The organism is Kosakonia sp. HypNH10 (assembly GCF_029850615.1).
Lineage (GTDB): Bacteria > Pseudomonadota > Gammaproteobacteria > Enterobacterales > Enterobacteriaceae > Kosakonia > Kosakonia cowanii.
The window spans coordinates 1-114,833 of the sequence record NZ_JAOTIU010000005.1; the positions used below are offsets into that span (position 1 = coordinate 1).

A 114,833-nucleotide genomic window follows, 5' to 3' on the forward strand; every position below is an offset into this window, starting at 1 on the left:
TCCCCTGACAACCCCTAATTTCAAAAAACTTTTCAACCGTGTTTTTTTTCAACAAAGTGCGGTTAAAAGCGGCATAAATAGCGGGTATCGCTGTTTTTACCACCACTTATAGATATCGAATGGCATACTACCGAGTGAAATAAAGAAGAAGGAAGTGAGAAATGCCTTTAAACGCACAGCAACTTGCCGCGCAGAAAAACATCTCCTGGGTCATAGCCGAGAAACTGGCGCAGCAGATCCTGAGAGGAGAGTACGCGCCGGGAGCCATTTTGCCCGGCGAGATGGAGCTCGGCGAGAAGTTTGGCGTAAGCCGTACCGCAGTGAGAGAGGCAATAAAGACGTTAACCGCGAAGGGCATGGTCTTACCCCGCCCGCGCATCGGCACGCGCGTGATGCCGAAGGGGAACTGGAACTTCCTTGATACCGAGCTGCTCTCATGGTGGATGAGCGAAGACAATTTCCAGGAAGTGATCCAACACTTTCTTGTTATGCGCGCCAGCCTCGAGCCGCAGGCCTGTCTTCTCGCTGCCACACTTGCAAGCGCCGGGCAAAAGGCTTATCTGAATACATTAATGGAAGAGATGGTGTGCCTGAAAAAGGCGTTTAACCGTGAACGCTGGATAGAGGTGGACATGGCGTGGCATGAACATATCTACACCATGAGCGGTAATCCTTTCCTTATGTCTTTCGCCACACTTTTCCACTCGGTTTACCATACTTACTTCACCTCTATTACTGAAAACGAAGTGATTAAGCTGGATCTTCACCAGGCTATCGTCGATGCGATTCAGGAAAGCGACGGGGATAGTGCGTTTCAGGCGTGCCAGAGATTGTTGAATTCGCCTAATTAAAGGAATGAGTATGACAAAGAAGAAAGGGCGCAGTATGGCCGGGCTGCCGTGGATAGCCGCGATGGCCTTTTTTATGCAGGCGCTCGACGCCACCATCCTTAACACCGCCCTCCCCGCTATTGCGCAAAGTCTTAACCGTTCGCCGCTGGCGATGCAGTCCGCCATTATCAGCTACACCCTGACCGTCGCGATGCTTATTCCGGTCAGCGGCTGGCTGGCCGACCGCTTCGGTACGCGGCGCATCTTTATGTTAGCCGTCAGCCTATTCACCCTCGGCTCGCTGGCCTGCGCCCTCTCCAACTCCCTGGGCATGCTGGTTGTCTTCCGCGTGATTCAAGGGATTGGCGGGGCGATGATGATGCCGGTCGCGCGCCTTGCCCTGCTGCGCGCCTATCCGCGCAGTGAATTACTGCCGGTGCTTAACTTTGTCACCATGCCGGGGCTGGTCGGGCCGATTCTTGGCCCGGTAATGGGTGGCGTGCTGGTTACCTGGGCAAGCTGGCACTGGATCTTCCTGATTAATATTCCTATTGGTGTCGCCGGGTTACTCTACGCGCGTAAATATATGCCGAACTTCACCACCCCGCGCCGCAGCTTCGATATGTGGGGCTTCCTGTTATTCGGCTTAAGCCTGGTGCTCTTCTCCAGCGGGATGGAGTTGTTCGGCGAGAAAGTAGTCGAAACCTGGCTTGCCCTTACCATCATCTTCAGCGGCATCGCCCTGCTGCTGCTCTATATTCGCCATGCCCGCCGCCACCCGACGCCGCTTATCTCGCTCAACTTGTTTAAGACCCGCACCTTCTCCGTCGGCATCGCCGGGAATATCGCTTCGCGTCTCGGCACCGGCTGCGTTCCTTTCTTAATGCCACTGATGTTGCAGGTTGGCTTTGGCTATCCGGCGCTGATTGCTGGTTGCATGATGGCACCGACCGCTCTGGGCTCGATTCTGGCGAAATCGACCGTCACGCAGATCCTGCGCTGGTTTGGCTATCGCAAAACGCTGGTTGGCGTCACGCTCTTTATTGGCGTGATGATTGCGCAGTTCGCCCTGCAAACTCAGGCGATGGCGATTTGGATGCTGGTGCTGCCGCTGTTCATATTAGGCATGGCGATGTCGACGCAGTTTACCGCCATGAACACCATCTCCCTTGCCGACTTAACGGATGAGAACGCCAGTAGCGGCAATAGCGTGCTGGCGGTAACGCAGCAGCTGTCGATAAGCCTCGGTGTCGCCGTGAGCGCAGCGGTGCTGCGTTTTTATGAAGGGGTTGATGGCACCAACACCGTTGAGCAGTTCCACTACACCTTTATCACGATGGGCGCAGTAACGGTGGTCTCCGCTTTAACCTTTATGCTGCTGAAGGCGAAAGATGGCCGCAACCTGATTAAGGAGCGCCACAAAAAATCAGGCTGAGCCGCGCTCCATTAGGACCGGTGTCAGTTGCAGACGCTGTTGTTGCAGGCTCGGATCGGCAATACGGTGGATCAGCACATCAATTGCCAGCTCACCCAGTTCATCCTTTGGCTGATGGATGGTGGTGAGCGGCGGTGTCATATAGCGCGCCAGCTCGATATCGTCGTAACCGACAATCGCCATATCCTGCGGGATCGACAACCCCGCCTGGTAGAGCGCCTGATAAGCGCCGACCGCCATCGCATCATTGCCGATAAACACCGCCTGCGGGCGCTCATCCATCGCCAGCAGACGCTGCATCGCCGTCAGGCCACCGCCGAACTCAAAATCACTTTCGATCTCGTCGCCGTCACGAATCGTTAACCCGGCGCGCGCCATCGCCTCGCGGTACCCATCCAGCCGCAGCCGGGAGGGCGTTTTATCCAGCGGGCCGGTAATACAGGCGATACGCGTCATCCCTTTATGAATGAGATACTCCGTCGCCATCATGCCGCCCAGCAGCGAGTTGTCCTGAATCAGATCGCTGTCGCCATCGAACGGCGCCCAGTCCATCATCACGGTGGGAATCGAGGGGTAGCGGCTCATGATGACTTGCGAAGGTTGATGCGTTTCGGTGCAGAGCAGAAGCAGCCCGTCGACGCGCTTTTGCATCAGCGTTTCCAGATTGCGATTCATCCGCTGCTCGTCACCTTCGGTATTGCATAACACCAGGCTGTAGCCACGCTCGAAGCAGCTGCGCTCTACTCCGCGCACCAGCTCAGAGTAAAAAGGGTTGGTACTGGCGGTGATCAGCATCCCAATCGTGCGCGTCTGTTTAAGCTTCAGGCTGCGCGCCACCGCGGAAGGGGCATAGTTCAGCGACGTAATCGCGGCATCCACCTTTTCGCGAATCGCCTCACTGACAAAGCGATCGTTGTTAATAACGTGGGAGACGGTAGAGGTGGAAACGCCCGCCAGGCGGGCAACATCCTTCATGGTGGCCACGCGTCACCCCTGTTGAGCAAGAAAATCATCAATCTCATTACGCCACGGAACAGAAGGCTGCGCCCCTTTGCGCGTCACGGCGATAGCCGCCGCAGCATGGGCGAAGCGGATCGCTTCATCCAGCGGCTTCTCTTCCAGCAGTGCAGTCATCAGCGCGCCATTAAAGGTGTCGCCCGCAGCGATGGTATCAATGGCTTTCACCTTGAAGCCCGGAATGCGCTTGCCTTCACCGTTTACGCTGGCCCACACGCCGCGGCTGCCGAGAGTAATGATGACCGTACGTATGCCTTTATCATGCAGCACCCGCGCGGCACGCGCCGCATCATCATCACTGGTGACCGCGATGCCGGTGAGTTTTTCCGCTTCGGTCTCGTTGGGGGTAATGATGTCCACCAGCGCCAGCAGCTCATCAGAGAGTTGCCGGGCCGGGGCGGGGTTTAGCGCGACCGTAGTCTGGTTTTGCTGTGCGATACGGGCAGCCGCCAGCACGCTCTCAACCGGTGATTCCAGCTGCATTAACAGCGCTGACGCATTTGCAATTAACGTCTGCTGCTCAGCCACGCGTTCGGTGGAGAGCGCCGCATTCGCGCCAGCATGAATACCGATGACATTCTCCCCTTCGCCGTTAACGAAAATCAGCGCCACGCCGGTCGACTCACCCGCAACCACGCTGACGGGTGCCACATCAATGTTGTCGCTGGCGAGCTGCTTACGCACCCGCGCGCCGGTATCGTCATCGCCGGTGCAGGCGATAAACGCGATATCCGCGCCGCTGCGTCCGGCCGCGACCGCCTGATTGGCCCCTTTGCCACCGAATGCAACCTGATAGTGGTTGCCGGTTACGGTTTCGCCGGGTGTCGGGAAAGCTTCAAGGTTAAGAATGTGATCGGCATTGATACTGCCAAGAACGACGAGTTTGCCTGCGGTTTTCATGATGAGCGTGTCCATAAAGTGCGCCACCGCGAACGGTGGCGCGTGCCATGCTTTTCTTTTATTACCTTGTCCCTCAGGCTGACAGAACGTACATCGAGCCTGAACGTTCTGTTACTGCTTGATGACCAGTTTCAGGTCAACCGGATTTTTAGCGTAAACTTTTTCGCCTTTCAACACTTTGTCTGCGGTATCAACGCCTTTCGCGCCAATCTGCTCCGGCAGCTGGGCAACGGTAGCGGCCAGTTTGCCGTCGTTTACTGCTTTTTCACCATCCGGCGTACCGTCAAAGCCGACCACCATCACGTCGCTTTTGCCCGCGGTCTGCAGCGCGCGCAGCGCACCGAGCGCCATCTCATCGTTCTGGGCAAATACTGCCTGCACGTCCGGATGCGCAGTCAGCAGGTTCTGCATCACGTTCAGACCTTTAGTGCGGTCGAAGTCAGCCGGCTGGCTGGCGAGGACTTTGAATTTGTGCGCAGCAACCGCCTGTTGGAAACCTTCACCACGCTCGCGCGCGGCGGAAGTCCCGGCAATGCCCTGCAACTCGATCACTTTCGCGCCTTCGCCCGCTTTCTTGGCGATGTAATCACCGGCGATTTTACCGCCGAGCACGTTATCAGAGGCGATATGGCTTACCACTTCACCGCTGCTGGCGACGCGGTCGAGCGTGATCACCGGGATTTTTGCCTGGTTAGCCATCTTAATGGCGTTACCAACCGCATCAGAATCGGTCGGGTTGATCAGCAGAAGCTTGGTGCCGCGGACCGTTAAATCCTGGACGTTGGCCAGCTCTTTCGCCGGGTTGTTCTGCGAGTCCAGCACCACCAGGTCATAACCCAGTTTGTCGGCCTCTTTCTGCGCACCATCCTTCAGCGACACGAAGAAGGGGTTATTCAGGGTCGAGATCACCAGAGCAATAGAGTCTTTCGCCATCGCGTTCGCACTTACCGTGGCGCTCAGGGCAACAGCAGAAACCAGAGTGGCCAGTTTTTTCATGTTCATGTTCATGAGTCCTGTTGTGTAGGGAATTACTGCTTTTTGTTGTCTACCAGCACCGCCAGCAGAATCACCACTGCTTTAACGATCATCTGGTAATAGGAAGAAACGCTCAACAAATTCAGGCCATTATTGAGGAAGCCAAGAATCAATGCGCCGATCAATGTCCCAACAATACGACCTTTCCCGCCGGCAAGGCTGGTTCCGCCCAGCACTACCGCGGCAATCGCATCCAGTTCATAACCTGCGCCCGCGGTCGGCTGCGCTGAAGAGAGACGCGCAACTTCGATAATGCCCGCCAGCGAGGCCAGCAGGCCGCTCAGGGAGTAGACGATAATTTTGACTTTATCGACGCTGATACCCGAGAGACGTGTCGCCGCTTCGTTACCGCCCAGCGCATAGATGTAGCGCCCCAGACGGGTGTGATGCAACAGATACCAGGCAGCAATAAAGACAACGGCCATGATCCACACCGGGGTCGGCACGCCGAGCGGGCGACCGATACCGAACCAGCCAAAAATATCGGCGTTAGCGGTAAAACCAGTGTTGGCGGGGCTGCCGTTGGTGTAAACCAGCGTCACGCCGCGCAGCAGCAGCATCATCACCAGCGTGGCAATAAACGCCTGAACACGGCCTTTGGCGACGATAGTGCCGGTAACAGCACCCACCGCCGCGCCCAGCGCCAGCGCACCGGCGACCGCCACCAGCGCATTCACCTCCATACCCACCAGCGAAGCGGCGACCGCACCAGTGAGCGCCAGCAGAGAACCGACGGACAGATCGATTCCCGAGGTCAGGATCACCAGCGTCATGCCCACCGCCATAATGGCGTTCACAGAGGTCTGCTGGAGAATATTCAACAGGTTATTGACGGTAAAAAAGTTGGGACTCATGGTCGAAACGATGGCGATCAGCACCAGCAGGGCAATCAGCGATTTTTGTTCCATCAGCCACGCTTTGCTGAAATAGCGGCGACCAGAAACGGCCTGGGTAGTCATCTCTCTTACTCCTGATTCACACGATTAAGCTTGCCCACAGCGGCAGCCATCAACACTTCCTGAGTGGCCTGCTCGCGCGTGAATTCCCCGCCGAGATGCCCTTCATGCATCACCATGATCCGATCGCTCATGCCTAACACTTCCGGCATTTCCGACGAAACAAGAATGATGCTCAGGCCATCGGCCTTGAACTGATTAATAAGTTGGTAAATCTCTTTCTTCGCCCCCACGTCCACGCCGCGCGTGGGCTCATCGAGGATCAGCACTTTCGGGCGGGTCATCAGACCGCGCGCAATCGCCACTTTTTGTTGATTACCACCGGAGAGCAGACCGATCGGCTGCTCCATCGACGGCGTTTTAACATTGAAGAGACGAATAAAATCACTTACCGCCTGCTGCTCTTCTTTATGCTTAAGGTTGCCGCCCGTGCGGCTGAAGTAGCGCAGCGCGGTCAAAGACATGTTCTCTTTTACCGACATGCCGAGCACCAGCCCGTCGCGCTTGCGGTCTTCGGAGATGTAAACAATGCCGTTCGCCAGCCCATCCTGCGGCGTCCTCGTGATCACTTCATGACCGTCGAGGGTGACATATCCGCGGGTGCGCGGCAGTGCGCCATACAGCACTTTCATCAGCTCCGTACGCCCGGCGCCCATCAGCCCGGCAACGCCGAGGATCTCGCCTTTGCGCAGCGTAAAGCTGACGTTATCAACCCCCGGCCCGCAGAGATTATCGACCTGAAGCCGCACTTCGCCCGGCGCTTTGTCCAGACGCGGATATTGATCTTCCAGTTTGCGGCCGACCATCATCTCAATCAGCGTATCTTCCGTCAGCGTCGCGACTTCACGCTCGGCAATAAACTGCCCGTCGCGAAACACGGTGACGTCATCGCAGATCTCGAAGATCTCTTTCATACGGTGGGAGATATAGACGATGCCGCGCCCCTGCGCTTTCAGCTCGCGGATCACGCGAAACAGCGACTCGGTTTCGGTATCGGTCAGCGCATCGGTCGGCTCATCCATAATGATGACCTGCGACTCATAGCTCATCACTTTGGCGATTTCGACCATCTGCTGATCGCCAATAGATAGCTCGCCTACCGTGCGATCGCTTTTAAAACGCAGATTGAGTTTGGCCAGCAGCGTGTTGGCTTCGGCGAACATCTTTTTCCAGTCGATTTTGCCGAAGCGGTTAACAAACTCGCGGCCAAGAAAGATGTTCTCGGCAATGGTGAGCTGAGGAATCAGGTTCAGCTCCTGGTGAATAATGCCGATGCCCGCTTCCTGAGAGGATTTTGGCCCGCTGAAGGTGGTCTCTTTACCCAGCCAGAGCAGCGAACCGGCGTCACGGCTGTAGATGCCGGTCAGCACTTTCATCATTGTCGACTTTCCGGCGCCATTTTCACCGACCAGCGCCATCACGCGGCCGGAATAGACGTTCAGCGCCGCGCCGGAGAGGGCTTTAACGCCGGGAAAGGATTTATCAATGCCTTTAAGTTGCAGTAATGCGTCCATGATCGCCTCAGAAGGTGACGCCGGCACAGAGAATGATATTCGCAAACGGGGAACACTCCCCGCTGCGAATAACCGCCTGACTACCTGCGGTCTCTTTTTTGAATTGTTCGTGCGTAACGTACCGCACTTCGATGGTATTCCCCTGGTGTTGCTGCAGCTGCTCAAGGTGAGTGAGCAACGTTTCGTGGAGCTGCGGATTCAACTGCTTGATCTCCGACGCGATGATTGCGGCCTCAACCTGCATTTCCGCGGTCACCACTTCCAGCACCTGCATAAAGGAAGGCACGCCCTGGGTTAACGCCATATCAATGCGTTGCGTACTGCGCGGCACCGGCAACCCGGCATCACACACCACCAGCGTATCGGTATGACCAAGACGAGAGATGACAGAAGAAATATCAGTGTTCAGAACACAACCTTTTTTCATATTTTTGCTCCATGAGCGAAACGTTTCGCTGACGGCAGTGTAGTACGAAGATTGTTCTGAAAACTATCGCCTGATTGAAGAAGTGTGATCGAAATCGAAACGTTTCGCTCATCGCGATGGTGAAAAAAACGGCGCAGCTTTCTTAAGGGAAATTTCTGGCAATTGATAGCAAAAACCCCTCTTAGGGAGGGGTTTGAAAGGTGTCAGATTTCGACCTGCGTTCCGAGTTCGATAACCCGGTTCGGTGGGATCTCAAACTGGTCCGGCGCGCGCAGGGCGTTGCGTTGCAATACCAGGTAGAGCTTACCGCGCAGGCGCAGATACCACGGACGTTTACCGAGGATCAGCGACTCGTGGGACATAAAGAAGGAGGTTTCCATCATCCGGCAACTCAGCCCTTCCAGCCCGCAGCGGTGGAACACCTCTTCGACGTTCGGCGTTTCGCGCCAGCCGTAGCTTGCCACTACGCGCCAGAAAGTGGGCGAAAGCTGCTCAATCTGCACGCGGCGAACGTTATGCACATAAGGCGCGTCCTCCGTGCGTAACGTCAGCAGGATCACACGCTCATGCAGCACCTTGTTGTGCTTCAGGTTGTGCATCATCGCAAAAGGAATGACGTTCAGCGCGCGGGACATATAAACCGCTGTTCCCGGCACGCGAACCGGCGGTGATTTCTCCAGCGAGGCGATCATCGCTTCCAGCGAGTTACCGTGCTCATGCATCCGGCGCAGCAGGCGGAAACGCTCGCTCTTCCAGGTGGTCATCACCAGGAACATCACCAGACCGAGGCTCAATGGCAGCCAGCCGCCGGAGACAATCTTATCGAGGTTCGCCGAGAAGAGCGGCACATCGATGCAGAGGAAGAAGAGCAGCAGCATGCCGACCAGAATCTTATTCCAGTGCCAGTTTTTGCGCGCCACGGTGGTGAAGAGCATGGTGGTCAGCACCATGGTACCGGTCACCGCAATACCATACGCCGCCGCCAGGTTGCTGGAGTGCTCGAAGCTGACAATCACCAGCACCACCGCGAAGTAGAGCAGCCAGTTGATAAACGGGATATAGATCTGTCCGGACTCCATCTCCGAGGTGTGAATAATCCGCATCGGCGCCAGATAACCAAGGCGTACCGCCTGGCGCGTCAGGGAGAATACACCGGAAATGACCGCCTGCGAGGCAATCACCGTCGCCAGCGTGGCGATAATCAGCATCGGGATAAGCGCCCATTCAGGGGCTAACAGGAAGAAGGGGTTTTTAATCGCTTCGGGGGTTTTCAGCAGCAGCGCGCCCTGGCCAAAGTAGTTCAGCACCAGCGATGGCAGCACCACGCTAAACCACGCCACGCGGATCGGCAGCTTACCGAAGTGGCCCATATCCGCGTAGAGCGCTTCCACACCGGTAATAGAGAGCACTACCGCACCGAGGGCAACAAACGAAATGGCTTTGTACTGCAAGAAGAAGTTAACCGCCCACATCGGGTTAAGCGCCTGCAGCACTTCCGGGTTGGCAATAATGCTGCGTACGCCGAGCACCGCCAGAATCAAAAACCACGCCAGCATAATCGGCGCGAAGAGTTTGCCCACCAGCCCGGTGCCATGTTTTTGAATCGCAAACAGTAGCGTCAGCACCACGATGGAAAGGGGCACAATCCACGTGTCGAGGGAGGGGGCGACAATCTCAAGGCCTTCGATGGCCGACATCACCGAGATGGCGGGCGTAATTACCACTTCGCCATAGAAGAAGCTGCCGCCGATCAGGCCCATAATCACCAGCACCGAGGTCATCCTGGCGGAGGTGTTACGCCCGGCCAGCGACATCAGCGTCAGGATCCCGCCTTCACCGGCGTTATCCGCCCGCATTACGAAGGTGAGGTACTTAATCGAGACGACAAAAACCAGTAGCCAGAAAATCAGCGACAGGAAGCCAAAGACGGCATCGCGCTCAACGCCGAAGCCGAACTGGCCAGATAAACATTCACGCAGTGTATAGAGTGGGCTGGTACCAATATCACCGTAGACAACCCCAATTGCCGCGAGAGTGACCGCGGGTAACGATTGTTTCTTATCAGTGCTCATAGACTAATCTTTTGATTGAATGCAATTATGTGTGCTTAGTCCCTTGGCCCACAAAAAGCGCACAGTATGCACGATTATCGACGGAATCGTACCCCTAAATGCAACCACATTAATCTGGCTCAATGAAAACAAAGCCGTTCTTCAGTCTATTACAGGCACTTTCAGGAACGTTTATAATCGCTCTGACAAGCCGGAAACCACGGCGAAAGGACGCAGATTCATTATGGCTCACTTACATCTATTAGCAGAAAGAATTTCCCGCCTCAGCAGCGCGCTGGAGAAAGGCCTGTTTGAGCGCAGCCATGCGATCAGGCTCTGTTTGCTCGCCGCCCTGAGCGGCGAAAGCGTATTCCTGCTGGGTCCACCGGGTATCGCCAAAAGCCTGATTGCCCGCCGCCTGAAATTCGCCTTCAAAAATGCCCGCGCCTTTGAATATTTAATGACCCGTTTCTCTACGCCGGAAGAGGTCTTCGGCCCACTTTCCATTCAGGCGCTGAAAGATGAAGGGCGCTATGAGCGTCTCACAAGCGGCTATTTACCGGAAGCGGAAATCGTCTTTCTGGATGAAATCTGGAAAGCAGGCCCGGCGATCCTTAACACCCTGCTGACCGCCATTAACGAACGCCGTTTCCGTAACGGTGCCAGCGAAGATCACATTCCGATGCGCTTGCTGGTAGCAGCCTCTAACGAACTACCGGAAGCGGACAGCAGCCTCGAAGCGCTCTATGACCGTATGCTGATTCGTCTCTGGCTCGACAAAGTGCAGGAGAAGAGCAACTTCCGCTCAATGCTTATCAGCCAGCAGAGTGAGAGTGAAAACCCGGTTCCGGCGGAACTGCAAATCACTGACGAAGAGTACATTCGCTGGCAGCATGACATTTCACAGGTGGCGCTGCCGGAACCGGTGTTTGAGCTGATTTACACCCTGCGCCAGCAGCTGGATACCCTGCCGAACGCGCCGTATGTTTCCGACCGGCGCTGGAAAAAAGCAATTCGCCTGTTACAGGCCAGTGCCCTGTTCAGCGGCCGCGACGCAGTGGCCCCCATCGATCTGATTCTGCTGAAAGATTGCCTGTGGCACGACGCGGAAAGTCTGCGCCTGCTGCAACAGCAGCTTGACGTTTTGATGACCGGGCACGCCTGGCAGCAGCAGGCGATGGTGACGCAACTGAGTGCGATAGCCCAGCGACACCTGCAACTTCAGCAGCAGCAAAGCGATAAAACCGCACTTAGAGTGGAACGTCAGGGCGGCATGTTCAGTCGTCGTCCCCACTACGAACTTCCTGCGGATCTGACCGAGCCGGTGCTGACGCTTCTGCTACAGCAGCCGCTGAAACTGCACGATCTCAACGTTATCCACATTACCCTTGAGCGCAGCGCGCTGGAGCAGTGGCTGACGAAAGGGGGCGAGATCCGCGGCAAACTTAACGGCATTGGCTTTGCCCAGCCGCTTAATATGGAAGTGGATGCCAGCCAGCACCTGCTGGTGCGCGATGTCAGTTTGCAGAGTTCGCGCCTGGCGCTGCCGGGTACTGCATCAGAGAACGTGCCGGATGAGATCAGGCAGCAACTGGAAGCGCTGGACACCACCTGGCACCAGCAGCACACCCGCTTTAGCGAACAGCAGAAGTGTCTGTTTATCTCCAGCGACTGGTTGGGTCGCATTGAAGCCAGCCTGCAGGATGTCAGAGCGCAGATCCAACAGGCGCGTCAATGATCCCACTCGATACGCTCAATGTGATGCTGACCATCAGCGAAGAGGCGTTGATAGAGGATCTTATTATCCTCTTACTCGCCTCGCCGCAGCTGGCGATCTTTTTTGAAAAGTTTCCCAAGCTCAAGCATGCCATTACGGAAGATCTGCCGCGCTGGCGTGAAGCGTTAAAAAAGCACCTTAAAGAGGCGGAAGTACCCAAAACGCTGGCGGAAGAGGTGCTCGCCTTTCAGCAGAGCCAGCTGCTCTCCACCTCGCAGTTTACCGTTCAGCTGCCGCAAACCCTGGCGCTGCTTGATAAGGTGCAATCCCCTTTCGCGGCGCAGGCTCGCCAGATGGTCAGCGATAACCCGGCCTTCACCCCGGCCCTGCATACCCTGTTTCTTCAGCGCTGGCGTCTGAGCCTGGTGGTGCAGACCACCGCCTTTAACCAGCAACTGCTGGAGGAGGAGCGCGAACAACTGCTGAGTGAAGTGCAGGCGCGCATGACCCTCAGCGGCCAGCTTGAACCGGTGTTGATTGAAAATGAGAACGCGGCCGGCAGGTTATGGGATATGAGCGCCGGGCAGCTAAAACGCGGTGATTACCAGTTGATCGTCAAATATGGTGATTTCCTCAAAGAGCAGCCCGAACTCCAGCAGCTGGCAGAGCAGTTGGGCCGTTCGCGGGAGGCACGTTCGGTGCCACGTAAAGACGCCCCGATGGAGACCTTCCGCAGCCTGGTGCGCGAGCCATCGACAGTGCCGGAGCAGGTCGATGGCCTGCATCAAAGCGATGATATTTTGCGCCTGCTGCCGCCTGAACTGGCGACCCTCGGCATTACCGAGCTGGAGTATGAGTTTTACCGGCGGCTGGTGGAGAAGCAGCTGCTGACCTACCGGCTTCACGGCGATGCCTGGCACGAAAAGATCACTGAGCGTCCGGTTATTCATCAGGATTTTGATGAGCAGCCGCGCGGGCCGTTTATTGTCTGCGTCGACACCTCGGGTTCCATGGGCGGCTTCAACGAACAGTGCGCGAAAGCCTTCTGCCTGGCGTTGATGCGCGTGGCGCTGGCGGACAAACGGCGCTGCTTTATTATGCTCTTCTCCAGCGAAGTGGTGCGTTATGAACTGACCTGCGATAGCGGGCTGGAGCAGGCGATCCGCTTTCTGAGCCAGCGCTTTCGCGGCGGCACCGATCTGGCGAGCTGCTTTCGGGCGGTGATCGAGCGGATGCAGGGCGGCGAGTGGTATGACGCCGATGCGGTGGTGATCTCTGACTTTATCGCCCAGCGACTGCCGGACGAGGTGATAGGTAAGGTAAAGGAGCTGCAACAGCTGCATCAACACCGCTTTCACGCGGTGGCGATGTCAGCCCACGGTAAGCCCGGCATCATGCGCATCTTTGACCATATCTGGCGCTTTGATACCGGGATGCGCAGCCGCTTGCTGCGCCGCTGGCGGCGTTAAAGCAGGCCGGCAACCTCGTCACGTACGGCGGCGGGCCATACGCCGCACTGCACCTGGCCGATGTGCGAGAGTTGTAACAGCAGCATGGTGAGACGCGACTGACCAATGCCGCCGCCGATGGTTTGCGGCATCTCACCGCGCAGCAGCGCCTGGTGCCAGTCAAGTTGCAGCCTCTCTTCATCGCCGGTCAGTTTCAGCTGGCGCTTCAGCGCTTCGGCGTCAACGCGGATCCCCATCGATGAGAGCTCCAGTGCATCCTCCAGCACCGGGTTCCACACCAGGATATCGCCGTTGAGGCCGCTGAAACCAGCTTCGGCTGGCGTGCTCCAGTCATCATAATCCGGCGCGCGAACATCGTGACGCTTGCCGTCGCTAAGCTTGCCGCCAATCCCCATCAGAAAGACAGCGCCCAGCTCTTTGGCAATCGCTTTTTCGCGCCCTTTCGCATCTAAGTGCGGGAAGCGGCTGAGCAGCATTTCGCTGTGCACGAAGTGGATCTGCTCTGGCAGGAACGGTGCCAGACCAAACTCTTCGCTAACCGCGGCTTCGGTCGCTTTGATCCCGGACCAGATCGCCTCGACGGTCGATTTCAGGGTTGCCAGCTGGCGCTGACCGTCGCCCAGTACGCGCTCCCAGTCCCACTGATCCACATAAACGGAGTGAATGGGCGAGAGGCGATCTTCATCGGGGCGCAGGGCTTTCATATGGGTGTAAAGCCCTTCTCCCGCGCTAAAATCGTGTTGCCCAAGCGTCTGACGTTTCCACTTTGCCAGCGAGTGCACCACTTCAAAGCGGGCATCCGGTAGCGTCTTCACATTGACCTGTACCGCTTTCTCGCAACCCGACAGGTTATCCTGCGTGCCATCCCCTACCCGGCTGAGGATCGGTGCCTGCACTTCAATCAGGCCCAGTTTCTCTTCCAGCTGGCGAGAGAAGAAGGATTTCACGAAGGCAATCTGGCGCTGTTTTGCGATGTAGGCGGTTTTCATTTTTTAACTCCTGTCTGCGTAGGCTTGCAATTAAGCAACAGAAACAGGCGTCAGTTCAATAATCCACAATTAAAAAGGCTAACGGGCTTTTGAATCGCTAAAATAGCCGGCTAAAATAGAATGAATCATTAATCTACATAAGAAAAACGTATGGAAAATTATCAGATCGACAATCTGGATCGCGGCATCCTTGAGGCCTTAATGACCAATGCCCGTACGGCATATGCTGAACTGGCGAAACAGTTCGGCGTAAGCCCAGGCACCATTCATGTGCGGGTAGAGAAGATGAAGCAGGCGGGTATTATCACCGGCGCGCGCATCGACGTCAGCCCGAAGCAACTCGGTTACGATGTTTGCTGCTTTATCGGCATCATTTTGAAGAGCGCCAAAGATTACCCTTCGGCACTGGCAAAACTGGAGAGCCTCGAAGAGGTGACCGAAGCCTACTACACCACCGGGCACTACAGCATATTTATTAAAGTGATGTGCCGCTCGATCGACGCGCTGCAACAGGTACTTATCAACAAGATCCAGACTATTGATGAGATCCAGTCCACCGAGACATTGATCTCGTTGCAAAACCCCATCATGCGCACGATCCGTCCGTAACCGGGCGTTTTCATCCACGATCAATACCCGCATTGTCCACAGGTAGATCCCAGCTCATTCACAGCGTACAATACGCCCCACTTTGTCGTCGCAGGGCGACTAAAACGGAGCGGGTTCATGGCAGACATTACTCTTATTAGCGGCAGCACCCTTGGCGGTGCGGAATACGTGGCAGAACATCTGGCTGAAAAGCTGGAGGAAGCAGGGTTCAACACCTTTACGTTCCATGGACCGTTATTAGAGGATTTGCCGCAGCAGGGGCTCTGGCTGGTGGTCACTTCCACCCACGGCGCGGGCGATATCCCGGACAACCTGCTGCCAATGTATGAAGAGCTTAATGAGCAGAACCCGGATCTGTCGCAGATTCGTTTTGGTGCGATCGGTATCGGCAGCCGTGAATATGACACTTTCTGTCAGGCGATCGAAAAAATGGAAGCCGGGCTGAAGAAAAACGGTGCCAAACAGATCGGTGAAACGCTGAAGATCAACATCCTCGATCACGATATTCCGGAGGATCCGGCCGAAGAGTGGCTGGGATCCTGGATTAAATTGCTCAATATTGTGTAAAGATCGTGCGATCAGCAGTGGATAACTAGGCTTAAAAGCGCTTATTAACCGGTAGTTATCCAATGAATAACTCTGCTCACCGATCCGCCCTGTGTATAACTAGCCCTTTTGATCCCAGCTTATACGTTGCAGGATCACCGATCATTCACAGTTAATGATCCTTCCTAATGAACTGATCTTAAAGCGATGATCCGGCTTATCCACAAGACATCGCGATCCTAATAAGAGATCACAATAGAACAGATCTCTCTATATAAAGATCTTCTTTTTAATAGCCGGGATCCGGAGTCTTTCTCACTGGACTAAAGTTGAGTAGAATCCACGGCCCGGCCACAAATTCACTTTCTAACCGCTCAGGCGAGGCATACCACCATGTTTTATCCGGATCCTTTTGACGTCATCATCATTGGCGGGGGTCATGCAGGCACTGAGGCCGCGATGGCCGCAGCGCGTATGGGTCAGCAGACTCTGCTTTTGACACACAATATCGACACCCTGGGGCAGATGAGCTGCAACCCGGCGATCGGCGGTATTGGGAAAGGACACCTGGTTAAAGAAGTGGATGCACTGGGCGGGCTGATGGCGAAAGCGATCGATCATGCCGGGATCCAGTTTAGGATACTAAACGCAAGCAAAGGCCCTGCCGTTCGGGCGACCCGTGCTCAGGCGGATCGCGTGCTCTATCGCCAGGCAGTACGCACTGCGCTGGAGAACCAGCCGAACCTGATGATCTTCCAGCAGGCGGTTGAGGATCTGATCGTCGAAAACGATCAAGTCGTGGGTGCCGTGACCCAGATGGGGCTGAAGTTCCGCGCGAAAGCGGTGGTACTGACCGTCGGCACCTTCCTGGATGGCAAAATCCATATCGGGCTGGATAACTACAGCGGTGGCCGCGCAGGCGATCCGCCGTCGATCCCGCTCTCCCGCCGTCTACGTGAACTGCCGCTGCGCGTCAGCCGTCTGAAAACCGGTACGCCGCCGCGAATTGATGCGCGCACCATCGATTTCAGCGTGCTGGCACAGCAGCACGGCGACGATCCGATGCCGGTCTTCTCTTTTATGGGCAATGCTGCACAGCATCCGCGCCAGGTGCCGTGCTATATCACGCACACCAACGAAAAGACCCATGAGGTGATCCGCAATAATCTCGATCGCAGCCCGATGTATGCCGGCGTGATCGAAGGGATCGGCCCGCGCTACTGCCCGTCGATCGAAGATAAAGTGATGCGCTTTGCCGATCGCAACCAGCATCAGATCTTCCTTGAGCCGGAAGGACTTACCTCCAACGAAATTTACCCGAACGGCATCTCTACCAGCCTGCCGTTCGATGTGCAGATGCAAATCGTCCGCTCGATGCAGGGGATGGAAAACGCGAAGATTGTTCGTCCGGGCTACGCCATTGAGTATGACTTCTTCGACCCGCGCGATCTGAAACCGACGCTCGAGAGTAAATATATCAACGGCCTCTTCTTCGCTGGCCAGATCAACGGCACCACCGGTTACGAAGAAGCTGCCGCGCAGGGTCTGCTGGCAGGTCTGAACGCCGGGCGCTACTCGGCGGATAAAGAGGGTTGGGCACCGCGTCGCGATCAGGCTTACCTGGGCGTACTGGTGGACGATCTCTGCACGCTGGGCACCAAAGAGCCCTACCGCATGTTTACCTCCCGCGCGGAGTATCGCCTGATGCTGCGTGAAGATAACGCCGATCTGCGTCTGACCGAAGCGGGTCGCGAGCTGGGTCTGGTGGATGATGAGCGCTGGGCGCGCTTCAACGAGAAACTGGAAAGCATTGAGCGAGAACGCCAGCGTCTGAAATCCCAGTGGGTGTCACCGGCTTCTGAACATGCGCCGATCGTTAACGCGCAGCTGACCGCGCCGTTGTCGCGCGAAGCCAGCGGTGAAGATCTGCTGCGTCGCCCGGAGATGACCTACGAGCAGCTGGTGCAGTTGACGCCGTTCGCACCGGGCTTAGAAGATAAGCAGGCTGCGGAGCAGGTTGAAATCCAGGTGAAGTATGAAGGCTACATCGCCCGTCAGCAGGATGAGATCGAAAAGCAGCAGCGCAATGAGAATACGATCCTGCCGGCGACCCTTGATTACCGCCAGGTAAACGGCCTGTCGAATGAGGTGATCGCGAAGCTTAACGATCACAAACCCTCTTCCATCGGTCAGGCTTCGCGGATCTCAGGTATTACGCCAGCGGCAATCTCGATTCTGCTGGTGTGGCTGAAGAAGCAAGGGATGCTGCGCCGCAGCGCATAACCGTATCACTCAGGCCCGCACGCCGGGCCTGATAACGCTAAAAAGCGGATAAGCATCACGCTATCCGCCATTTCGTCTCTCAACAGGTATTCGTTGTGCTCAATAAACTCTCTCGTCTGCTGGCCGAAGCCGGCATTTCGCTGTCCGATCAGCAACAACAGCAGCTGGTGGCGTATGTTGAAATGCTGCACAAGTGGAACAAAGCTTACAACCTCACCTCGGTTCGCGACCCGAACGAGATGCTGGTGCGCCATATCCTCGACAGCATCGTCGTCGCGCCGCATCTGCAGGGAACGCGTTTTATCGATGTCGGCACCGGCCCCGGCCTGCCGGGAATTCCGCTCTCCATCGTGCGTCCGGAATCCCACTTCACGCTGCTCGACAGCCTCGGCAAGCGCGTTCGCTTCCTGCGCCAGGTGCAGCATGAGCTGAAGCTGACTAATATCGAGCCGGTGCAGAGCCGCGTCGAGGACTTCCCCGCTGAGCCGCCTTTTGACGGTGTAATCAGCCGCGCTTTTGCTTCACTGAACGATATGGTGAGCTGGTGCCATCACCTGCCGGGCGACGCGGGACGCTTTTATGCTCTGAAAGGGCAGTTGCCGGAAGATGAGATCGCGCTCTTGCCCGCGGGCTTAGCCGTGGAGTCAATTATTGAATTAAAGGTTCCGCACCTGGAAGGCGAGCGCCATCTGGTTATCGTTAAAGCAAACAAAGTTTAATTTTTATCAAAAAATGTTGCATTGATGCTGTTGCATGAATGTTAAAAAAGGCGACGAAAAAGAGTGATACTTCCGGTTACATTTAACTTAAATTTAACCAGGATTTATCTGACATTTAACGTCGCTTTTTTTCATTCAGCATCAGAATAATCAACAATGAAAATATCAGGGCGCTAAAAATCGGCAGCCAAAACCAAGTCGACTTGTAAAATAATTATTAAAAATGTCAAACAAAGGTTTTTGTTGTAGAGGTGAGTGTTTTAAAAAGAGTTGTGATAAATCGGCTTTGTTTTCATAAAGATGAAAAGCTTTAAAATCTGAGTGCTTTTAAAACGATGGCTGCATATATGTTTAATTTGTGACCTGGTGCACGCTTTATCGCCGGGTTTTTCGCGTTATTTGCACTTTTGCTCGAAGGTTCATCGTTTGTGCAAAAGTTTAAAAATAGACCTCGGGAAAAATATTTAAACATTTATTCACCTTTTCGCTACTTATTGTTTGAAATCACGAGGCCGCACCGTATAATTTGACCGCTTTTTGATGCTTGACTCCGGGCCGTAAAGAACGTTTTATACGACACGCGACATACCTCAAAGGGAGCAGGAGTTAAGAAAGATTATGTCTGTGTCGCTCTTTAGCCGAAACGTTGCTCGCAGGCTTCTGCTTATTCAGTTTCTGGCAGTAATGGCAAGTGGATTGCTGTTTAGCCTCAAAGACCCCTTCTGGGGCATTTCCGCCGTGAGCGGAGGTATGGCAGTCTTATTGCCGAATATGTTGTTTATGATTTTTGCCTGGCGTCATCAGGCGAATACACCTTCTAAAGGCCGTGTGGCCTGGACCTTCGCCTTCGGTGAGGCGCTCAAGGTGTTACTGACATTCGTGTTACTGGTGGTGGCGCTGGCAGTTTTGAAGGCGGTGTTTTTGCCGCTGATAGTCACGTGGGTTTCGGTGCTAGTGGTTCAGATACTGGCACCTGCTGTAATTAACAACAAAGGGTAAGAGGCATCATGTCTGCAGGAGAAATTTCAACACCGCAGGAGTACATCGGTCACCATCTGAATAACCTTCAGATTGACTTGCGTACCTTCTCGCTGGTGGATCCGCATAACCCCCCGGCCACGTTCTGGACGCTCAATATCGACTCCATGTTTTTCTCGGTGGTCCTGGGTCTGTTGTTCCTGGTGATGTTCCGTAGCGTAGCGAAGAAAGCGACCAGCGGCGTACCAGGGAAATTCCAGACGGCGATCGAGCTGGTGATTGGTTTTGTTAATGGTAGCGTCAAAGACATGTACCACGGCAAAAGCAAGCTTATCGCGCCACTGGCCCTGACGATTTTCGTCTGGGTATTCCTGATGAACCTGATGGATTTGCTGCCTATCGACCTGCTGCCGTATATCGGTGAGCATGTGTTCGGTCTGCCTGCGCTGCGTGTGGTGCCGTCTGCTGACGTTAACATCACGCTCTCGATGGCACTGGGCGTGTTTATCCTGATTCTGTTCTACAGCATCAAAATGAAGGGTATTGGCGGTTTCGCTAAAGAGCTGACTCTCCAGCCGTTCAACCATCCGGTATTTATTCCGGTAAACCTTATCCTTGAGGGCGTGAGCCTGCTGTCCAAACCGGTTTCTCTCGGTCTGCGACTGTTCGGCAACATGTACGCGGGTGAGTTGATTTTCATTCTGATCGCGGGTCTTCTGCCGTGGTGGTCACAGTGGATTCTGAATGTGCCATGGGCCATTTTCCACATCCTGATCATTACGCTGCAAGCCTTTATCTTCATGGTTCTGACGATCGTCTATCTGTCGATGGCGTCTGAAGAGCACTGATTTTTAACAACACTACTACGTTTTAACTGAAACAAACTGGAGACTGTCATGGAAAACCTGAATATGGATCTGCTGTACTTGGCTGCCGCTGTGATGATGGGTCTGGCGGCGATCGGTGCTGCGATCGGTATCGGCATCCTCGGGGGTAAATTCCTGGAAGGCGCTGCGCGTCAGCCGGATCTGATTCCTCTGCTGCGTACTCAGTTCTTTATCGTTATGGGTCTGGTGGATGCAATCCCGATGATCGCTGTGGGTCTGGGTCTGTACGTGATGTTTGCTGTCGCGTAGTAAGGGTTGCTTTTCAAGCAATTGTTTAGAACGTTAACCAGATAAGAGGCATTGTGCTGTGAATCTAAACGCAACAATCCTCGGCCAGGCCATCGCGTTTGTCCTGTTCGTTCTGTTCTGCATGAAGTATGTATGGCCGCCGTTGATTGCTGCCATCGAAAAACGTCAGAAAGAGATTGCTGACGGTCTCGCTTCCGCAGAACGGGCCAAAAAGGACCTGGATCTTGCACAGGCCAATGCGACCGACCAGCTGAAAAAAGCGAAAGCTGAAGCTCAGGTTATCATTGAACAGGCGAACAAACGCCGTGCTCAGATCCTGGACGAAGCGAAAGCTGAAGCCGAGCAGGAACGTAACAAAATCGTGGCGCAGGCGCAGGCGGAAATTGACGCCGAACGTAAACGCGCTCGCGAAGAGCTGCGTAAACAAGTGGCTCTGCTGGCTGTTGCTGGCGCCGAGAAGATCATCGAGCGTTCCGTGGATGAAGCTGCTAACAGCGACATCGTGAATAAACTGGTCGCTGAACTGTAAGGAGGAGGGGCTGATGTCTGAATTTGTAACGGTAGCTCGCCCCTACGCCAAAGCAGCTTTTGACTTTGCCGTCGAAACCCAAAGCGTTGACCGCTGGCAGGATATGCTGGCGTTCGCCGCCGAGGTGACGAAAAACGAACAAATGGCCGAGCTGCTCTCTGGTGCGATTGCACCGGAAACGCTCGCCGACTCGTTTATCGCCGTATGTGGTGAGCAACTGGACGAAAAAGGCCAAAACCTGATTCGTGTGATGGCCGAAAACGGTCGTCTTAAGGTGCTCCCTGATGTTCTTGAGCAGTTCATTCAATTGCGCGCGGCCAGCGAGGCTATCGCCGAAGTCGAAGTGACTTCCGCCTCCGCACTGAGTGAAGAACAGCTTGCGAAAATCAGCACAGCGATGGAAAAACGTCTGTCACGTAAAGTGAAGCTGAATTGCAATATCGATAAGTCTGTAATGGCAGGCGTAATCATCCGAGCGGGTGATATGGTCATTGATGGCAGCGTACGCGGCCGTCTTGAGCGCCTTGCAGACGTCTTGCAGTCTTAAGGGGACTGGAGCATGCAACTGAATTCCACCGAAATCAGCGAACTGATCAAGCAGCGCATTGCTCAGTTCAGTGTTGTGAGTGAAGCTCACAACGAAGGTACTATTGTTTCTGTAAGCGACGGTGTTATCCGCATCCACGGCCTGGCCGACTGTATGCAGGGCGAGATGATTTCTCTGCCGGGTAACCGTTACGCTATCGCACTGAACCTGGAGCGCGACTCCGTAGGTGCAGTTGTGATGGGTCCGTACGCTGACCTCGCCGAAGGCATGAAGGTCAAATGTACTGGCCGTATTCTTGAAGTTCCGGTTGGCCGTGGCCTGCTGGGTCGTGTGGTGAACACCCTGGGTGCGCCAATCGACGGTAAAGGTCCGGTTGATAACGATGGCTTCTCGCCAATCGAAGTTATCGCACCGGGCGTTATCGATCGTCAGTCCGTCGACCAGCCGGTTCAGACCGGTTACAAATCCGTCGACGCCATGATCCCAATCGGTCGTGGTCAGCGTGAGCTGATCATCGGCGACCGTCAGACCGGTAAAACGGCGATGGCTATCGACGCCATCATCAACCAGCGCGACTCCGGCATCAAATGTGTGTACGTGGCCATCGGCCAGAAAGCGTCCACCATTGCTAACGTGGTTCGTAAACTGGAAGAGCACGGCGCACTGTCCAACACCATCGTTGTTGTGGCAACCGCCTCTGAATCCGCTGCACTGCAATACCTGGCGCCGTATGCCGGTTGCGCAATGGGCGAATACTTCCGTGACCGCGGTGAAGATGCGCTGATCGTATACGATGACCTGTCTAAACAGGCCGTTGCTTACCGTCAGGTTTCCCTGCTGCTCCGTCGTCCGCCAGGACGTGAAGCGTTCCCGGGCGACGTATTTTACCTCCACTCCCGCCTGCTGGAGCGCGCATCCCGCGTAAACGCGGAATACGTAGAGAACTTCACCAAAGGTGAAGTGAAAGGTAAAACCGGCTCCCTGACTGCCCTGCCGATTATCGAAACGCAGGCGGGTGACGTTTCCGCGTTCGTTCCGACCAACGTAATCTCGATTACCGATGGTCAGATCTTCCTGGAAACCAACCTGTTTAACTCCGGTATTCGTCCGGCGGTTAACCCGGGTATCTCCGTATCCCGTGTGGGTGGTGCAGCGCAGACCAAGATCATCAAGAAACTGTCCGGTGGTATCCGTACCGCACTGGCACAGTATCGTGAGCTGGCGGCGTTCTCTCAGTTCGCATCCGATCTGGACGAAGCAACCCGTAAACAGCTGAGCCACGGTCAGAAAGTGACCGAGCTGCTGAAACAGAAACAGTATGCCCCTATGTCTGTTGCACAACAGGGCCTGGTGCTGTTCGCGGCTGAACGCGGTTACCTCGAAGATGTGGAACTGGCGAAAATCGGTAGCTTCGAAGCCGCTCTGCTGGCGTACGTTGACCGTGAACACGCTCCGCTGATGCAAGAGATCAACCAGTCCGGTGGCTATAACGACGAAATCGAAGGCAAGCTGAAAGGCATCCTCGATTCCTTCAAAGCAACCCAGTCCTGGTAACGTCTGGCGGCCTGTCTTAGGGCAGGCCGTAAGGCATTGAGGAGAAGCTCATGGCCGGCGCAAAAGAGATACGTAGTAAGATCGCAAGCGTCCAGAACACGCAAAAGATCACTAAAGCGATGGAGATGGTCGCCGCTTCCAAAATGCGTAAATCGCAGGATCGCATGGCGTCCAGCCGTCCTTATGCAGATACCATGCGCAAAGTGATTGGTCACCTTGCGAACGGTAATCTGGAATATAAGCACCCCTACCTGGAAGAGCGCGATGTAAAACGCGTGGGCTACCTGGTAGTGTCGACCGACCGTGGTCTGTGCGGTGGCTTGAACATTAACCTGTTCAAAAAACTGCTGGCGGATATGAAAGCATGGTCCGATAAAGGCGTTCAGAGCGAACTCGCGATGATCGGCTCTAAAGGCGTCTCTTTCTTCAATTCCGTTGGTGGCAACGTGGTAGCTCAGGTGACCGGTATGGGTGATAACCCGTCCCTGTCAGAACTGATCGGCCCGGTGAAAGTCATGCTGCAGGCCTACGACGAAGGTCGTCTGGATAAGCTTTATATTGTTAGCAATAAATTTATCAACACCATGTCTCAGGTTCCGACCATCACTCAGCTGCTGCCGTTACCGGCTGCAGAAGATGAAGAGTTGAAGCATAAATCCTGGGATTACCTGTATGAACCCGATCCAAAAGCGCTGCTGGATACGCTCCTGCGCCGTTATGTTGAATCTCAGGTTTATCAGGGTGTTGTTGAAAACCTGGCCAGCGAGCAGGCCGCACGTATGGTGGCGATGAAAGCCGCGACCGACAATGGCGGCAGCCTGATTAAAGAGCTGCAGTTGGTATACAACAAAGCTCGTCAGGCCAGCATTACTCAGGAACTCACCGAGATCGTCGGTGGTGCATCCGCGGTATAACCAGGTTAATTCGTAGAGGATTCATGATGGCTACTGGAAAAATTGTCCAGGTAATCGGCGCCGTGGTTGACGTCGAATTCCCTCAGGATGCCGTACCGCGCGTGTACGATGCTCTTGAGGTTCAGAATGGTAACGAGACGCTGGTGCTGGAAGTTCAGCAGCAGCTCGGCGGCGGTATCGTACGTACCATCGCCATGGGTTCTTCCGACGGTCTGCGTCGTGGTCTGCAAGTAACAGACCTCCAGCACCCGATCGAAGTCCCGGTAGGTAAAGCAACACTGGGTCGTATCATGAACGTGCTCGGTCAGCCGATCGACATGAAAGGCGACATCGGTGAAGAAGAGCGTTGGGCTATCCACCGTTCTGCGCCATCCTATGAAGAGCTCTCCAGCTCTCAGGAACTGCTGGAAACCGGCATCAAAGTAATCGACCTGATGTGTCCGTTCGCCAAGGGCGGTAAAGTCGGTCTGTTCGGTGGTGCGGGTGTAGGTAAAACCGTAAACATGATGGAGCTGATCCGTAACATCGCGATCGAGCACTCCGGTTACTCTGTGTTTGCGGGCGTGGGTGAACGTACTCGTGAGGGTAACGACTTCTACCACGAAATGACCGACTCCAACGTACTGGATAAAGTATCCCTGGTGTACGGCCAGATGAACGAGCCGCCGGGAAACCGTCTGCGCGTTGCACTGACCGGCCTGACCATGGCTGAGAAGTTCCGTGACGAAGGTCGTGACGTTCTGCTGTTCGTCGACAACATCTACCGTTATACCCTCGCCGGTACTGAAGTATCCGCACTGCTGGGCCGTATGCCTTCAGCGGTAGGTTACCAGCCGACGCTGGCGGAAGAGATGGGTGTTCTGCAGGAACGTATCACCTCTACCAAAACCGGTTCTATCACCTCCGTTCAGGCGGTATACGTACCGGCGGATGACTTGACTGACCCGTCTCCGGCAACCACCTTTGCGCACCTTGACGCAACCGTGGTACTGAGCCGTCAGATCGCTTCTCTGGGTATCTACCCGGCCGTTGACCCGCTGGATTCCACCAGCCGTCAGCTGGATCCGCTGGTAGTTGGCCAGGAGCACTACGACACCGCGCGTGGCGTACAGTCTCTGCTGCAGCGTTATCAGGAACTGAAAGATATCATCGCCATCCTCGGTATGGATGAGCTGTCTGAAGAAGACAAACTGGTGGTTGCTCGCGCTCGTAAGATCCAGCGCTTCCTCTCCCAGCCGTTCTTCGTTGCGGAAGTATTCACCGGTTCTCCGGGTAAATACGTCTCCCTGAAAGACACCATCCGTGGCTTTAAAGGCATCATGGAAGGCGAATACGATCACCTGCCGGAGCAGGCGTTCTACATGGTCGGTTCCATCGACGAAGCCGTGGAAAAAGCCAAAAAACTTTAACGCCTTAATCGGAGGGTGATATGGCAATGACTTACCACCTGGATGTCGTCAGCGCAGAGCAACAGATGTTCTCTGGTCTGGTCGAGAAAATCCAGGTAACGGGCAGTGAAGGTGAACTGGGTGTTTTCCCGGGTCACGCACCGCTGCTCACCGCCATTAAGCCTGGTATGATCCGCATCGTTAAACAGTTCGGTCATGAAGAGTTTATCTACCTGTCCGGCGGCATTCTCGAAGTGCAGCCTGGCAGCGTGACCGTTCTGGCTGATACAGCAATTCGTGGCCAGGATCTCGACGAAGCGCGAGCTCTGGAAGCGAAGCGTAAAGCAGAAGAGCACATTAAAGGCTCTCACGGTGACGTGGATTACGCTCAGGCGTCTGCAGAGCTGGCGAAAGCTATCGCGAAACTGCGTGTTATCGAGTTGACGAAGAAAGCGATGTAACACCGGCTTGAACGTTAAAAAGCCAGTCTGGTCTCCAGGCTGGCTTTTTTTATGGCTGCGTTTCAGGAAAAATGAAACTAAAAAGGTGTTTTAATATTTTGTGATAAATGTCACAAAAATGTTGATCGATTTAACAGCGAGGCGTAGACTCCTTTTCTGTGATGTACATCACATAACCAAATTCAAAAAAGGAAGCCATCATGAAACTGATCAACAAAATCATCGCTATGTTCAGCAACATGAACGTCTCTTTCGGCACGTTCAATCACTGATTGCTGTGATGCCGTGTGGCGCTGCGCTGACTCCACCTGGAGAAGCGAGCGCCATCGGGCTATCACTTTAGGGCCGCCTCCACCGCCGCGCTCTCCAGCTCCTTCCCTTCGCTGTTCACGCTCTTTCCCTGCCTGATAAAGTAGTTGGTGTTATCAATATTCCCGATCACCGCATCGTCATAGCGACCCAGCGCGCTGCGCACCGATTTGTTGCCGCGAAAAACGCCCTGCGTTGAAGCGTCGCCATACGGGCTGGGCCGGAAGATAAAATTGAAGCGCTGGTTATCAGCCGCAATATTGTTCTCTACCACCAGCCTGCCTGGGTTGAAGTTATCGGTAAACCCATCCAGATGGTTACCCACCGCTTTACTGTTACGGATCTGATGCGCCACCGGCTGCCCTTCCCCGCCAAGCTTAAAGCCGTTGCTGGTATTGTTGCGGGCAATTGAATTCTCGATCACCACTACCCCATTGGCACCATCTTCAATCTTGTTAAACAGGTCGAAGCCGTCATCAATATTGTCATGGGCGTAGCAGCGGATCAGCCGGTTCCCCTCCCCTACGCGCATTTTCACCGCAAAGCCGTCGGCGTTAATCTTGCCCGCATCTTCATTGCCCCAGGATTCTGAATCGACTACTCGGTTATCGCTGGCCCACAGCGCGCGGCCAATTTTCTCCGGGGAGGAGATCTGAATGCCGGTGTCGTCGTTACGCCAGGCGACCACCTTTTCAATCAGGTTATGGCTGCCCTGCACGCGCAGGCTTTTCTCCGTCACCTCAATCCCTTTGATACGCCAGTAGCTGGCATCAAGCAGCAGGCCATGGATCACCACTTTCCCCTCCGCTTCCAGCGTTTTGCGCTGTTTGAGCAGACCGCTCGCCGTCAGCGGGATTTCGGTATAGGGGTAATCACCAGCCTGTAGCACGATTTTACCGCCCGGCGGCAGCAAGCGAATTGCCGTGGCGATATCCAGCGGTGCGGCGGCAGTGCCGGCGCCCTGAGCCGTACCCTGCGGCGAAACATGCAGCGTCAGCGCTACCGGGTCGGTTTTCTCAACCTTGATCTGTTGAACCACGGGTTTACCTTCCGCTTTTGGGGTAAAGGTGAGCGCAAAAGTGGTGTTTTGCTTCAGCCGCGTCGGCAGGGTGTACATCTCGCCCGCTTTTACTGGTTTCTCATTACCGATCACCACTTCATTTTCCCGCACGCTGAAGCTGCCATCGTAGTTGGCCCGCGCCTGGAGCAGGTATTTCTCACTGCCGCTTTGCGCAGGAGAGGCGATTTGCACCACCACCGGCAACGCGGGCGGCTGCCAGGGCGCAGAAGCAACCGTGTGGGCTTCAGAGGTGGTTAACGAGGCGTCGGTAACGGTGATTTTCGCGTTACGCGAGGCGAAGAAACCAACGTAATAAAATGCTTTGTCCTGTACCGCAATGAGATCGGCGCGTGGGATCTGCTGGCTGACCCATTGCTCGCTCCCGGCGGGTGCCCAGCTAGTGATAAAACCGTTATCGGTGCGCTCGAGCTTAAGCCGGAAAGTCGGTGTCTTACGTAGATCGACCTCTTCCTGATAGCTGGTTTTGACAATCGCCGCGCCAGCGTTGCCCCACGGCTGCGTGATGCCTTCCCGGCTGATAGCCTGCATTTTGACGCGGAAATTATCCTTTTTGTCCTGCGTCATAATGGCGTTCATCACCATATTGGAAGCGGCGGGAAACTCTTCATACCCCTCTTGCAGCGGCTGCTGGCGCGCGGGACCGATCACATCGCGCACCAGTAAGCCCGCGCCCTCTTGTGCCGCAGGCTTTGCGCCATTTTCCGGGCCAAACTGATCGACGGTGATGGTCGCTTGCAGCGTAAAGTTTTTGCTGACCGGCAGCTTTGTATAGAAGAAGGTGAGGCCATCATGGGCGTTGGCAATTTTGCCGCCGCGGCTCTCAAGGGTGATGGGTTTCGACAGATCGGCAATTGTTTCGACTGTGAGCTTCTTACCCGCAATCGTCACATCATTGACGCCAATCTTTCCGGCAAGCACGTTTGAGGAGAAATTGAGATCGGTCGACTGGCCAAAAGCTATAGCTTTCCACTCTGCCGTGGGTTCAGCAAAGGTTGGGGCGCAGACAAGAGAACTGCATATCGCGAGGGCCAGAGGTATTTTATAATTCATTTTATTCTCCTGATGGATAATTGCCGTTGATTATCATCAATATGAAACGGTGTTTCTTTTTTATAGCTCACACTCTTTGCTTAATAAAACGTCGTTTTGTTTTGTGCGATCTTTATTCAGGATGAAAAATAACAGCTAACTCATTGTATAAATGAGCAGCAGTGAAAAATGGAGCGACTTTCTGGCCGTAAACTGCTTTACTCTGCCGATAAAAAGCGCGTTAGTGGGCGCCTGGCGTGGAATGTTGCACGTTTCACCAGCACTCCATTTCATGCTACAAAATATGTAGTATTTTCAATATGAAAGAGGTTAACTTCTTTCCCAAATAATAGTCAGGACGAATATGTTGAACTCAAAAATGAGCGTGGTGATCCTTGCGGCTGGCAAAGGCACACGCATGTACTCCGATCTTCCCAAAGTGCTGCATACTCTTGCAGGTAAAGCGATGGTGCAGCATGTCATTGATGCTGCTACGAAATTGGGTGCGGATCATGTTCATCTCGTATACGGCCACGGTGGCGAACTGCTTAAACAGCGCCTCGTAGACGACAAACTTAACTGGGTGCTGCAAGCGGAACAGCTCGGCACCGGTCACGCCATGCAGCAGGCGGCGCCCTTCTTTGCTGACGATGAAGATATTTTAATGCTCTACGGCGATGTGCCGCTGATCTCCGTCGAGACCCTTGAGCGCCTGCGTGAAGCCAAACCGCAGGGCGGCATTGGGCTACTTACCGTTAAACTCGACGATCCGACCGGTTATGGTCGCATTACCCGTGAAAACGGCGTGGTCACCGGCATCGTTGAGCAGAAAGATGCCACTGAAGCCCAGCGGCAGATTAATGAGATCAACACCGGCATTCTGATCGCCAACGGCGCGGATCTGAAGCGCTGGCTCGCTAAGCTGACCAATAATAATGCGCAGGGTGAATACTACATCACAGACATTATCAGCCTGGCTTATCACGAAGGGCGTGAAATTGCCGCCGTTCATCCGCAGCGCTTAAGCGAAGTGGAAGGGGTGAATAACCGCCTGCAACTTTCGCGTCTCGAGCGCGCGTACCAGGCTGAACAGGCAGAAAAACTGCTGCTGGCAGGCGTGATGCTGCGCGATCCGGCGCGTTTCGATCTGCGCGGCACGCTCTCTCATGGCCGCGATGTTGAGATCGACACCAACGTCATCATTGAAGGCAACGTTACGCTGGGTAATCGCGTGAAGATTGGCGCAGGCGTGATCCTGAAGAACTGCGTGATTGGCGATGATTGCGAGATCAGCCCCTACAGCGTGGTGGAAGATGCCCGCCTCGAAGCAGATTGCACCATCGGACCGTTCGCGCGTTTACGTCCGGGCGCAGAACTGCTGGCCGGCGCGCACGTCGGCAACTTCGTCGAGATGAAAAAAGCGCGTCTCGGCAAAGGCTCCAAAGCGGGTCATCTGACCTACCTCGGCGACGCGGAGATTGGCGACAACGTTAACGTCGGCGCAGGGGTGATTACCTGCAACTACGACGGTGCTAATAAATTCAAAACCATCATTGGCGACGATGTATTTGTCGGCTCCGATACGCAGCTGGTGGCTCCGGTGACGGTCGCCAAAGGGGCGACCATCGCCGCTGGTACCACCGTTACCCGCGATATCGCCGAAAACGAGCTGGTATTAAGCCGTGTGCCGCAGGTGCACAAGCAGGGCTGGCAACGCCCGGTGAAAAAGAAGTAAAGCAATAAGACCGGATATGCCCAGCGCTATCCGGCATAGATTCAGGGATGAGAGGAAGATAATCCTCCGCCCGCCAGGCAGTAACTAATAACAATAACCCCACTCTCTACAAGGCTCGGGGCGTCCGCAAAGCGGACACGTACACGGAATGATTCGCGGCACCGCACAACGGTGGTCCGATCGCGACGTGTAAACAGGTTGACCGACAACAAAAGGCATAATGCCAAAATCGGAATCAAAAACTATGTGTGGAATTGTAGGCGCAGTCGCGCAGCGTGATGTTGCAGAAATTCTTCTCGAGGGCTTACGTCGCCTCGAATACCGTGGCTACGACTCTGCCGGTCTGGCAGTCGTCGACAACGAAGGTCATATGACCCGTCTGCGTCGCCTCGGTAAAGTGCAGATGCTGTCGCAGGCGGCGGAAGATCATCCGCTGCACGGCGGAACCGGTATCGCGCACACCCGCTGGGCGACCCATGGCGAACCGTCGGAAGGAAACGCGCATCCGCACGTTTCTGAACATATCGTTGTCGTGCATAACGGCATCATTGAAAACCATGAACCGCTGCGCGAAGAGCTGAAAGCGCGCGGGTATGTGTTTGTCTCCGAAACTGACACCGAAGTGATTGCTCACCTGGTGCACTGGGAGCTGGAACAGGGCGGTACGCTGCGTGAAGCGGTACTGCGCACCATCCCGCAGTTACGCGGTGCCTACGGCACGGTGATTATGGATACCCGTCATCCTGAGACCCTGCTGGCCGCGCGCTCCGGCAGCCCGCTGGTTATCGGTCTCGGCATGGGCGAAAACTTTATCGCTTCTGACCAGCTGGCTCTGCTGCCGGTAACCCGTCGTTTTATCTTCCTCGAAGAGGGTGATATTGCGGAAGTGACCCGCCGGAGCGTGACGATATTTGATAAATCTGGCGTGGAAACCAAACGCCCGGATATCGAATCCAGTCTGCAGTACGACGCGGGCGATAAAGGTATCTATCGCCACTATATGCAGAAAGAGATCTACGAGCAGCCGAACGCCATTAAAAATACCCTGACTGGCCGCATCAGCCATGGCGAAGTCGATCTCAGCGAGCTGGGACCGAACGCGAACGAAATGCTGTCGAAAGTCGAACATATCCAGATCGTCGCCTGCGGTACCTCTTACAACTCCGGTATGGTGTCACGCTACTGGTTTGAATCGCTGGCCGGCGTGCCGTGCGATGTGGAGATTGCCTCAGAGTTCCGCTACCGCAAATCCGCCGTGCGTCGCAACAGCCTGATGATCACCCTTTCGCAGTCCGGTGAGACGGCCGATACGCTGGCAGCGCTGCGTCTGTCGAAAGATCTGGGTTACCTGGGGTCACTGGCAATCTGTAACGTGCCGGGCTCTTCGCTAGTGCGTGAATCGGATCTGGCGATGATGACCAAAGCCGGTACCGAAATCGGTGTTGCTTCAACCAAAGCCTTCACCACCCAGTTAACGGTGCTGCTGATGCTGGTGGCGAAACTGAGCCGCCTGAAAGGACAGGATGCATCGATTGAGCACGATATCGTGCACGGCTTGCAGGCGTTGCCGAACCGCATTGAGCAGATGCTGTCGCAGGATAAACGCATTGAAGCGCTGGCAGAGGACTTCTCTGACAAGCATCACGCGCTGTTCCTCGGTCGCGGCGATCAGTATCCGATCGCGCTGGAAGGCGCGCTGAAGCTGAAAGAGATCTCCTATATTCACGCCGAAGCCTACGCCGCAGGCGAGCTGAAACATGGCCCGCTGGCGCTGATTGACGCGGATATGCCGGTTATCGTGGTTGCACCGAACAACGAACTGCTGGAAAAACTGAAATCCAACATCGAAGAAGTGCGCGCCCGCGGTGGCGTGCTGTATGTCTTCGCCGATCAGGATGCCGGTTTCACCAGCAGCGACAACATGCACATCATTGATATGCCGCACGTAGAAGAGACGATTGCACCGATCTTCTACACCGTGCCGCTGCAACTGTTGGCCTATCACGTTGCGCTGATTAAAGGCACCGACGTTGACCAGCCGCGCAACCTGGCAAAATCGGTAACGGTGGAATAATCCTAAACTAACGTCATCTGCTCATCGAGAGGGTGACGTTAACCGTAGTGTAAATAAGTCCGGATATGCTCCTTAAAAAAGCATACCGGATTTTTTTATGTCTCAAATTCGTATTACGGTTAACCTGGCTGCCGCGCCTGACCTGCTTTTCTGGAAAATGTCCGGCAGTGAATCGCTCTCTGAGCCTTTTGAATATGCGCTCACGCTATTGGGTGAAGATGCCCGCATCGACCGAAGTCAAATCCTCGGGCAGCCCATCACTATTGATATTCCTGCGCAGGGCGGCGCGGTAAGGCGTTATATCAATGGCAGAGTGACCAGCGTTGCCGTCTCCTCTGTTGAGCTCTCGGGGGAGCGTTATGCCGCCTATCAGCTCAGCGTTGAGTCCGACCTCTGGCCAATGCGGCTGGCGCGCGATATGCGCATCTTTCAGGCGCAAACCATCCCGCAGATTGTGCAGACGATGTTGTCCGAACAGGGCGTCAAAGTAGACGATCAGCTGACGCAGAGTTACCGGGTATGGGAATATTGCGTGCAGTACCAGGAGAGCAGCCTGGACTTCATCTGCCGGCTGATGGAGCTGGAGGGGATAAGCTGGTATTTCCGCCACCAGCCGGATAGCCACACTCTGGTACTGGCGGATGCCGGTACCGCTTTTCCCTCTGCGCCGGGTTATGAGGTGATCCCCTATATTCAAACCGCCGCAGGCGGCGTGGCTGATTTTGAAGGCATCAGCCAATGGTCGCTGCACGATCGCGTCACACCAGGGCTTTTTAGCACCGAAGATTATGATTTTCGTAAGCCCAACGCCTGGCTGTTCCAGGCGCGGCAGAATCCCGCCTCGCCCTCGCCCGGCCAGATCGATGTTTACGAATGGCCCGGTCGCTTTGTTGAGCAAAATGACGGCGAATATTATGCCCGCATCAAACAGGAGCGCTGGCAGGTTGATCATCAACAGATTTCCGCCACCGCCACCGCAAGCGGCATTGCGGCCGGTCATACCTTCCAGTTAACCCATGCGCCGTTTGCGCAGGATAACGGGCGTTATCTGGTGACAAAAACCGTACTGCACATTGAAGAGAACCGCTATGCCAGCGGTGATGAGGGTGCCAGCTCGCGGTTGATAAACTTCAGCGTTATTCCTGCGTCGCTGGTCTGGCGGCCGGAGCAGCGAACCGCCTGGCCTCGCACCTATGGTCCGCAGACTGCCCGCGTTGTTGGCCCCGCCGGGGAGACGATATGGACCGATAAATATGGCCGTATCAAGGTGAAATTCCACTGGGATCGGCTCGGCAAGAGTGATGAAACCAGCTCCTGCTGGGTGCGCGTCTCCAGCGCGTGGGCGGGCCAGGGATTCGGCGGCGTGCAGATCCCGCGCGTCGGCGATGAGGTGGTGATTGATTTTATTAATGGCGATCCCGACCGGCCCATCGTCACCGGGCGCGTCTACAACGATGCCAATATGCCTCCATGGGCGCTACCCGCTGCCGCCACGGTAATGGGGTTTATGACGCGCTCGAAAACTGGCAGCTGTGACAACGCCAGCTATTTGCTCTTTGAAGATAAGCTCGGCGTTGAGCGGGTCGATATGCATGCCGAAAAGGATATGAATATCTCCGTTGAGAACAACCAGGCGATCACCATTGGCGGCAACAGAAGCCTGACGGTGTCGGGTGAGCTTGCTGATGAGGTGACGAAAAAAGCGGATTTTACATACCACGCTACCCGCACCACGCTGGTGGAGCAGAAGGACACGCGCACGGTGAATAATGGCGAAGAGCTGACGGTCACCAATGGCCGCGTGAAGAGCGTCACCAGCGGCGGGGAGAAGGTGACGATCAAAGGGGGACGCGTTGAGGAGATTGAAGGCGCGGCTTCACAGCATGTCACTGCGTTAGTGAGCTATACCTTTGATAGCGGCGTCACCTCGACTATTACCGGCGATCGTCAAGAGCAGATTTCTCAACACCTGACGCAGACCATCGAGGGAAATAGCGCGGCCACCATCAACGGTAGGTGGGATCAGACCGTCGCCGAAGGGGCGAAAATCTATTCGCCGAAAACGATCATCATTGAGAGCGCAGAGAAGGTACATATTAAGACGCCGCATGCGTTTGAATATAAAGATCATAAAGAGACGGCATCGCTTTTCTCTTTTGATTTCACCGCCCTCAAGGTCGCTACCGAAGGCTCTTCATTCACCCTGTCAGCGATAAGCAAGGTAGGTTTAACGAGCCTGAAGTTCGATAAATCGGCATTTGATTTAGCCTCGCACGAAGGGCGCGTCGCATTTGGCAAAGCGATGATGCAGTATGGCCAGGTCATGGCGTCGGTTCATGGCTTAACGATGTTTATGTAAGGGATTGAGTATGAAGATTGCGATCGCTTTTTCTGTCCTCTTTATCGTAGGGATGATCGCCTACATCGTTTACCTGTTTAATCGCGATCACCGCATCCAGACTCAGGGGCGCGACCTGCAGGCCACCATCGAAGAGGTGAGCTATATCAGCTCTAATGATAACGGCACTCAAAATATCCGTTACCGGCTGGCGATTCATGATGGGAGCGTGACGCGCTCGGTTGAGGGGAAAGAGACTATTGCTGCGTTCAACTCGCCGAAAATGCAGAAAGGGCAGAAGGTCGATATTAAGTACCTGGATGACCAGCATATTCTGTTTATTTTTGATAAGCAGGCGTCGTCGGCGAACCCGGGGTAATGCGGGATGAAAAAGAGGCTGCCAGGCGGCAACCTCTTTAGACCTTATTTTACTTTCTGGCTCAGGTCAGCAAGCTGTTTCTCAAGGGTGCTGATGCTGCGCTGCATATCATCGACTTTGCGGCTGAGATCGTCATTGCTTCTTTTCAGCTCATCCCTTTCGCGGCTCATCTTTTCAAGGTCACTTTCCATGCCCTTAATTTTATCCTGCTGCTTAGGGTAATCGCGCTGGATCTCGGAAAGGGTTCTTGCGCTGAGATCAGATGCCGGTGAGATATACGTTTTTCCTTGGGCAGACGAGCCCTGTTCATAGGTCATCAGTGTATCGCCCGAATAGTGGTTGGACATGAAATATACGGGTTCATCTGCCGCCTGGCTGAAGGTAGCGGGTAACAACGTTAGCAATCCTGTCGCGAAAACAATTGTTCTGTTCATACTCATCCTTAGTGTCCACTCAGTGGTGTTAACAACGCCTGTTCAACACCGCTATATACATATGAAAACCATGCTTTGTCTCCTACCTCTTTTCAGTAGCGATGAAGGATAAAAAATCAGCATTGGATGATTGCGAAGCGCGTGGGAAAGCGCGTGGTAGAGGCGGGGATTTTGCGTAAAATTTATTCGGTCAGGGCGAGCAGCCTCGCCTTTTCAGCTACATTTGGATTGTCATAAAAATAAAACATCAGCGAATTGTTAAGGTGTTATCTAACCTTAATATTTTGATTTTTATAGCTAATAAATATTGGTGCTGCGAAAAGCCGCCGCTGTCATCAAACAGTAACAATCGTTGCATATAACTGTCATCAAAGTGTCCTATTTTGCTCCGAGTAGCAACTCAAACAACGATTTACGATCCCTGCAGGAGACATTATGAACGTTATGCGTACCACTGTCGCAACTGTTGTCGCCGCGACCTTTTCTCTGAGCGCTTTTGCTGTAAATGCCGCAGCTAGCCTGACTGGTGCGGGCGCAACTTTCCCTGCGCCGGTGTATGCCAAGTGGGCTGATACCTACCAAAAAGAGACGGGCAATAAGGTCAACTATCAGGGCATCGGCTCCTCCGGTGGCGTGAAGCAGATCACTGCTAAAACCGTTGATTTCGGCGCATCCGATGCACCGCTGTCTGACGAAAAACTCTCCCAGGAAGGCCTGTTCCAGTTCCCGACTGTGATCGGCGGCATCGTGCTGGCTATCAACGTACCGGGCGTTAAATCTGGCGAGCTGGTTCTCGACGGTAAAACACTGGGCGATATCTACCTTGGCAAAATCAAAAAATGGGACGACGCGGCTATCGCCAAACTCAACCCGGGCCTGAAACTGCCTTCACAGAACATCGCCGTGGTTCGCCGCGCTGATGGTTCCGGTACTTCATTCGTCTTCACCAGCTACCTGGCGAAAGTGAACGAAGAGTGGAAATCTAAAGTCGGTGCCGGCTCTACCGTTAACTGGCCGACCGGTCTGGGCGGTAAAGGTAACGACGGCATCGCCGCTTTCGTTCAGCGTCTGCCGGGCTCAATCGGTTACGTTGAGTACGCTTACGCTAAACAGAACAACCTGACCTACACCAAACTGATGTCTGCCGATGGCAAAGCCGTTAGCCCGACCGAAGAGAGCTTCTCTAACGCGGCAAAAGATATCGACTGGAGCAAATCCTTCGCCCAAGACCTGACCAACCAGAAAGGTGCTGATGTGTGGCCAATCACCTCCACCACCTTCATCCTGGTACACAAAGAGCAGGCGAAACCTGAGCAGGGCGCTGAAGTGCTGAAGTTCTTTGACTGGGCGTACAAAAACGGCGGCAAACAGGCTAACGATCTCGACTACGCAACCCTGCCGAGCAGCGTTGTTGAACAAGTTCGCGCCGCATGGAAAACCAACGTGAAAGACAGCAGCGGTAAAGCCGTTTACTAATCGCTGATTTTTGAAGAACATGGCGGATGGCGCTTACACCATCCGCCTTACAGATCCTCTGTAGGCCCGGTAAGCGCAAGCGCCTGCGGGCAACTTCGTAAGACGTCAAACTGAAGAGTAATTTATGGCTGCAACCAAGCCGGCATTTAACCCACCGGGTAAAAAAGGCGACATGATCTTCAGCGCACTGGTAAGACTGGCTGCGCTGATTGTGCTATTGCTGCTGAGCGGCATTATCGTTTCGCTGATTTTCTCCTCCTGGCCCAGCATCCAGAAATTTGGTTTCTCCTTCCTGTGGACCAAAGAGTGGGATGCGCCGAATGAAATTTACGGCGCGCTGGTGCCCATTTACGGCACCATCGTGACTTCTGTTATCGCTCTGCTGATCGCCGTGCCGGTGAGCTTCGGTATCGCGCTGTTCCTGACGGAACTTTCGCCCGGCTGGCTGAAGCGCCCGCTGGGTATCGCCATTGAACTACTGGCGGCGATCCCGAGTATCGTTTACGGCATGTGGGGGCTGTTTATCTTCGCCCCGCTGTTCGCGACCTACTTCCAGGAGCCGGTCGGCAATGTGCTCTCCAATATTCCGTTTGTCGGCGCCCTCTTCTCCGGCCCGGCGTTCGGTATTGGTATCCTCGCCGCCGGGGTGATCCTTGCGATTATGATCATCCCCTACATTGCGGCGGTGATGCGCGATGTGTTCGAACAGACCCCGGTGATGATGAAAGAGTCGGCTTACGGCATCGGCTGCACCACCTGGGAGGTGATCTGGCGCATCGTGCTGCCGTTTACCAAAAACGGGGTGATAGGCGGCGTCATGCTCGGTCTCGGCCGCGCGCTGGGTGAAACCATGGCGGTGACCTTTATCATCGGCAACACCTACCAGCTCGACAGCGCCTCGCTCTATATGCCGGGCAACAGCATCACCTCCGCGCTGGCGAATGAGTTTGCTGAAGCGGAATCGGGCCTGCACGTCGCGGCGCTGATGGAGCTGGGGCTGATTCTGTTTGTTATCACCTTTATCGTGCTGGCGATCTCGAAATTTATGATCCTGCGCCTGGCGAAAAACGAGGGGGCACGCTGATGGCTACGCTTGAAATGCAGCACACCGCAGAGCTGGCTGAATCCCGTCGCAAAATGCAGGCGCGCCGCCGGTTGAAAAACCGTATCGCCCTGACGCTCTCGATGGCGACCATGGTGTTTGGCCTCTTCTGGCTGGTGTGGATCCTCTTCTCTACCGTGACGCGCGGTATCGACGGCATGTCGCTGGCGCTGTTTACCGAATCGACCCCGCCGCCAAATACCGCAGGCGGTGGTCTGGCGAACGCCCTGGCGGGCAGTGGCCTGCTGATCCTGTGGGCGACGGTAATCGGTACGCCGCTGGGCATTATGGCGGGGATCTACCTGGCGGAGTATGGCCGTAAATCCTGGCTCGCCGAGATTATCCGTTTTATCAACGACATTTTGCTCTCCGCCCCCTCTATTGTGGTCGGCCTGTTCGTCTACACCATCGTGGTGGCGCAGATGCAGCACTTCTCCGGCTGGGCAGGCGTGATTGCGCTGGCGCTGCTGCAGGTGCCGATTGTCATTCGTACCACGGAAAACATGCTGAAACTGGTGCCGGACAGCCTGCGTGAAGCGGCTTACGCGCTGGGCACGCCGAAGTGGAAGATGATCTCCGCGATTACGCTGAAAGCCTCTGTCTCCGGCATCATGACCGGCGTACTGCTGGCGATAGCGCGTATCGCGGGTGAAACGGCACCGCTGCTCTTTACGGCGCTCTCTAACCAGTTCTGGAGCACCGACATGATGCAGCCTATCGCTAACCTGCCGGTGACGATTTTCAAATTCGCCATGAGCCCGTTTGCCGAATGGCAGCAGCTGGCCTGGGCCGGGGTGCTGATTATCACGCTCTGCGTACTGCTGTTGAACATTCTGGCGCGCGTTGTCTTCGCCAAGAATCGACACGGTTAATTTTTGCGACGCGGCGAAGGCGGCGTCGAGTTGAGGAAAGAGATAAATGAGTATGGTTGATACTACGCCGGGCAAGATTCAGGTTCGTGATTTGAACTTCTATTACGGCAAATTCCATGCACTGAAAAACATCAGCCTGGATATTGCCAAAAATCAGGTGACGGCGTTTATCGGGCCGTCTGGCTGCGGGAAATCCACGCTGCTGCGCACCTTTAACAAAATGTATGAGCTCTATCCGGAGCAGCGCGCCGAAGGCGAAATCCTGCTGGATGGCGACAACATTCTCACCAATACCCAGGATATCGCGCTGCTGCGTGCGAAAGTGGGCATGGTGTTCCAGAAACCGACGCCGTTCCCGATGTCGATTTACGACAACATCGCCTTTGGCGTGCGTCTGTTTGAAAAGCTTTCGCGCCCGGATATGGACGAGCGCGTGCAGTGGGCCTTGACCAAGGCCGCATTGTGGAATGAAACCAAGGATAAATTGCACCAGAGCGGCTACTCTCTCTCCGGCGGCCAGCAGCAGCGTCTCTGCATCGCGCGCGGCATTGCTATTCGCCCGGAAGTGCTGCTGCTGGATGAGCCTTGCTCGGCGCTGGATCCCATCTCAACCGGCCGTATCGAAGAGCTGATCACCGAGCTTAAGCAGGATTACACCGTGGTTATCGTGACGCACAACATGCAACAGGCGGCGCGCTGTTCCGATCACACTGCGTTTATGTATCTCGGTGAGTTGATTGAGTTCAGTAATACAGACGATCTGTTCACCAAGCCTGCGAAGAAGCAAACGGAAGATTACATTACCGGGCGCTACGGCTGATTGCCGAACCACAGAGGTGGCAGCCACCTCGTTACCACGTGAAATTTGTCGGGCATTTGGAGTGCACCATGGACAATCTGAACCTTAACAAACATATTTCCGGGCAGTTTAACGCTGAGCTGGAAAGCATTCGCACTCAGGTCATGACGATGGGTGGAATGGTGGAGCAGCAGCTCTCGGATGCGATCACCGCCATGCATAATCAGGACAGCGAGCTGGCAAAGCGCGTTGTTGAAGGGGATAAGCAGGTCAATATGATGGAAGTCGCCATCGATGAAGCCTGCGTGCGCATTATCGCCAAGCGTCAGCCGACGGCGAGCGATTTACGCCTGGTGATGGCGATCATCAAAACCATCGCCGAACTGGAGCGTATTGGTGACGTGGCGGATAAAATCTGCCGCACGGCGCTGGAGAAATTCTCCCAGCAGCACCAGCCGCTGCTCGTCAGCCTCGAGTCGTTAGGCCGCCATACCGTGCAGATGCTGCACGACGTGCTCGACGCCTTTGCGCGGATGGACATTGACGAAGCGGTGCGCGTCTATCGCGAAGATAAGAAGGTGGATCAGGAGTATGAAGGCATTGTGCGTCAGCTGATGACCTACATGATGGAGGACTCCCGCACCATTCCGAGCGTGTTGACCGCCCTCTTCTGCGCCCGCTCTATCGAGCGTATCGGCGACCGCTGCCAGAACATCTGCGAGTACATCTTCTACTTCGTTAAAGGCCAGGATTTCCGCCACGTTGGCGGTGACGAGCTGGACAAGCTGCTCGCTGGAAAAGATCCGAAAGAGTAAGCGCAATAAAAACCCCCTCTTGATGAGGGGGTTTTGCTTCACGCTGACTTAGTGAGTAACTGACCAGCAAGCGTTGCGATCTCATCGCATTGCCACAGCTTCTCCCGCCAGCGATGCGGGATCCCCTCCACGCCGTACCAGGCACCAGCCAGCTGCCCGGCAATCGCCGCAGTAGTATCCGCATCGTCGCCAAGGTTGGTCGCCAGCAGGATCGTCTCTTCGAAACTCTCCCCATGAGCGAAGCACCAAAGCGCCGCCTCGAGGCTTTGCACGCAGTAACCGGTGCCGAATACTTCCGCACGCGATTTCTGCCGGTAATGCCCTTCGGCGATCTGGCGCAGATTAGCCTGTTCCGGCAGCTGCGCAATATCTGTCAGCGTGTCGGATTTACTTTTGCCCTGCAGCGCATTGATGAGCATCTGCGCGAACAGACGACAGCTGGCCAGTGCTTCTGGCGCGGCGTGCGTCGTCCGCGATGACGCTTCGGCATACTCCAGCGCCTTTGGCACATCCGGATAGTACCAGAGCACCACCGGCGCCAGCCGCATCAATGAACCGTTGCCCGCCGTGTTCGGATCGCTCGAGCCGGCAAAGGGTTCGCCGTTGAGCGTAAAGCGCCGCAGCGCGGATGAGACGGTCATGCCGATATCAAAACAGCTGCCTGTGGAGCTTAAATAGCCCCACTTCCACCAGTTCAGATAGCGGTTCATCTGATCGGTCGCATCAAATCCTTTACAGGCGATCAGGCTATGCGCGAGGCAGAGCGCCATTGAGGTGTCATCCGTCCACTGCCCGGCTTTTAAATGAAACGGGCCGCCGCCGACCATATCGGTGACCGGGGTAAAGCTCTCTCTGGGACTGAACTCTACCGTTGTGCCAACCGCATCTCCGGCCGCGAGGCCGAGAAGAGACCCCTGATAACGCGCAAGTAAATCCGACATCTTTTATTCCTTATTTCGGGCAAGTCGTCAGGAGAAGTCTGCCCACAAACGCAGCTTCCCACAGTGGAGGCAGCGGAAGAGGTAGCCCTGACAGTCACCGCCGTCGCGCAGATACTCCTGTAGTTTATTGATATCCATACCAAACGCCCGGCAATCGGCATCCAGATCGGCAAACTGATCCAGCTTGTCGGCTATCTCTTTCCAGCCGACGTAACCGATAAAGGCGCAGAAATCATTGCAGTGCGCCAGCCAGTGTTCCTGCTGCCAACCGCAATAGCCTGGGGTGCGTTGCGTCAACTCAGCAACGGTAGCTTCCGGCCACGAACTGCTAAAGCCGGTAAATTCGCCCTCATCATCAAACTCCCCTTCTACACCTTCAAGGCTGCAATCATCCTGAAATGTGCCGTTGAATTTCTCTGCTGCTGAGCCATCGGCAATGCACCAGGGGCAGAGCGTATCGACATCTTCAGCAGTAAAGAACGGGTTGGTGTAGTAGACGTCTGTTGGCTGTGAACAACAGGCGCAGGTCACGGTTTTGCCTTCAGAGAAAACGCCTGTTTCCAGGGGCTGTGGATGGTATTTGAATACCGGGAGAGGGCGATTATTCTGGTCCATAAAAACATCCTGTTTTGTAGGTAAGTTAGCGCGTAACAGACCACCCGCGAGCACGCCACAATGCTGGCAGCTGTGCTAAGTCAGTAAATGTCGTCACTTTTGGGTGATCGATAGGTACGTTATGCGGATCGGCGCAGAAGTAAAACACTTCCATCCCTGCCGCAATGCCAGATTGCGCTCCGGCGGCGGAATCATCCACCAGAATGCACTTTTCCGGCGAGACATCGAGTACCTCTGCTGCATGGTACATTAACGCTGGATCGGGCTTCCAGCGCTGGATGTCATAGCCACTAAACAGTTTTTCCGGAAAGTGGTGCAACATCCCAAGTTTACCTAATGAGTGTTGCATTTTGCTCACCGGCCCGTTAGACACCACGCACATGGGTACGCTAACGGCATCAAGCAGAGCACTGGCACCCGGAATCACTTCCAGCTCGCTGTCGAACAGCCGCGCCACTTCGGCGCGATAAACCGGCTCAAGAGTAGCTTTATCCAGCGTTTTACCATGTTCCTCGCCGATAACATCAATAATTTCATACAGCTTCATGCCTTTGAAACGCTTAAAGACCTCTTCGAGGTCCAGCGTGATGCCAACGGTTTGAAACATATGGACGTATGCGCGGGAACAGATCACTTCGCTATCGACCAGGGTGCCGTCACAGTCGAAAAAGATCGCTTCAATGTGGGACATGCCATTTCCTGTGATTACAAGTTTAACGATTACTTAACGCAGATTGCGGGACGCAATCGTTGCCGTATAAGCAAATTCAATGAAAAAAAGTGCGTGATAACCGTCAATACTGCCTCATTTTGGTATAGGATAGCGACGAATTTTCCCTCCTATTCCGGAAATTGATAATGAGCCAACAACAGACTTCCCAGGCCTCTCGCCCGGGGTTGCTTGACCGCGTGTTCAAACTGCGTGACCACGGCACAACGGCGCGCACCGAAGTGATCGCCGGCTTCACGACGTTTTTAACGATGGTCTACATCGTTTTCGTTAACCCGCAAATTTTAGGCGTCGCCGGAATGGATACCAGCGCAGTTTTTGTCACCACCTGTCTGATTGCCGCGTTCGGCAGCATCCTGATGGGTCTGGTGGCTAACCTGCCGGTCGCGTTGGCTCCGGCAATGGGATTGAACGCCTTCTTCGCCTTTGTGGTGGTGGGCGCAATGGGGCTCTCCTGGCAGGTCGGCATGGGCGCGATCTTCTGGGGTGCGGTCGGTCTGCTGTTGCTGACCATTTTCCGCGTACGTTACTGGATGATTGCCAATATCCCGATGAGCCTGCGCGTCGGCATCACCAGCGGGATTGGCCTGTTTATCGGCATGATGGGCCTGAAGAATGCGGGCGTGATCGTTGCCAACAAAGAGACGCTGGTCAGCATCGGTAATCTGACGTCGCACAGCGTGCTGCTGGGCGTGCTTGGCTTCTTTATCATCGCCATTCTGGCGTCGCGCAATATTCACGCCGCGGTGCTGGTCTCTATCGTCGTGACCACGCTTTTGGGCTGGCTGCTGGGCGATGTGCAGTATCACGGGATTGTCTCTACGCCGCCAAGCGTGATGTCGGTGGTGGGCAATGTCGATCTCGCCGGCTCCTTTAACCTCGGTCTTGCGGGCGTGATCTTCTCGTTTATGCTGGTAAACCTCTTTGACTCCTCCGGGACGCTGATCGGCGTTACCGACAAAGCCGGGCTGGTGGATGAGAAAGGCAAATTCCCGCGCATGAAACAGGCGCTCTACGTTGACAGTATCTCCTCTGTGACCGGCTCCTTCTTCGGCACATCGTCGGTTACCGCCTACATTGAATCCTCTTCGGGTGTCTCCGTTGGCGGGCGTACCGGCCTGACGGCGGTAGTCGTGGGTTTACTGTTCCTGCTGGTGATCTTCCTCTCGCCGCTGGCGGGAATGGTGCCGGGTTATGCGGCTGCGGGCGCGCTGATTTACGTCGGGGTGCTGATGACCTCAAGCCTGGCGCGTGTGAAGTGGGACGATCTCACCGAAGCGGTGCCGGCGTTTATTACTGCCGTGATGATGCCGTTTAGCTTCTCTATCACCGAGGGGATCGCGCTTGGCTTTATCTCCTACTGCGTGATGAAAATCGGTACCGGCCGTCTGCGCGAGCTTAGCCCGTGCGTCATTGTCGTGGCGCTGCTGTTCCTGCTGAAAATCGTCTTTATCGACGCGCATTAATCCCCTCTCCCTCTCCCGTTTCGGGGGAGGGAAAGCCTTATCTCACGCTTATTCAGATCAACGCTTTTTCGGCGGGCAGGCTGGTGAAACGCATCAGGCGGGAAGCCGGATCGTTGGCGCGGGTCAGCACATCTGTCAGGTAGTGCCACCCTTTCTGGCTATCGAACTCCCAGATGCGCAGGCTTTCAATCGCTGGCGCGACCGCAACAGACCAAATCAGCACATCTTCGGCATCGCACATCACTTCTACCTGGGCATGCCGCGTGACGCGAAGCCGCCCTGAGCCGGGCAGCAGCTGGAGCTGCATCGGGTCGTCCTGCATCTGGTGAATCAGCTTCATCACGCTCTGGCGCAGCGTTAACAGCTGCGTTTGCGCTTCAGTGGCATCGTTCTGGTTATTTATCCACAGCTGTTCATTGTTGCTGAAGGTGTGTTTGTGCCCGTGCGGGCTATGGAAGCTGCGCGTGGCGCGCTGTAGCTCCATATCAAGGCCGCACTCGCCTTCGGTAGCGATGGCAACGCCAACCAAATTCCCGGCGTAGGCCAGTGAAAAGCTCGGCAGGCTGCTGTCGGCGAAGCGCGGTCGTCCGCTCTCCTCAACCATCATCTCCGGCAGTTCGCTGATGCCATAAAGCATAAACATCATCTCGGCGAGCAGCGCCCGGGAAGCGATATAACGGGAGCGGCGATGTTCCGGTAGTTGCCCTGCGGCATCAAGGCACGCCTGAGGGAGCCGGGTCGAAACAAGATGACCTTCTGAGAGGATCCCTCTTGCAAAGTGTGTCGCCATTTTTCGCTCCGTGATAATGGGCTGCGTGAATCAGATCGATAATCGACATTATCGCCTGTGATGAATAGGTTTTAATGCGAAAAGTCCCATCTGAAAAGTCCTAAGGGGTGATATTTACACTTTCTTTCGTCAATGGGGAGCACTTTCAGAAAAAGTGATGAAATGACGGCTAACGAGCGTTAAAACGCCCGCCAGCCGCGGGATGAGGGATTATTTGCCAATACAGAAACTTGAGAAAATCCTGCCCAGCAGGTCATCAGAAGTAAATTCGCCGGTGATCTCGCTCAGGCTCTGCTGCGCCAGACGTAACTCCTCTGCGAGCAGCTCGCCCGCCCAGGCACCCAGCAGCTGCGCTTTGCCCTGTTGCAGGTGCTCAGCCGCCATTTCCAGCGCCTGTAAGTGACGACGACGCGCAAGGAAGCCGCCCTCCATGCTGGTGTCGAAACCCATGCTCTGCTTGAGATGCTGACGCAGCACGTCCACCCCTTCGTTGGTGCGCGCAGAGAGGCGAACAAGTGAGTGATTGTTCACTTCGCTGATCCCCGGCTGCTCGCCGGTGACGTCTGCTTTATTACGCACCACGGTGATGGGCAGTTTCGCCGGTAAACGGGCGATAAAATCAGGCCAGATATCCGCCGGATCGACGGCATCGGTGGTAGTGCCGTCCACCATAAACAGCACGCGGTCCGCCTGCTCAATCTCCTGCCAGGCGCGCTCAATCCCGATGCGCTCTACTTCGTCGCTGGCTTCGCGCAGCCCGGCGGTATCGATAATGTGCAGCGGCATACCGTCGATATGGATATGTTCACGTAGCACATCGCGCGTGGTACCGGCGATATCGGTAACGATCGCTGCTTCGCGACCGGCCAGCGCGTTAAGCAGGCTCGACTTCCCGGCATTTGGACGCCCGGCAATCACCACTTTCATCCCTTCACGCAGCAGGCTGCCCTGGCGCGCTTCGGCACGGACCGCATCGAGATCGCTTATCACATCATTAAGCTGCGCTTCGATTTTGCCGTCGGAGAGAAAGTCGATCTCCTCGTCCGGGAAGTCGATTGCCGCTTCGACGTAGATGCGCAGGTGAGTGAGTGCTTCCACCAGATGATTAACACGCGCAGAAAACGCGCCTTGCAGGGAGTTAAGCGCTGAGCGCGCGGCCTGTTCGGAGCTGGCATCAATCAGGTCGGCAATCGCTTCTGCCTGCGCCAGGTCGAGCTTGTCATTGAGAAACGCGCGCTCAGAGAATTCGCCCGGTTTGGCGATGCGCAGCCCAGGCAGCGTCAGAATGCGCTTTAACAGCAGATCGAGGATCACCGGGCCGCCGTGGCCCTGTAGTTCCAGCACATCTTCACCGGTAAAGGAGTTGGGCCCAGGGAACCACAGCGCAATGCCCTGATCGAGGGCGCTGCCGTCGGCGTCCTGAAACGCAAGATAGTCGGCATAACGCGGTTTCGGCAGCTTGCCCAGCACCGCCTGCGCGACGTCGCGCGCTTTCAGGCCGGAGATACGCAGGATGCCCACACCACCGCGTCCCGGTGGGGTTGCCTGGGCGACGATAGTGTCGTTATGGCTCATGGTTTATTTTCCAAAATCTCAAAATAAGAAAGGCGGTCAGTTGACCGCCTTGTCTGAATCTTACAGGTAATACGCAAAATAATTTAAGTTGCAGGAAGGCGGCAAGCTTGTGAGTCCCCAGAAGTTTACATCAGTAAACGACTGGGGGGAGCAAGTGCAGCCAACGCACATGCAGCTTAAAGAATGAAGCGTATTAAGAGCTTTTCTTCTCGCGGCTATGGAGACCACGTTTCTCCAGACCACGGTAAATCAGCTGCTGCTGCAGGATGGTTACCAGGTTGCTGACGATGTAGTACAGCACCAGACCAGACGGGAACCACAGGAAGAACACCGTGAAGATGACCGGCATAAAGGTCATGATCTTCTGCTGCATCGGGTCGGTCACGGTGGTCGGCGACATCTTCTGAATGAAGAACATCGTTACGCCCATCAGGATCGGCAGGATGTAGTACGGGTCTTGCGCCGAGAGATCGTGGATCCACAGCGCGAACGGCGCATGGCGCAGCTCAACGGAGCCCATCAGCATGTAGTAGAGCGCAAGGAAGATTGGCATCTGGATCAGCAGCGGGAAGCAGCCGCCCAGCGGGTTCACTTTCTCCGCTTTGTACATCGCCATCATTTCCTGGCTCATACGCTGCTTATCATCGCCCAGACGCTCACGCATAGCCTGAATCTTCGGCTGCAGCATGCGCATTTTCGCCATCGAGGTGTACTGCGCTTTGGTCAGCGGGTACATGATGCCGCGCACGATGAAGGTGATCGCGATGATGGAGAAGCCCCAGTTGCCGAGGAAGCTGTGGATCCATTTCAGCAGCTTAAACAGCGGCTGAGAGATGAACCACAACCAGCCGTAATCCACGGTCAGATCCAGGTGCGGCGCCGCAGCGGCCATCTTGTCCTGAATCTCCGGGCCGACCCACAGGGTGCTGTTCAGTAAGCCAGTCTGGCCTGCTGCGATGGTAATCGGCTGAGATTTGTAGCCGATTGCCGCAACGCCGTTGCCCAGATTTGCGGTGTAGAAGTTATTCGCACCGTCGTTACGTGGGATCCACGCCGTGGCGAAATATTGTTGCAGCATCGCAACCCAGCCGCCTTTTGAGCTGACGTTCAGGTTTTCGTCATCGGCGATGGTGTCAAACTTGTACTTCTCATACTTGGTGTCCGGCGTGGAGTACGCCGCGCCGCGGAAGGTGTGCAGCGCAAAGTTGCTGCTGCCGGTATCGCGGTGAGAAGGGAGTTTGATGGTCTGCTTCAGCTGACCAAAGGTGGCCACCTGCAGCGGCGTCGCACCGGCGTTTTTCACGCTGTAGCCAACGTTCACCGCATATTCACCGCGTTTCAGGGTGAAGGTTTTGGTGAAGGTGTTGCCTGCCGCATCGGTATAGGTCAGCGGGATCGCCAGCTCGTTCTGGCCTTCTGCCAGCACAAACGCATCTTTATCGACGTTATACAGCGGACGTGGGCCGTTAGCCGGGTTGTCCGGGCCGTTCTGGCCGGTCAGACCGCTCTGCGCCTGGTAGACAAACTCAGGCGTGGTTTCCAGTAACTGGAACGGCTCGTTGGCACCCAGCTCTTTCGGGTACGTCGGGAGCAGTGCCTGCTCAACATCACCACCACGGGTGTTGATGGTCAGCTCAAGCACGTCGGTTTTAACCGTAATCAGTTTCCCCTGGCCACTGGCCGGAACGCTCTGGTCGGCTGCGTTACCCGCTGCGGTGGTCGTAGTCTGCGTGGTCTGCTGCTGCGCCGGAGGAGGATTTTGTTCCTTCTCCCACGTTTGCCAGATCATGAAAGACACGAACAACAAAGCGATGATAAAAAGATTGCGTTGCGAATCCATCGTTAGTGTTCTCTGGTTTTAGAAGGTCCTGGCGGGACGGGATCGTCGCCACCCGGATGTAAAGGGTGGCATTTTAATACGCGTTTCACTGTCAACCAACTGCCTTTTAACACCCCAAACCTGCGCAAGGCCTCAATTCCATAGTGAGAACAGGTAGGGGTGAAACGGCAGTGCGGCCCGAGTAGCGGACTAATCAGGCGTTGGTAGACCCGTATAAGGGCTATCAGGACCCTTGAGCCTGGCGACAATGGCGGCGCCATAATTTTTCCAACGCTTCCGTGAGAGCACGGTTATCGAGGTCGGCAACCCCTTTCTTTGCCACCACCACAAAATCCATGGCCGGCAGGTCATGTTGGTGCAAACGGAAACTTTCACGCGTCAGACGTTTAATCCGATTGCGTTCATGTGCACGTTTGACATTTTTTTTGGCGACGGTAAGACCGATACGGGGATGCCCCAGCGAATTCAGGCGGCCGAGGATGGTGATTTGCGGCGTGCCAGCCCGTTGTGGCTGCTGGAAGACGAATGTGAAATGAGTGGGAGTTAACAAACGTAACTCCCTGGGAAAAGCGAGCTTAACCACTCAGGGGTTAGCTTTTATTACTTGGAAACGGTCAGACGTGCGCGGCCTTTAGCGCGACGACGAGCCAGAACCTGGCGACCATTTTTAGTAGCCATACGAGCACGGAAGCCGTGAGAACGGTTGCGCTTCAGTACAGACGGTTGAAAAGTGCGTTTCATGGCGATTTCTACCTAAACTTGAATAAATTCACTGACTTTTGCGTATGCCCGAACGAATATCGAACGACCGGCGCGCAAGCCATGGGTAATTAAAGAGGCCGGATTGTAATAATTGTACACTCCGGAGTCAATTCTCTTTCCTTATAGCGCACGTATTTTTGCACAGATCTGCGCAAAAACTAAGCGGCTTCCGGCGCCTTAAAAGAGTAAGACGCGCCGGGGGCAGAATTATACGGGGCAAATGGCAAAGCGCAAGGATCCGCCTGGATCTTCCTTAGATCGTTTATGGGATTATTCGGCGAAAACCATTTAATTTTCCAATATGCGGCCTAAATCTTCCCGCACCCGCGCCTGGATCGTTTACACTTAGCGCGTTCCGGATCGGCCTGTGGATAAATCGTGAAGAATCTGTGAGAAACAGAAGATCTCTTCGGCGGTTTACGCTATGATCCGCGGTCCCGATCGCGATCCACGATCGCTCTGGGGCAAAAACCGTAAACAGCGGTTCGCACATCACCCCGCTGGGTCTTATCGATGTGTGTCAAAAAAGATTAATGTCTCTGTCTTTACTATTTATCGATTTACGTTCGAGTGGAGTCCGCCGTGTCACTTTCGCTTTGGCAGCAGTGTCTTGCCCGATTGCAGGATGAGTTACCAGCCACTGAATTTAGTATGTGGATCCGCCCGTTGCAGGCGGAACTGAGTGACAACACGCTGGCTTTGTATGCGCCAAACCGTTTTGTGCTTGATTGGGTAAGAGACAAATACCTCAATAATATCAACGGCCTGCTTAATGAATTTTGCGGGGCGGACGCGCCACAGCTGCGTTTTGAAGTGGGCGCTCGTCCGGCTAACCAGACATTGAGAGAGCCTGCCACCGTGGCTGCGCCCGCTCAGGCGGCGCAGATCGTGATTCCGCGCGCTGCGCCTGTCGCCCGTTCAGGCTGGGACAACGTGCCCGCCCCGGCGGAACCGACCTACCGCTCAAACGTCAACGTCAAACACACCTTTGATAACTTCGTCGAAGGTAAGTCGAACCAGCTGGCCCGCGCGGCAGCCCGTCAGGTGGCAGATAACCCCGGCGGCGCTTACAACCCGCTCTTTTTATATGGCGGCACGGGTCTCGGTAAAACGCACCTGCTGCACGCAGTGGGTAACGGCATTGTGGCGCGTAAGCCGAATGCCAAAGTGGTGTATATGCACTCCGAACGCTTTGTCCAGGACATGGTAAAAGCCCTGCAAAACAATGCGATCGAAGAGTTTAAACGCTACTACCGCTCCGTTGACGCCCTGCTGATCGATGACATTCAATTCTTCGCCAATAAAGAGCGATCCCAGGAAGAGTTCTTCCACACCTTTAACGCCCTGCTGGAAGGCAATCAGCAGATCATTCTCACCTCGGATCGTTACCCGAAAGAGATCAATGGCGTTGAGGATCGTCTCAAATCCCGCTTCGGCTGGGGGCTGACCGTGGCGATCGAACCGCCGGAGCTGGAAACCCGCGTTGCGATCCTGATGAAAAAGGCCGACGAGAACGATATCCGTCTGCCGGGCGAAGTGGCCTTCTTTATTGCCAAGCGCCTGCGATCCAACGTGCGTGAGCTGGAAGGGGCACTGAACCGCGTTATCGCCAACGCCAACTTTACCGGGCGCGCCATCACCATTGATTTCGTGCGTGAAGCGCTGCGCGATCTGCTGGCGCTGCAGGAGAAGCTGGTCACCATCGACAATATTCAGAAGACGGTGGCGGAGTATTACAAGATTAAGGTGGCAGATCTGCTGTCGAAGCGACGCTCCCGTTCCGTTGCCCGCCCGCGCCAGATGGCGATGGCGCTGGCCAAGGAGCTGACCAACCACAGCCTGCCGGAAATCGGCGATGCCTTTGGCGGCCGTGACCACACCACCGTACTGCATGCCTGCCGTAAGATTGAGCAGTTGCGTGAAGAAAGCCATGATATCAAAGAAGATTTTTCCAATTTAATCCGAACTCTCTCTTCGTGACGCTATGAAATTTACCGTTGAACGTGAACATTTATTAAAGCCGCTGCAACAAGTCAGCGGCCCGCTGGGCGGACGCCCGACGTTGCCTATTCTCGGTAATCTGCTGCTTCAGGTTACCGACGGCGCGCTCTCGCTGACCGGCACCGATCTTGAAATGGAGATGGTTGCCCGCGTGGCGCTTGTCCAGCCTCATGAACAGGGCGCGACAACCGTACCGGCACGTAAATTCTTCGACATCTGTCGCGGCCTGCCGGAAGGGGCGGAAATTGCGATGCAGCTGGAGGGTGAGCGCATGCTGATCCGTTCCGGGCGCAGCCGTTTCTCCCTCTCAACCCTGCCCGCAGCGGATTTCCCTAACCTGGATGACTGGCAAAGCGAAGTGGAGTTCACGCTGCCGCAGGCCACCATGAAGCGCCTGATCGAAGCGACGCAGTTCTCGATGGCGCACCAGGACGTCCGTTACTACTTAAACGGCATGCTGTTTGAAACCGAAGGTGAAGAGCTGCGTACCGTAGCCACCGACGGTCACCGCCTTGCCGTCTGCTCGATGCCGATTGGGCAAACATTGCCGAACCATTCGGTGATCGTGCCGCGTAAAGGGGTGATTGAGCTGATGCGTATGCTCGACGGTGGCGATACGCCGCTGCGCGTGCAGATCGGCAGCAATAACATTCGCGCGCACGTCGGCGACTTTATCTTCACGTCGAAGCTGGTTGACGGTCGTTTCCCGGATTATCGCCGCGTATTGCCGAAAAACCCGGACAAAACGCTGGAAGCGGGCTGCGATTCACTGAAGCAGGCTTTTGCCCGCGCGGCGATCCTCTCTAACGAGAAGTTTCGCGGTGTGCGCCTCTACGTTAGCGAGAACCAGATCAAAATCACCGCCAACAACCCGGAGCAGGAAGAAGCGGAAGAGTTTCTCGATGTCACCTACGGCGGTAGCGAAATGGAAATCGGCTTTAACGTCAGCTACGTGCTTGATGTGCTGAACGCGCTGAAGTGCGAGAACGTGCGCATTCTGCTGACCGATTCCGTTTCCAGCGTGCAGATTGAAGACGCGGCGAGCCAGAGCGCAGCCTATGTCGTTATGCCAATGCGGTTGTAGAAAATAGCGGGCTATCTTTCTGGTTACCCTGGCTTCGGGCAGCGCCCACAATCTTCACGTACTTCGGTACGCTGCGGTTGCTGCGCGCTGGCCGAAGTGAGGCTAACTGCGACGATACGCCCTGGTAATGAGTGAATCATGTCGCTAACCCGCTTACTGATTAAAGATTTCCGCAATATCGAAAGCGCGGATCTCGCGCTCTCCCCTGGCTTTAACTTCCTGGTGGGCGCTAACGGCAGCGGGAAAACCAGCGTGCTGGAGGCGATCTACACTCTCGGGCATGGTCGGGCGTTTCGCAGCCTGCAAATTGGTCGCGTTATTCGCCATGAGCAGGAGGCGTTTGTCCTGCATGGGCGTTTGCAGGCCGAATCGCGCGAAATTGCCATTGGCCTGACCAAAGATAAGCTCGGCGACAGCAAAGTGCGTATCGACGGCACCGACGGCCATAAAGTGGCAGAGCTGGCGCTGCTGATGCCGATGCAGCTTATTACCCCCGAAGGGTTTACCCTGCTTAACGGCGGCCCGAAATACCGTCGTGCCTTTCTCGACTGGGGATGCTTCCACAACGAAAGCGGCTTTTTTACCGCCTGGAGCAACCTCAAACGCCTGTTAAAACAGCGCAATGCCGCTTTACGCCAGGTGACTCAATACAGTCAGTTGCGTCCGTGGGACAAAGAGCTTGTGCCGCTCGCCGAGCAGATCAGTCGCTGGCGCGCGGAGTACAGCGCCGCTATCGCGGAAGATATGGCCGACACCTGCCGGCAGTTCTTACCTGAATTTTCTCTGACCTTCTCTTTCCAGCGCGGCTGGGAGAAAGAGACCGATTATGAAGAGGTGCTGGCGCGCAGTTTTGAGCGCGACCGCATGCTCACTTACACCGCGCACGGCCCGCATAAAGCGGATTTCCGCATTCGTGCGGATGGCGCGCCCGTTGAAGACACCCTTTCGCGCGGGCAGTTAAAACTCCTGATGTGCGCGCTGCGCCTGGCGCAGGGGGAGTTTTTAACGCGTGAAAGCGGGCGACGCTGTTTATACCTGATAGATGATTTTGCCTCGGAGCTTGATGACGAAAAGCGCGGGCTGTTAGCCAGCCGGTTAAAAGCCACCCAGTCACAGGTTTTCGTCAGCGCCATCAGCGCTGAACACGTTATGGACATGTCGGACAAAAATTCGAAGATGTTCACCGTGGAAAAGGGTAAAATAGCCGATTAACCCAAGTTGAAATGAGCGAGAAACGTTGATGTCGAATTCTTATGACTCCTCCAGTATCAAAGTCCTCAAAGGGCTGGATGCAGTGCGTAAGCGCCCGGGTATGTATATCGGCGATACGGATGACGGCACCGGTCTGCACCACATGGTATTCGAGGTAGTAGATAACGCTATCGACGAAGCGCTCGCAGGGTACTGTAAAGACATTATCGTCACCATTCACAGCGATAACTCTGTCTCCGTACAGGATGATGGCCGTGGTATTCCGACCGGCATTCACCCGGAAGAGGGTGTTTCCGCCGCGGAAGTGATCATGACCGTACTGCATGCGGGCGGTAAGTTCGACGATAACTCCTATAAAGTCTCCGGCGGTCTGCACGGCGTCGGCGTTTCAGTGGTAAACGCCCTGTCGCAGAAACTGGAGCTGGTTATCCAGCGCGATAACAAAGTTCACCGTCAGATCTACACCCACGGCGTGCCGCAGGCTCCGCTGGAAGTGACGGGCGAAACGGAAAAAACCGGTACCATGGTGCGTTTCTGGCCGAGCTACGAAACCTTCACCAACGTCATTGAATTTGAATATGAAATTCTGGCGAAACGCCTGCGTGAACTCTCCTTCCTGAACTCCGGCGTGTCGATTCGCCTGCGCGACAAGCGCGACGGCAAAGAAGACCATTTCCATTATGAAGGCGGTATCAGGGCGTTTGTTGAGTATCTCAATAAAAACAAAACTCCGATCCACCCGAATATCTTCTACTTCTCCACCGAAAAAGACGGTATCGGCGTTGAAGTTGCGCTGCAATGGAACGATGGTTTCCAGGAAAATATCTACTGCTTTACCAACAACATTCCGCAGCGCGACGGCGGTACCCACCTTGCAGGCTTCCGCGCGGCGATGACCCGTACGCTGAACGCCTATATGGATAAAGAGGGTTACAGCAAGAAAGCGAAAGTCAGCGCCACCGGTGATGATGCCCGTGAAGGCCTGATTGCGGTGGTGTCGGTAAAAGTGCCGGACCCGAAATTCTCCTCACAGACCAAAGATAAGCTGGTCTCCTCTGAGGTGAAATCAGCGGTGGAACAGCAGATGAACGAACTGCTGGCCGAATACCTGCTGGAAAACCCGGGCGATGCGAAGATCGTTGTCGGCAAAATCATTGATGCTGCGCGTGCCCGTGAAGCGGCGCGTAAAGCGCGTGAAATGACCCGCCGTAAAGGCGCGCTGGATCTGGCCGGTCTGCCGGGCAAACTGGCGGATTGTCAGGAGCGTGATCCGGCGCTGTCCGAACTCTACTTAGTGGAAGGGGACTCGGCGGGCGGTTCTGCAAAACAGGGCCGTAACCGTAAGAACCAGGCGATCCTGCCGTTGAAAGGTAAAATCCTCAACGTCGAGAAAGCGCGTTTCGACAAGATGCTCTCTTCTCAGGAAGTGGCGACGCTTATCACCGCGCTCGGCTGCGGCATCGGTCGCGACGAGTACAACCCGGATAAACTGCGCTACCACAGCATCATTATCATGACCGATGCGGACGTCGATGGTTCGCACATCCGTACGCTGCTGTTGACCTTCTTCTACCGTCAGATGCCGGAAATCGTTGAGCGTGGCCACGTCTACATCGCACAGCCGCCGCTTTACAAAGTGAAGAAAGGCAAGCAGGAGCAGTACATCAAGGATGACGAGGCGATGGATCAGTATCAGATCTCTATCGCGCTCGATGGCGCAACGCTGCACACCACCGAAGGCGCGCCTGCCCTGCAGGGTGAAGCGCTGGAGAAAATGGTCTCCGAGTACAACGCTGCGCAGAAGATGATTGGCCGCATGGAGCGCCGCTTCCCGCGCGCGCTGCTGAAAGAGCTGGTCTATCAGCCGACGCTGGCAGAAGCGGATCTCGCCGATGAGCGCGCCGTTACGCAGTGGGTCTCTCAGCTCATCACCGTGCTAAATGAGAACGAAGCCCACGGCAGCACCTGGAAATATGATGTCCGGGTGAACAGCGAGCTGAGCCAGTTCGAGCCGATTATTCGCGTGCGTACGCACGGCGTGGATACCGATTATCCGCTCGATCACGAGTTTGTGACCGGCGGCGAATACCGTCGTCTCTGCACGCTTGGCGAGAAGCTGCGCGGCCTGATTGAAGAAGATGCCTATATCGAGCGTGGCGAACGCCGTCAGCCGGTGACCAGCTTCGAGCAGGCGCTGGAGTGGCTGGTGAAAGAGTCCCGTCGCGGTCTCTCCATTCAGCGTTATAAAGGCCTCGGCGAGATGAACCCGGATCAGCTGTGGGAAACCACCATGGATCCGGAAAGCCGCCGCATGCTGCGCGTTACCGTAAAAGATGCGATTGCAGCCGATCAGCTCTTCACGACCTTAATGGGCGATGCCGTTGAACCGCGCCGCGCCTTTATCGAAGAGAACGCCCTGAAAGCGGCGAATATCGATATCTAAGGTAATCCTGCATTAAAAGGGGGATCCCGTATCCCCCTTTCTCTCCCCCTTTTCTCCCCGGCGCGCTGCTGTTTTTTGAGCGGAATCGCGTTAGCATGAGGTCAAACACTTCTCATCTGGGGATCTCATGGCTATCAAACTCATTGCAATCGATATGGACGGCACGCTGCTGCTGCCCGACCACACTATCTCTCCTGCGGTAAAAAATGCGATTGCCGCCGCGCGCGAACGCGGCATCAATGTCGTGCTGACCACCGGACGCCCTTACGCTGGCGTACACAGCTATATGAAAGAGCTGCATATGGAGCGGGAAGGTGACTACTGCATTACCTATAACGGCGCGCTGGTGCAGAACGCCAGCGACGGCAGTACCGTGGCGCAGACTACGCTGAGCTATGACGATTACCGCTATCTGGAACAACTCTCCCGCGAAGTCGGCTCGCACTTCCACGCGCTGGATCGCAACACGCTTTATACCGCAAACCGCGATATCAGCCCCTATACCGTGCATGAATCTTTTGTCGCCACTATTCCGCTGGTCTTCTGTGAAGCGGAGAAGATGGATCCGCAGACCCAGTTCCTGAAAGTGATGATGATTGATGAGCCGACGATCCTCGACCAGGCGATCGCCCGCATTCCGCAGGAAGTGAAAGAGAAGTACACGGTGCTGAAAAGCGCGCCCTACTTCCTCGAAATCCTGCATAAAAGCGTCACTAAAGGTACTGGCGTTAAAGCCCTTGCTGATGTGTTAAACATCAAACCGGAAGAGATTATGGCGATTGGCGATCAGGAAAATGATATCGCCATGATTGAGTTCGCCGGCGTCGGCGTGGCGATGGAAAACGCTATTCCGTCGGTGAAAGAGGCGGCAGATTTCGTTACCAAAACCAACCTCGAAGATGGCGTTGCTTACGCAATCGAGAAGTTCGCTCTCAACTAAGCCCTTCCCACTCTCCCTGACCCGCGCTCTGCGCGGGTTTTTTTTGCCCCGCGCACCATTCTGATAACAATTTGCTTACCAATTGTCGTTTTTGTGATCCAAATTGTAGTACAACACAAAGTGATTGTACTACGATTGCGACATCTCTTGCGGGGAAGTCAGCATATTTGTACTTCAATGTTGAGGGAAATTGCGGCAGAGGCGATAAAGTAGTGGCAGAGAAACCGTTGCTAAGGACGCGTTATGACCATGAATAAAACCGACCGCATTATCGTCTCGCTGGGCCGCCAGATTATCAGCGGCAAATATGTCCCCGGCTCGGCGTTACCCGCCGAAGCTGAGCTGTGCGAAGAGTTTGAAACTTCGCGCAACATCATCCGCGAGGTCTACCGCGCGCTGATGGCAAAGCGGCTGATTGAAATGAAGCGTTATCGCGGCGCGTTTGTCGCCCCGCGTAACCAGTGGAACTACCTCGACACCGAGGTGCTGCAATGGGTGCTGGAGCACGACTACGACCCGCGCTTAATCAGCGCGATGAGTGAAGTGCGAAACCTGGTGGAACCGGCCATCGCTCGCTGGGCGGCGGAGCGCGCCACCTCCAGCGACCTGGCAAATATTGAGTCGGCGCTCAACGACATGATCGCCAACAACCAGGACCGGGACGCCTTTAACGAGGCCGATATCCGCTACCACGAAGCGGTGTTGCAATCGGTGCACAACCCGGTGCTGCAACAGTTGAGTGTGGCAATCAGCTCACTGCAACGGGCGGTATTTGAACGAACCTGGATGGGGGATGAGGCAAACATGCCGAAAACCCTGCAGGAACATAAGGCGCTGTTCGATGCGATCCGGCATCAGGACAGCACAGCGGCAGAGCAGGCGGCGCTCACCATGATCGCCAGCTCAACACGAAGGTTGAAGGAAATTACATGACAGCTCGCTACATCGCAATCGACTGGGGGTCCACCAACTTACGCGCCTGGCATTTTCAGGATGGCGTTTGCCTGGAGAGCAGGCAGTCTGAAGCGGGTGTAACCCGGCTTAATGGCCGATCCCCCGAAGCGGTGTTAGCAGAAGTAACCGAGGGCTGGAGCAGCGAGACCACGCCGGTGGTAATGGCGGGCATGGTCGGCAGCAATGCGGGGTGGAAAATCGCCCCCTATCTGCCGTGTCCGACAACGCTTGATGGCATTGGCGAGCGCCTGACCCAGGTAAAAGAGCGTGTCTGGATCATCCCCGGCCTGTGCGTCTCCAGCGATGACAATCACAATGTGATGCGCGGCGAAGAGACCCAGTTGCTCGGCGCCAGCGAGCTTGCCCCCGCCTCGTTGTATGTGATGCCCGGCACCCACTGCAAATGGGTCGAGGCCGATAACCATCAGATCCGTGATTTTCGCACCGTAATGACCGGTGAACTGCATCATCTCCTGCTGCGCCACTCGCTGGTGGGCGCAGGGTTGCCGGAGCAAACCGCCAGTGATGATGCCTTCGACGCAGGCCTGACGCGCGGCCTCGCGTCCCCTGAGATCCTGCCGCAGCTTTTTGAAGTTCGTGCCGCCCATGTGCTGGGCACCCTTGCGCGCGAACAGGTGAGCGAATTCCTTTCGGGCCTGTTAATCGGCGGTGAAGTGGCGACCATGAACGCCCGCTTCGCCGGTTCGCAGGCAATCACGCTGGTCGCCAGCCCATCCCTCTCCGCCCGCTATCAGCGCGCGTTTCGCGCCATCGGGCGGGCGGTAAACACGCTGGATGGTGACTCGGCATTTCAGGCAGGTATCAGGAGGATTGTCCATGCAGTGGCAAACTAAGCTTCCGCTGATCGCCATTTTACGTGGCATCACCCCGGATGAGGCGCGCGAGCACGTCGCCGCCATTCTCGACGCAGGTTTCGACTCTGTCGAGATCCCGCTCAACTCCCCCGATTGGGAGACCAGCATTGGCGATATCGCAGCGAACTTCGGCGATCGCGCGCTGATCGGTGGCGGTACGGTGTTGAAACCGGAGCAGGTCGATCGGCTGGCGGAGATGGGCTGCAAACTGATTGTGACGCCAAATACGCAGCCGGAGGTGATCCGCCGCGCGGTCAGCCACGGCATGACCGTCTGCCCGGGCTGCGCCACCGCCAGCGAAGCCTTTAACGCGCTTGAGGCTGGCGCGCAGGCGCTGAAAATTTTCCCCTCCTCCGCCTTTGGCCCGGATTACATCAAAGCGCTGAAAGCGGTTCTGCCCGCGGACGTACCGGTATTTGCCGTTGGCGGCGTGACGCCGGAAAACCTGCACCTGTGGCTACAGGCAGGCTGCGTTGGCGCCGGGCTGGGCAGCGATCTCTATCGCGCCGGTCAGCCGGTAAGCCGCACCATCGAGCAGGCGAAAGCATTTGTTAACGCGTATCAAGAGGCTGTGCAATGAAGATAACCAAACTGACGACTTACCGCTTACCGCCGCGCTGGATGTTCTTAAAAATCGAAACCGATGAAGGCGTGGTCGGCTGGGGTGAGCCGGTGATCGAGGGGCGTGCGCGCACCGTTGAAGCGGCGGTGCATGAGCTGGGCGACTACCTGATTGGCCAGGATCCTTCTCGTATCAACGACTTGTGGCAGGTGATGTACCGCGCAGGTTTCTATCGTGGCGGCCCGATCCTGATGAGCGCCATCGCCGGGATTGACCAGGCGCTGTGGGATATCAAAGGCAAAGTGCTCAACGCGCCGGTGTGGCAGCTGATGGGCGGCCTGGTGCGCGACAAAATCAAGGCCTACAGCTGGGTCGGCGGCGACCGCCCGGCAGAAGTGATTGATGGCATCAAAACCCTGCGCACCATCGGCTTCGACACCTTTAAATTAAACGGCTGCGAAGAGTTAGGCATTATCGATGATTCGCGTAAAGTCGATGCGGCGGTCAATACCGTGGCGCAGATCCGCGAAGCGTTTGGCAACGAGATTGAGTTTGGCCTCGATTTCCACGGTCGCGTCAGCGCGCCGATGGCGAAAGTGCTGATTAAAGAGCTGGAGCCCTATCGCCCGCTGTTTATTGAAGAGCCGGTGCTGGCCGAGCAGGCGGAGTATTACCCACGGCTTGCCGCGCAAACCCATATTCCGATTGCCGCCGGTGAACGTATGTTCTCGCGCTTTGAATTTAAACGCGTGCTGGAAGCGGGCGGCATTGCGATTTTGCAGCCGGATCTCTCCCACGCGGGCGGCATCACCGAGTGCTACAAAATTGCCGGTATGGCGGAAGCGTACGACGTGGCGCTGGCTCCGCACTGCCCACTCGGCCCGGTGGCGCTCGCAGCCTGTCTGCATGTCGACTTCGTCTCGCACAATGCGGTGTTCCAGGAGCAGAGCATGGGCATTCATTACAACAAAGGCGCTGAGCTGCTCGACTTCGTGAAGAACAAAGAGGACTTCAACATGGAAGGCGGCTTCTTTAAGCCGTTGATGAAACCGGGCCTTGGCGTAGAGATCGACGAAGAGAAAGTGATTGAGCTAAGCAAAAATGCGCCGGACTGGCGTAATCCGGTATGGCGGCATGCGGACGGTACCGTCGCCGAGTGGTAATGCTCGTCATATTTTGCGCCGCCGGTGCGTTGGCTGCGTTTTCTCACCCCCATCACTTACTTCAGTAAGCTCTGGGGGATTCGAAAACTTGCCGCCTTCCTGCGACACAAACTATTTAGCGCATTCAGAACATCAAAAATAATTTTTTTCCTACACCCTCTGTATTTAACAGGGCATGGTGAGCGGCTTCGCCATGCCCAAAACCCGGAGACAGACAGTTATGGATATTTCTGTAACGACTGCAAAAACAGGGCGTCGCCGCTATTTGACGCTGCTGATGATCTTTATCACGGTGGTCATTTGTTATGTCGACCGCGCCAACCTGGCCGTGGCCTCTGCCCATATTCAGGAGGAGTTCGGTATTACAAAAGCGGAGATGGGCTACGTCTTTTCCGCCTTCGCCTGGCTCTATACCCTCTGCCAGATCCCGGGCGGCTGGTTCCTTGACCGCGTCGGTTCGCGTCTCACCTACTTCATCGCCATCTTTGGCTGGTCGGTTGCCACGCTGTTTCAGGGTTTCGCCAGCGGCCTGCTGTCGCTGATTGGCCTGCGTGCGATTACCGGCATTTTCGAAGCACCCGCTTTCCCGACCAACAACCGCATGGTGACCAGCTGGTTCCCGGAGCAGGAGCGCGCTTCGGCGGTCGGTTTTTACACCTCCGGGCAGTTTGTCGGGCTGGCTTTTCTCACCCCGCTGCTGATCTGGATCCAGGAGCTGCTGAGCTGGCACTGGGTGTTTATCGTCACCGGCGGCATCGGCATTATCTGGTCGCTGATCTGGATTAAGGTCTACCAGCCGCCGCGCCTGACCAAAAACATCAGCCAGGCGGAGCTGGAGTACATCAAAGCGGGCGGTGGCCTGATTGATGGCGATGCGCCGGTGAAAAAAGAGGCGCGCCAGCCGCTGACCAAAGCGGAGTGGAAACTGGTGTTCCACCGCAAGCTGATTGGCGTCTATCTCGGCCAGTTCGCCGTCACCTCAACGCTGTGGTTCTTTCTCACCTGGTTCCCGAACTATCTGACGCAGGAGAAGGGCATCACCGCGCTGAAAGCCGGGTTTATGACCACCGTACCGTTCCTGGCCGCCTTCTTTGGCGTGCTGCTCTCCGGCTGGGTCGCCGATACGCTGGTGAAAAAGGGCTATTCGCTGGGCATCGCGCGTAAAACGCCGATTATCTGCGGCCTGCTTATCTCCACCTGCATCATGGGCGCGAACTATACCAACGATCCCGTGTGGATTATGACGCTGATGGCGCTGGCCTTCTTCGGCAACGGCTTTGCCTCGATTACCTGGTCGCTGGTGTCGTCACTCGCACCGATGCGGCTGATTGGCCTGACCGGTGGGGTGTTTAACTTTGTCGGCGGGCTGGGAGGCATTACCGTGCCGCTGGTGATTGGCTACCTGGCGCAGGATTACGGTTTTGGCCCGGCGCTGGTCTATATCTCCGCCGTGGCGCTGATTGGCGCGCTCTCCTACATTTTGCTGGTTGGCGATGTGAAGCGAGTAGGCTAACGCCGCGCAATCTTATACCCTGAGGCCTGTTTATGGCTTCAGGGTACTTTCATGAAACAGCTCACCTTCGCCCCGCGCAATCATCAACTGACCAATATCAACACCTGGACGGCGGATAGCCAGTGGCTGGTGTTCGATGTGCGCCCCTCCGGCGCCTCCTTTACCGGCAAAACCATCGAACGCGTCAACGTTCACTCCGGCGACGTCGAGGTGATCTATACCGCAACGGATGGCGCGCATGTCGGCGTGGTGACCGTTCACCCTGAAGCGCAGAAATATGTGTTTATTCACGGCCCGGAAAACCCGGATGAGACATGGCAGTACGATTTCCACCATCGGCGCGGCGTAATAACCGGGCAGGGCCGCACAACCAATCTTGATGCGCTGGATATCACCTCGCCCTACACGCCCGGCGCGCTGCGCGGCGGCTCGCACGTGCATGTCTTTAGCCCGAACGGGCAGAACATTAGCTTTACCTATAACGATCACGTAATGCATGAGCGCGACCCGGCGCTGGATCTGCGCAACGTTGGCGTCGCGGTGCCGTTTGGCCCGGTAACGCCGCCCTGCACCCATCCGCGTGAGTATGGCGGCAGCCACTGGTGCGTGCTGGTGAGCCGCACGACGCCGACGCCTGCGCCCGGTAGCGATGAGATCAACCGTGCTTATGAAGAGGGGTGGGTTGGCAATCAGCGGCTGGCGTTTATTGGCGATACGCTCTCCGCCAGCGGCGAAAAAGTGCCGGAGCTGTTTATTGTCGATCTTCCTGCTGATGAGCAGGGCTGGAAAACTGCGGGCGATGCGCCACTTGCTGGCACAGATCAGACGCTGCCCGCGCCGCCAAAAGGCGTGCAGCAGCAGCGCCTCACCTTCACCCATCAACGGCGCTATCCGGGGCTGGTTACAACGCCGCGCCACTGGGTGCGCAGCAACCCGCAGGCGAGCGAGATTGCCTTTTTGATGCGTGACGACAACGGCGTTGTGCAGTTCTGGTTAATCAGCCCGAATGGCGGCGAGCCGCGGCAGTTAACCCACAGCGAGACGGGGATACAGTCGGCGTTTAACTGGCACCCTTCTGGCGAGGCGCTGGGGTTTGTGCTGGATAACCGCATTGCGCTGTGCGACGCGCTAAGCGGAGAGATAACCTTTTTGACGGCCGATCACGCCAACCCCCCTTCCGGGGATGCGGTGGCCTTCTCACCGGACGGTAAGCAGATAGCCTGGATGGAAGAGGTCAACGGTTTCCGCCAGCTCTGGATGACGCAGACCGGTTACTAAATCAGTGCACCGGCATCGGCGCGGGCGGGATAAGGGAGTTAATCGCCTCGTTTTCCCGCTCGCTCTTTTCGACTCTCGATTTCACCGAGTTATCTCTGCGAAAGAGATCCCAGGGAATCAACAGCGTGTCGAGAAGGGCGGTAAAGGGCATATCCAGCGCCACCAGCGATTTCATGCCGATACCGGTATCGTCATCGGAAATCATCGACGAACTCGCTTTTGTGCCGGGATAAAGCCCCTCTTTGCCGCCCGTATGCGACATCACGCTGGAACAGCCCGAGACCATCACTCCGCAAACCAGTGCAGAAACTATCAAACGCGTTTTCATCATCGATTAATCATCGTTGTTTTATTGTCTGAATGCTGTCACGGCGTTTATAGCCCTACGCCTGCGAAAACAACAGCATTCGCGCTCCGCTCTGTGGCGGCATTCGCACTTTAACCCTTTGTGCGGTCCCCCCCAGTCTATGCCCTGACAGAGAAAGTGCAAAAAAAGTCAAAAATTTGCCCTTGAAAAAATTCGCGACAGCCACATTTTATCACTGTAGCCGCAGAACACGCCGCAAGGGTGTTGGGCTATATGGCATGAAGATCGGTCCATTATGGAAGGTCTTACACACTCGCTGATTTCAGGAGCTTTAACTATGCGTAATTTTGATCTCTCCCCGCTTTATCGTTCAGCTATCGGTTTTGACCGCCTGTTTAACCTGCTGGAAAACAACCCGAACCAGAGCAATAACGGTTACCCTCCGTACAACGTTGAGTTAGTGGATGAAAACCACTACCGCATTGCTATCGCCGTGGCCGGTTTCGCTGAAAGCGAACTGGATATTACCGCCCAGGACAACCTGCTGGTGGTGAAAGGCTCCCACGCCGCTGAACAGAAAGAGCGCTCCTATCTCTACCAGGGCATCGCCGAGCGTAACTTCGAGCGTAAATTCCAGCTGGCAGAAAATATTCAAATCAAAGGCGCCAACCTGGTGAACGGCCTGCTCTATATCGAACTGGAGCGCGTCATCCCGGAAGAGAAAAAACCGCGCCGTATCGAAATTAACTAATTACGTCGGGTCGCTCGCGCGGCCCACACCCGAGATGCTCGCCGACAGGGGGCATATGTGAGCCGAAAGCTCGCAGGTATTCACTCGCTTCTTTGAAGGAGAAACACAATGCGTAACTACGATTTATCCCCGCTTCTGCGTCAGTGGATTGGCTTCGACAAACTGGCAAACGCTCTGCAAACCACCAATGTCGATCAGCAAGCGTTCCCGCCCTACAACATCGAAAAGAGCGACGACAACCACTACCGCATTACCCTTGCGCTGGCCGGCTTCCGCCAGCAAGAGCTGGATATTCAGCTGGAAAATGGTCGGCTGACCATTAAAGGCACGCCGGAAAAACCGGCTAACGAACCGAAATGGCTCCATCAGGGTCTGGTGATCCAGCCCTTTACCCTGAGCTTTACGCTGGCCGATTTTATGGAGGTCTCCGGCGCAACGTTTGTCAACGGTCTGCTGCATATCGATCTGCTGCGTAATGTGCCTGAAAGCGCCGAACCGCAGCGCATTGCCATCAGCTCGCGCCCGGCGTTGAATAGCTAAAACCGCGCATAAAACCGCAAAGCCCTGCTTTCTGAGCAGGGCTTTTTTGTTTCTTTTGCAGGCTGGTATACACTGGAGCCATTGCGGCATTCAGGAGATGGCTATGCTTGGCGAAAAGCTTGAGATTGAAGGACTTATCGGCGTTGGGCGCGCGCAGCTAAGGCTTGAGCCTAACCAGCGGATTTATACCTTTATCGGCCCCAACGGCGTCGGTAAAACCAAAATGCTGGAAGCGCTGTTCCAGTTTATGTTTTTTAATAATGAGCTGGTGAAAAAAAATCTTGAGGGTTTTGATCAGATCTTCTTTAAATTCAAATCTGTTGCTACAAACCGCCCCGAACCTTTCACCGTGCAGCGTGAAAAAGAGGAATCTCCTATATGGATGACCGCAAAGAGCTATTTTCCTTCAGTGGTTTCTAACACGCTCCCGATAGTTTTTCTCGGTGCCCAGGCGCGCGGAAAAATAGAGACTCAAACGAGCGTCACGAATACTTCGCTGGGCAATCTTGAGAACCGCAGAAAGTATTACTTCCAGACGCTGACCAGGCAGATGGAAGCGGATTTCGGCTCCATGAATATGTCAGCCAGTATTCAGGAGTGGTTTATTTCTATTGCACGCTCTTCGAACCGCTGGCAGAAGAGTGAAGACAACCGCGAAGTTGAGATTTCGACGGTGCTTGGTCTGCTACATGAAATCGATCAACGCATCGACCCGCACTTCCTGGAAATTAGCGGCGACGATCGGGTGAGCCTGAAAGTTGACGGGCAGGTGAGAGAAATCAGCCAGCTCAGCTCCGGTTTTACCTCCATCCTCAAACTGATTCAGGCGATTGTTTCCGGTTACGGCTATTTCACCAATGAAAGCAATATTCAGAAGGTGAAAGGCGTTGTCTTTATCGATGAAATAGAGAGCCACCTGCACCTCTCCTGGCAGGCGAATATCGTGCCGTTGCTCAAGAAGCTGTTTCCTAATACGACGTTTTACATCACCACGCACTCCTCTGTTGTTCTCGCGCAGCTTAAAGAGGGTGAAGCGTATAACCTCTATCGCGACGGTGATGGCATTGTGAAGACGAAAAAAATCGCCGCGCCGAACAAAGCCGCGCTGGCCGATATCCTGAAAGATGTATTCAGCGTTGATCTAAACCAGATGAAGCTTGAGAACAGCAGCGCCGACGAGCAGCAGGATGCGAAAGCGAACTTATTACGCTTGCTCAACCAGCAGGAGAAAGAGTAATGACACGGAAAATTTTGCTGGATACCAACCTTCTGATTGCGGCATTTGATAAAAGCGGCAGAACCTCCGCAGAGATGAAAGCCTCCGCAAGAGCGATGCTGGCTGAATTACTGGCTGACGATGAAGTGGCGCTGTTTATTACGCCGTTGATTCGCTATGAAGTATTGCGCGGCGTTAGCTGGTTAAATAAAGCGGAATTTGATGAACTTCAGGCCACCCTGAACGATTTTCCCGAGCTGGATATTACGCGCGATATCTCTGAACTGTCGGCCAATCTGTTCCGTTTCGATAGCTGGCAGGCGGCGCAACCCGGTGCCGCAGCGCGTAACCTGGAGAAACGAAAGTTTGACGTTTTTCATTTCAGTAGCGCGCACTGCAACACCCTTGAGCTCTGCTCCAACGATTCCGATATCGGGCGCATCCGCCAGTTACATCAATCCTATGATTTAGCAGCCAGTAACCTCTGACAAAGCCAATGCCTGATGGCGCTTCGCTTATCAGGCCTGCGGCAAGATACCATCTAAGGCATCGCCGTCACCAGGCACATAAGGCTCCGCATGCGGAGCCTTTTTTATTCAGGCATGCACGCTCTGCAAAAAGCGCTGGCGCCAGGGCTTCAGCACAAAGAGGGCGAGCAGCGCGCAGAGAATATCCAGCGTGATCGCGCAGCCAAACACCAGGTTCCAGCTGCCGGTCTGCTGGTAGAGCAGCGCCGCCAGCGGGCCGCCGAAGATCGAGCCAATTCCCTGCGAGATATAGAGCCAGCCATAATTTGAGGTGGCATGCTGCGTACCGAAGGTATCAGTGAGGGTTGCCGGAAAGAGCGAGAAGATTTCGCCCCAGCCGAAAAAGACCACCCCGGAGAGCAACACAAACAGCAGCGGATCGTCTTTGCACAACAGCCACAGCGCCATCGCGCACCCTTCCAGACCGAAGGCGACAAACATCATGTTTTCTCGCCCAATGCGATCCGAGATATAGCCACACACCGGGCGCGTTAAGCCATTCATAAACCGGTCGATGGTCATCGCCAGCGGCAGCGCCGCCATGCCAAGCACCGTGACGGCGGTAATACCGAAATCGTCGGCGAAAATCGCCATCTGCGAGGTGACCATCAGCCCGGAGGTGGACATCATGGTCATCATGACAAACATCAGCCAGAAGAGCGGTTTGCGCAGCATCTCTTTTGGCGCGAAGCTCTTCTCGCTCATTTTCAGCGGGCTGCCGACCGGCTGCGCGCTGGCATGCTGCGGCGCGCGTAACCCCTGGCTGGCAATAAAACCGATAGCGGCCATCAGCAGGCCGAACTGCCACAGCGTGCTCTCCAGCCCTTTGGCGGCCAGCGACTGCGTCACCGGAAAGGTGGTAAGGATCGCGCCCATACCGTAGCCTGCCGCCACCATCCCTGTGGCAAACCCACGTTTTTCGGGGAACCAGCGCACCATCAACCCAACCACGCCGATATAGACAATGCCGGTGCCGAGGCCGCCAATCACGCCGTAACAGAGATAGAGCCCCGTCAGGCTGCTAATGTTCGCCGTCAGCATCCAGCTTGCGCCGCTCAGCACGGTCCCAATGGCAATCAACCGGCGCGGACCAAACTTATCAATCAGCTTGCCCTGGAAGGGGGAAAAGAAGGTTTGCAGAATAATCAGCAGTGAGAAGGTGAGCTGGATCTCCGCCAGCGGAACGCCCAGCTTGGCCATAAACGGCTTTGCCAGCAGCGCCCAGACATATTGCGGGCTGGAGATGGAGATCATGCACAGTAAGCCCAGCGCCAGTTGCACCCATTTCTTCGACGGGCTCGCCACTACCACGCTGGTTAAGGTTGTATTTGTCATTCTGCCACCCCTGTTGTTAACAAAAGTGGAGTTGTGCATTAACCATGCCATAACCTGCCAGCGCACGAATCATCAGGAGATGGTTAGCAGGCGCAGGGTTTCACCTGCGGGTAAACGCCTCAGCTATGCGTTAATTGAGAGCAGCATCACATTATATGGTGCGCGGTTCGCCACATTAGAGGGCGCGAAAAGCCCTGCACTTTGTGCGCCATCGCCCATAAAACGGCCCTCTTCTCTGCGAGAATTAGCCTAATCATCATGGAAAAGGATTGGATCATGAGTGAGATAGCGTTAATGGTTAGCATGTTGGCGCTGGTGGCAGTAGTTGGGCTGTGGATCGGCAACATCAAAATACGCGGCATCGGCTTTGGCATTGGCGGCGTGCTGTTTGGCGGGATTATTGTCGGCCACATCGCCGATCGGCTGGGGATTACCTTAAGCGGGCCGATGCTGCTGTTCGTGCAGGAGTTCGGCCTGATCCTCTTCGTCTATACCATTGGCATCCAGGTCGGGCCGGGGTTCTTTGCCTCGCTGCGCGTCTCGGGGCTGCGCCTCAACCTCTTCGCCATATTGATTGTGCTGCTGGGCGGCCTGGTCACGGCGATCCTGCATAAACTCTTCGCCATTCCGCTGCCGGTGGTGCTCGGTATCTTCTCCGGCGCGGTGACCAATACGCCCGCCCTGGGTGCCGGGCAGCAGATCCTGCGCGATTTGGGCCTGCCCGTCGAACAGCTGGATGTGATGGGCACCAGCTATGCGATGGCCTACCCGTTCGGTATCTGCGGCATTTTGCTGAGCATGTGGCTGCTGCGGGTGCTGTTTCGCGTCAATGTGGATGAGGAGGCCCGCAAGCACGACGCCACCCTCAATAGCGGCGTCTCGCATATTCGCACCATCAATGTTCGGGTGGAAAACAGCAACCTCAACAATATGGCGATTCAGGATGTGCCGCTACTCAACAGCGACAAAATCATCTGTTCACGGCTGAAACGGGACGAGCTGCTGATGGTGCCCTCGCCCACCACGGTACTTCAGGCGGGCGATCTGCTGCACCTGGTCGGCCTGCCGCGCGATCTGCATAACGCCCAGGTGGTGATTGGCAAAGAGGTGGAGACCTCCCTCTCAACGCGCGGCACCGATCTGCGCGTTGAGCGGGTGGTGGTGACCAACGAAAAAGTGCTGGGGAAAAAGATCCGCGACCTGCAACTGAAAGAGCGCTACGACGTGGTGATTTCACGCCTCAATCGCGCCGGGGTGGAGCTGGTGGCCAGCTCCGACGCCAGCCTGCAGTTTGGCGATATCCTCAATCTGGTTGGCCGACCGACGGCAATTGAGGCCGTAGCCAGCGAAGTGGGCAACGCGCAGCAAAAATTACAGCAGGTGCAGATGCTGCCGGTGTTTATCGGTATCGGTCTCGGTGTGCTGCTCGGCTCGGTGCCGCTGTTTATTCCCGGCTTTCCGGTGGCTCTAAAGCTTGGTCTGGCGGGCGGGCCGCTGATTATGGCGCTGATCCTCGGGCGCATCGGCACCATCGGCAAGCTCTACTGGTTTATGCCGCCGAGCGCCAACCTGGCGCTGCGTGAGCTTGGCATTGTGCTGTTTCTGGCCGTTGTCGGCTTGAAGTCCGGCGGTGATTTCTTTGCCACGCTCACCCACGGCGAAGGCGTGACGTGGATGTGTTACGGCATCTTTATTACCGCCATTCCGCTGCTGACCGTCGGCGTGCTGGCTCGGATGCTCGGCAACATGAACTACTTAACCCTCTGCGGTATGCTGGCCGGGTCGATGACCGATCCACCGGCGCTGGCCTTCGCCAATAACCTGCATGCCACCAGCGGCGCGGCGGCGCTCTCCTATGCGACGGTCTATCCGCTGGTGATGTTTTTGCGCATTATTACCCCTCAACTCCTGGCGGTGCTATTTTGGGGGCTGGGCCAGGCGTTTTAGCCTGGCGAACGGCCTGCTTTATAAGGAGTGTTGATGAAAATCTCCCGCGTCGGCGAAGCGCCCGATTACCGCTTTTCGCTGGCCAACGAGCGCACCTTTCTTGCCTGGATCCGCACCGCGCTGGGCTTTCTCGCCGCGGGCGTTGGCCTCGATCAGCTGGCACCGCAGTTTGCCACGCCGCTGATCCGCGAAACGCTGGCGCTGCTGCTCTGCCTCTTCGCCGGCGCGCTGGCGCTGTATGGCTATCTGCGCTGGCTGCGTAATGAGAAAGCGATGCGCTTAAAAGAGGATCTGCCCTACACCCGCACGCTACTGCTTATTAGCGTGGCGCTGGCGGCGGTCGCCGCAGTGGTGATGGTGCTGGTGTTCTATGCCGGATAGCCGTAAAGCGCGCCGCGCTGTCGACCCTGGTTTGCAGCCGGAGCGCACCTCGCTCGCCTGGCTGCGCACGCTGTTCGGCTATGGCGCGCTGATGGCGCTGGCGGTAAAGCATAACTGGCAGCAATCGGGCACGCCGTTCTGGATCTCCCTCGCGCTGCTGGCGCTGGTGGCGGGTATTCTCTGGCGTTATACCCATCTGCGGCAGCGAATGGATGTGAACGTCGGTGACTTCGCGCTGCCCGGCAGCGTGCGTGACAAGCTGCTTATTGCCCTTGGCGTCTTCTCTCTCGCCCTGCTGTTCGCCGTTACCCATATTCGCCAGTTATGGCTTCTGCTCTGAGTGCGGGAAAAATTTATTACGCTTTGCCGCTACGCGTGCTGAGCAAAAGCATGCTAAATACATGTAATCACCCCCGATTTTCGCAAGGTCAACCGTGTTAAAGCCACTGATTGCTGTTGTTATGTTGCTGGCGGCAACCGCTGTGTATGCCGCCGATACGCCGCTGACGGCGGCGCGTTACGCGCAGCAGTTGGGCGTCGGCATGGACGTTGACTGGGCGCGCACCGAGCGCGGCATTCGCGAATTTGACCCATTGGTGGTGCGTGATTTTTACAACGCCGGTATTCGCCATGTTCGTATTCGCGTGGCGGATAATATGACCGAAGCGCGGCTGATCCACCTGCGTAAGCTGGTCGAAGCCTGCGAAGCCTATGGCGTAACGCCGATCATCGCTTATCAGGCCGATGGTTTTAAAGCCGATCCCAACGCAAAAACCGAAGCGCAGCTGGTGGCCTGGTGGACGACGGTCGGGCAATTTTTTGGCACCGATCACCCGACGCTCGGTTTTGATGTGATTTATGAACCCGCCGACAAACTGAACCGCGATCTGCCCGCGTTAAATCGCACTTATGACAATGTGGTGCGCACCCTGCATCAGATTGATGCCCAGCGTATGATCTTCATCGCCCCGCGATTGCGCGCCGCGCCTGAGGATCTTGCCTCGCTGCGGCTGCCTGCGCACAGCCAGAACTACCTGCTGGCGGAGTGGCATATCTTTCCGTGGGGGCCGCTGAAAACTAGCGGCAAATATCCGTGGACTTCCGGCACAGCGGCGGAAAAAGCGGCGATCCGCGCCCGTATCGCTGCGGCGCTGCGCTGGCAGCAAAAAACCGGTCACGCCAGTTGGGTTGGTGGCTGGGCGGTGGGAGAGTCGATAAAAAACGCGCCGACCGCCTCGCAGATGGCTTTCGCCCGCTTTATGGCCTGTGAGTTGAATCGGGCGAAAATCCCTTACGCAATTAATGCCGATACGCAATTTTATGATGGGGAAGAGGGCGCATGGCGGCCCGCGCCCGCGCCGCTGCTAAAAGAGATGATTACGCCAACCTGTGAAAAGCCCGACCAGAAGCCGGGCCATCATGAGGTTAAACCGCCTGTTCGTGGTGGCCAGGGCGCGACGCCAGCGGCAGCCAGCACAACACAATCAGCAGCCCGGCCAGCGTCATCAGCATCCCAAGGCTAAACTGGCTGTTTTGCGGCAGCTGCGCAGAGAGCCACGCCAGCCCGCCGGAGCCCATATTTTGCAGGCCGCCAATCAGCGCGCCCGCCGTACCGGCTAAGAAGGGGAATGGCTCCATTGCGCCGCTGGTCGCCAGCGGGAAGAGCATCCCGGCACCGAAGAAGAAGAGCGCGGCGGGCACCACTAAGGTCCAGATAGTCATCACGCCAAGGATACCGGGGATCCACATCAGGATGCCGGCCAGCAGGCAGCTTAACGACGCCTGCCACATCAGCGTAGTGAATCGCTTATTCTGCCGTCCGGCAAACCACGCGCCGAAAAACGCCGCCGGAATAGGCAGGATAAACAGCACGCTCACCATCATACTGTTCAGCCCCAGTACGCCGCCCATCAATACCCCGGAGCAGGCCTCAAACACCGCAATGCCCGCCAGGCCGCCAATCAGCATCAGCAGATAACAGCTAAACGCGCCGTTACCGAGCAGGGTTTTATAGCTGGTGATAAGCCGCGAGCGTGGCGCATCTACCGGGCGCGTTTCCGGCATCCAGCGCGCCATGCTGTAAGTGACAATCAGGCACAGCACCAGCAAGAAGATGAAGCAGGCGCGCCAGTTCACCAGCGTATTGAGCACGCCGCCAATCAGCGGTGCCAGCAGCGGGCTGACCAGAATCCCCATATTTAACAAACTATTGGCATGACGAAGTTCGCTGCCCGCATAGAGATCGCGCGGCAGGGTGCGCGCCATTACGCCGCCGACGCCGGTGCCGACGCCCTGCAGGGCGCTGGCGAGGATCAGCACCAGTAAGCTGTTGGTGGTGATAGCGATAAGCGTCGCCAGCATAAAAATGGACATGCCCGCGAGGATCACCGGGCGGCGTCCCACTCTGTCCGCCAGTGGGCCGTAAAAGAGTTGCGAGATGCCATAGGTCAGCAAGTAGGCTGCCATCACGCTCTGCACTGCCCCTTTACTCACCGCCAGATCGTGCGCCATATCGGCCATCGCCGGAATATAGATGGTTTGCGCCATCTGGCCGACCGCGACCAGAAGCACCAGCATCAATAACAAATTGACGTTTCTCTGCCTTTTCATATCGATGATTACTTTTTAAAAGTGAAGAATTATAGAATATATGGCTGCAATGCAGCCCAGGTTGCGGAGGAATCTACCACAAGGCGCGAGATGAGCCACCAGGGGGCTCAGTAATTGGCAGAGGTTGCCAGGCAGGATTTCTAAACAATTATCGGCAACTTTTGTTGCCAGAATGATCTACGAGAGGCGCAGCAGGATCGCCCCAGCGGCAATACCGCAGGCGGCAACAACGCGCACGCCCGCCACGTGCTCTTTGAGCACAAAGCAGGCTAACAGCGCGCCAAAGAGTATCGAGGTTTCACGCAGCGCAGCCACCACCGCCAGCGGCGCTTGCGTCATCGCCCATAGCGCCAGGCCGTAGGAGCCGAGCGTACCGATGCCGCCCGGCAGCCCTGATTTCCAGTTAGCAACCAGATAACGGGAAACCGCGTGGCGGCGCGCCACCATCGCCCACAGCAGCAGGCAGAAACCGTTGAGGAAAAAGGTCCAGAGGGTGTACCCGAGCGCCGTGCCGGAGAGACGCACACCTGTCCCGTCGACCAGCGTATAGCTGGCGATAAAACAGGCGTTGAGCAGCGCCAGCCAGATCCCCATGCGCGACTGGCTGCGCCCGTTAAAGGCCATGCCGAGAATCGACAGGCAGATCACCGCAATCCCGCCCCACGCCAGCGCGCTTAGCGCATCACCGAGAAACAGCACGCTGACTAACGCCACCAGCAGCGGCGCGGTGCCGCGCATCAGCGGGTAGGTCTGGCTCATCTCTGAGACCTGGTAGGTTTTGGCGACCAGCACGGTATAAACCACTTGCAGAGCACAGGAGAGTGCGAGATAGGGCGCGCTGGCAAGCGTTGGCTGGGGAGAGAAAGGAAGCAATACTAACGCGATAAGCGCGGCGAACCCGCTCACGGCAATGGCGGCGTAAAGCTTGTCGCTGCCCGCTTTGACGATAGCGTTCCAGCTGGCGTGGAGCAGCGCGGCGAAGAGCAGAATGCAGAAAACCGAAAGCGTCATGGCGACCTGCGCACGGGAAATGTCACCAAAATGTAACATGACCGGCGCAAGGCGCGCCAGAACGCGAATGTGAAAGAGGGGCGGTTGCCCGCCCCCCTTTGGTGCGACTTGAACCTGAGTTAACGAACAAACTTCAGGACTGCTTCAAGTAGTTGCAACAAGGCAACAATGAGTTTCAGGATCAGGATAACCATCTCCGTCTGGCCCATACGCATCTCCTCAGGTAAAGGAGCACCGGCTGACTTACCTTTCCGCTGCCTGTTATCAGCCGTGTTGTTGGCGTAACGCAGTGTGCTCTCAAGGGGTTAAGGCGCTGACGGCACCACCCGTTTCAGCCAGGACTTAGCGCGCCGTAGTTGCGGCCCCCACACAGATGCGCAACATCAGTATATGCGAGTACTGTATTTATATACAGTAATTATTGGTTGTTTTTGCGCCATTGAACCATACTTAATGCGGATGATTATGTGTAAAAATTGCGCAGCCAGATGATATAGCGTATAGTTCCGCTGTTGACGTAACGCAGTGTGCTTGCGGTCACCAGCCGCAAAAAGCTGCAAAAAAAACCTCGCTCCGGCGGGGTTTTTTGTTTTCATTTCGGCAATAAGAAATGTGATCAATGGCCCACTTTACTGCCGGTGCGTAAAAAGCAGTTGTCGGCGAATGATTCCTGTGTTTGTATAAATCTCGTTAATGACATAAAAATTGTTCACACAACAACAGGTCCCCCATGAACGCTGCCACTAAACCGATGAACCTACTAAAAACCGCGCACAACGCCGCGGTGGTCGTCGTGCGTGTGGTGGTGGTCGTCGGCAATGCGCCGTAGGGTCCGGAACAACACACGATTCCAAAACCCCGCCGGCGCAAACCGGGCGGGGTTTCTTGTTTTATCCCTCCCGGAAAGTCGGCCCAGAATAAGAAGGACTGGAGCATGGCAAGTTCGGAAAGCACTCCTCAATCCACGCGCTACACCGGCGCGCAGCTGATTGTTCATTTACTGGAACGACAGGGCATCACCACCGTTACCGGCATTCCGGGTGGCACCGTGCTGCCGCTCTACGATGCCCTGAGCCAGAGTACGCAGATTCGCCACGTGCTGGCCCGCCACGAACAGGGTGCCGGTTTTATCGCTCAGGGAATGGCGCGCACGCAGGGAAAACCGGCGGTCTGTCTCGCCTGTAGCGGGCCGGGGGCAACCAACCTGGTCACCGCCATTGCCGACGCGCGCCTCGACTCCATCCCGCTGGTCTGCATTACCGGCCAGGTGCCCGCTTCAATGATCGGCACCGACGCGTTTCAGGAAGTGGACACTTACGGCATCTCTATCCCCATCACTAAACACAACTATCTGGTCCGCGACATTGCCGAACTGCCGCAGGTTATCAGCGATGCGTTTCGCATTGCGCAGTCCGGCCGTCCAGGCCCGGTGTGGATAGATATTCCTAAAGATGTGCAGACTGCGGAGATCACCTTAAGCGAGCTGCCAGAACCGGGCGTTAAAGCACCGGCTCCGGCATGGAATGCGCATGACGTTCGTGCCGCAGCGGAGATGATCAATGCCGCGCAGCGCCCGGTGCTCTACTTGGGCGGCGGAGTGATCAATGCGCCGCAGCAAATTCGCCTGCTGGCGGAGAAAGCCAGCCTGCCGACTACCATGACGCTGATGGCGCTCGGCATGCTGCCGAAGCACCACCCGCTCTCCCTCGGCATGCTCGGTATGCACGGTGCGCGCAGCACTAACTTTATTCTGCAAGAGGCGGATCTGCTGATTGTGCTGGGCGCGCGTTTTGATGACCGGGCGATTGGCAAGACCGAGCAGTTCTGCCCGAATGCGAAGATTATTCATGTCGATATCGACCGCGCCGAGCTGGGGAAAGTGAAGCAGGCGCATGTCGCCATTCAGGGCGATGTCGGCGAAGTATTGAATGTATTGATCCCGCAGATTGAGGCGAGCGCCCGCCACGCCTGGCGCAACACCGTCGAGCAGCTGCAAGCGGAGTTTCCCTCCTCCATCGCGCAGAACAGCGATCCCTTAAGCCACTATGGGCTGATTAACGCGGTGGCGGCCTGCGTCGATGATGAGGCGATTATCACTACCGACGTTGGGCAGCATCAGATGTGGACGGCGCAGGCCTATCCGTTCAATCGTCCGCGCCAGTGGCTCACCTCCGGCGGCCTCGGCACCATGGGCTTTGGCCTGCCGACGGCCATCGGCGCGGCGCTGGCGAATCCAGAACGGAAGGTGATCTGCTTCTCCGGCGACGGCAGCCTGATGATGAATATTCAGGAGATGGCGACGGCGGCGGAAAACAATCTCGATGTCAAAATCATCCTGATGAATAACGAGGCGCTGGGGCTGGTGCATCAGCAGCAGAGCCTGTTCTACAAATCCGGCGTCTTTTCCGCGACCTATCCGGGCATGGTTAACTTTGTGCAGATTGCCGCCGGGTTTGGCCTGCACACCTGCGATTTAAACGCTGCCGCCGATCCGCAGGCCGCGTTGCAGGAGATTATTGATCGCCCAGGACCTGCGCTGGTGCATGTGCGCATCGATCCGCAACAGAAAGTCTATCCGATGGTGCCGCCGGGCGCGGCGAATACAGAAATGGTGGGGGAATAAGCCATGCAGAGCAGTGATAACGTCATTCTTGAACTCACCGTGCGTAACCACCCGGGCGTAATGACCCACGTCTGCGGGCTATTTGCCCGCCGGGCATTCAACGTGGAGGGCATCCTCTGCCTGCCGCTACAAAACGGCGAGCAGAGCCGTATCTGGCTTCAGGTCGCCAACGATCAGCGTCTCGAGCAGATGATAAGCCAGATCGACAAGCTGGAAGATGTGGTGCAGATCATCCGTCACCAGAGCGATCCCGGCGTGTTCAACAAGCTGGGGCTCTTTTTTGAGTAAGCGCTAAAGCGGCACGCCGCCCGTTAAGGCGGCGCGCCTGTGCCCTACTTTTTGCGCGGCAGCGGGGTGCTGAGGTAGTAGCGCGACTTCTTATTGGTTCTCACGCCGACGACCACAAGTACCACGACGAACAGAATATAACCGATATAAGACATTACTCATCCTCCAGTATGCCAAGCTTGCCCAGTAATTCCACCTGCCACTCGGGCGCGCGTTTTCTATCCCGCTTCGCCAGGAAGCGAACCACTAAAAAGTTGACGTAGCGCGATTCGAAGAACAGCTTCATTTTTTGGTAATGCTCGTCCGGCCAAAGCTCGATGGCGTAGTTGATCCAGCGAATAAACAGCCAGACATTTTTACGCATACCGCCGCGTTGATTCAGCACGCCAAACGCGTAGAGATAAGCAATATAAGCCAGCTTCTCCTCTTCAACACGCGACTCAAGCAGCACCTCCGCACACGCTTTTTCCACCGCCAGCCGCTGATGCTCCACATCGCGCGACCAGAAGAGGGCACAGGCATAATCATAATGCGCCAGCGCGTGTCCGCGGCGGGTCGCTTCCTCTAACAGCTTCAGGCGCTCTGGCTGGGCTTCTCTTCCGTGCTGCGCTTCCAGAATGCGGCTTTTGCGGAACAGTGCTTCCGGCGAACGGTTCTGGCAGGCGCGATCAAGCGCTGCGGCCGCCGACTCTGCGGATGGCGTAATCAGCAAATTGGTTGCCGCAACCGGTGCCAGGCCACTGTAAATATCGCTTAACAGCAGCAGGGCGGGGATCACGTCATGTTCGGCGAGCAGCGTTAAAAACTCCTGCGCCTGCGCTTTCTGCTGGAAGAAGCAGAGACGGTTGAGCAGCACGTTCAGCTTGTCCGGCCCGATACGATCGTCCGTCTGCTTAAGACGCGCAAGCCACGGCTCAGCCGGGCCAGGAAGATGCACACCCTCCAGCGTCTGCAAACGCAAATAGGCGCTCAGCAGCAGCTCGGTGTCGTTTTCGCAGCGCGCGCCGGTCAGCGCGATATAGCGCGGGAACAGCCCCTTCTCATCTTTCAGCGCGTACTCTTCATGGCACAGCACCGACAGCAGCCAGAAGAGCAATGCCCCTTCCTGGGCAAACAGCAGCCGGACTGAGCCGTGGTTGAGCATAAACTCAATGCTTTCATAAATGCGCCGCGCGAAGAGCGGGCTATGGGCGTAGAAGGTGTAATCGTCGTCCAGCAGGAAATGGACGTAGGTATCCAGGCAGGTGAGGTGCAGCGCCGCCTTATCTTCCGGCTCCATCGGCAGCGCCAGCATCTGCTGGAACTCCTCATCGAACGCGCCGATCGCTTTGCCGCTGTGCTTATCGGGCCAGTGCTCCGGGTTGCCGAGCTTATCCAGCCACTTCACGCTGTAGAGTTTGTTGCGCTTAAGCTCCGGCAGCGTGGTGCAGTAGTTGCTGGCTAAAAAGTTATCGATGGCGACATGCTCATCATCGCCGTACCAGCGCGGGTAGAGGTAGTAAATAAACTGCTCGCGCACCGGCATGCTTTGCGGGTCGCACTCCAGCGCGCGGTTGAGCCAGTAAAGCGGCGGCATCTCCGCTTCCTGCTCGTCGGCAACGGGCAGACCGGTGTAAATCGGTTCACTGGAGAGCGGTAAACCGCCTTTTTCGCGGGCGAAAGCCAGCGCTGCGTCTGAATAAGCGCTCAGATCGAGCACTATCGGCTGATGCGGCTCCTCGAACCACGCGGGTTGGTTAAAGTGCCCGCTCGCCGTCAGCAGTAAGTAATAGAGATAAGGCGTCTGGTTATTCAGGGAGATCGCCTTCGCTGCCCAGTAAAAGAGCAGATCGCTACTGATGCGGGCGCGGCTCCACTGGGTGGCGGTCACCCGGTCTGCGTAGTGGCCGCCGCGCGCGTCGCCAGCGATGTTAAGCCAGCGCTGGGCCAGCATCGCACAGGGGTAATGGGCCTGCGGCTGCTGCTGATGCCAGGCGGTCAGCAGTTCGACGATCCTCTCTTCGCTATACAACTGCGGGGTAAAGAGAAAGGTGTACTGGCTGATGATGGGAAAAAACGCATCATCGCGATCCTGCTGCCAGCGGGACTCGGCGGCCGCATAGTAGTGGGTAAGGGCTTCAAACTCCCCGGCGTGCATCAAATCGCGCAGCTGCTGGCGGACGGAAAAAATCTCATCCAGTGAAATCATGGTGCCTCATAAGGGAGATGTGAGAAAAATGGTGTCCATTGTCACGAAAAAAAGCGGCAGGTACAAACCCCTGATTTAGGTGTTTGAGCGCACTTAGCGCTGTTAGTCGACGCCGATTTGCCCGTATGATGAGCCTCTTTTCGCTGCGGGAGAACGTATGATCTGGTTGATGTTGGCCACGCTGGTGGTGGTCTTTATGATTGGTTTTCGGGTGTTAACCTCCGATTCCCGCCGTGCGATCCGCCGTCTGACCGACCGGCTTAATATTCAACCCGTGCCGGTGGAGTCGATGATTGATCAGATGGGCAAAACCGCGGGCAATGAATTTCTGCGCTATTTAGCGCGTCCCGATGAAGCGCACCTGCAAAACGCGGCACAGTTGCTGCTGATCTGGCAGGTAGCGATTGTGGATAGCGGCGAGCAAAATTTCCACTACTGGCACCGCCTGATGCAGAAAGCGCGGCTTGCGGCACCGATCACCGATGCGCAATTACGTCTGGCGCTCGGCTTTCTGCGTGAAATCGATCCGGATAAAGCCGAACTGAGCAATTTCCAGATGCGTTACAACGCGCTCTTCGCACCGGAAGAGGGCGTCTACTGGCTGCACTGAGGGCGACGCTGAAGAGTTGCCGAATTGTTAATTGCGTCACACTTTATGAATGTTACACTGCGCGACTTTCACGTTTAACAATTAAGCAGGTAATCAATGAGTGAGCAAAGTATGGCGCAATCTTCAGCCGATCCGGTCACGCGGCCGAACTGGTCCGCCGTTTTCGCCGTGGCCTTCTGTGTAGCATGCTTGATCACCGTTGAGTTTCTGCCGGTCAGCCTGCTGACGCCGATGGCGCTGGATTTGGGCGTCTCCGAAGGGCTTGCCGGGCAAACCGTCACCGTGACGGCTTTTGTGGCGATGTTTGCCAGCCTTTTTATTACCAGCATTATTCGCACTACCGACCGCCGCTATGTGGTGTTCGCCTTTGCGCTGCTGCTGACCCTCTCCTGCCTGCTGGTCTCGTTTGCCACCAGTTTTACTCTGCTGTTAGTCGGGCGTGCCTGCCTTGGGCTGGCGCTCGGCGGCTTCTGGGCGATGTCGGCCTCGCTGACCATGCGTTTAGTGCCGATGCGCACGGTGCCGAAAGCGCTGTCGGTCATCTTTGGCGCGGTGTCGATTGCGCTGGTGATTGCCGCGCCGCTGGGCAGTTTTCTCGGCGGGATTATCGGCTGGCGTAACGTTTTTAACGGCGCAGCGCTGATGGGCGTGGCCTGTATTATCTGGGTGTGGATGGCGCTGCCGGCGCTGCCAGGGCAGACCGAGCAGCATCAGAATATGTTTGGCCTGCTGAAACGCCCCGGCGTTGCGGCGGGGATGCTGGCGATTTTCATGGTCTTCGCCGGTCAGTTCTCCTTCTTTACCTACATTCGCCCGGTCTATACAACCCTCGCCGGTTTCAGCGTCGATGGGCTGACGCTGGTGCTGCTCAGTTTTGGTATCGCCAGTTTCGTCGGCACCTCGTTCTCGTCGGTGGTGATGAAGCGCTCGGTGAAAATGACGCTGGCTCTTGCGCCGCTGACGCTGGCGATAAGCGCGCTGGTGCTGATTTTGTGGGGCAGCGATAAAGTGGTGGCGGCGGGGATCGCCATTGTCTGGGGGCTGGGCTTCGCCCTGATTCCGGTGGGCTGGTCAACGTGGATCACCCGCACTCTGGCCGACCAGGCGGAGAAAGCCGGTTCGATCCAGGTGGCGGTTATTCAATTGGCGAATACCTGCGGCGCGGCGATTGGCGGCTTCGCTCTCGATCATTACGGCCTGCTCTCGCCGTTGATGCTCTCCGGCGGCCTGATGCTGCTCACCGCGCTGCTGGTGGCGGCAAAAGTGAAGGTCAGAGCCTAAATCTCAAAATGCCGGGTGGCGCTGCGCTTACCCGGCCTACAATTTGCGTAGGCCCGATAAGGCGTAGCCGCCATCGGGCAATCGGCAACAAACTCCAGCGGCATGGGTTATGCGGCGCGCACCTTGCGGCGTGAATCAAGTGCGATAAGCAACACCGACGAGACAATCAGCAGCGTGCCGAGCCAGTCCGGCAATGTGAAGACCACGCCGAGCAAGGCCACGGAGAGCAGAGCGCTACTGAGCGGTTCGGCGCAGCTTAAGATGCTCGCTTTCGAGCCGCCAATCATCTGCGCGCCCTTCAAATAGAGGCTGAATGTCACCGCCGTACCAATCACTACCAGGTAGAAAAAGGCGATCAACAGCGCGCCGTCGATCACAAAATCACTCCCCTGCCCGGCATAAAACGGCGTCAGCATTAACCCCGCCAGCAACATACTCCAGCCAACAATCGGCAGCGTGCCGTAGCGGGCAATCAGCGCCGAAGGGTAAGTAGTGTAAAAGGCGGCGGAAAAGGCGGAAATAATGCCCCACACCAGCGCGCCGGAGGAGATGGAGAGCGAGGTGAGATTACCGTGCGTCACCAGCAGAAAGGTGCCGATTAGCGAGGTCATGATCGCCGCTGAGACCAGCAGCGTCGGGCGCGCTTTGCGTACCAGCGCAAACCACGCGACGATAATCGTCGGCGAGAGGAATTGCAGCACCGTGGCGGTGGCGGCGTTGGATTTCTCGATGGTCACCAGGAAGCTCAACTGCACCACCATCGCGCCAAACAGCGAGAAGAAGAGCAGGCTCAGCGCATCTTTCCGGTTTTTCAGAATGGTAAAAATCTTGTCGCCGTGAACAAACGACAGCGTAAGCAGGATCACGCCGGTAAACAGCAGGCGCGTCATGGTCAACCACTGCGCAGAGATGGCGCTCTTCTCCATAATAAACTGCGCGCATACCCCGGAACTGCCCCACAGCACTGCCGCTGCGAGCACGCAGAGCATCCCTTTTTTCGTCGAACTCATCGCTAACCCGTTGATAACTTATTAACAGGTTAAGAAGCATAACACAGGCCCGGGTGCGAACCGGAGGCGGCATGAGGGGAACCGCCTCCGGGCTGTTACCTTACCACCAGGCTTCCCACATCGCGCCGATATTGAGCGAGTCGAGGGAGGTATCGTTGGTGCCGTTGACGCGTGCGGTGCGTTTGTTATCCACTTCGCCGCCGGTCACGTAGAAGCGCAGCATCGGGCGGAACTCCGGCCCCATCGCGATAGAGATGTTCTGCGACAGCGTGGCTTTCCAGCCGTGGTTGTCGCCGCCATCATCATAATCCACGCGCTGGTAGCCCAGCTCCAGCCAGGTCGAATGCACGTCGTTCCACCAGTGCATCGGGCGAACAATCGCGCCATAGTTGCGGCGGTTATCCGTTTTTATGCGGCTGTTGTCGTAATCATGGAAGGCGAGCAGGTAATCCACCTGGGTCTGCTGGGTGAATTTATAAGTTCCTTCAAAGCTGGTGTAGATGGCCTTCAGATCGTCGGTTTTGTTAAAGACGCTGTTGTCCGAGTTATCGGAGTAGCGGGCGATCAGCTTGTTGATGCCGCTGTCGTAGGTATGGCTCAGCACCGCGCCGCCCTGCCAGGCGTGCAGGCGCTCGTCGCGATCCACCGCTTTCGAGTCAAAGCCGTAGTTGGCGTAAATCTCCAGATCGAGCGGGCCGACTTTCATGCCGTGCACTTTCGAGGTGACCGCATAGTTGCCTTTATCGCCAACGTTAGAGCTGCCGGTACAGGTGATGCGCGACGGGTTGGATTCATCCTCCAGTACTTCCGGGCTACAGGATTCGATGGAGCCAACGGCCGCAACGTCAAACTGCACGCCGCCAATGTCGAAGTTTTTCACCCCCGCGCCCTGACCGTCGTGGTTCATCCAGAAGTAGTCGTTGATCCCCTGTTGTGGACGCTGGTGGAAATCACGCCCCGCCCAGAAGTAGGCGTTAGGGTTGGAAGCCAGCAGGTTGGTGACGCCAGCGTAGGCTTTTTTCAGGTTAACTTCATCGCCCCAGTGATCAAACATCACATTGATGTCCCAGATCGCACCGTTATCGCCTTTGAACGCTTTCGAGAGCTGGAATTCGCCGCCGTTGCCTTCGTTGCCAAGACGACCAATCGCCGACGCGCCGTTGTAGGAGCCGTCAACGCCGACATATTTCTGATCGCCGGACTGGTAATGTGCGCCATAGCGGGCATAACCGGTAAATTTCACGCCGTAAGGGATCGCCAGATCGGGCGTTTGCGCCGCGCTTTGCGGCTCAACCACCACATCGGCTTTTTTATTAATTGCAGCGTCCATTTTCGCCTGGCGTTCCGCCAGCGCTTTATCCACCGCTTTTGCGACAATGGCGTCAATTTGCTCTTGCGTAAACTCCTGGGCGAGGGCGGAACCAGAGCAAAGTGTAGCCGCAACCGCCAGCGCCACTGGAAGTTTTTTATTTATCTTCATGGTTATCTCAATATAGTAAGTTGTTCTCAGACAATAACCTTCCGCTCCGTTACAGAGTGGAATATTGCCATCATCAAAACAGACTGCTTTATTTTATTAAGTTGGGTACAGACGTATTAAGATTTACCGTAATCAATTCTCCACTCAGTTACGCTGATAAAGCTGAACGATCTCCTCAGATAATTCGCGAGCTAATAACGACGTCATTAAATGGTCCTGCGCATGCACCATAATTAAGGTCATCGGCTGGCGGCCTTCGCCAGCATCCTGTTCGATTAATTTGGTTTGCATCTGGTGTGCCTGGCGCGCATAGCCATCGGCCTCTTTCAACAGCAGTTTTGCTTCATCGATGTTGCCTTCGCGCGCGGAGCGCAGGGCTTCAAAGCAGAGGCTGCGCGACTGCCCGGCGTTGACGATAATCTCCATTACCGCCTCTTCAAGTGCGACCATAATTTTCAATCCTGGGTAGTAAAACCATTATTTTCAGCGGTGGCGGCAAACCACTCTCCGCTTTTTTTAACGGTGCGTTGTTGGGTGTCGAGATCTAATTGCACAAAACCGTAGCGGTTTTTATAGGCATTACACCACGACCAGTTATCAATAAAGGTCCACATATGGTAGCCAAGACAGTTGCTGCCTTCGCTAATCCCTTTATGCAGCCAGATAAGGTGATCGCGAACGAAATTAATTCGGTAGCTATCGTTTATTTGGCCATTTTCAATAAACCGCTGTTCATTCTCGACGCCCATACCGTTTTCGGAAATAAAACAGCGTGGGTTACCGTAATTAATGCGCAGGTTGGTGAGAATATCGTAAATACCCGGTTCATAAATTTCCCACCCGCGATAAGGGTTCATTTTACGGCCCGGCATATCGTAATAATCAAACAACCACTCCGGCATAAACGGTGAATCGGGATTGACCGCGCTCTCCCGGCACTTTACCCGCCGCGGCTGGTAATAGTTGATGCCGAGCAGATCGATCTTCCCTTCTGCGATCAGCGCAATATCGTCCGGCTGGCAGGCGGGCAGCTGATTGTGCTCTTTCAGCAGCGCCACCAGGTCAGCGGGATACTCGCCACGCAGTACCGGGTCGAGAAAACTGCGGTTAAACAGTAAGTCAGCGTAGTGCGCCGCCTTCACATCCGCCGGGTGCTGCGAACGCGGATAAGAGGGCGTCAGGTTCAGCACAATGCCAATCTCACCGGGATGATGCCCGGCGCGAAAGGCGCGCACCGCGCTGGCGTGAGCCAGAACCGTGTTGTAGGCCACCGTGGCCGCGCGTTTAAAATCGACCACGTTCGGGTAGTGGAAATCGTAAAGATACCCGCCTTCCACCGGCACAATCGGCTCGTTGAAGGTGAACCAGTGATGCACGCGATCGCCGAACAGCTCAAAGCAGATCTGCGCATAGCGGCTGAAGGCGTCGACCACCTCCCGGCTCTCCCAGCCGCCCTTCTCCTGCATCACCATTGGCATATCGAAGTGGAACAGGGTAATAAACGGCGTAATGCCCTGCGCCAGCAGTTCGTCAATCACACTGTTATAAAACGCTACTGCCTGCGGGTTCACCTCGCCGGTACCGTCCGGGATGAGACGTGCCCAGCTCAGTGAGGTGCGAAAGCTGTTGTGCTTAAGCTGTTTGAGCAGGGCGATATCCTGCCGCCAGTGACGGTAGAAGGTCGACGTCTGCTGCGGCCCCACCTGCTGATGAAAACGCCACGGCTGACGGGCAAACCAGGCATCCCACGTGGTGGCGCTTTTACCGCCCTGTTCGCTTTCCCCTTCGGTTTGCAGCGCAGAGCAGGCGCTGCCCCACCAGAAGTTTGCGGGAAATTCATATTTCATTACCGGCTCCTTTTAATTACTGCTGACGGTTTCCGCCATCGGGGCGCTGCTCTGCGCGGCTTTTTCCTCTTCTGCTTTCATCAGCGAGTGCTCGTAAGCACGCAGGAAAGGCAGATACATCAGGGCGGACATCACCATACAGATCAAACACATCACCAGCGGGCTAAAGGCCCAGTTTGCTGCCCATGAAGCACCGATTGGCGCAGGCGTTGTCCATGGCGTCAGGGAAACGACCTGTGCCAGCAGCCCCATTTTGGTGGCGGTCCAGGCGAGCACGGCGTTAATCAGCGGCACGCAGACAAAAGGCACAAACAGCATCGGGTTCATGATGATCGGCGCGCCGAAGAGGATCGGTTCGTTGATGTTAAAGAAACTCGGCACCACGCCCATTTTGCCGATGGTACGCAAATGGGTGACGCGGCTGCGCAGCAGCAGGAAGGCCAGCGGTAGCGTAGAACCGACGCCGCCAATCAGCAGGTAGTGATCCCAGAAGCCTTGCAGATAGACGTGCGGTAACGCTGCGCCCGCCGCCAGCGCGGCCTGGTTCGCGGAGAGGTTGGCCATCCAGAACGGGTTCATGATGCCGGTGACAATCAGCGAACCGTGGATGCCAGCGAACCAGAAAATCTGGCACAGCAGCACAGAGAGCAGAACCGCGGGCAGCGAGTCGGAGGCAGAAACCAGCGGCTCAAGCAGGTGCATAATCGCCTGCGGCATAATCATGCCGGTTTGCGCTTCGATAAACAGGTTGAGCGGATGCAGCGTGCCGATTATCACCAGCACCGGAATGAGGATCTCAAACGAGCGGGCCACGCCGGTCGGCACCTCTTTCGGCAGACGAATGGTGATCTTGTGCTGCTTCAGCCAGGCATAGACGCGAGACGAATAGATAGAGGTAATCAGCGCAGTAAAGATGCCCTGGCCCGAGAGATACTGCGTCGAGATGGTGCCATCTTTGTAAGGTGCGGCGACCAGCAGAAAGGCCATAAACGCCAGCAGGCCGGTCATTACCGGGTCGAGATTAAACTGGCGACCAAGGCTGGCGCCAATACCGACCGAGATAAAAAAGGTCATCACCCCCATGCTGAGGTTAAACGGCAACATCAGCTGTTCGCGGTATTCAGTCGAGAAGTCGAGCCACGCGCGGGCGAAGCCGACGGTGGTATCCGCCGAAAAGGGCGGGAAGATAAACACCAGCATAAATGAGCCAATGATCATAAACGGCAGCGCGGCGGTAAAGCCGTCGCGGATGGCGATAACGTACTTTTGCTGACCGAGACGACCGGCCAGCGGCGTGATGCTTTGTTCAATCACCGTAATCATGGATTGGTAGAGGGAACTCATAAGAACACCTTTTAATGTGCCGCTTCAATCAGCGACAGAGCATAGTCCAGTACCTCGTCGCCACGTTGCATGCCGTAATCCATCGGGTTGATGGGTTGTACCGGAATGCCCTGGGCGGCGGCCTTTTCTGCCAGTGTTTTTAACATGTATTTAACTTGTGGACCGAGAAGCACGACCTGGTAGCGCGGAAACTGCAGATCAAACTCAGCTACGCCGTACGCGTCGATCTCAACCGGAATATCGCGGGCTTTCGCCGCCTCTTCCATTTTTCTGACCAGCAGACTGGTGGACATACCGGCTGAGCAACACAACATGATCCTGAACATCGTTAACCGTCCTCGAAGTGTAAAAAGTTATTGCGGAGACGATTGGATATCATATGGAAACCGGTTTCCATGAATTCGCCGTAGAAGTGTGATAGCTGTCAATATCTGTAAATAATAAGGCTGAGTTATTGGATTTCCGTCACGAAATTGCGCTGTTTGAACAAGCAAAACGGCGCAAATGGAAAATCGGTTTCCATGAAAAAAAGAAACGGCTATACTCGCGGTGGTTATAGATTAGCCATTGCAGTGTCTGTTTTTTGCGGGCGCATCTTGTGCCTGCCAGGGGAGAAAGATGTCTACAATCAACGATGTATCACGTTTAGCTGGGGTGTCGAAAGCCACAGTCTCACGGGTGTTGAGCGGTTCGCGCGGCGTTAAGGAAGCCAGCCGTCTCGCGGTACTGAAAGCGGTCGACGAGCTGAACTATCGGCCCAATGTTATCGCCCAGTCGCTGCTCAGCCAGTCGACAGGCTGCATCGGAGTGATTTGCGCGCAGGAGAATGTTAACCAGACCACCGGTTACCTCTACGCACTGGAGAAGCATCTCAGCCAGAGCCAGAAGCATCTGCTGCTGCGCTTTGCTAACACCAAAACGGAGGTGATGAGCGCGCTCGATGAGCTCACCTGCGGGCTGTGTGACGATGTACTGATCATTGGCGCCCGTTTTCCGTTATCCATTGACGACGAGAATGTGATTCTTGTGGATTGCGTCGAGTCTGCCGATACCACGCTCAACAGCATTCAGTTCGATCGCGCCTTTGCCGCCGAAACCGCCTGCAACTATCTGACAAGCCAGGGCCGCCGCCAGATCGCGCTTATTCACCCGCATAATGCCGCCGCCGAACAGGTGCTGCACGGTTATAAACTGGCGCTGGAAAACAATTTCCTGCCTTTTAACCGCAACCTGGTCTTTATGGATGACACCTCATCATCCGTGGCGTTGCAGGTGCTGCTGAACAACGCCACCACGCTTAATTTCAATGCGTTGCTGGTTGCCGATGAGCAGGAAGCGCAGCGCGTGATCCCGCAATTGCAGGCGTTTAATAAATCGGTGCCGGAAGATATTATGGTCTTCAGCCTTGCCGGCTCGCTGCATCTGCCGGGTATTCCGACGATTCCGGCAATTGAATATTCAATGGATGCGATGGCAGCGCGTATTGTGTCGTGGCTCAATGAAAAAACGCAGAGCGTATTAGGAACATATCGCGTGCGCGGGGATTTAATTATTCCGGACGTAAGAAAACGCTAAATAACCTGGCCTCCGAAAGGAGGCTTTTTATTTATATCAGATAAGAATACTCTTTTCGGCGGTTAACCTTTCCCAAACTCTCCCTTCGCTATTGAAATGTAATAGAAAATAAACAAACCTATCATACATCGATTTTAAGGGAGCTTAATCGGTATCGAGTCGTACCTGTAAAATCCATTCTTTTAATAAGGAAGGTAGCTATGCGGCACTCGAATATATGTGAACCAGGGATAAAAATCCTGTTCGCTTTTATTATTATGATGGTCGCCATGCCTGCGGATTCACATATTCAGAAGCCAATATCCGCTGCAATCGTACAGGTGTCAGCGGATTCATTTACTACCTTTCTTCCCTCTGGTCGCAACACGGCGGCCAGACAGTTCGTCCGCATCGCCGGCGAAAAGCAAAAAAGCATCGACCCTGATGGGCTGCGGCAACGGGGCTATTTCCGCAACCTGGCAGAATGCCCCCTCTCGTGTGATCTGTGTGCATCCTGTTGCACCTGCTTTATGGGGCTTAGCGATAACCGTTCACAACTGACCAGCTACAGCGTGCCGTTTAAGCCAGAAAACCGAGGTTATTCCGGCGATATCGAATGGTTCTCACCCTGCTGCCACACCATGCAAATGGCAGCCTGTTATTGAACTGAGAGTGCGTTTTTTCATATACCCCTGCGTTGATGGTCTGACTTGTACGACTTGTTAGATTTGCCGGTCTGTGGACCGGCTTTTTTTTGGCAGGCCGCCGCAGAGCCAAGGAGAAGAGCCGTGGAAAAGAGAGAGAGCCTCTGGAAAGTCGCTGGCATTACTAACCTCGCCAGCCGCCTCTATTGTCCGCTAGTCTCCCTGACGGATGGTCGTGTATTTCGCACAGTCCGGCTGGAGCTTGATGGGGATCGGTTGAAATATATGACGTTGCGCGAGATCGAGGTGGTGGCAGTCAGCCTGATTAAAAACCATGCTGATGAGAAAACCTGAAACAGGCAGACGAGCAGAAAGTAAAAAGCATTCGTCTGGGCACTACCTTCAGCGTGAAAATGAAGGCCGGGAATAACCCATAATGCCCAGGCGAATGCGTTCTGGAAGCGCAAAAAATATTATTGAAATATAGCGAGATGTTCGCGCGTCATAAAGCGATGGATTTCACTATCAGACAAAATAACCCGCTCACGGAGGGGTCTCATCATTACCTGATTTACACCCTTCGTGGCAGGGTAAATTACATTTATCAGACTCTGAGTCATAGCAGAAATGGTAAAGCGGGCAGGTTTCGCAAAGCGCTCTCTCATTATTACAGCGCGTCTTGTACATATGATTAAGGCACTCGTTATCCTGGTTTTTATCCTCGACGCTTAATACACGAATTAACTCGCGTGAAGACATGGTGTGTTCTATTTTTTGCGCCAGCTGCGATTTGTAAGCGTAAATGGTTTTAATCTGTAGGTTCTTCAACTCCGCTATTTTCTGTATCGAGAAACCAGCGATAAGCAATCGTAAGGTATTAATCTCATTGGGCGTTGCGCCCAGCAAATAGAGTCGGTGATAGATTTTGTCCTGAATCTCTTTATATAACGTCTGCCTGTCATAGAGCAGATTCATCATTCTAGGTCGCATAATACCCGGGGAGAGGCAGACCGGTGAGCGATCGACACGCATCGCTGTCTCTATATCCGCGCGCGTCATGGTAATCAGTTTCGAATGCGTTATGCAGCGCTTCTCTTCAAAATAAAATTCAGCAACGACTTTGTCATTGAGATGAATTTTCCGTGCCGTAAAAAAAACCGCGCGCAGGCGTGAAGTTGAGGCAACCGCCGCGATAAGTACTACTTTGCGATGCGGTGAGGCATCAATGATTAAGGGGAGTGAGGTATTTTTATGCAGGACCTCTAAAAGCTTTTGCTCATCCTGGTATATTTTTATAACGATATAACTGTTTTTTTCAAAAAAAGCGGTGATGGCCAGGAGCGCAGGCCAGGAATAGCTAAAGACGATGATCTCAGCAGACATACAAAAACTCCCTTTATTTATACCTGCAAATATGAGAGGGATTTCCTTTTTAAAGCCCGGTGTAAATCTCCAGACCGAGCCAAATCAAGCTAACGATTAGCATGATTAAATAGATGGTTATTGCCGCAACGGTTCCATCCGCGACCTTCTTTTTCTTAGTGCCCTCTTCGTCTTGCCAGTATTTTTCTTCAGTGCAATTTTCTTTGAACCTATCTTGCTCGTGGTTATTCCGTTCCATAAGGTCCTCGTTTCTTTGACAGTAAAAGGCTCTCGCAAGCTGCCGCCATTTTTCTCTGAGCACAACAAATAGGCTGATGATGATTATCCCCATGGCAGTAGCAAAAAACATCCTGAGGCTGTAGCGCATACGCACGGGAGCAATTTGATAAGACTCCTTTTCTATACGGTAAAACGTGTGGTTAATATCTTCTAAATAACATTTGCTGATTTCGTTAATCATACTCTGCTGCTCATTGTTGGCTTGCTGTAGTACCAGCTGAACTGACGTATTCTGTGCACCGGCAAACCAGGAGAGGAGAGAGATTCTAATCTGATTAGGATTGGAGTCGTCAAGGCTGATATCTTCCCATTCGCCACGAGCAATAACTTTTTTTAAGTAAATAAGGTAATCATTAAAAAAATCGTCAGCCTCAATCACCACTTCAGCACCATAAAAGTTTTGTATGCAGGCCATCAGTGGATAAAGGGTAAATTTTTCTGCCGAACTGATGGTGAGTGATGTGAGCCATTGTTGAGGGTAATAAAATGTACTCAGTATCGCCAACATAAAACCCACTATACCAGAGCAAATGATGTCGCGGCGGGCGTGATAAAGAGTAATTAATATTCCTGAAGTGTGATTGCTTTTATTACTATTCCCCATGCGGCACTGTTGTGATGCCATTTATTTAACCCTCATTGTTAAATGGTTAAAGCAACCTCCTGGTCTATTAAGTAAGATATTTTTTGTTGCTGCTTTTTTCAAATCGGCAAAAAAAGGGCTAGCAGCAAATAGAGATTTTTATGTGATCTGCGTCACATAAATTTGTGTATTTGCTCCTGGAATAGCGTGATTCAGGCAGTAATAAAGCGATAAGTAAAACCAGGAATTTATTATCTCAACGTAAAAAGCTTTTAGTGATAATAATCTCTCTGTAGATAATTAGCAGGAATTGGGCTTTCGTTAAGAATATTCTTCTGTTTTTTCTTTTTGTCTGAAAATAATAATGCGCTGTTCAATAAATAATCTCAAGCGGGTATTTTTATTTTGCCTGGCTGACTAACCAGCTTGCTAAGCCATTGTCACACTCTCCCACCGGTCGGCCGGGCACCCACACATGCGTTTTAGTCTGTTTTTCTTTATTAGAGGACGACCAGGTAAATCCTTAGCTAAAAAAATCACCAGGTTAGCCATAAGATTGCTAAGGCCGGTTTGCTATAAGCCATACGTTTTCGTTGTTAGACAGGTTGATGAGCGACTCTTATCTTTCGTCATGATTTGTAAATTTCATGCAACGACTTGATGAGGGAGCAATTTTGGCCAGGTTACTGAATCGCTTAACAACAAAGCCCACGCACTTCACCCTTGCGCTGAAAATTGCGTTGCTCAGCGGCATGGTGGCGTTTTCCACCGCCTCTTTCGCCGATGAACCCTTAAAGGAGGGCATCACACCTGCAACGGACGCCAGCCAGATCCCGGCGGCGGCGAAATTACGCAAAGATACCGTTGTTGCTGGCATCTCTGAGCCACAGGGCATTTTTAACCCCTACTTTTTTGTTAACGGTTGGGATGAGAACGTCACTAACGTCATCTTCTCGCGTCTGATCGACTGGGATAGCCACGGCAAGCTGGTGCCGGGTCTGGCAGAGAGCTGGACCATCAGCCCGGATAATAAGGTCTACACCATCAAGTTGCGCCCCAATTTGACCTTTAGCGACGGTTCACCGCTCACCGCAGAAGATGTGGCGTTCACCTTAACCGTGCTTTATGACCCGAAATATGACGGCGATACCGATATCACGCTGGCAAATATCGCCGGCGGCGCAGAGTACAAAGCCGGTAAAGCGGAGAGCGTCAGCGGCCTGAAAGTGATTGATGCTCACACGCTGCAAGTGACCACCACCCAGCCGGGCGCGACGACGCTGGCAAAAATCGGCGGGCCGGTGCTGTCGAAAGCCTATTACGGTAAAGGGTATCAGCGCGGCAATCTCGACTATTTACGCACGCTGCACGGCAAGCCGCTCGGCAACGGGCCGTATGTCTATGACAAATACATTCCTGGCCAGGAGATCCGTTTCCACGCCAATACCCATTTCTACCGCGGTACACCGCCGACGCCGCGCTTTATCTATCGCGTCACCAACCCATCGACCAACTTCCAGCTGTTCCAGACCGGCGAGACCGATTACGACGCCTTTACCTCGCGCCCGGATGATATTGAGCAGCTGAAAATGCTGGGCTTCGCCAATATCAATCTCTACGGCTCCAGCGACTACAGCAAAGTGGAGTTCAACGTGCATCGCCCGGCGCTGAAAGATGCGAAAGTGCGCCAGGCGCTGATTTACGGTCTCGATCGCCAGAAACTGATTGATGTGGTCTATCAGGGCTACGGCAAAGTGGCGATTGAACCGATAGCGCCCATCTCCTGGGCCTACAACGCCGATGGCGTAAACCCCTACAAGTACGATCCGGCACAGGCGAAAAAGCTGCTTGATGAAGCAGGCTGGAAACCGGGCCCGGACGGCATCCGTGTAAAAGATGGCAAACGCCTTGAACTGACGCTGCTGGTGAGCAAAAAAGTGCTCAACGACGCGCTGATCCCTATCGCCAAAGAGAACTGGCAGCAGATTGGCGTGTTGCTGAAGCCGCAGGTGGTGGACTTTAACGCCCTGATGTCCCAGCGCAAAGCGGGCAACTATGACCTCGCCTCGTTTAGCACCAGCACGCTGAACGATCCCCATGATGGCGTCTGGGATTACTACAGCACGGAATCGAAAGAGTCGGGCTATAACAATCCGCAGGTCGATAAGCTGATTAACGAAGGCAACGCCGAGCTGGATGTCGAGAAACGCAAGCCGATCTATCACCAGCTCTATAAAGTGCTGGCCGACGATCCGCCGGTGATTCTCCTCGGCTACCGCCAGATTCTATCGGCGAGCAGCGCCCGCGTAACCGGCTTCAAACCGGACATCTATAACGGCCTGACCGGCAGCCTGCCGGATGTCAAAATCGTTAAGTAAGACCTTCACCGCCGCCGGAAAAGCCCGGCGGCGGGCATGAGAGCATTATGGGAAACTTTATCCTCAGGCGGCTGCTGCAAACCGTGCCGATGCTGCTGCTGGCTTCACTGATCATCTTTATGCTGTTCGCCAAAACACCGGGCGACTTTATCGACGGCAATATCACCCTGACTGCCGCGCGCGCCGCGGAACTGAAAGCGATTTACGGCCTCGATCAGCCTCTTTTTACCCGCTATCTGCACTGGCTCGGACAGCTGCTGCGCGGCGATCTCGGCTTCTCGCTGCAATACCAGATCCCGGTCAGCCAGTTGCTAAACCAGTACATCTGGAACTCCTTCCTGCTGGCAAGCGTCGCGCTGGTCTTCTACTGGGGGATTGGCCTCGCGGTCGGTATTGCGTCGGCGCTGAAACCCAATTCACTGTTTGACCATGTGGTGAGCGTGGTGGTCTTCGCCGCCATGTCCTTTCCGACCTTCTTCCTCTGCCTGCTGCTGATTAAGTGGTTCGCCGTCGATCTGCACTGGCTGCCGGTGGGCGGCATGACCAATACCGGCAGCGATGACAGCGGCTGGGCATGGGTGATGCAGGTTGCCGCGCATCTGGCGCTGCCGGTGCTGGCGCTGGTGATGTTGCAGGCGGGCAGCCTGACGCGCTACTTCCGCGCCAGCATGCTCGATGTGGTGAAGATGGACTTTATCCGCACCGCCCGCGCCAAAGGGCTGCGCGAGCGCACGGTGATCTTCAAACACGCGCTGCGCAATGCCCTGCTGCCGATTATCACCCTGCTCGGTTTTGAGCTGCCGGGGCTCTTTTCCGGGGCGATCATCACCGAAAAGGTGTTTAACTGGCCGGGTGCCGGGCATATTCATATCGATTCGCTGGCCGCGCGGGATTACCCCGTGCTGATGGGGTTCACCCTCTTCCTGGCGGTATTAACCATTGTCGGCAACCTGATTGCCGATGTGCTCTACGCGTGGGCTGACCCGCGTATCCGGGTGAGGTGATGATGCTGGGTTCACTCTTCTCAACTAACCGCCGTCTGCGCAAAGCAGAGATCCCGGCGCTGGCTCAGGCAACGCCTTCCCCGTGGCGCCAGGCGTGGCGCGCGCTGCGCCACAACCGGCTGGCGATGATCTGCCTGCTGGCGCTGATTGTGATGGCTGTCTGGTGCGTCGTCGGGCCAATCTGGTCACCGTGGAAAAACGACGCCACCGATGCATTGATGATCAACAAACCGCCTGGTGCTGCGCACTGGCTGGGCACCGATTTCCTCGGGCGCGATGTTTACACGCGTCTGCTGCTGGCCGGGCGTATCTCTTTGATTATTGGCCTGTTGACCATGCTGCTCTCCGTAGCGCTCGGCTACTTGCTTGGCGCGCTGTCGGGCTATGCGGGCGGCTGGACCGATAAAGTGATTATGCGGCTGGCGGATCTGGTGATGACCATTCCGAGCCTGCCGTTGCTGATTGTCGCCGGGGCGATGTTGTCGGAGCTCGATTTCCCCGCCGAGTCGCGTATCTACATGGTGGTAGTGATGCTGAGTCTACTGGAGTGGCCGAAGCTGGCGCGACTGGTACGCGGGCAGATCCTCTCCCTGCGCGAGCGCGATTTTATGCTGGCTACCCAGGTGCTGGGTTTGTCCTCGCGGCGTCGTCTGTTTGGTCATCTGTTGCCCAACACGGTGCCGATTCTGGTGGTGATGGCGACGATGGCGGTGGCAAATGCCATTTTGATGGAGTCGGCGCTCAGCTACCTTGGCATGGGCGTAGTACCGCCAACGCCGTCGTGGGGCAATATGATGGATGCCGCCAACAGCCTGATCGATTTTCAACGCCGTCCGTGGCTGTGGATGCCGCCAGGCATCGCCATTTTTATCACCGTGATTGCCATTAACGTGCTGGGCGATGGCCTGCGCGATGCGCTCGATCCGAAGATGAAACGGAGCCTGAAATGAGCGAACCGCTGGTCACATTCAACCAACTTTCCGTCTCTTTTGCCGCAGAACAGGGGCGCGTGCGCGCCGTGCAGGAGGTCTCCTTTGCCATTCAGGCCGGGCAGACTATCGGCGTGGTCGGTGAATCCGGCTGCGGGAAAAGCGTCACGGCGATGTCGCTGATGGGTTTGCTGCCACCGCAGGCGGCGCGCATCGATGGCGGGGAAATCCGCTTTCAGGGCGAGGATCTGCTGCGCCTGAAGCCGTCGAAAATGGCCGATCTGCGCGGCAACCAGCTGGCGATGATTTTCCAGGAGCCGATGACCGCCCTGAACCCGGTGCTGACCATCGGTGAGCAGCTGTGCGAGCCGCTGATCCGCCATCGTGGTCTGTCAGCGAAAGCGGCCTGGCAGCGCGCAACGCAATTAATTGCTGAAGTGGGGCTGGCGCGGGCAGAGAGCCTGATGAGTAGCTACCCGCATCAACTCTCCGGCGGCATGTTGCAACGCATCATGATTGCTATGGCACTGAGCTGCCAGCCGAAGCTGTTAATTGCCGATGAGCCAACTACCGCGCTGGATGTCACCGTGCAGGCGCAGATCCTGCGGCTGCTGCGCGACCAGGCGCAGGCGCACCATATGGCGCTGATGTTGATCACTCACGATCTGGGGGTGATCGCGCAGATGGCGGAGCATGTGGTGGTGATGTACGCCGGGCGGATTGTTGAGCAGGGGCCAACCGCCGACGTGTTACGCCATCCGCTGCACCCCTACACCAAAGGGCTGATCGCCTCGCGTCCGGTGCCGGGCGAGCGGCGGCGTCGGCTCTACTCGATCCCCGGCCAGGTGCCGGATCTGGCTGAACTGCCGCCGTGGTGCGCCTTTTACGATCGCTGCGAGCGCGCGACCGACGCCTGTCGGCGCGGCATTCCGCCGCTGGTGGGCGACGAGACCCGGCAGGCGGCCTGTATTCACAGTGCGTTAACGGAGCCGCAGGCATGAGCGCAGAGTATGTGATTGAAGTTAACGACCTGAAAAAGTACTTCCCGCTGCGCGACGGGCTGTTTGGTCAGCAAACCGGGCAGGTGCGTGCGGTCGATGGCGTCAGTTTTAACATTCGCCCTGGTACCATTTTCGGTCTGGTCGGCGAATCCGGCAGCGGCAAAACTACCGTCGGGCGCACGCTGCTGGGGCTGTACGACAAAACCGCTGGCAGCGTGAAATATCGCGGCCAGGAGCTGGGCGATCTCGCGCCTAAGGCGCTGCGCGCGCTGCGTCCGAAAATCCAGCTGGTGTTTCAGGATCCCTACAGTTCGCTCAACCCGCGCATCCGCATCGGCGATGCGATTGGTGAAGCGATGCTGGAGCATAAGCTCTGCACCCGCGCGGAGCTGTATGACAAAGTCATTGCGGTGATGAAGATTTGCGGGCTGGCACCGCAGCACTACAACCGCTTTCCCCATGAGTTTTCCGGCGGCCAGCGCCAGCGAATTGGTATTGCACGGGCGCTGATCCTCAACCCCGATTTTATTATTGCCGACGAGCCGATTTCGGCGCTGGATGTCTCTATTCAGGCGCAGATTATCAACCTGTTCGCCGATCTTCGCGACGACTTCGGCGTAACGTTTCTCTTTATCTCCCACGATCTCGGCGTTGTCGAACATCTGTGCGATGACGTGGCGGTGATGTATCTCGGGCAACTGGTAGAAACCGCCAGCCGCGATACGCTCTTCAACCAGCCGCTGCACCCCTATACCCGCGCGCTGCTGGCCGCCGTGCCGACTCTCGATCCGCTGCGCGAACCGGTAGCGGCAGTGCAGGGCGAGATCCCCGACCCTTCGCGACCGCCGCCGGGCTGCCGCTTTTCGTCGCGCTGCCCGCACGCCACGGAGATCTGTCGTGAACAAGCGCCTGCGCTGCGTGAAGTGGCTTCCGGGCATCATGTTGCCTGCCACTGGGTGGATAAGATGTAGTGCCGCTTCGCCGTGCTTCCCCAGGCTGTTCTATGCTTATCAGTCCTGTCTGAAATCATGGGGAACACGGTACATGAGAGCACTTACTTATCACGGGTCACATAAAGTCAGCGTCGATAACCATCCCGATCCGATTATCCAGGCGGCGGATGATATTATCCTTCGCGTGACCGCCACGGCGATTTGCGGCTCGGATCTGCACCTTTATCACGGCAAAATCCCCGGTACGCATCACGGTGACATCTTCGGCCATGAGTTTATGGGCGAAGTGGTCGAGACCGGGGCTGGTGTGCATGCGGTCAGCAAGGGCGACCGGGTGGTGATCCCGTTTGTTATCGCCTGCGGCGAATGTTTTTTCTGTAAGCTCCATCAATACTCCGCCTGTTCGGAAACGAACGAAGGCAAAGGTGCGGCGCTAAACCGAAAAGGCATTACTCCGCCGGCGGCGCTGTTTGGCTACAGCGATCTCTATGGCGGTATTCCCGGCGGCCAGGCGGAGTATGTCCGCGTGCCGAAGGCCAATACCGGGCCATTCAAAGTGCCGGATACGCTCTCGGACGAGAAGGTGCTGTTCCTCTCCGATATTCTGCCCACGGCCTGGCAAGCGGTGAAAAACGCCGAAATTAAACAGGGCTCAAGCGTGGCGATTTACGGTGCAGGCCCGGTCGGGCTGCTGTCGGCGGCGTGCGCGCGTCTGGAAGGGGCTGAACAGATTTTCATGATCGATGACAGCGACTACCGGCTTGCCTTCGCCCGCGACCGCTACGGCGTTATTCCTATCAACTTTGATAAGAATGACGATCCGGCTGCGTGGATTATCGAAAACACGCCCGGTCATCGCGGCGTTGATGCGGTGATTGATGCTGTGGGCTTCGAAGCCAAAGGCAGCACCACCGAAACGGTGCTCAGCACCCTGAAAATCGAGGGCAGCAGCGGCAAAGTGCTGCGTCAGGCGATTGCCGCCGTGCGGCGCGGTGGGATTGTCAGCGTGCCGGGCGTCTACGCCGGGTTTATTCACGCCTTTATGTTTGGCGACGCCTTCGATAAAGGGCTGACCTTCAAAATGGGGCAGACCCACGTGCACTCGTTCTTGCCAGACCTGCTGCCGCTGATTGAGTCCGGCCATCTCAAACCGGAAGAGATTGTCACGCACCATATGCCGCTCGAAGAGGCCGCCCGCGGCTATGAGATCTTCGATAAGCATGCGGAAGATTGCCGCAAAGTGATCCTTGTTCCGGGGCTTAACGCCGCAAAAGCGACGATCTAACCCCGTTCATGCCCGGTTCGCCGGGCAGACAAGCAAAAAGCCCGGTGAACCGGGCTTTCAGGCATGTTTTAGCTCCTCGAAAAGTTCTGGATGCTTGTCCAGCGCCTTAAAGAGCAAAACTAAAGGTCTTGGCGGTGCAACACGGCCGGTTTCGTACCGGCTAAAGGCATTTGCGCCGCCGCCAAACATCTCTGCCGCCTGGCGCTGATCGAGATTAAACCGCTTTCGGATGGTAGCAATAAACTGAGGATCAACTTCTTCGGCGTTAACTTTGCGGACAAAAGCTGCAACCTGTTTTGAGTAATGTTCACCGTTCAGACGGTCGAAAATGATCTCTCCACATGCGTCGCAGTAATCGCCTGCAATTGCAGTGAGCGTAGTCACTTTCCCTTTGTAACGGTATTCAATGTTGCGGGTGTCATATTTAAGTCCCGCAGCGCCGCAAACAGGGCATTTCATTTATCTCTCCTTAAACGACACGATCAGTACATCACCAGAGACGATTAACTTCAGATAGAGTTTCTGCCTCTTCCAGACTGGTCGGTAAACATCGTGCCACACCGTATGATCGGCATATGCCGTCATGCTTTTAAAAAAATCTTCTGAAGTGAGCGCCAGAATCACCGCGCACATCTCGTCAAATGGCGGTGGATTAAAGCCCAATTCAATCGCTCCCGCGATAGCGCTGGCCGTGGTTCTAACCTTTCCCTCAAGCACCATCCGTTTAACGATATGTAAGCGGACATGGGGAGTTCCTTTCTCCATATTTTTAACCTAAAAGCTAAATTATGCAAATAGGGTAAAAAGCTACCGCATGCAATGTCCTGGTCAAAGCGGGAAAGTAGGGAAATGCGGGTGATGGACGGGTTGGCCTGCAAGAGAATGCAACAAATAAGAAGCCCGGTGAACCGGGCTTTCATTTTTAGATAAAGGTGAAGATCTCGTCGCGCGGCAGGCGCGATTTTGGCAGCGCGGCGTTAAAATCCTGCTCGCTGCGCACGCCGAGCGATACCAGTACAACGCTGGTCAGCCCTTTTTCGCGCAGGCCCAGCGCCAGGTCGAGTTCGCGTGCGTCAAAACCTTCCATCGGCGTGGCATCAATGCCGAGCATTGCTGCGCTGAGCAGAAGGCCGCCGAGCGCCAGATAGACCTGTTTCTCCATCCACTGCGGCAGATCGCGCTGCTCATAGCGGTGAAGATCAACATAGGAGCGGCGGCCCTTATCCTGGCCCGCTTTCGCGCCGTCAGCCACAAAGCGGCCATCCTTCTCCTCCTGTGCCAGCACCTTTTGCAGGTGGGCTTCATCGAGATCGCTGCGCATGCAGAGCGCAATCACGTGTGAGGCATCGGCAATTTTCGCTTTGTTATAGACAAAGTTGCTGGTGGCGGATGTCGCCATCGCCGCGCGTCCTTCCTCACTTGAGGCGACAACAAAGTGCCACGGCTGCGAGTTAACGGAAGAGGGGCTGTTGTGCAGCACGTTAAGCAGGGTGTCGATCTTCTCCTGCGGCACGCGCTGAGCGGGGTCGAAGGCTTTAACGGTATGGCGGGAAATCACGGCTTCATCAAGGGTCATTTTTCTCTCCTGGCGAACATTCAAATAACGCGGGGCGCACCGTCCCGTAGAGTCGCCGAGGATAAACGCAGCGCCAGCGAAGATAAATCGGTGAAAAACGGCAACACTTTCACTCGTAAAGTGAAAATGCGGTTTGCCTGCGCCCGTTTTTCTGGCACAACAGAAGCGCTTGTTATTTGCCGTTCGGAGAGATGATGATTCGGCTGGAAGATGTCACGCTGTTTGTTCGCTCGGCGCTGCTGGGCAGTTTTTCTAACGCCGCGCGCGAAGCCGGGCTGCTTCCCGGCCAGGTCAGCGCAGCGGTGCACCGGCTGGAACGCGATCTCGATAAACGCCTGTTTGTGCGCTCGACCCGCAGCCTGCGCTTAACCGCCGAAGGTGAAAAGTACCTCCCCTTCGCCCAGGAGATGCTGGAAGTGGTGCGCGCCGGGGCTGAAAGCCTGCACAGCGGCGATAACGAACCGCAGGGCGAGCTGCGCATGGCGGTGCCATCCGATCTGGGGCGCAACGTGCTGCTGCCGATCATCACCCGTTTTTGCGCCCAGTACCCGAAGGTCTCTTTGCGCCTCTCCCTTTCCGATCAGCTTAGCGATGTGTTTCGCGATCCGGTGGATGTCGCTATCCGCTACGGCGTGCTGGATAACAGCAGCTATGTGGCGCTGCCAATTGCCGAAGATAACCGCCGGGTGCTCGCCGCGTCGCCTGCTTATCTGGCGCAGCACGGCAGGCCGCAAACCCTTGATGAGGTGGTTAACCATCACTGCCTGCTCTTCACCATGAACAACCAGGTGTATGACAAATGGAGCTTTCCGGAAAATGGCCTGCGCCGACAGCTGATCGTCAAAAGCCGGATGTTGTGCGACGACGCGGATGTCGCGCGCCGCTGGGCGGTAGAGGGGATGGGCATTGTCTATAAATCGTGGATCGACGTCAGCGCCGATGTACTGGCCGGGCGGCTGGAGATGTTGCTGCCGCAGCATCCCGGCGAGGCCGCGCCGCTTAACCTTATCTGCCCGCACCGCAAACAGTTCTCCCCGGCGATTCGCCATCTGCACGCGGTTTTACGGGAAACATTAAGACCAGTCACCGCACAGCTGCGCAGCCTGGCGGCGGAAAAACCGCACGGATAACCAAAAGCGATCGTCATTACACGCCAGGCTTAAAGTTTGACCTTCACAGGAGGAAGTGGCGATGGCATTACGTTCATTAGGTACCACGGGGTTACAGATCCCGGCATTAGTTTTTGGCGGCAATGTGTTCGGCTGGACCGTCGATGAGCAGCAGAGCTTCAGTTTGCTGGACGCGTTACTGGAAAAGGGCTTTACGGCGATCGATACGGCAGACGTTTACTCTGCATGGGCACCGGGCAATAAGGGTGGCGAATCGGAAACCATTATTGGTAAGTGGCTGGCGGCGCACCCAGGTCATCGCGACAAGATCACCCTGTTTACTAAAGTGGGCGCCGATATGGGCGAACCCGGTAAAAAAGGACTCTCGGCACGCTGGATTGAGCAGGCAGTTGATGACTCGCTCCGTCGCCTGCAAACGGACTATATCGACCTCTACTTCTCCCACTGGCCGGATAGCGAAACGCCCTACGATGAAACGTTAGGCGCTTATGAAAAGCTGTTGAAAGCCGGAAAAATCCGCGCGATTGGCGCGTCCAACCTCGACGCCCAACAGCTGGCAGAATCGCTGAAAGTAGCTGATGAGAAAGGGCTGCCGCGCTACCAGGTACTGCAACCGGAATATAACCTCTACGATCGCGAGAGCTTTGAAGGCGCGTTGCAGGATTTAACGGTGCGGGAAAATATTGGCGTCGTGACCTACTACAGCCTCGCTTCCGGTTTCCTGTCAGGAAAATATCGCAGCGAAAGCGATCTCAGCCAGAGCCAGCGCGGGCAGGGCATCGCCAAATACCTGAATCCGCGCGGCTTCGCCATTCTCGATGCGCTCGACAAGGTGGCGGCGAATCATAATGTGAAACCCGCCGAAGTAGCGCTCGCCTGGCTTATTAACCAACCGGGCGTTACCGCGCCGATTGCCAGCGCAACCAAAACTGCGCACGTCGAGAGCTTCGCTACCGCCGTGGCGCTGAACCTCTCTACCGACGAGATCGCCGCACTGAATAAAGCCGGCGCGTAAACCACTAAATGCCCGGTGGCGCGCTGCTTACCGGGCCTACGAACTTCTCTACTTCACAAAATAAGGCTTTATAATCGCGCCACCTTCACTGTCGGCTGAAATAAAGATTATGAAAGCTTACGCCCTGTTTTCCCTGTTCCTTCTGTTTAGCCATCATGCTTATTCCGCGCAAAAAAGCATTTCCCACTGCATCGAACAATATGGCGAAAACAATGATGAGTGCCTGGCGGATGTAAACGATGCCTCTGAGGCAGCGCTAAATAAGGCTTATGAAGCGAAGCTGAAAGAGATCGCCTCTTTTGACTACATGCGCTGGTGGCTCGGCTCTCAGGAGCAGAAAGACCGCATGCTGGCAACCTATAAGCAGAATCAGAAAGAGTGGCTTCAGTACAGAAACAGCTACTGCGAACTGGTGGGCACACAAGCGATGGGCACCCATGTATTTGGTGAAGCTATGTTAGGTTGCGTTCTCAATATGAATACGTTGCGTATCGATCAGATTAATAAAATCCGGCTTTAAATCCGCCATACCGCGATGTTTATCCGGCCCACAAACCCCGTAGGCCGGATAAGGCGTGAGCCGCCATCCGGCATCGCCCTTTATTGCGGGGAGCCGACCCGCCAGGCCATTGCGGCGCTGGCGACGGCGAACAGCGCCATGATCCACGCCATTGTCCACGGCGTGCCGTCGCGAAACGCGGCCAGCAGCAGGGAAGAGATAATGCCGCTGCCATATTGCAGGGAGCCAATCAGCGCCGAGGCCGAGCCGGCAAAGGCCGGGACGGTATCCAGCGCGGCGGCGGTCGAGGCGGCGGCGATAATGCCGTTCATCGAAAAGAAGACAAACACCGTAATCAGCACCGCAACCAGGCCACCGAATTGCAGCTTTACCAGCAGCGCCAGCACAACGCCTGCAAGTGCGGCCAGCGTGACGGCGATCTTCAGCAGCTTATCGAGCGGATGGCGCTGCACCAGCCGTCGGTTAACGGCACTCATCCCCATCAGGCCAACAATATTGAGCGCAAACAGCCAGCCAAAATGCTGCGGCGCGACGTCGTAATAGCCGATATAGACAAACGGCGAGCCGGTGACAAAGGCGTAAGCAGAGACATAGAAAAAGGTGACGCACAGCGTGTAACGCATAAACGCGCGATTGCGCAGCAGCGTGAAGTAGTTGCGAAATACGCCCGCCAGCGACGCATGAATGCGCTTCTCGGCGGGCAGGGTTTCCGGCAGCGCGAAGAGCGAGACAAACATCAGCGCGCCAATCACCACCAGCACCCAGAAAGCCGCATGCCAGGTGGTGAACTTAATAATCTGCCCGCCCGCCAGCGGCCCAATAATTGGGGCGATCGCCATAATAATGGTCAGAGTGGAGAGCATCTGCGCCGCGCGGGTGCGCACAAAGAGATCGCGGATCATCGCCCGCGCCAGCATCGGCCCGGTACAGGCACCGAATGCCTGGAACACGCGCCAGAACACCATCTGATGGATCTCCGTCGATAACGCACACCCCGCCGAGCCGATGATAAACAGCACCATGCCGATAAACAGCGGCTTGCGGCGTCCGATGGCATCGCTCACCGGCCCCCACACCAGCTGCGCCAGTGCGAAGCCCATCAGAAAGCCAGTGATGGTCAGTTCAACATCGCCTTGCAACTCGCGCGCCATCAGCGGCATCGCGGGCAGGTAGATATCCGTCGACAGGGAAGTGAAGGCCATCAGCGCGCTGAGGATCGCGAGAAACAGCGACCCGTGTAGCTTGGTTTGCATAAGATCCTGATTAAGTCACAAAGAGGGAGCCGACAGCGCGGCGCGTTAACTTAAGCAGGGCGACACAAAGCGTAACGCCATTAAATCGCACTGCAACGCGCCCTGTTTTTCCGACCTGCAGAGCGCGAAATGTGGTTTATTCTTGAGAGTCTGCTGACGCTTTTTGTGAGGCAAACAACGAACCTGTCGGCGGATTAAACCGTATGATGCCGGGTTGCCACACTAAAAAAATGCCTAATGAGGGAACAAGAATGGACTTCACAGGATTAAGCGCTTTTGCGCTGACGCCGCTTCTCGATGACCGCCTGGATGAGGCGGCCTATATCAGCATTATTGAAAAACTGCGCGCCGCAGGCGTCGACTCCATCGGCGCGCTCGGCTCTACGGGGTGCTACCCCTACTTTAGCCGCAGCGAGCGCGCGAGCGTCCTGCGTCTGGCAACGGAGTACTCCGGCGCGGTGCCGGTGATCGCCGGGATTGGCGCACTGCGCACGCGCGATGTGCTCTGGCTGGCGGAGGATGCGCAGAAAGCGGGCGTCAGCGCCGTGCTGCTGGCGCCGGTCTCCTATCATCCGTTAACGGAAGATGAAGTCTTCGATCTGTTTGCCACCGTCACCCGCGAACTGTCGGTACCGCTCTGCATCTATAACAACCCCACCGCCACGCACTTTAGCTTCAGCGACGAGCTGCTTGCCCGTATTGCCGAACTGCCAAATATTGGCTCGATCAAAATCCCGCCACTTGCCGCAGAGCTTGCCCCGGAGCGGGTGAGTGCGCTGCGCGCGCAAATCCCGGCGGATGTCAGGCTGGGCATCAGCGGCGACGGCACGGCGGTGGAAGCGCTGAATGCCGGGTGCAGCGTCTGGTATTCAGTATTCGGTGGGCTCTTCCCGCAGGCGGCATTAGCGATTTCCCGCGCAGCGATGGCGGGCGATATCGCACAGGCGCGCCAGCATACCGCCGCGCTCCAGCCACTGTGGGATCTGTTTAAGCGTTACGGCGGCAGCCTGCGCGTTATCGCCACTGCGGCAGAGCTGCTTGGCGTGGTGAAAGCGCCGTGTTTACCCGCGCCTTTGCAGACGCTGCAAGGCGACGCACGGCGCGAGGTTGCCCAGGTTATTGAGCAACTGCGATTAACCGTATGAGAGGGATGCCGGATGGCGGCTGCGCCTTATCCGGCAAAAATCGCTTTTGTATATCCCGTTGACATATCCCTCTGCTGGTTTAAGCTGTTGCAGTATGAAATTTCACCAATGGAGGAGCTAATGGAAAAAACAACACTCTTCAAAAGTAATCGCAGCCAGGCCGTACGCTTGCCCAAAGCGGTGGCGATGCCCGAGGATGTGAAACAGGTCGATATTATTGCCGTAGGCCGTACGCGCATCATCACACCTGCGGGGGAAAGCTGGGATAGCTGGTTTGACGGTGAAAGCGCCTCACCAGATTTTATGGCTTCACGCGAACAGCCGGATGAACAGAGCAGGGAAGCGTTTTGATGCTTAAATTCATGCTTGATACAAACATCTGTATTTTCACCATAAAAAATAAACCCGATATCGTGCGGCAGGCTTTCAATCAGCATAATGGGCAAATGTGCATCAGTTCCGTCACATTGATGGAACTGATTTACGGCGCAGAAAAATCTGCGATGCCGGAAAAAAATTTACGAGTCGTCGAAGGATTTACCGCACGTCTTGAAGTACTGCCATACGGTAACGAGGCTGCCGTCCATACCGGACAGTTACGCGCCGAGCTTGCAACAGCCGGAACGCCCATTGGGCCCTATGATGCGATGATTGGCGCCCATGCGCGTTCACTTGGATTGATACTTGTCACTAACAACACCCGTGAATTTATGCGTATCCCAGGCTTAAGGCTGCAGGACTGGACAACACACTAGCGAATTATTTCCCCAGCCGCTTCGCCACAAACCGTGAGATCGCCGGGCCGGTAATCAGCACCACAATAAAGCGCCCTGTCTGCATCGCCATCACAAAGGCGATATCAACATGGCTTGATGAGGCGATAATCGCCACCGTATCGGCCCCGCCGGGGCTGGTGGCGAGATAAGCGGTGAGCGGATCAATGCCGGCAAATTTCACCAGCAGGAAGGCGAAACCGCAGCAGATCGCCACAAGCGTCAATACCGACAGCAGCACGCGCGGCAGGGCGCGTGCTGCGTAGAGCACAATCTCGCGCGTAAAGCGCAGGCCAATACTCCAGCCGATAAGCGCGTAAGAGAGCGCCAGCAGCCACGGCGGCAACTCAAGCGTCATAAGGCCGCTATCCTCGACGATAATCCCCAGCGCGAGCGTAATCAGTAATGGCCCGGAGGGCATCTTCACGCGTCTGGCAATCAGAAAGCCAACGGCAATCAGCATTAACGTCGCGATAAATGGCCCCGCGCGCAGCGGGCCAAACAGCGTAAAGGTTGCCACCGCATGCTCGGCGCTCTCCGCTCCCATGCCGAGGCGGGTGACCAGCACCGCGACCAGCGCCACCACCATCACCCGCAGATACTGCATAAATGCCACGAGGCGCACATCGGCACCAAAACTTTCCGCCATAAGTGTCATCGCCGCCGCCGCGCCGGGCGATGAGCCCCAGATAGCGGTCGAGCCGGGAAAAACCTGCAGTTTCGCCATTATCCAGCCGAGAATGGCGCTGGCGAAAATCACGGAGAAAATACAGACCACAAACAGCGGCCAGTCGGCGGCGATACGACCAAATACCGACGGCGGAATTGCGTGCGCAATCATCGCGCCAACCACCGCCTGCGCGGCGCTAAACCCCTGTTTATTAATGGTGACCGGGCGGCCGTTGATGGCGAGAAAAATGCCCGCGAACATCGGGCCAAGCAGCAGGGCGGCGGGAAGATGGAGCCACTCCATCACCACCACCAGCAACAATGAGAGGGTAATAAGTTGCAACCAGTTTCGCCATGTGGGCGTTAACGCGGTCATTAACGCCAATCCTTTTGTGCCGCTGCAGTATGACTAAAGAGGTTGGATGACATACGCTTCCCGAAATCAACAAATTAAAAAGCAAATCAGGTTATTGGACTGTAAGCGCTCTCTCTGTGGACTGCAAACCTGAGACTCTTTTTAAATAAAAAGGGTGTAAATCAAACATTATTTACACCCTGCGTCACTAATACCGGAAAAATAAAGAGATCTTTTATTGCTGTAATTCCTGCCCTACTACCTCGTCCCGTGCCGCCATAATGCAATCCAGCACGTGCTTCATCAGCTCCGGTGTCAGATGCATATTCATAATGTAGATTTTAAGGGCGAACACTTTGGCCTCCGGATCGGCCGCATCGCGGTTGTACTCGGTGACGCAGAAACCGGTGGTAAAGCTCATATAGGGCGTACACATCCCGTTGATCTGCTTGCCCTCGCGGAACCACGCATAGAGTTTATTACCAATATCCAGCGTTAACTGATTATGCGCCGACAGCTGTGGTTTATACGCGGGATCGGTCAGTTCACGTTGATACTGCTCCTGCGCATCCACTCCCTGCGGATAGATGCGCAGCAGGGTGACCATGCCATTGTCCTGCGGATTGACGCATACCGTAGACGGCTCTGCTTGCAGCAGATGACGCATCACAAGATGATTTTCCAGGATCGAGCCCAGGCACGCCTGGAAGCCCTCATAACCAAAGTATTTCATCGTCGCCCAGCCCGCTACCGCGCCGGTTGCCGCGCGCGAGACTTCAAGCGTGTAGTGGTAAGGATTGTAATTCGTGCGCGACTGCAGATAAGCCGAGCCCGGGCGCTGCAACAGCGCTTCAAACTCGGCGGCATCGCGGTAAGCAAAGAAGCTGCTGGTGTAAGGTGAAAAGCCCGCTTTATGGAAATCAATGCCAATAGCGTCCGCGTATTTCATCTTCTCAAGTTCACGAGCGTTGCTCTTCATCATCGGCAGTAGCGCTTCGGTGAACTGCAGCGGGTTAGTGGCAAAGTCATATTTCTGGAAGGCCAGCCAGGACCAGCTGGTCACCGCATCGCAGTAGAGCAGCGCCTTGCCATATGGCGCTGCGTTGCGATAGCGATCCAGTAACCGGCGCACGTCCGCCACCGGATCGAAGGCGTTGGCATCGGTTGTCCCCATCGTACATACCACTGACGCAACCGGGATATTTTGCATCCGCAGCGCAATCAGCACCGCTTCCAGATCTTTTAGATCCATGGCGTTAGTCTTCGGATCGGTTTTGATGCAGATAATGTTATCCGTCCCGAGACCGGTCCAGTCTGTGCTGTTCAGCATGGTGAAGTGCGCCTGCTGGGAACAGAGGACTTTCGCGTTAGTGCGTACGCCTTCGCGTCTGGAGTCAGGCAGAGCGCGCGACAGGGCATATTTGAGATGATAGGTCCAGCAGCCGGAGCCGCCGTAGGTATAAAGACCGCCAGCCCGTTGCGCATCCCAGCCAATTAAATTTGCTAACATCCCGCCGCTTTCCAGCTCAGCGCGTTGAACGTTCCAGGAGTACTCCCCCGACACAATATTGGGGGAGAATACCTGTGTGATCATGCCTGCAATAACCGATGCTGTATTGCCCTGCGGGATGGTATTACACATCGCTAATGGATGGCCCCAGTTCGGCATACCGTGAAAAAGCGATGCTGTCTCGTTAATAACATCCTCGCACTGGCGTAAATTATCGGCCATTTCAGCAACTCTGACGCTTTTATAATCAACGTTAAGCTCACCGCTATTACCTAACCACGCCGGGCCATTATCTTCCGGACGCAATCTATTTATATGATCTGAAATACGCGTAATGTTTTCAGAAAGAGCGTCATGGTTATCAGAAAATGCTGAAGGGAACAGTGAGCTTGCTAATTCCTGATATTTCTTTGCTCTTCTTAGTTGATTTTTATTAATAGTATTCATCACAATCCTTTGCGCGTGGAGTGGTATTAAACGAGCGGTTTTTGCGGTTCTCTTAAAATAGGGTAAAGCTCAGGAAAACCGTCGACACAGAGTTTGAAATCTGCGGGTTTAAAGCCAAGCCGCCCGGCAAGACGCTGTACACGCGCAGCTGTACATTCGGCATAGCAAGGCACGCCTGCTTGATCCTGTAAATGGATTAACCGGTACATCAACGCGTTAATAACGTCCATGCCGCGATCCTGGCCAGGAATAGCAAGCACGAAAATATAGAAATGTGGATTTTTTGGATGATAAGCACTCAGTTTGTGCATTAAATAGGCCATAGTAGCGTAATCGGCGCTATATTCATCCCGTAACTGTTTGAACAAGATTTCATCGGTAATATTTTCTGAGTCATAATGAAAATACATTAATGCACCGACATTATTTTCATCAATAATAACGCCGCCTTTGCGTAGCGCGACTTCGGCATAGATCCTGAAGAAGCTGCGCAGCGCCTCCCTTCGTCTTTCCGGCGCCGGAAAGGCAGATTCAATAAGCACATCATCATAAAATGCTTCGGCAAGCAGATCGCATATCAGCTCAATATCAGAAAAGGTAGCATCCCTTACATTCATTATTTTTCCTCGATTAGTTGGATTGATATAAATGTTCTATTAATGCGTCGTTATTAATTACAGGGGTTGTATGGCGAAAAAAGATATCATGATTAATAAATGTGAGGGAAGCGAAACATCCGAAAATAAAATGACATATCGCATGTTGCTAAAGAGGAGAATAATTATTGTAGAGATGTTGTTTTATTTACATAAAAGCCATGGGCTCTTTTATTAAAGAAATAAAATTAAGTCATGTTGAGTGCTGCGTTTATCGATTTTTAGCTTTCTGCTTCTTTTAAAAAGCGCGGTAGCCTGGTAAATCGACAATATTCAGCAAGCGCTTTTCATCCGCTATTTTTAACCAATCTTGCCTGCGTCGTGTAAAGCCTGCCGATGGTTAAATCGCAGAAATTGATCCAGATTATTTTGCCAGTCCCGAAGGAATATATACTTACAACGGCGAGCCTGATCTTCAGCAAATTCCAGCCACATATTTACTATACGGTTGAGTTCTCCAGCTTCATGTTGGCTGAGGAAATTTTTGGCGCCTGCTCGCTGATAGTCAGCGGCCAGCGCATACATGGCGCTTAATTGATTTAAGGCGCGCGCAGGCTGCTAATAGCGTGGTGTAAATCAGAAGTGATATTTAAAGATGTGCCAGACAGAGACTTAATTTTGGCGGAAGATCACAGGAGTCGAACCTGCCCGGGACCGCTGGCGGCCCCAACTGGATTTGAAGTCCAGCCACCTCACCGGAGATGACGATCTTCCGCGCCTGCATTGCTACATGGAGGCGGGGCGCATTATACCTACTTTCAGTGATTTACCACATCCCTCACCGTAATTTTTCACGTTCTGCTTTCCCTTTCTCTGACCGTTTAAGATAAATCTCTATCTTTTCCATTGGTTAGCTTTTTTCATACGTTAAGGAATCGCGATCACAGAAAAGAATAAACGTAATTTAATAACCAGAAATCGCAATTTCCGCCCGTAAAGCGATCGATTAAAACCCTTAACACCGCAATCGGCATGGTTTTGCTGCGTTAAGGAAACAAAAATGGACAGTCAGGCTATTTCTGTAAAAGAAAAGATTGGCTACGGGATGGGCGATGCCGCCAGTCACATCATCTTTGATAACGTCATGCTCTACATGATGTTCTTCTATACCGATATCTTCGGCATTCCCGCCGGTTTTGTCGGCACCATGTTTCTGCTGGCGCGTGCGCTGGACGCCGTTTCCGACCCCTGCATGGGGCTGCTCGCCGACCGTACGCGCAGCCGCTGGGGCAAATTCCGGCCATGGATTATCTTTGGCGCGCTCCCTTTCGGTATCGTCTGCGTGCTCGCTTACAGCACGCCGGATCTCAGCCTTAACGGCAAGATGCTCTATGCCGCTGTCACCTATACGTTACTCACCCTGCTTTATACCGTCGTCAATATTCCCTACTGCGCGCTGGGTGGGGTCATCACCAACGATCCGCAGCAGCGCATCTCTCTGCAATCCTGGCGCTTCGTGCTGGCTACCGCAGGCGGCATGCTTTCCACGGTATTAATGATGCCGCTGGTGAAGCTGATTGGCGGAGGGGATAAGGTTGTCGGTTTCCAGGGCGGGATCGCCGTGCTTTCAGTGCTGGCGTTTATGATGCTGGCATTCTGCTTTTTCACCACCAAAGAGCGCATCCAGGCCCCGCCAGCCACCACTTCCATGCGTGAAGATCTGCGCGATATCTGGCAAAACGATCAGTGGCGCATTGTGGGGATGCTGACCATCCTGAACATTCTTGCGGTGTGCGTGCGCGGTGGCGCGATGATGTATTACGTCACGTGGATTATGGGCGATGCCGCCATCTTTACCGCGTTTCTTACGACCTACTGCGTCGGCAACCTGATTGGCAGCGCGCTGGCGAAACCGCTCACCGACTGGAAGTGTAAAGTCACCATCTTCTGGTGGACCAACGCCGCGCTCACCCTGCTCAGCATTGCCATGTTCTTTATTCCCATCCAGGCCAGCTTCACCATGTTCGCCTTTATCTTTGTTATTGGCGTGCTGCACCAGCTGGTCACCCCGATCCAGTGGGTGATGATGTCCGACACCGTCGATTACGGCGAATGGTGCAACGGCAAGCGTCTGACCGGCATCAGCTTTGCGGGCACGCTGTTTGTGCTGAAGCTCGGCCTCGCGCTTGGCGGAGCGCTGATTGGCTGGGCGCTGGCGGGCAGCGGCTATGAGGCCGCCGCATCGCGACAGAACGGTATGACACTCACCATCATCGTCTCGCTATTCACGCTGGTGCCGGCAGCCTGCTATCTGTTCAGCGCGATTATCGCCAGGCGCTACTACACCCTGAAAACACCCCTGCTGAAGTCGATTGTGGCGCAGCTGGCGCGCGGCGAACACCGTAGCCAGAAGCGGTTCGGCAATATTTCACCCCGGGAAGAGTTACTGTAAGGAGCAACGCATGAAGATCAGTGATGGCAACTGGCTTATCCAGCCCGGCCTGACATTAATCAACCCAATTCAGGTATTTGATGTTGATCAGCAGGGGAGTGAGATGGTGGTGTATGCCGCCCCGCGCGACGTGCGCGAGCGCACCTGGCAACTGGATACGCCGCTCTTTACGCTGCGCTTCTTCTCGCCGCAGGAGGGCATTATCGGTGTACGTATCGCGCACTTTGAGGGCGGTACAGAGAGAGGGCCACATTTCCCGCTCAACATTGCGCAAGATGTGGCGGTCGCGATAGATAACACCGAGACGTATGCCGAGCTACACAGCGGCGCGCTGACCGTTCGGGTGGCGAAAGGCGAAGCGTGGGCCATTGATTTTCTGCGTAACGGCGAGCGCATCACCGGCAGTCAGCTTAAAAACAGCGGCTACGTACAGGATGGCAACAGCGGGCGCAATTACGTTTTCGAACGGCTGGATTTGAGCGTCGGCGAAACGGTTTATGGTCTGGGCGAGCGCTTCACGTCGCTGGTGCGGAACGGGCAATCTGTAGAGACCTGGAACCGCGATGGCGGCACCAGCACCGAACAAGCCTATAAAAATATTCCCTTCTATCTCACCAACCGAGGCTACGGCGTGCTGGTCAACCACCCGCAGGCAGTAGAGTTTGAGATCGGTTCGGAGAAAGTCTCCAAAGTGCAGTTCAGCATTGAGGGGGAGTCGCTTGAGTACTTCGTTATTGACGGCCCGACACCGCAAGCGGTGCTAAACCGCTACACCCGCTTTACCGGCCGCCCGGCGTTGCCACCGGCGTGGTCGTTCGGCCTGTGGCTGACCACCTCTTTTACCACCAATTACGATGAAGCGACCGTGAACAGCTTTATCGACGGCATGGCTGAGCGCCAGCTGCCGCTGCATGTTTTTCACTTCGACTGCTTCTGGATGAAGGCCTTCCAGTGGTGCGATTTTGAGTGGGACCCGGTGACCTTCCCGGATCCGGCGGGAATGATAAAACGGCTGAAGGAGCGTGGGCTAAAAATCTGCGTCTGGATAAACCCCTACATCGGACAGAAATCCCCGCTGTTCCGCGAACTGAAAGAGAAGGGCTATCTGCTGAAACGGGCGGACGGCTCGATATGGCAGTGGGATAAATGGCAGCCGGGGCTGGCGATTTATGACTTTACCAATCCGCAAGCTTGCCAGTGGTATGCCGATAAGCTCAACGCGCTGGTGGCGATGGGTGTCGACTGTTTTAAAACCGATTTCGGCGAGCGCATCCCAACGGATGTGGTGTGGCACAACGGTGCCTGTCCGCAAAAAATGCATAACCACTACGCCTATATTTACAACGAACTGGTGTGGAACGTGCTGAAAGAGAGCGTGGATGAGAAGGAAGCGGTGCTGTTTGCCCGCTCGGCCTCAGTCGGTGCGCAACAGTTCCCGGTGCACTGGGGCGGCGACTGCTACGCCACCTATGAATCGATGGCGGAAAGCCTGCGCGGCGGGTTATCCATTGGTCTTTCTGGCTTCGGTTTCTGGAGCCACGATATCGGTGGCTTCGAGAATACCGCGCCTGCGCATATCTATAAGCGCTGGTGCGCGTTTGGCTTACTCTCCAGCCACAGCCGCCTGCATGGCAGCAAATCCTATCGGGTGCCGTGGGCTTACGATGATGAGTCCTGCGATGTGGTGCGCTTTTTCACGCAGCTGAAATGCCGCCTGATGCCCTATCTCTACCGACAGGCGGTAGCGGCAAGCGAATCGGGTGTGCCGATGATGCGCGCAATGATGCTGGCTTTCCCGGACGATCCGGCCTGCGATTACCTTGACCGCCAGTATATGCTCGGCGACGCCCTGCTGGTCGCACCGGTGTTCAGCGAAGCGGGTGAGGTGCAGTTTTACCTGCCGGAAGGGCGCTGGACACACCTGTGGCATAACGACCTCCTCGAAGGTAACCGTTGGCGCAAACAGCGACACGGCTTTATGAGCCTGCCGGTCTACGTTCGCGACAATACGCTGCTGGCGCTGGGCGATAACGATCGGCGACCCGATTACGCCTGGCATCAGGGCACTGCATTCCAGCTCTTTCAACTCGACGATGGGCGCGAAGCCGTGTGTGAGGTACCGGATAGCCGCGGCGAGAGCATTTTTCGCGTATCCGCCAAACGTGAAAGCGGCGTGATCACCGTGCGTGCTTATGGCGAAGGCCAAAACTGGACGCTGTGCCTGCGCAATATTATGCAGATAACCCATCTGCAGGGAGCGACGGCGAGCAAGAGTGAAACCGGTTTGGTCATTACCCCGCATGGCACCGCAGTTTCTATCACCCTCTAAACGCAGATTGCCCGGTGGCGCTAACGCTTACCGGGCCTACAAAGGGAAAGTCAACGTAGGCCGGATAAGCGTAGCGCCATCCGGCAAAGGCGCAGGAGCTGCCCGGTGGCGCTAACGCTTACCGGGCCTACAAAGGGAAAGTCAACGTAGGCCGGATAAGCGCAGCGCCATCCGGCAATGGTGCAGGAGCTTGCCCGGTGGCGCTAACGCTTACCGGGCCTATAAAGGGAAGGTCAAACGTAGGCCGGATAAGCGCAGCGCCATCCGGCAATGGTGCAGGAGCTGCCCGGTGGCGCTAACACTTACCGGGCCTACAAAGGGAAGGTCAAAAGTAGGCCGGATAAGCGCAGCGCCATCCGGCAATGGTGCAGGAGCTGCCCGGTGGCGCTAACACTTACCGGACCTACAAGGGGAAGGTCAAAAGTAGGCCGGATAAGCGTAGCGCCATCCGGCAAAGATGCAGGAGCTGCCCGGTGGCGCTAACACTTACCGGGCCTACAAAGGGAAGGTCAAAAGTAGGCCGGATAAGCGTAGCGCCATCCGGCACGGGGTTACGGAGTTGCCTGCGACGGCGCTGCGGCTG

General features: G+C 55.5%; 109 protein-coding genes, 1 tRNA gene, 1 pseudogene and 1 other annotated feature (1 of these 112 running past the window's edge). Of the genes and pseudogenes, 68 read left to right on the forward strand and 43 right to left on the reverse strand.

Annotated features, from left to right (window positions below; genetic code table 11):
- Positions 1-161: 161 nt before the first annotated feature.
- Both N7V53_RS15240 and mdtD read left to right on the forward strand, forming a co-directional pair.
- Positions 162-851 carry a FadR/GntR family transcriptional regulator gene (locus N7V53_RS15240; RefSeq protein ID WP_279793879.1) on the forward strand — a complete coding sequence of 230 codons (690 nt, stop codon included), beginning with the start codon at positions 162-164 and terminating at the stop codon, positions 849-851.
- A 10-nt stretch (positions 852-861) separates the two neighbouring features.
- Complete coding sequence (mdtD, locus tag N7V53_RS15245; protein ID WP_279793881.1) at positions 862-2,265, forward strand: multidrug transporter subunit MdtD; 1,404 nt, start codon at positions 862-864, stop codon at positions 2,263-2,265.
- Here mdtD and rbsR read toward each other — a convergent pair.
- From rbsR to kup, 7 genes are all read right to left on the reverse strand, one after another.
- Positions 2,257-3,249, reverse strand: coding sequence for a ribose operon transcriptional repressor RbsR (gene rbsR, locus N7V53_RS15250; protein WP_279793882.1), 993 nt, complete (start codon positions 3,247-3,249; stop codon positions 2,257-2,259). The two genes, mdtD and rbsR, sit on opposite strands and share 9 nt — an antisense overlap.
- Before the next feature lie 3 nt (positions 3,250-3,252).
- A complete protein-coding gene (gene rbsK, locus N7V53_RS15255) occupies positions 3,253-4,182 on the reverse strand; it encodes a ribokinase (protein ID WP_279794093.1) in 930 nt (309 codons plus the stop codon).
- Between the two features lie 111 nt (positions 4,183-4,293).
- Positions 4,294-5,184, reverse strand: coding sequence for a ribose ABC transporter substrate-binding protein RbsB (gene rbsB / locus N7V53_RS15260; RefSeq protein WP_076769274.1), 891 nt, complete (start codon positions 5,182-5,184; stop codon positions 4,294-4,296).
- Positions 5,185-5,210: 26 nt separating this feature from the next.
- Positions 5,211-6,176 (reverse strand): ribose ABC transporter permease, encoded by a 966-nt coding sequence (rbsC, locus tag N7V53_RS15265; protein ID WP_042711909.1) that lies wholly within the window; start codon positions 6,174-6,176, stop codon positions 5,211-5,213.
- Between the two features lie 5 nt (positions 6,177-6,181).
- Positions 6,182-7,687, reverse strand: coding sequence for a ribose ABC transporter ATP-binding protein RbsA (gene rbsA / locus N7V53_RS15270; RefSeq protein WP_279793884.1), 1,506 nt, complete (start codon positions 7,685-7,687; stop codon positions 6,182-6,184).
- Between the two features lie 7 nt (positions 7,688-7,694).
- Positions 7,695-8,114 (reverse strand): D-ribose pyranase, encoded by a 420-nt coding sequence (rbsD, locus tag N7V53_RS15275; protein WP_279793886.1) that lies wholly within the window; start codon positions 8,112-8,114, stop codon positions 7,695-7,697.
- A gap of 203 nt (positions 8,115-8,317) precedes the next feature.
- Positions 8,318-10,186 (reverse strand): low affinity potassium transporter Kup, encoded by a 1,869-nt coding sequence (gene kup / locus N7V53_RS15280; RefSeq protein WP_076769276.1) that lies wholly within the window; start codon positions 10,184-10,186, stop codon positions 8,318-8,320.
- 223 nt (positions 10,187-10,409) lie between these two features.
- Between kup and ravA the strand changes: the two genes are divergently transcribed.
- Both ravA and viaA read left to right on the forward strand, forming a co-directional pair.
- Positions 10,410-11,903 (forward strand): ATPase RavA, encoded by a 1,494-nt coding sequence (gene ravA / locus N7V53_RS15285; protein ID WP_279793887.1) that lies wholly within the window; start codon positions 10,410-10,412, stop codon positions 11,901-11,903.
- Positions 11,900-13,351: an ATPase RavA stimulator ViaA gene (gene viaA / locus N7V53_RS15290; protein WP_139567942.1), complete on the forward strand. Its 1,452-nt coding sequence runs from the start codon at positions 11,900-11,902 to the stop codon at positions 13,349-13,351. Before ravA ends, viaA begins: the two co-directional genes overlap by 4 nt.
- Here viaA and asnA read toward each other — a convergent pair.
- The gene (asnA, locus tag N7V53_RS15295) at positions 13,348-14,340 is read right to left on the reverse strand and encodes an aspartate--ammonia ligase (RefSeq protein ID WP_279793889.1); all 993 of its coding nucleotides are present in this window, start codon (positions 14,338-14,340) and stop codon (positions 13,348-13,350) included. The two genes, viaA and asnA, sit on opposite strands and share 4 nt — an antisense overlap.
- A 150-nt stretch (positions 14,341-14,490) precedes the next feature.
- On the opposite strand from asnA, the gene asnC reads away from it, so the two are divergent.
- The 13 genes from asnC to N7V53_RS15360 all read left to right on the forward strand — a co-directional run bounded on the left by asnC (position 14,491) and on the right by N7V53_RS15360 (position 26,004).
- Positions 14,491-14,949 (forward strand): transcriptional regulator AsnC, encoded by a 459-nt coding sequence (asnC, locus tag N7V53_RS15300; protein WP_279793891.1) that lies wholly within the window; start codon positions 14,491-14,493, stop codon positions 14,947-14,949.
- Between the two features lie 117 nt (positions 14,950-15,066).
- Complete coding sequence (gene mioC / locus N7V53_RS15305) at positions 15,067-15,516, forward strand: FMN-binding protein MioC (RefSeq protein ID WP_279793893.1); 450 nt, start codon at positions 15,067-15,069, stop codon at positions 15,514-15,516.
- 372 nt (positions 15,517-15,888) lie between these two features.
- Positions 15,889-17,778, forward strand: coding sequence for a tRNA uridine-5-carboxymethylaminomethyl(34) synthesis enzyme MnmG (gene mnmG / locus N7V53_RS15310; RefSeq protein WP_094422635.1), 1,890 nt, complete (start codon positions 15,889-15,891; stop codon positions 17,776-17,778).
- 95 nt (positions 17,779-17,873) lie between these two features.
- Positions 17,874-18,497: a 16S rRNA (guanine(527)-N(7))-methyltransferase RsmG gene (gene rsmG, locus N7V53_RS15315; RefSeq protein ID WP_279793894.1), complete on the forward strand. Its 624-nt coding sequence runs from the start codon at positions 17,874-17,876 to the stop codon at positions 18,495-18,497.
- Between the two features lie 618 nt (positions 18,498-19,115).
- Positions 19,116-19,496 (forward strand): F0F1 ATP synthase subunit I, encoded by a 381-nt coding sequence (atpI, locus tag N7V53_RS15320; RefSeq protein WP_124971064.1) that lies wholly within the window; start codon positions 19,116-19,118, stop codon positions 19,494-19,496.
- Between the two features lie 8 nt (positions 19,497-19,504).
- Positions 19,505-20,323 carry a F0F1 ATP synthase subunit A gene (atpB, locus tag N7V53_RS15325; RefSeq protein ID WP_076769280.1) on the forward strand — a complete coding sequence of 273 codons (819 nt, stop codon included), beginning with the start codon at positions 19,505-19,507 and terminating at the stop codon, positions 20,321-20,323.
- Positions 20,324-20,371: 48 nt separating this feature from the next.
- A complete protein-coding gene (gene atpE / locus N7V53_RS15330; protein ID WP_007369368.1) occupies positions 20,372-20,611 on the forward strand; it encodes a F0F1 ATP synthase subunit C in 240 nt (79 codons plus the stop codon).
- Positions 20,612-20,669: 58 nt separating this feature from the next.
- Positions 20,670-21,140, forward strand: coding sequence for a F0F1 ATP synthase subunit B (atpF, locus tag N7V53_RS15335; RefSeq protein ID WP_042714832.1), 471 nt, complete (start codon positions 20,670-20,672; stop codon positions 21,138-21,140).
- Positions 21,141-21,153: 13 nt separating this feature from the next.
- Positions 21,154-21,687 carry a F0F1 ATP synthase subunit delta gene (gene atpH, locus N7V53_RS15340; protein ID WP_042714834.1) on the forward strand — a complete coding sequence of 178 codons (534 nt, stop codon included), beginning with the start codon at positions 21,154-21,156 and terminating at the stop codon, positions 21,685-21,687.
- A 12-nt stretch (positions 21,688-21,699) separates the two neighbouring features.
- Entirely contained in the window at positions 21,700-23,241 is a 1,542-nt protein-coding gene (atpA, locus tag N7V53_RS15345; RefSeq protein WP_042714836.1) for a F0F1 ATP synthase subunit alpha, read from the forward strand.
- 50 nt (positions 23,242-23,291) lie between these two features.
- Positions 23,292-24,155, forward strand: a complete 864-nt coding sequence (gene atpG / locus N7V53_RS15350; protein WP_124971067.1) for a F0F1 ATP synthase subunit gamma — start codon at positions 23,292-23,294, stop codon at positions 24,153-24,155.
- 26 nt (positions 24,156-24,181) lie between these two features.
- The gene (gene atpD, locus N7V53_RS15355) at positions 24,182-25,564 is read left to right on the forward strand and encodes a F0F1 ATP synthase subunit beta (protein WP_124971070.1); all 1,383 of its coding nucleotides are present in this window, start codon (positions 24,182-24,184) and stop codon (positions 25,562-25,564) included.
- Between the two features lie 20 nt (positions 25,565-25,584).
- Positions 25,585-26,004, forward strand: a complete 420-nt coding sequence (locus tag N7V53_RS15360) for a F0F1 ATP synthase subunit epsilon (protein ID WP_042714842.1) — start codon at positions 25,585-25,587, stop codon at positions 26,002-26,004.
- A 334-nt stretch (positions 26,005-26,338) separates the two neighbouring features.
- Here the strand turns inward: N7V53_RS15360 and N7V53_RS15365 are convergent, their stop codons facing one another.
- Positions 26,339-28,444 carry a right-handed parallel beta-helix repeat-containing protein gene (locus N7V53_RS15365; RefSeq protein ID WP_279793898.1) on the reverse strand — a complete coding sequence of 702 codons (2,106 nt, stop codon included), beginning with the start codon at positions 28,442-28,444 and terminating at the stop codon, positions 26,339-26,341.
- A gap of 343 nt (positions 28,445-28,787) precedes the next feature.
- Here N7V53_RS15365 and glmU point away from each other — a divergent pair, with 343 nt between their 5' ends.
- The 4 genes from glmU (at position 28,788) to N7V53_RS15385 (ending at position 34,949) form a co-directional block, all read left to right on the forward strand.
- Positions 28,788-30,158: a bifunctional UDP-N-acetylglucosamine diphosphorylase/glucosamine-1-phosphate N-acetyltransferase GlmU gene (gene glmU, locus N7V53_RS15370; RefSeq protein ID WP_124971076.1), complete on the forward strand. Its 1,371-nt coding sequence runs from the start codon at positions 28,788-28,790 to the stop codon at positions 30,156-30,158.
- Positions 30,159-30,402: 244 nt separating this feature from the next.
- A complete protein-coding gene (gene glmS, locus N7V53_RS15375) occupies positions 30,403-32,232 on the forward strand; it encodes a glutamine--fructose-6-phosphate transaminase (isomerizing) (RefSeq protein WP_270221847.1) in 1,830 nt (609 codons plus the stop codon).
- Between the two features lie 97 nt (positions 32,233-32,329).
- The gene (gene tssI / locus N7V53_RS15380) at positions 32,330-34,591 is read left to right on the forward strand and encodes a type VI secretion system tip protein TssI/VgrG (RefSeq protein ID WP_279793899.1); all 2,262 of its coding nucleotides are present in this window, start codon (positions 32,330-32,332) and stop codon (positions 34,589-34,591) included.
- A gap of 10 nt (positions 34,592-34,601) precedes the next feature.
- Positions 34,602-34,949 (forward strand): hypothetical protein, encoded by a 348-nt coding sequence (locus N7V53_RS15385; protein ID WP_279793900.1) that lies wholly within the window; start codon positions 34,602-34,604, stop codon positions 34,947-34,949.
- A gap of 44 nt (positions 34,950-34,993) precedes the next feature.
- Here the strand turns inward: N7V53_RS15385 and N7V53_RS15390 are convergent, their stop codons facing one another.
- On the reverse strand, positions 34,994-35,383 hold the full coding sequence (locus N7V53_RS15390) for a hypothetical protein (protein ID WP_128483958.1): 390 nt from the start codon (positions 35,381-35,383) through the stop codon (positions 34,994-34,996).
- A gap of 435 nt (positions 35,384-35,818) precedes the next feature.
- On the opposite strand from N7V53_RS15390, the gene pstS reads away from it, so the two are divergent.
- From pstS to phoU, 5 genes are all read left to right on the forward strand, one after another.
- Positions 35,819-36,859 carry a phosphate ABC transporter substrate-binding protein PstS gene (pstS, locus tag N7V53_RS15395; protein WP_124971159.1) on the forward strand — a complete coding sequence of 347 codons (1,041 nt, stop codon included), beginning with the start codon at positions 35,819-35,821 and terminating at the stop codon, positions 36,857-36,859.
- A 124-nt stretch (positions 36,860-36,983) separates the two neighbouring features.
- A complete protein-coding gene (pstC, locus tag N7V53_RS15400; protein ID WP_076769285.1) occupies positions 36,984-37,943 on the forward strand; it encodes a phosphate ABC transporter permease PstC in 960 nt (319 codons plus the stop codon).
- On the forward strand, positions 37,943-38,833 hold the full coding sequence (gene pstA / locus N7V53_RS15405; RefSeq protein WP_076769286.1) for a phosphate ABC transporter permease PstA: 891 nt from the start codon (positions 37,943-37,945) through the stop codon (positions 38,831-38,833). Before pstC ends, pstA begins: the two co-directional genes overlap by 1 nt.
- Positions 38,834-38,879: 46 nt before the next feature.
- Positions 38,880-39,653, forward strand: coding sequence for a phosphate ABC transporter ATP-binding protein PstB (gene pstB / locus N7V53_RS15410; protein ID WP_042714852.1), 774 nt, complete (start codon positions 38,880-38,882; stop codon positions 39,651-39,653).
- 68 nt (positions 39,654-39,721) lie between these two features.
- Complete coding sequence (gene phoU / locus N7V53_RS15415) at positions 39,722-40,447, forward strand: phosphate signaling complex protein PhoU (protein WP_042714854.1); 726 nt, start codon at positions 39,722-39,724, stop codon at positions 40,445-40,447.
- 38 nt (positions 40,448-40,485) lie between these two features.
- Here the strand turns inward: phoU and N7V53_RS15420 are convergent, their stop codons facing one another.
- Genes N7V53_RS15420 through yieH form a run of 3 tightly spaced genes read right to left on the reverse strand, consistent with a single transcriptional unit; the run spans position 40,486 to position 42,694 of the window.
- On the reverse strand, positions 40,486-41,388 hold the full coding sequence (locus N7V53_RS15420; protein WP_279793902.1) for an ADP-ribosylglycohydrolase family protein: 903 nt from the start codon (positions 41,386-41,388) through the stop codon (positions 40,486-40,488).
- 27 nt (positions 41,389-41,415) lie between these two features.
- Positions 41,416-42,003 carry a PF03691 family colicin E2 tolerance protein CbrC gene (gene cbrC, locus N7V53_RS15425; protein WP_042714856.1) on the reverse strand — a complete coding sequence of 196 codons (588 nt, stop codon included), beginning with the start codon at positions 42,001-42,003 and terminating at the stop codon, positions 41,416-41,418.
- Between the two features lie 25 nt (positions 42,004-42,028).
- Positions 42,029-42,694, reverse strand: a complete 666-nt coding sequence (yieH, locus tag N7V53_RS15430; protein ID WP_124971165.1) for a 6-phosphogluconate phosphatase — start codon at positions 42,692-42,694, stop codon at positions 42,029-42,031.
- 167 nt (positions 42,695-42,861) lie between these two features.
- Here yieH and N7V53_RS15435 point away from each other — a divergent pair, with 167 nt between their 5' ends.
- A complete protein-coding gene (locus N7V53_RS15435; RefSeq protein WP_124971168.1) occupies positions 42,862-44,199 on the forward strand; it encodes an NCS2 family permease in 1,338 nt (445 codons plus the stop codon).
- A 52-nt stretch (positions 44,200-44,251) separates the two neighbouring features.
- Here the strand turns inward: N7V53_RS15435 and N7V53_RS15440 are convergent, their stop codons facing one another.
- From N7V53_RS15440 to rpmH, 6 genes are all read right to left on the reverse strand, one after another.
- A complete protein-coding gene (locus N7V53_RS15440; protein ID WP_279793903.1) occupies positions 44,252-44,989 on the reverse strand; it encodes a hypothetical protein in 738 nt (245 codons plus the stop codon).
- 210 nt (positions 44,990-45,199) lie between these two features.
- On the reverse strand, positions 45,200-46,564 hold the full coding sequence (gene mnmE / locus N7V53_RS15445) for a tRNA uridine-5-carboxymethylaminomethyl(34) synthesis GTPase MnmE (protein ID WP_094422653.1): 1,365 nt from the start codon (positions 46,562-46,564) through the stop codon (positions 45,200-45,202).
- Between the two features lie 193 nt (positions 46,565-46,757).
- A complete protein-coding gene (yidC, locus tag N7V53_RS15450; RefSeq protein ID WP_279793905.1) occupies positions 46,758-48,404 on the reverse strand; it encodes a membrane protein insertase YidC in 1,647 nt (548 codons plus the stop codon).
- A 2-nt stretch (positions 48,405-48,406) separates the two neighbouring features.
- On the reverse strand, positions 48,407-48,664 hold the full coding sequence (gene yidD, locus N7V53_RS15455; RefSeq protein WP_076769289.1) for a membrane protein insertion efficiency factor YidD: 258 nt from the start codon (positions 48,662-48,664) through the stop codon (positions 48,407-48,409).
- Positions 48,628-48,987, reverse strand: coding sequence for a ribonuclease P protein component (rnpA, locus tag N7V53_RS15460; protein ID WP_076769290.1), 360 nt, complete (start codon positions 48,985-48,987; stop codon positions 48,628-48,630). Before rnpA ends, yidD begins: the two co-directional genes overlap by 37 nt.
- Before the next feature lie 17 nt (positions 48,988-49,004).
- Positions 49,005-49,145 (reverse strand): 50S ribosomal protein L34, encoded by a 141-nt coding sequence (rpmH, locus tag N7V53_RS15465; RefSeq protein ID WP_000831330.1) that lies wholly within the window; start codon positions 49,143-49,145, stop codon positions 49,005-49,007.
- A gap of 603 nt (positions 49,146-49,748) precedes the next feature.
- On the opposite strand from rpmH, the gene dnaA reads away from it, so the two are divergent.
- From dnaA to N7V53_RS15520, 11 genes are all read left to right on the forward strand, one after another.
- Positions 49,749-51,146, forward strand: coding sequence for a chromosomal replication initiator protein DnaA (gene dnaA, locus N7V53_RS15470; protein WP_094422659.1), 1,398 nt, complete (start codon positions 49,749-49,751; stop codon positions 51,144-51,146).
- Positions 51,147-51,150: 4 nt separating this feature from the next.
- Entirely contained in the window at positions 51,151-52,251 is a 1,101-nt protein-coding gene (dnaN, locus tag N7V53_RS15475; protein ID WP_042715130.1) for a DNA polymerase III subunit beta, read from the forward strand.
- Positions 52,252-52,389: 138 nt separating this feature from the next.
- Positions 52,390-53,463: a DNA replication/repair protein RecF gene (gene recF, locus N7V53_RS15480; protein WP_279793906.1), complete on the forward strand. Its 1,074-nt coding sequence runs from the start codon at positions 52,390-52,392 to the stop codon at positions 53,461-53,463.
- 28 nt (positions 53,464-53,491) lie between these two features.
- The gene (gene gyrB, locus N7V53_RS15485; protein WP_279793908.1) at positions 53,492-55,906 is read left to right on the forward strand and encodes a DNA topoisomerase (ATP-hydrolyzing) subunit B; all 2,415 of its coding nucleotides are present in this window, start codon (positions 53,492-53,494) and stop codon (positions 55,904-55,906) included.
- A 127-nt stretch (positions 55,907-56,033) separates the two neighbouring features.
- Positions 56,034-56,846 (forward strand): sugar-phosphatase, encoded by an 813-nt coding sequence (gene yidA, locus N7V53_RS15490; protein ID WP_042715125.1) that lies wholly within the window; start codon positions 56,034-56,036, stop codon positions 56,844-56,846.
- Positions 56,847-57,089: 243 nt separating this feature from the next.
- Positions 57,090-57,779, forward strand: coding sequence for a D-galactonate utilization transcriptional regulator DgoR (gene dgoR, locus N7V53_RS15495; protein WP_042715123.1), 690 nt, complete (start codon positions 57,090-57,092; stop codon positions 57,777-57,779).
- Complete coding sequence (locus N7V53_RS15500; protein ID WP_279793910.1) at positions 57,776-58,654, forward strand: 2-dehydro-3-deoxygalactonokinase; 879 nt, start codon at positions 57,776-57,778, stop codon at positions 58,652-58,654. Before dgoR ends, N7V53_RS15500 begins: the two co-directional genes overlap by 4 nt.
- Positions 58,638-59,255, forward strand: coding sequence for a 2-dehydro-3-deoxy-6-phosphogalactonate aldolase (locus N7V53_RS15505; protein ID WP_279793911.1), 618 nt, complete (start codon positions 58,638-58,640; stop codon positions 59,253-59,255). The genes N7V53_RS15500 and N7V53_RS15505 overlap by 17 nt, the downstream gene beginning before the upstream one ends.
- Positions 59,252-60,400 carry a galactonate dehydratase gene (dgoD, locus tag N7V53_RS15510; protein WP_054803538.1) on the forward strand — a complete coding sequence of 383 codons (1,149 nt, stop codon included), beginning with the start codon at positions 59,252-59,254 and terminating at the stop codon, positions 60,398-60,400. Before N7V53_RS15505 ends, dgoD begins: the two co-directional genes overlap by 4 nt.
- Before the next feature lie 175 nt (positions 60,401-60,575).
- The gene (locus N7V53_RS15515; protein ID WP_124966930.1) at positions 60,576-61,913 is read left to right on the forward strand and encodes an MFS transporter; all 1,338 of its coding nucleotides are present in this window, start codon (positions 60,576-60,578) and stop codon (positions 61,911-61,913) included.
- Positions 61,914-61,964: 51 nt separating this feature from the next.
- Positions 61,965-63,191: a DUF3748 domain-containing protein gene (locus N7V53_RS15520; RefSeq protein ID WP_279793912.1), complete on the forward strand. Its 1,227-nt coding sequence runs from the start codon at positions 61,965-61,967 to the stop codon at positions 63,189-63,191.
- Position 63,192: 1 nt separating this feature from the next.
- Here the strand turns inward: N7V53_RS15520 and N7V53_RS15525 are convergent, their stop codons facing one another.
- A complete protein-coding gene (locus N7V53_RS15525; RefSeq protein WP_124966932.1) occupies positions 63,193-63,522 on the reverse strand; it encodes a YceK/YidQ family lipoprotein in 330 nt (109 codons plus the stop codon).
- A gap of 248 nt (positions 63,523-63,770) precedes the next feature.
- Positions 63,771-63,842 (forward strand) — a sequence feature (ROSE (Repression Of Heat Shock gene Expression) occurs in the 5'-region of heat shock genes and acts as an RNA thermometer to modulate expression.).
- On the opposite strand from N7V53_RS15525, the gene ibpA reads away from it, so the two are divergent.
- The 4 genes from ibpA (at position 63,836) to N7V53_RS15545 (ending at position 66,493) form a co-directional block, all read left to right on the forward strand.
- Positions 63,836-64,249 carry a small heat shock chaperone IbpA gene (gene ibpA, locus N7V53_RS15530; RefSeq protein ID WP_042715112.1) on the forward strand — a complete coding sequence of 138 codons (414 nt, stop codon included), beginning with the start codon at positions 63,836-63,838 and terminating at the stop codon, positions 64,247-64,249. Its footprint overlaps the feature before it by 7 nt.
- A gap of 108 nt (positions 64,250-64,357) precedes the next feature.
- The gene (gene ibpB / locus N7V53_RS15535) at positions 64,358-64,789 is read left to right on the forward strand and encodes a small heat shock chaperone IbpB (RefSeq protein ID WP_042715111.1); all 432 of its coding nucleotides are present in this window, start codon (positions 64,358-64,360) and stop codon (positions 64,787-64,789) included.
- A gap of 103 nt (positions 64,790-64,892) precedes the next feature.
- Positions 64,893-66,026 carry an AAA family ATPase gene (locus N7V53_RS15540; RefSeq protein ID WP_279793913.1) on the forward strand — a complete coding sequence of 378 codons (1,134 nt, stop codon included), beginning with the start codon at positions 64,893-64,895 and terminating at the stop codon, positions 66,024-66,026.
- Positions 66,026-66,493: a PIN domain-containing protein gene (locus N7V53_RS15545; RefSeq protein ID WP_279793914.1), complete on the forward strand. Its 468-nt coding sequence runs from the start codon at positions 66,026-66,028 to the stop codon at positions 66,491-66,493. The genes N7V53_RS15540 and N7V53_RS15545 overlap by 1 nt, the downstream gene beginning before the upstream one ends.
- 108 nt (positions 66,494-66,601) lie before the next feature.
- Here the strand turns inward: N7V53_RS15545 and oxlT are convergent, their stop codons facing one another.
- Positions 66,602-67,867 (reverse strand): oxalate/formate MFS antiporter, encoded by a 1,266-nt coding sequence (gene oxlT / locus N7V53_RS15550; RefSeq protein WP_279793915.1) that lies wholly within the window; start codon positions 67,865-67,867, stop codon positions 66,602-66,604.
- A gap of 276 nt (positions 67,868-68,143) precedes the next feature.
- On the opposite strand from oxlT, the gene N7V53_RS15555 reads away from it, so the two are divergent.
- The 4 genes from N7V53_RS15555 (at position 68,144) to N7V53_RS15570 (ending at position 71,718) form a co-directional block, all read left to right on the forward strand.
- The gene (locus tag N7V53_RS15555; protein WP_279793916.1) at positions 68,144-69,814 is read left to right on the forward strand and encodes a putative transporter; all 1,671 of its coding nucleotides are present in this window, start codon (positions 68,144-68,146) and stop codon (positions 69,812-69,814) included.
- A gap of 33 nt (positions 69,815-69,847) precedes the next feature.
- Positions 69,848-70,195, forward strand: coding sequence for a DUF202 domain-containing protein (locus N7V53_RS15560; RefSeq protein WP_042715102.1), 348 nt, complete (start codon positions 69,848-69,850; stop codon positions 70,193-70,195).
- On the forward strand, positions 70,185-70,535 hold the full coding sequence (locus N7V53_RS15565) for a DUF202 domain-containing protein (protein ID WP_054803545.1): 351 nt from the start codon (positions 70,185-70,187) through the stop codon (positions 70,533-70,535). The genes N7V53_RS15560 and N7V53_RS15565 overlap by 11 nt, the downstream gene beginning before the upstream one ends.
- A gap of 94 nt (positions 70,536-70,629) precedes the next feature.
- Positions 70,630-71,718: a cellulase family glycosylhydrolase gene (locus N7V53_RS15570; RefSeq protein WP_279793917.1), complete on the forward strand. Its 1,089-nt coding sequence runs from the start codon at positions 70,630-70,632 to the stop codon at positions 71,716-71,718.
- On the opposite strand, the gene emrD is transcribed toward N7V53_RS15570, so the two are convergent.
- The 3 genes from emrD to tisB form a co-directional block, all read right to left on the reverse strand.
- The gene (gene emrD, locus N7V53_RS15575; RefSeq protein ID WP_124966937.1) at positions 71,621-72,805 is read right to left on the reverse strand and encodes a multidrug efflux MFS transporter EmrD; all 1,185 of its coding nucleotides are present in this window, start codon (positions 72,803-72,805) and stop codon (positions 71,621-71,623) included. The genes N7V53_RS15570 and emrD overlap by 98 nt on opposite strands.
- Before the next feature lie 177 nt (positions 72,806-72,982).
- On the reverse strand, positions 72,983-73,816 hold the full coding sequence (locus N7V53_RS15580; protein WP_279794094.1) for a DMT family transporter: 834 nt from the start codon (positions 73,814-73,816) through the stop codon (positions 72,983-72,985).
- A gap of 119 nt (positions 73,817-73,935) precedes the next feature.
- Entirely contained in the window at positions 73,936-74,031 is a 96-nt protein-coding gene (gene tisB, locus N7V53_RS22355; RefSeq protein ID WP_076769296.1) for a type I toxin-antitoxin system toxin TisB, read from the reverse strand.
- Between the two features lie 515 nt (positions 74,032-74,546).
- Between tisB and ivbL the strand changes: the two genes are divergently transcribed.
- The 3 genes from ivbL (at position 74,547) to ilvN (ending at position 76,727) form a co-directional block, all read left to right on the forward strand.
- A complete protein-coding gene (gene ivbL, locus N7V53_RS15585) occupies positions 74,547-74,645 on the forward strand; it encodes an ilvB operon leader peptide IvbL (protein ID WP_124966939.1) in 99 nt (32 codons plus the stop codon).
- Between the two features lie 105 nt (positions 74,646-74,750).
- The gene (ilvB, locus tag N7V53_RS15590; protein ID WP_279793918.1) at positions 74,751-76,439 is read left to right on the forward strand and encodes an acetolactate synthase large subunit; all 1,689 of its coding nucleotides are present in this window, start codon (positions 74,751-74,753) and stop codon (positions 76,437-76,439) included.
- A 3-nt stretch (positions 76,440-76,442) separates the two neighbouring features.
- Positions 76,443-76,727 carry an acetolactate synthase small subunit gene (gene ilvN / locus N7V53_RS15595; protein WP_042715092.1) on the forward strand — a complete coding sequence of 95 codons (285 nt, stop codon included), beginning with the start codon at positions 76,443-76,445 and terminating at the stop codon, positions 76,725-76,727.
- Between the two features lie 154 nt (positions 76,728-76,881).
- Here ilvN and N7V53_RS15600 read toward each other — a convergent pair whose 3' ends face one another.
- Positions 76,882-78,915, reverse strand: coding sequence for a DUF4034 domain-containing protein (locus N7V53_RS15600; protein ID WP_279793920.1), 2,034 nt, complete (start codon positions 78,913-78,915; stop codon positions 76,882-76,884).
- Between the two features lie 157 nt (positions 78,916-79,072).
- Between N7V53_RS15600 and N7V53_RS15605 the strand changes: the two genes are divergently transcribed.
- Together N7V53_RS15605 and nepI are read left to right on the forward strand one after the other, a co-directional pair.
- On the forward strand, positions 79,073-79,525 hold the full coding sequence (locus N7V53_RS15605; protein WP_279793921.1) for a DUF1198 domain-containing protein: 453 nt from the start codon (positions 79,073-79,075) through the stop codon (positions 79,523-79,525).
- 96 nt (positions 79,526-79,621) lie between these two features.
- Positions 79,622-80,806, forward strand: a complete 1,185-nt coding sequence (gene nepI, locus N7V53_RS15610; protein WP_279793923.1) for a purine ribonucleoside efflux pump NepI — start codon at positions 79,622-79,624, stop codon at positions 80,804-80,806.
- A gap of 107 nt (positions 80,807-80,913) precedes the next feature.
- Here nepI and N7V53_RS15615 read toward each other — a convergent pair whose 3' ends face one another.
- The 6 genes from N7V53_RS15615 to N7V53_RS15640 form a co-directional block, all read right to left on the reverse strand.
- On the reverse strand, positions 80,914-81,816 hold the full coding sequence (locus tag N7V53_RS15615; protein ID WP_124966943.1) for an EamA family transporter: 903 nt from the start codon (positions 81,814-81,816) through the stop codon (positions 80,914-80,916).
- Between the two features lie 100 nt (positions 81,817-81,916).
- Positions 81,917-83,296 (reverse strand): carbohydrate porin, encoded by a 1,380-nt coding sequence (locus N7V53_RS15620; RefSeq protein WP_094422680.1) that lies wholly within the window; start codon positions 83,294-83,296, stop codon positions 81,917-81,919.
- A gap of 144 nt (positions 83,297-83,440) precedes the next feature.
- Complete coding sequence (locus N7V53_RS15625; RefSeq protein WP_094422682.1) at positions 83,441-83,746, reverse strand: PTS lactose/cellobiose transporter subunit IIA; 306 nt, start codon at positions 83,744-83,746, stop codon at positions 83,441-83,443.
- A 5-nt stretch (positions 83,747-83,751) separates the two neighbouring features.
- Entirely contained in the window at positions 83,752-85,143 is a 1,392-nt protein-coding gene (locus N7V53_RS15630) for a glycoside hydrolase family 1 protein (RefSeq protein ID WP_128481848.1), read from the reverse strand.
- Positions 85,144-85,155: 12 nt separating this feature from the next.
- A complete protein-coding gene (locus tag N7V53_RS15635) occupies positions 85,156-86,487 on the reverse strand; it encodes a PTS transporter subunit EIIC (RefSeq protein ID WP_076769302.1) in 1,332 nt (443 codons plus the stop codon).
- An 11-nt stretch (positions 86,488-86,498) separates the two neighbouring features.
- The gene (locus tag N7V53_RS15640; RefSeq protein ID WP_042715075.1) at positions 86,499-86,813 is read right to left on the reverse strand and encodes a PTS sugar transporter subunit IIB; all 315 of its coding nucleotides are present in this window, start codon (positions 86,811-86,813) and stop codon (positions 86,499-86,501) included.
- 292 nt (positions 86,814-87,105) lie between these two features.
- Between N7V53_RS15640 and N7V53_RS15645 the strand changes: the two genes are divergently transcribed.
- From N7V53_RS15645 to N7V53_RS15655, 3 genes are all read left to right on the forward strand, one after another.
- Complete coding sequence (locus tag N7V53_RS15645; RefSeq protein ID WP_042715073.1) at positions 87,106-88,062, forward strand: LacI family DNA-binding transcriptional regulator; 957 nt, start codon at positions 87,106-87,108, stop codon at positions 88,060-88,062.
- Between the two features lie 200 nt (positions 88,063-88,262).
- Positions 88,263-88,706, forward strand: a complete 444-nt coding sequence (locus tag N7V53_RS15650; RefSeq protein ID WP_279793928.1) for a hypothetical protein — start codon at positions 88,263-88,265, stop codon at positions 88,704-88,706.
- A gap of 123 nt (positions 88,707-88,829) precedes the next feature.
- A complete protein-coding gene (locus N7V53_RS15655; RefSeq protein ID WP_042715070.1) occupies positions 88,830-89,039 on the forward strand; it encodes a hypothetical protein in 210 nt (69 codons plus the stop codon).
- Positions 89,040-89,228: 189 nt separating this feature from the next.
- Here N7V53_RS15655 and N7V53_RS15660 read toward each other — a convergent pair whose 3' ends face one another.
- Entirely contained in the window at positions 89,229-90,068 is an 840-nt protein-coding gene (locus N7V53_RS15660; protein ID WP_124966947.1) for a hypothetical protein, read from the reverse strand.
- A 49-nt stretch (positions 90,069-90,117) separates the two neighbouring features.
- On the reverse strand, positions 90,118-90,972 hold the full coding sequence (locus N7V53_RS15665; RefSeq protein ID WP_279793930.1) for a hypothetical protein: 855 nt from the start codon (positions 90,970-90,972) through the stop codon (positions 90,118-90,120).
- Between the two features lie 632 nt (positions 90,973-91,604).
- On the opposite strand from N7V53_RS15665, the gene N7V53_RS15670 reads away from it, so the two are divergent.
- From N7V53_RS15670 to N7V53_RS15695, 6 genes are all read left to right on the forward strand, one after another.
- Positions 91,605-93,308, forward strand: coding sequence for an ABC transporter substrate-binding protein (locus N7V53_RS15670; RefSeq protein WP_124966949.1), 1,704 nt, complete (start codon positions 91,605-91,607; stop codon positions 93,306-93,308).
- A gap of 47 nt (positions 93,309-93,355) precedes the next feature.
- Complete coding sequence (locus N7V53_RS15675) at positions 93,356-94,312, forward strand: ABC transporter permease (protein WP_042715061.1); 957 nt, start codon at positions 93,356-93,358, stop codon at positions 94,310-94,312.
- A gap of 2 nt (positions 94,313-94,314) precedes the next feature.
- Positions 94,315-95,262, forward strand: coding sequence for an oligopeptide ABC transporter permease (gene opp4C, locus N7V53_RS15680; protein WP_279794096.1), 948 nt, complete (start codon positions 94,315-94,317; stop codon positions 95,260-95,262).
- The gene (locus N7V53_RS15685; RefSeq protein WP_094422696.1) at positions 95,259-96,242 is read left to right on the forward strand and encodes an ABC transporter ATP-binding protein; all 984 of its coding nucleotides are present in this window, start codon (positions 95,259-95,261) and stop codon (positions 96,240-96,242) included. Before opp4C ends, N7V53_RS15685 begins: the two co-directional genes overlap by 4 nt.
- Positions 96,239-97,213 carry an oligopeptide/dipeptide ABC transporter ATP-binding protein gene (locus tag N7V53_RS15690; protein WP_279793933.1) on the forward strand — a complete coding sequence of 325 codons (975 nt, stop codon included), beginning with the start codon at positions 96,239-96,241 and terminating at the stop codon, positions 97,211-97,213. The genes N7V53_RS15685 and N7V53_RS15690 overlap by 4 nt, the downstream gene beginning before the upstream one ends.
- A 73-nt stretch (positions 97,214-97,286) precedes the next feature.
- The gene (locus N7V53_RS15695) at positions 97,287-98,480 is read left to right on the forward strand and encodes a zinc-dependent alcohol dehydrogenase (protein ID WP_042715056.1); all 1,194 of its coding nucleotides are present in this window, start codon (positions 97,287-97,289) and stop codon (positions 98,478-98,480) included.
- A gap of 57 nt (positions 98,481-98,537) precedes the next feature.
- On the opposite strand, the gene N7V53_RS15700 is transcribed toward N7V53_RS15695, so the two are convergent.
- From N7V53_RS15700 to nfsB, 3 genes are all read right to left on the reverse strand, one after another.
- Positions 98,538-98,939, reverse strand: a complete 402-nt coding sequence (locus N7V53_RS15700) for a type II TA system antitoxin MqsA family protein (protein WP_279793935.1) — start codon at positions 98,937-98,939, stop codon at positions 98,538-98,540.
- Positions 98,940-99,245: a type II toxin-antitoxin system MqsR family toxin gene (locus N7V53_RS15705; RefSeq protein WP_279793936.1), complete on the reverse strand. Its 306-nt coding sequence runs from the start codon at positions 99,243-99,245 to the stop codon at positions 98,940-98,942.
- Between the two features lie 157 nt (positions 99,246-99,402).
- Positions 99,403-100,056, reverse strand: coding sequence for an oxygen-insensitive NAD(P)H nitroreductase (gene nfsB, locus N7V53_RS15710; protein WP_279793938.1), 654 nt, complete (start codon positions 100,054-100,056; stop codon positions 99,403-99,405).
- A gap of 194 nt (positions 100,057-100,250) precedes the next feature.
- Here nfsB and N7V53_RS15715 point away from each other — a divergent pair, with 194 nt between their 5' ends.
- The 3 genes from N7V53_RS15715 (at position 100,251) to N7V53_RS15725 (ending at position 102,721) form a co-directional block, all read left to right on the forward strand.
- Positions 100,251-101,186: a LysR family transcriptional regulator gene (locus N7V53_RS15715; protein ID WP_279794098.1), complete on the forward strand. Its 936-nt coding sequence runs from the start codon at positions 100,251-100,253 to the stop codon at positions 101,184-101,186.
- 61 nt (positions 101,187-101,247) lie between these two features.
- A complete protein-coding gene (locus N7V53_RS15720) occupies positions 101,248-102,201 on the forward strand; it encodes an aldo/keto reductase (RefSeq protein ID WP_128481852.1) in 954 nt (317 codons plus the stop codon).
- A 109-nt stretch (positions 102,202-102,310) separates the two neighbouring features.
- Positions 102,311-102,721: a DUF1311 domain-containing protein gene (locus tag N7V53_RS15725; RefSeq protein WP_279793939.1), complete on the forward strand. Its 411-nt coding sequence runs from the start codon at positions 102,311-102,313 to the stop codon at positions 102,719-102,721.
- An 80-nt stretch (positions 102,722-102,801) separates the two neighbouring features.
- Here N7V53_RS15725 and N7V53_RS15730 read toward each other — a convergent pair whose 3' ends face one another.
- The gene (locus tag N7V53_RS15730; protein WP_279793940.1) at positions 102,802-103,974 is read right to left on the reverse strand and encodes a multidrug effflux MFS transporter; all 1,173 of its coding nucleotides are present in this window, start codon (positions 103,972-103,974) and stop codon (positions 102,802-102,804) included.
- 251 nt (positions 103,975-104,225) lie between these two features.
- Between N7V53_RS15730 and N7V53_RS15735 the strand changes: the two genes are divergently transcribed.
- The 3 genes from N7V53_RS15735 (at position 104,226) to vapC (ending at position 105,874) form a co-directional block, all read left to right on the forward strand.
- Positions 104,226-105,119, forward strand: coding sequence for a dihydrodipicolinate synthase family protein (locus tag N7V53_RS15735; protein WP_279793942.1), 894 nt, complete (start codon positions 104,226-104,228; stop codon positions 105,117-105,119).
- Between the two features lie 120 nt (positions 105,120-105,239).
- Positions 105,240-105,470, forward strand: a complete 231-nt coding sequence (gene vapB, locus N7V53_RS15740) for a type II toxin-antitoxin system VapB family antitoxin (RefSeq protein ID WP_279793943.1) — start codon at positions 105,240-105,242, stop codon at positions 105,468-105,470.
- Positions 105,470-105,874 (forward strand): tRNA(fMet)-specific endonuclease VapC, encoded by a 405-nt coding sequence (gene vapC, locus N7V53_RS15745; protein WP_279793944.1) that lies wholly within the window; start codon positions 105,470-105,472, stop codon positions 105,872-105,874. Before vapB ends, vapC begins: the two co-directional genes overlap by 1 nt.
- Before the next feature lie 4 nt (positions 105,875-105,878).
- On the opposite strand, the gene N7V53_RS15750 is transcribed toward vapC, so the two are convergent.
- The 5 genes and pseudogenes from N7V53_RS15750 to N7V53_RS15770 form a co-directional block, all read right to left on the reverse strand.
- On the reverse strand, positions 105,879-106,937 hold the full coding sequence (locus N7V53_RS15750; RefSeq protein WP_279793946.1) for an AbrB family transcriptional regulator: 1,059 nt from the start codon (positions 106,935-106,937) through the stop codon (positions 105,879-105,881).
- A gap of 214 nt (positions 106,938-107,151) precedes the next feature.
- Positions 107,152-108,648, reverse strand: coding sequence for a pyridoxal-dependent decarboxylase (locus tag N7V53_RS15755; protein WP_279793948.1), 1,497 nt, complete (start codon positions 108,646-108,648; stop codon positions 107,152-107,154).
- Positions 108,649-108,899: 251 nt separating this feature from the next.
- Positions 108,900-109,490: an N-acetyltransferase gene (locus N7V53_RS15760; protein WP_279793950.1), complete on the reverse strand. Its 591-nt coding sequence runs from the start codon at positions 109,488-109,490 to the stop codon at positions 108,900-108,902.
- Positions 109,491-109,750: 260 nt separating this feature from the next.
- Positions 109,751-110,018 (reverse strand): annotated as a pseudogene (rhuM, locus tag N7V53_RS15765) (RhuM family protein); the annotation flags it as partial.
- Positions 110,019-110,148: 130 nt separating this feature from the next.
- Positions 110,149-110,243: transfer RNA gene (locus N7V53_RS15770), tRNA-Sec, on the reverse strand.
- A 286-nt stretch (positions 110,244-110,529) separates the two neighbouring features.
- Here N7V53_RS15770 and N7V53_RS15775 point away from each other — a divergent pair.
- Together N7V53_RS15775 and yicI are read left to right on the forward strand one after the other, a co-directional pair.
- A complete protein-coding gene (locus N7V53_RS15775) occupies positions 110,530-111,921 on the forward strand; it encodes a glycoside-pentoside-hexuronide family transporter (protein ID WP_279793952.1) in 1,392 nt (463 codons plus the stop codon).
- Between the two features lie 10 nt (positions 111,922-111,931).
- Positions 111,932-114,250, forward strand: coding sequence for an alpha-xylosidase (yicI, locus tag N7V53_RS15780; protein WP_279793953.1), 2,319 nt, complete (start codon positions 111,932-111,934; stop codon positions 114,248-114,250).
- Between the two features lie 551 nt (positions 114,251-114,801).
- On the opposite strand, the gene N7V53_RS15785 is transcribed toward yicI, so the two are convergent.
- A protein-coding gene (locus tag N7V53_RS15785) for an AsmA family protein (protein WP_279794099.1) crosses the window boundary here: on the reverse strand, positions 114,802-114,833 show its final stretch. It continues 1,693 nt past the right edge of the window; 32 of the gene's 1,725 nt are visible here — the last part of the coding sequence; its start codon lies beyond the right edge, outside the window; it ends in the stop codon at positions 114,802-114,804.

Coding starts and splice junctions, on each gene's coding strand:
- N7V53_RS15730 (WP_279793940.1), bottom strand. CDS start 103,974: ATGCAAACCAAGCTACACGGGTCGCTGTTTCTCGCGATCCTCAGCGCG.
- N7V53_RS15240 (WP_279793879.1), top strand. CDS start 162: ATGCCTTTAAACGCACAGCAACTTGCCGCGCAGAAAAACATCTCCTGG.
- dnaN (WP_042715130.1), top strand. CDS start 51,151: ATGAAATTTACCGTTGAACGTGAACATTTATTAAAGCCGCTGCAACAA.
- mioC (WP_279793893.1), top strand. CDS start 15,067: ATGGCAGACATTACTCTTATTAGCGGCAGCACCCTTGGCGGTGCGGAA.
- N7V53_RS15525 (WP_124966932.1), bottom strand. CDS start 63,522: ATGATGAAAACGCGTTTGATAGTTTCTGCACTGGTTTGCGGAGTGATG.
- dgoD (WP_054803538.1), top strand. CDS start 59,252: ATGAAGATAACCAAACTGACGACTTACCGCTTACCGCCGCGCTGGATG.
- N7V53_RS15650 (WP_279793928.1), top strand. CDS start 88,263: ATGCGGCACTCGAATATATGTGAACCAGGGATAAAAATCCTGTTCGCT.
- N7V53_RS15385 (WP_279793900.1), top strand. CDS start 34,602: ATGAAGATTGCGATCGCTTTTTCTGTCCTCTTTATCGTAGGGATGATC.
- vapB (WP_279793943.1), top strand. CDS start 105,240: ATGGAAAAAACAACACTCTTCAAAAGTAATCGCAGCCAGGCCGTACGC.
- yidA (WP_042715125.1), top strand. CDS start 56,034: ATGGCTATCAAACTCATTGCAATCGATATGGACGGCACGCTGCTGCTG.
- emrD (WP_124966937.1), bottom strand. CDS start 72,805: ATGAAAAGGCAGAGAAACGTCAATTTGTTATTGATGCTGGTGCTTCTG.
- N7V53_RS15565 (WP_054803545.1), top strand. CDS start 70,185: ATGCCGGATAGCCGTAAAGCGCGCCGCGCTGTCGACCCTGGTTTGCAG.
- N7V53_RS15690 (WP_279793933.1), top strand. CDS start 96,239: ATGAGCGCAGAGTATGTGATTGAAGTTAACGACCTGAAAAAGTACTTC.
- N7V53_RS15720 (WP_128481852.1), top strand. CDS start 101,248: ATGGCATTACGTTCATTAGGTACCACGGGGTTACAGATCCCGGCATTA.
- N7V53_RS15390 (WP_128483958.1), bottom strand. CDS start 35,383: ATGAACAGAACAATTGTTTTCGCGACAGGATTGCTAACGTTGTTACCC.
- recF (WP_279793906.1), top strand. CDS start 52,390: ATGTCGCTAACCCGCTTACTGATTAAAGATTTCCGCAATATCGAAAGC.
- glmU (WP_124971076.1), top strand. CDS start 28,788: ATGTTGAACTCAAAAATGAGCGTGGTGATCCTTGCGGCTGGCAAAGGC.
- atpG (WP_124971067.1), top strand. CDS start 23,292: ATGGCCGGCGCAAAAGAGATACGTAGTAAGATCGCAAGCGTCCAGAAC.
- gyrB (WP_279793908.1), top strand. CDS start 53,492: ATGTCGAATTCTTATGACTCCTCCAGTATCAAAGTCCTCAAAGGGCTG.
- N7V53_RS15660 (WP_124966947.1), bottom strand. CDS start 90,068: ATGTCTGCTGAGATCATCGTCTTTAGCTATTCCTGGCCTGCGCTCCTG.
- pstS (WP_124971159.1), top strand. CDS start 35,819: ATGAACGTTATGCGTACCACTGTCGCAACTGTTGTCGCCGCGACCTTT.
- asnA (WP_279793889.1), bottom strand. CDS start 14,340: ATGAAAACCGCCTACATCGCAAAACAGCGCCAGATTGCCTTCGTGAAA.
- N7V53_RS15705 (WP_279793936.1), bottom strand. CDS start 99,245: ATGGAGAAAGGAACTCCCCATGTCCGCTTACATATCGTTAAACGGATG.
- tisB (WP_076769296.1), bottom strand. CDS start 74,031: ATGCGTATGGGCCAGACGGAGATGGTTATCCTGATCCTGAAACTCATT.
- rpmH (WP_000831330.1), bottom strand. CDS start 49,145: ATGAAACGCACTTTTCAACCGTCTGTACTGAAGCGCAACCGTTCTCAC.
- rbsD (WP_279793886.1), bottom strand. CDS start 8,114: ATGAAAAAAGGTTGTGTTCTGAACACTGATATTTCTTCTGTCATCTCT.
- atpH (WP_042714834.1), top strand. CDS start 21,154: ATGTCTGAATTTGTAACGGTAGCTCGCCCCTACGCCAAAGCAGCTTTT.
- atpB (WP_076769280.1), top strand. CDS start 19,505: ATGTCTGCAGGAGAAATTTCAACACCGCAGGAGTACATCGGTCACCAT.
- glmS (WP_270221847.1), top strand. CDS start 30,403: ATGTGTGGAATTGTAGGCGCAGTCGCGCAGCGTGATGTTGCAGAAATT.
- N7V53_RS15725 (WP_279793939.1), top strand. CDS start 102,311: ATGAAAGCTTACGCCCTGTTTTCCCTGTTCCTTCTGTTTAGCCATCAT.
- N7V53_RS15695 (WP_042715056.1), top strand. CDS start 97,287: ATGAGAGCACTTACTTATCACGGGTCACATAAAGTCAGCGTCGATAAC.
- pstA (WP_076769286.1), top strand. CDS start 37,943: ATGGCTACGCTTGAAATGCAGCACACCGCAGAGCTGGCTGAATCCCGT.
- N7V53_RS15580 (WP_279794094.1), bottom strand. CDS start 73,816: ATGACGCTTTCGGTTTTCTGCATTCTGCTCTTCGCCGCGCTGCTCCAC.
- mnmE (WP_094422653.1), bottom strand. CDS start 46,564: ATGAGCCATAACGACACTATCGTCGCCCAGGCAACCCCACCGGGACGC.
- ravA (WP_279793887.1), top strand. CDS start 10,410: ATGGCTCACTTACATCTATTAGCAGAAAGAATTTCCCGCCTCAGCAGC.
- N7V53_RS15440 (WP_279793903.1), bottom strand. CDS start 44,989: ATGGCGACACACTTTGCAAGAGGGATCCTCTCAGAAGGTCATCTTGTT.
- kup (WP_076769276.1), bottom strand. CDS start 10,186: ATGAGCACTGATAAGAAACAATCGTTACCCGCGGTCACTCTCGCGGCA.
- atpE (WP_007369368.1), top strand. CDS start 20,372: ATGGAAAACCTGAATATGGATCTGCTGTACTTGGCTGCCGCTGTGATG.
- N7V53_RS15640 (WP_042715075.1), bottom strand. CDS start 86,813: ATGTTCAGGATCATGTTGTGTTGCTCAGCCGGTATGTCCACCAGTCTG.
- ibpB (WP_042715111.1), top strand. CDS start 64,358: ATGCGTAACTACGATTTATCCCCGCTTCTGCGTCAGTGGATTGGCTTC.
- yicI (WP_279793953.1), top strand. CDS start 111,932: ATGAAGATCAGTGATGGCAACTGGCTTATCCAGCCCGGCCTGACATTA.
- N7V53_RS15505 (WP_279793911.1), top strand. CDS start 58,638: ATGCAGTGGCAAACTAAGCTTCCGCTGATCGCCATTTTACGTGGCATC.
- cbrC (WP_042714856.1), bottom strand. CDS start 42,003: ATGGACCAGAATAATCGCCCTCTCCCGGTATTCAAATACCATCCACAG.
- N7V53_RS15630 (WP_128481848.1), bottom strand. CDS start 85,143: ATGAAATATGAATTTCCCGCAAACTTCTGGTGGGGCAGCGCCTGCTCT.
- N7V53_RS15665 (WP_279793930.1), bottom strand. CDS start 90,972: ATGGCATCACAACAGTGCCGCATGGGGAATAGTAATAAAAGCAATCAC.
- dgoR (WP_042715123.1), top strand. CDS start 57,090: ATGACCATGAATAAAACCGACCGCATTATCGTCTCGCTGGGCCGCCAG.
- N7V53_RS15600 (WP_279793920.1), bottom strand. CDS start 78,915: ATGATTTCACTGGATGAGATTTTTTCCGTCCGCCAGCAGCTGCGCGAT.
- N7V53_RS15615 (WP_124966943.1), bottom strand. CDS start 81,816: ATGAGTTCGACGAAAAAAGGGATGCTCTGCGTGCTCGCAGCGGCAGTG.
- vapC (WP_279793944.1), top strand. CDS start 105,470: ATGCTTAAATTCATGCTTGATACAAACATCTGTATTTTCACCATAAAA.
- N7V53_RS15685 (WP_094422696.1), top strand. CDS start 95,259: ATGAGCGAACCGCTGGTCACATTCAACCAACTTTCCGTCTCTTTTGCC.
- atpD (WP_124971070.1), top strand. CDS start 24,182: ATGGCTACTGGAAAAATTGTCCAGGTAATCGGCGCCGTGGTTGACGTC.
- asnC (WP_279793891.1), top strand. CDS start 14,491: ATGGAAAATTATCAGATCGACAATCTGGATCGCGGCATCCTTGAGGCC.
- N7V53_RS15645 (WP_042715073.1), top strand. CDS start 87,106: ATGTCTACAATCAACGATGTATCACGTTTAGCTGGGGTGTCGAAAGCC.
- N7V53_RS15760 (WP_279793950.1), bottom strand. CDS start 109,490: ATGAATGTAAGGGATGCTACCTTTTCTGATATTGAGCTGATATGCGAT.
- yidC (WP_279793905.1), bottom strand. CDS start 48,404: ATGGATTCGCAACGCAATCTTTTTATCATCGCTTTGTTGTTCGTGTCT.
- N7V53_RS15540 (WP_279793913.1), top strand. CDS start 64,893: ATGCTTGGCGAAAAGCTTGAGATTGAAGGACTTATCGGCGTTGGGCGC.
- N7V53_RS15635 (WP_076769302.1), bottom strand. CDS start 86,487: ATGAGTTCCCTCTACCAATCCATGATTACGGTGATTGAACAAAGCATC.
- N7V53_RS15555 (WP_279793916.1), top strand. CDS start 68,144: ATGAGTGAGATAGCGTTAATGGTTAGCATGTTGGCGCTGGTGGCAGTA.
- rbsK (WP_279794093.1), bottom strand. CDS start 4,182: ATGAAAACCGCAGGCAAACTCGTCGTTCTTGGCAGTATCAATGCCGAT.
- N7V53_RS15620 (WP_094422680.1), bottom strand. CDS start 83,296: ATGAAGATAAATAAAAAACTTCCAGTGGCGCTGGCGGTTGCGGCTACA.
- N7V53_RS15560 (WP_042715102.1), top strand. CDS start 69,848: ATGAAAATCTCCCGCGTCGGCGAAGCGCCCGATTACCGCTTTTCGCTG.
- N7V53_RS15365 (WP_279793898.1), bottom strand. CDS start 28,444: ATGAATTATAAAATACCTCTGGCCCTCGCGATATGCAGTTCTCTTGTC.
- N7V53_RS15750 (WP_279793946.1), bottom strand. CDS start 106,937: ATGACCGCGTTAACGCCCACATGGCGAAACTGGTTGCAACTTATTACC.
- atpA (WP_042714836.1), top strand. CDS start 21,700: ATGCAACTGAATTCCACCGAAATCAGCGAACTGATCAAGCAGCGCATT.
- N7V53_RS15625 (WP_094422682.1), bottom strand. CDS start 83,746: ATGGTCGCACTTGAAGAGGCGGTAATGGAGATTATCGTCAACGCCGGG.
- pstC (WP_076769285.1), top strand. CDS start 36,984: ATGGCTGCAACCAAGCCGGCATTTAACCCACCGGGTAAAAAAGGCGAC.
- N7V53_RS15545 (WP_279793914.1), top strand. CDS start 66,026: ATGACACGGAAAATTTTGCTGGATACCAACCTTCTGATTGCGGCATTT.
- N7V53_RS15520 (WP_279793912.1), top strand. CDS start 61,965: ATGAAACAGCTCACCTTCGCCCCGCGCAATCATCAACTGACCAATATC.
- N7V53_RS15435 (WP_124971168.1), top strand. CDS start 42,862: ATGAGCCAACAACAGACTTCCCAGGCCTCTCGCCCGGGGTTGCTTGAC.
- N7V53_RS15775 (WP_279793952.1), top strand. CDS start 110,530: ATGGACAGTCAGGCTATTTCTGTAAAAGAAAAGATTGGCTACGGGATG.
- phoU (WP_042714854.1), top strand. CDS start 39,722: ATGGACAATCTGAACCTTAACAAACATATTTCCGGGCAGTTTAACGCT.
- mdtD (WP_279793881.1), top strand. CDS start 862: ATGACAAAGAAGAAAGGGCGCAGTATGGCCGGGCTGCCGTGGATAGCC.
- oxlT (WP_279793915.1), bottom strand. CDS start 67,867: ATGACAAATACAACCTTAACCAGCGTGGTAGTGGCGAGCCCGTCGAAG.
- rbsA (WP_279793884.1), bottom strand. CDS start 7,687: ATGGACGCATTACTGCAACTTAAAGGCATTGATAAATCCTTTCCCGGC.
- N7V53_RS15755 (WP_279793948.1), bottom strand. CDS start 108,648: ATGGCCGATAATTTACGCCAGTGCGAGGATGTTATTAACGAGACAGCA.
- mnmG (WP_094422635.1), top strand. CDS start 15,889: ATGTTTTATCCGGATCCTTTTGACGTCATCATCATTGGCGGGGGTCAT.
- ilvN (WP_042715092.1), top strand. CDS start 76,443: ATGCAGAGCAGTGATAACGTCATTCTTGAACTCACCGTGCGTAACCAC.
- opp4C (WP_279794096.1), top strand. CDS start 94,315: ATGCTGGGTTCACTCTTCTCAACTAACCGCCGTCTGCGCAAAGCAGAG.
- N7V53_RS15500 (WP_279793910.1), top strand. CDS start 57,776: ATGACAGCTCGCTACATCGCAATCGACTGGGGGTCCACCAACTTACGC.
- ibpA (WP_042715112.1), top strand. CDS start 63,836: ATGCGTAATTTTGATCTCTCCCCGCTTTATCGTTCAGCTATCGGTTTT.
- tssI (WP_279793899.1), top strand. CDS start 32,330: ATGTCTCAAATTCGTATTACGGTTAACCTGGCTGCCGCGCCTGACCTG.
- N7V53_RS15735 (WP_279793942.1), top strand. CDS start 104,226: ATGGACTTCACAGGATTAAGCGCTTTTGCGCTGACGCCGCTTCTCGAT.
- atpI (WP_124971064.1), top strand. CDS start 19,116: ATGTCTGTGTCGCTCTTTAGCCGAAACGTTGCTCGCAGGCTTCTGCTT.
- yieH (WP_124971165.1), bottom strand. CDS start 42,694: ATGTCCCACATTGAAGCGATCTTTTTCGACTGTGACGGCACCCTGGTC.
- ivbL (WP_124966939.1), top strand. CDS start 74,547: ATGAACGCTGCCACTAAACCGATGAACCTACTAAAAACCGCGCACAAC.
- rbsB (WP_076769274.1), bottom strand. CDS start 5,184: ATGAACATGAAAAAACTGGCCACTCTGGTTTCTGCTGTTGCCCTGAGC.
- N7V53_RS15675 (WP_042715061.1), top strand. CDS start 93,356: ATGGGAAACTTTATCCTCAGGCGGCTGCTGCAAACCGTGCCGATGCTG.
- N7V53_RS15715 (WP_279794098.1), top strand. CDS start 100,251: ATGATTCGGCTGGAAGATGTCACGCTGTTTGTTCGCTCGGCGCTGCTG.
- rbsC (WP_042711909.1), bottom strand. CDS start 6,176: ATGACTACCCAGGCCGTTTCTGGTCGCCGCTATTTCAGCAAAGCGTGG.
- N7V53_RS15605 (WP_279793921.1), top strand. CDS start 79,073: ATGATCTGGTTGATGTTGGCCACGCTGGTGGTGGTCTTTATGATTGGT.
- nfsB (WP_279793938.1), bottom strand. CDS start 100,056: ATGACCCTTGATGAAGCCGTGATTTCCCGCCATACCGTTAAAGCCTTC.
- N7V53_RS15700 (WP_279793935.1), bottom strand. CDS start 98,939: ATGAAATGCCCTGTTTGCGGCGCTGCGGGACTTAAATATGACACCCGC.
- N7V53_RS15515 (WP_124966930.1), top strand. CDS start 60,576: ATGGTGAGCGGCTTCGCCATGCCCAAAACCCGGAGACAGACAGTTATG.
- ilvB (WP_279793918.1), top strand. CDS start 74,751: ATGGCAAGTTCGGAAAGCACTCCTCAATCCACGCGCTACACCGGCGCG.
- yidD (WP_076769289.1), bottom strand. CDS start 48,664: ATGGCGCCGCCATTGTCGCCAGGCTCAAGGGTCCTGATAGCCCTTATA.
- pstB (WP_042714852.1), top strand. CDS start 38,880: ATGAGTATGGTTGATACTACGCCGGGCAAGATTCAGGTTCGTGATTTG.
- viaA (WP_139567942.1), top strand. CDS start 11,900: ATGATCCCACTCGATACGCTCAATGTGATGCTGACCATCAGCGAAGAG.
- N7V53_RS15420 (WP_279793902.1), bottom strand. CDS start 41,388: ATGTCGGATTTACTTGCGCGTTATCAGGGGTCTCTTCTCGGCCTCGCG.
- nepI (WP_279793923.1), top strand. CDS start 79,622: ATGAGTGAGCAAAGTATGGCGCAATCTTCAGCCGATCCGGTCACGCGG.
- N7V53_RS15360 (WP_042714842.1), top strand. CDS start 25,585: ATGGCAATGACTTACCACCTGGATGTCGTCAGCGCAGAGCAACAGATG.